The organism is Streptomyces sp. NBC_01508 (assembly GCF_045040315.1).
Classification (GTDB): Bacteria; Actinomycetota; Actinomycetes; order Streptomycetales; family Streptomycetaceae; genus Streptomyces.
This window is the reverse complement of record NZ_CP109419.1, coordinates 4121335-4232358: the sequence shown is the minus strand read 5'-3', so window position 1 is coordinate 4232358 and position 111024 is coordinate 4121335. Positions and strand designations below refer to the sequence as shown.

Annotated in this window: 115 protein-coding genes, 3 tRNA genes and 1 pseudogene (2 of these 119 cut by a window edge); 53 read left to right on the top strand and 66 right to left on the bottom strand. The window is 70.1% G+C overall.

Annotation, left to right across the window (positions count from 1 at the left end; all coding sequences use genetic code 11):
- The 4 genes from gyrB to OG700_RS19560 form a co-directional block, all read left to right on the top strand.
- Nucleotides 1-1740, top strand: the 3' portion of a protein-coding gene (gene gyrB, locus OG700_RS19575; RefSeq protein WP_405615315.1) for a DNA topoisomerase (ATP-hydrolyzing) subunit B. It extends 339 nt beyond the left edge of the window; 1740 of the gene's 2079 nt are visible here — the last part of the coding sequence; its start codon lies off the left edge, out of view; it ends in the stop codon at nt 1738-1740.
- Nucleotides 1741-1795: 55 nt separating this feature from the next.
- Entirely contained in the window at nt 1796-4423 is a 2628-nt protein-coding gene (gene gyrA / locus OG700_RS19570) for a DNA gyrase subunit A (protein WP_405615312.1), read from the top strand.
- An 88-nt stretch (nt 4424-4511) separates the two neighbouring features.
- A complete protein-coding gene (locus OG700_RS19565) occupies nt 4512-5186 on the top strand; it encodes a DUF3566 domain-containing protein (protein ID WP_405615310.1) in 675 nt (224 codons plus the stop codon).
- Nucleotides 5187-5291: 105 nt separating this feature from the next.
- Nucleotides 5292-5365, top strand: a tRNA-Ile gene (locus OG700_RS19560).
- Nucleotides 5366-5423: 58 nt separating this feature from the next.
- Here the strand turns inward: OG700_RS19560 and OG700_RS19555 are convergent.
- The 15 genes from OG700_RS19555 to OG700_RS19485 all read right to left on the bottom strand — a co-directional run bounded on the left by OG700_RS19555 (nt 5424) and on the right by OG700_RS19485 (nt 14052).
- On the bottom strand, nt 5424-6581 hold the full coding sequence (locus OG700_RS19555) for a tyrosine-type recombinase/integrase (protein ID WP_405615308.1): 1158 nt from the start codon (nt 6579-6581) through the stop codon (nt 5424-5426).
- The gene (locus OG700_RS19550; RefSeq protein WP_405615305.1) at nt 6581-6769 is read right to left on the bottom strand and encodes a helix-turn-helix domain-containing protein; all 189 of its coding nucleotides are present in this window, start codon (nt 6767-6769) and stop codon (nt 6581-6583) included. The genes OG700_RS19555 and OG700_RS19550 overlap by 1 nt, the downstream gene beginning before the upstream one ends.
- Entirely contained in the window at nt 6766-8160 is a 1395-nt protein-coding gene (gene repSA / locus OG700_RS19545; RefSeq protein WP_405615303.1) for a replication initiator protein RepSA, read from the bottom strand. Before repSA ends, OG700_RS19550 begins: the two co-directional genes overlap by 4 nt.
- A 4-nt stretch (nt 8161-8164) precedes the next feature.
- The gene (locus OG700_RS19540) at nt 8165-8350 is read right to left on the bottom strand and encodes a hypothetical protein (RefSeq protein WP_405615301.1); all 186 of its coding nucleotides are present in this window, start codon (nt 8348-8350) and stop codon (nt 8165-8167) included.
- Nucleotides 8351-8445: 95 nt separating this feature from the next.
- Nucleotides 8446-8682, bottom strand: coding sequence for a hypothetical protein (locus OG700_RS19535; protein WP_405615299.1), 237 nt, complete (start codon nt 8680-8682; stop codon nt 8446-8448).
- A 15-nt stretch (nt 8683-8697) separates the two neighbouring features.
- Complete coding sequence (locus OG700_RS19530; RefSeq protein WP_405615296.1) at nt 8698-9249, bottom strand: GGDEF domain-containing protein; 552 nt, start codon at nt 9247-9249, stop codon at nt 8698-8700.
- 5 nt (nt 9250-9254) lie between these two features.
- Nucleotides 9255-9551, bottom strand: a complete 297-nt coding sequence (locus OG700_RS19525) for a SpdD protein (RefSeq protein WP_405615294.1) — start codon at nt 9549-9551, stop codon at nt 9255-9257.
- 15 nt (nt 9552-9566) lie between these two features.
- On the bottom strand, nt 9567-9755 hold the full coding sequence (locus tag OG700_RS19520; RefSeq protein ID WP_405615292.1) for a mobile element transfer protein: 189 nt from the start codon (nt 9753-9755) through the stop codon (nt 9567-9569).
- Nucleotides 9756-9760: 5 nt separating this feature from the next.
- Nucleotides 9761-9940, bottom strand: coding sequence for a hypothetical protein (locus tag OG700_RS19515; protein WP_405615289.1), 180 nt, complete (start codon nt 9938-9940; stop codon nt 9761-9763).
- 19 nt (nt 9941-9959) lie between these two features.
- On the bottom strand, nt 9960-10619 hold the full coding sequence (locus OG700_RS19510) for a DUF2637 domain-containing protein (protein WP_405615287.1): 660 nt from the start codon (nt 10617-10619) through the stop codon (nt 9960-9962).
- Nucleotides 10620-10693: 74 nt separating this feature from the next.
- Entirely contained in the window at nt 10694-10876 is a 183-nt protein-coding gene (locus OG700_RS19505) for a hypothetical protein (RefSeq protein ID WP_405615285.1), read from the bottom strand.
- A gap of 84 nt (nt 10877-10960) precedes the next feature.
- The gene (locus OG700_RS19500; protein ID WP_405615283.1) at nt 10961-12319 is read right to left on the bottom strand and encodes an FtsK/SpoIIIE domain-containing protein; all 1359 of its coding nucleotides are present in this window, start codon (nt 12317-12319) and stop codon (nt 10961-10963) included.
- Nucleotides 12320-12321: 2 nt separating this feature from the next.
- Entirely contained in the window at nt 12322-12651 is a 330-nt protein-coding gene (locus OG700_RS19495) for a hypothetical protein (RefSeq protein WP_405615281.1), read from the bottom strand.
- A gap of 155 nt (nt 12652-12806) precedes the next feature.
- Complete coding sequence (locus OG700_RS19490) at nt 12807-13577, bottom strand: GntR family transcriptional regulator (RefSeq protein ID WP_405615279.1); 771 nt, start codon at nt 13575-13577, stop codon at nt 12807-12809.
- Nucleotides 13578-13632: 55 nt separating this feature from the next.
- Nucleotides 13633-14052 carry a TIGR03668 family PPOX class F420-dependent oxidoreductase gene (locus tag OG700_RS19485; protein ID WP_405615277.1) on the bottom strand — a complete coding sequence of 140 codons (420 nt, stop codon included), beginning with the start codon at nt 14050-14052 and terminating at the stop codon, nt 13633-13635.
- Between the two features lie 1285 nt (nt 14053-15337).
- Between OG700_RS19485 and OG700_RS19480 the strand changes: the two genes are divergently transcribed.
- Both OG700_RS19480 and OG700_RS19475 read left to right on the top strand, forming a co-directional pair.
- Nucleotides 15338-15472, top strand: coding sequence for a DLW-39 family protein (locus tag OG700_RS19480; RefSeq protein WP_003958712.1), 135 nt, complete (start codon nt 15338-15340; stop codon nt 15470-15472).
- 350 nt (nt 15473-15822) lie between these two features.
- Nucleotides 15823-17154 carry a hypothetical protein gene (locus tag OG700_RS19475; RefSeq protein WP_405615275.1) on the top strand — a complete coding sequence of 444 codons (1332 nt, stop codon included), beginning with the start codon at nt 15823-15825 and terminating at the stop codon, nt 17152-17154.
- 42 nt (nt 17155-17196) lie between these two features.
- Here the strand turns inward: OG700_RS19475 and OG700_RS19470 are convergent, their stop codons facing one another.
- Together OG700_RS19470 and OG700_RS19465 are read right to left on the bottom strand one after the other, a co-directional pair.
- Complete coding sequence (locus OG700_RS19470) at nt 17197-18723, bottom strand: serine/threonine-protein kinase (protein WP_405615273.1); 1527 nt, start codon at nt 18721-18723, stop codon at nt 17197-17199.
- Between the two features lie 91 nt (nt 18724-18814).
- Nucleotides 18815-19363, bottom strand: coding sequence for a helix-turn-helix domain-containing protein (locus tag OG700_RS19465; RefSeq protein ID WP_382562119.1), 549 nt, complete (start codon nt 19361-19363; stop codon nt 18815-18817).
- Between the two features lie 180 nt (nt 19364-19543).
- On the opposite strand from OG700_RS19465, the gene OG700_RS19460 reads away from it, so the two are divergent.
- A tRNA-Ala gene (locus OG700_RS19460) sits at nt 19544-19616 on the top strand.
- Nucleotides 19617-19692: 76 nt separating this feature from the next.
- Here the strand turns inward: OG700_RS19460 and OG700_RS19455 are convergent.
- On the bottom strand, nt 19693-20916 hold the full coding sequence (locus OG700_RS19455) for a tyrosine-type recombinase/integrase (RefSeq protein WP_405615271.1): 1224 nt from the start codon (nt 20914-20916) through the stop codon (nt 19693-19695).
- Nucleotides 20909-21523, bottom strand: a complete 615-nt coding sequence (locus OG700_RS19450; protein ID WP_405615269.1) for a helix-turn-helix domain-containing protein — start codon at nt 21521-21523, stop codon at nt 20909-20911. The genes OG700_RS19455 and OG700_RS19450 overlap by 8 nt, the downstream gene beginning before the upstream one ends.
- 55 nt (nt 21524-21578) lie before the next feature.
- On the opposite strand from OG700_RS19450, the gene OG700_RS19445 reads away from it, so the two are divergent.
- The 6 genes from OG700_RS19445 (at nt 21579) to OG700_RS19420 (ending at nt 26077) form a co-directional block, all read left to right on the top strand.
- A complete protein-coding gene (locus OG700_RS19445; RefSeq protein WP_405615267.1) occupies nt 21579-21782 on the top strand; it encodes a helix-turn-helix domain-containing protein in 204 nt (67 codons plus the stop codon).
- An 80-nt stretch (nt 21783-21862) separates the two neighbouring features.
- Nucleotides 21863-22744 carry a bifunctional DNA primase/polymerase gene (locus OG700_RS19440; RefSeq protein ID WP_405621810.1) on the top strand — a complete coding sequence of 294 codons (882 nt, stop codon included), beginning with the start codon at nt 21863-21865 and terminating at the stop codon, nt 22742-22744.
- 134 nt (nt 22745-22878) lie between these two features.
- Nucleotides 22879-24573 (top strand): ATP-binding protein, encoded by a 1695-nt coding sequence (locus OG700_RS19435; protein ID WP_405615265.1) that lies wholly within the window; start codon nt 22879-22881, stop codon nt 24571-24573.
- A 21-nt stretch (nt 24574-24594) separates the two neighbouring features.
- On the top strand, nt 24595-25629 hold the full coding sequence (locus tag OG700_RS19430; RefSeq protein ID WP_405615263.1) for a hypothetical protein: 1035 nt from the start codon (nt 24595-24597) through the stop codon (nt 25627-25629).
- Nucleotides 25630-25632: 3 nt separating this feature from the next.
- Nucleotides 25633-25860 (top strand): hypothetical protein, encoded by a 228-nt coding sequence (locus OG700_RS19425; RefSeq protein ID WP_405615261.1) that lies wholly within the window; start codon nt 25633-25635, stop codon nt 25858-25860.
- Nucleotides 25861-25879: 19 nt separating this feature from the next.
- The gene (locus tag OG700_RS19420) at nt 25880-26077 is read left to right on the top strand and encodes a hypothetical protein (protein ID WP_405615259.1); all 198 of its coding nucleotides are present in this window, start codon (nt 25880-25882) and stop codon (nt 26075-26077) included.
- 343 nt (nt 26078-26420) lie between these two features.
- Here the strand turns inward: OG700_RS19420 and OG700_RS19415 are convergent, their stop codons facing one another.
- The 3 genes from OG700_RS19415 to OG700_RS19405 are packed head-to-tail and all read right to left on the bottom strand — an operon-like array spanning nt 26421 to nt 28060.
- The gene (locus OG700_RS19415; protein WP_405615257.1) at nt 26421-27275 is read right to left on the bottom strand and encodes a helix-turn-helix domain-containing protein; all 855 of its coding nucleotides are present in this window, start codon (nt 27273-27275) and stop codon (nt 26421-26423) included.
- Between the two features lie 28 nt (nt 27276-27303).
- On the bottom strand, nt 27304-27828 hold the full coding sequence (locus tag OG700_RS19410; RefSeq protein WP_405615255.1) for a DUF6879 family protein: 525 nt from the start codon (nt 27826-27828) through the stop codon (nt 27304-27306).
- Nucleotides 27803-28060 carry a hypothetical protein gene (locus tag OG700_RS19405; protein ID WP_388325373.1) on the bottom strand — a complete coding sequence of 86 codons (258 nt, stop codon included), beginning with the start codon at nt 28058-28060 and terminating at the stop codon, nt 27803-27805. Before OG700_RS19405 ends, OG700_RS19410 begins: the two co-directional genes overlap by 26 nt.
- Before the next feature lie 165 nt (nt 28061-28225).
- Here OG700_RS19405 and OG700_RS19400 point away from each other — a divergent pair, with 165 nt between their 5' ends.
- The 4 genes from OG700_RS19400 (at nt 28226) to OG700_RS19385 (ending at nt 29347) form a co-directional block, all read left to right on the top strand.
- A complete protein-coding gene (locus OG700_RS19400; RefSeq protein ID WP_405615252.1) occupies nt 28226-28444 on the top strand; it encodes a hypothetical protein in 219 nt (72 codons plus the stop codon).
- A complete protein-coding gene (locus OG700_RS19395) occupies nt 28441-28656 on the top strand; it encodes a hypothetical protein (protein ID WP_405615250.1) in 216 nt (71 codons plus the stop codon). Before OG700_RS19400 ends, OG700_RS19395 begins: the two co-directional genes overlap by 4 nt.
- Complete coding sequence (locus tag OG700_RS19390) at nt 28653-28829, top strand: hypothetical protein (protein WP_388325364.1); 177 nt, start codon at nt 28653-28655, stop codon at nt 28827-28829. The genes OG700_RS19395 and OG700_RS19390 overlap by 4 nt, the downstream gene beginning before the upstream one ends.
- A 317-nt stretch (nt 28830-29146) precedes the next feature.
- Complete coding sequence (locus tag OG700_RS19385) at nt 29147-29347, top strand: hypothetical protein (protein ID WP_405615248.1); 201 nt, start codon at nt 29147-29149, stop codon at nt 29345-29347.
- Between the two features lie 164 nt (nt 29348-29511).
- Here OG700_RS19385 and OG700_RS19380 read toward each other — a convergent pair whose 3' ends face one another.
- Genes OG700_RS19380 through OG700_RS19355 form a run of 6 tightly spaced genes read right to left on the bottom strand, consistent with a single transcriptional unit; the run spans nt 29512 to nt 32089 of the window.
- Nucleotides 29512-29847: a hypothetical protein gene (locus tag OG700_RS19380; RefSeq protein ID WP_405615246.1), complete on the bottom strand. Its 336-nt coding sequence runs from the start codon at nt 29845-29847 to the stop codon at nt 29512-29514.
- Nucleotides 29847-30353, bottom strand: a complete 507-nt coding sequence (locus OG700_RS19375) for a hypothetical protein (protein ID WP_405615243.1) — start codon at nt 30351-30353, stop codon at nt 29847-29849. The genes OG700_RS19380 and OG700_RS19375 overlap by 1 nt, the downstream gene beginning before the upstream one ends.
- An 11-nt stretch (nt 30354-30364) precedes the next feature.
- Complete coding sequence (locus OG700_RS19370; protein ID WP_405615241.1) at nt 30365-30508, bottom strand: hypothetical protein; 144 nt, start codon at nt 30506-30508, stop codon at nt 30365-30367.
- Entirely contained in the window at nt 30508-31401 is an 894-nt protein-coding gene (locus OG700_RS19365; protein WP_405615239.1) for a DUF2637 domain-containing protein, read from the bottom strand. Before OG700_RS19365 ends, OG700_RS19370 begins: the two co-directional genes overlap by 1 nt.
- The gene (locus OG700_RS19360) at nt 31398-31724 is read right to left on the bottom strand and encodes a hypothetical protein (protein ID WP_405615237.1); all 327 of its coding nucleotides are present in this window, start codon (nt 31722-31724) and stop codon (nt 31398-31400) included. Before OG700_RS19360 ends, OG700_RS19365 begins: the two co-directional genes overlap by 4 nt.
- A complete protein-coding gene (locus tag OG700_RS19355) occupies nt 31721-32089 on the bottom strand; it encodes a DUF6907 domain-containing protein (RefSeq protein WP_405615235.1) in 369 nt (122 codons plus the stop codon). Before OG700_RS19355 ends, OG700_RS19360 begins: the two co-directional genes overlap by 4 nt.
- Before the next feature lie 318 nt (nt 32090-32407).
- Between OG700_RS19355 and OG700_RS19350 the strand changes: the two genes are divergently transcribed.
- Both OG700_RS19350 and OG700_RS19345 read left to right on the top strand, forming a co-directional pair.
- Nucleotides 32408-32881, top strand: coding sequence for a GNAT family N-acetyltransferase (locus OG700_RS19350; protein WP_405607443.1), 474 nt, complete (start codon nt 32408-32410; stop codon nt 32879-32881).
- A 54-nt stretch (nt 32882-32935) separates the two neighbouring features.
- A complete protein-coding gene (locus OG700_RS19345; protein WP_405607440.1) occupies nt 32936-33850 on the top strand; it encodes an IS982 family transposase in 915 nt (304 codons plus the stop codon).
- A gap of 617 nt (nt 33851-34467) precedes the next feature.
- On the opposite strand, the gene OG700_RS19340 is transcribed toward OG700_RS19345, so the two are convergent.
- From OG700_RS19340 to OG700_RS19315, 6 genes are all read right to left on the bottom strand, one after another.
- Nucleotides 34468-35331: an ATP-binding cassette domain-containing protein gene (locus tag OG700_RS19340; protein ID WP_405615233.1), complete on the bottom strand. Its 864-nt coding sequence runs from the start codon at nt 35329-35331 to the stop codon at nt 34468-34470.
- 131 nt (nt 35332-35462) lie between these two features.
- Nucleotides 35463-36737 (bottom strand): MFS transporter, encoded by a 1275-nt coding sequence (locus OG700_RS19335; RefSeq protein ID WP_405615231.1) that lies wholly within the window; start codon nt 36735-36737, stop codon nt 35463-35465.
- Between the two features lie 81 nt (nt 36738-36818).
- A complete protein-coding gene (locus tag OG700_RS19330) occupies nt 36819-37349 on the bottom strand; it encodes a carboxymuconolactone decarboxylase family protein (protein ID WP_405615229.1) in 531 nt (176 codons plus the stop codon).
- A 41-nt stretch (nt 37350-37390) separates the two neighbouring features.
- A complete protein-coding gene (locus tag OG700_RS19325) occupies nt 37391-38170 on the bottom strand; it encodes a hypothetical protein (protein WP_405615226.1) in 780 nt (259 codons plus the stop codon).
- Between the two features lie 160 nt (nt 38171-38330).
- Nucleotides 38331-39152 carry a hypothetical protein gene (locus OG700_RS19320; protein ID WP_405615224.1) on the bottom strand — a complete coding sequence of 274 codons (822 nt, stop codon included), beginning with the start codon at nt 39150-39152 and terminating at the stop codon, nt 38331-38333.
- Between the two features lie 83 nt (nt 39153-39235).
- Nucleotides 39236-39859 carry a TetR/AcrR family transcriptional regulator gene (locus OG700_RS19315; RefSeq protein WP_405615222.1) on the bottom strand — a complete coding sequence of 208 codons (624 nt, stop codon included), beginning with the start codon at nt 39857-39859 and terminating at the stop codon, nt 39236-39238.
- Nucleotides 39860-39960: 101 nt separating this feature from the next.
- Between OG700_RS19315 and OG700_RS19310 the strand changes: the two genes are divergently transcribed.
- Nucleotides 39961-40851 (top strand): NAD(P)-dependent oxidoreductase, encoded by an 891-nt coding sequence (locus OG700_RS19310; RefSeq protein WP_405615220.1) that lies wholly within the window; start codon nt 39961-39963, stop codon nt 40849-40851.
- Between the two features lie 165 nt (nt 40852-41016).
- The gene (locus OG700_RS19305; protein ID WP_405615218.1) at nt 41017-41403 is read left to right on the top strand and encodes a DUF6344 domain-containing protein; all 387 of its coding nucleotides are present in this window, start codon (nt 41017-41019) and stop codon (nt 41401-41403) included.
- Nucleotides 41404-41652: 249 nt separating this feature from the next.
- On the opposite strand, the gene OG700_RS19300 is transcribed toward OG700_RS19305, so the two are convergent.
- Nucleotides 41653-42336, bottom strand: a complete 684-nt coding sequence (locus OG700_RS19300; RefSeq protein ID WP_405615215.1) for a DUF5324 family protein — start codon at nt 42334-42336, stop codon at nt 41653-41655.
- Between the two features lie 435 nt (nt 42337-42771).
- Here OG700_RS19300 and OG700_RS19295 point away from each other — a divergent pair, with 435 nt between their 5' ends.
- Both OG700_RS19295 and OG700_RS19290 read left to right on the top strand, forming a co-directional pair.
- A complete protein-coding gene (locus tag OG700_RS19295; RefSeq protein WP_405615213.1) occupies nt 42772-43299 on the top strand; it encodes a peptidylprolyl isomerase in 528 nt (175 codons plus the stop codon).
- 128 nt (nt 43300-43427) lie between these two features.
- Entirely contained in the window at nt 43428-44321 is an 894-nt protein-coding gene (locus OG700_RS19290; protein WP_405615211.1) for a rhomboid family intramembrane serine protease, read from the top strand.
- Between the two features lie 286 nt (nt 44322-44607).
- Here the strand turns inward: OG700_RS19290 and crgA are convergent, their stop codons facing one another.
- The gene (crgA, locus tag OG700_RS19285) at nt 44608-44865 is read right to left on the bottom strand and encodes a cell division protein CrgA (protein ID WP_078076195.1); all 258 of its coding nucleotides are present in this window, start codon (nt 44863-44865) and stop codon (nt 44608-44610) included.
- Between the two features lie 142 nt (nt 44866-45007).
- Here crgA and OG700_RS19280 point away from each other — a divergent pair, with 142 nt between their 5' ends.
- The 5 genes from OG700_RS19280 to OG700_RS19260 all read left to right on the top strand — a co-directional run bounded on the left by OG700_RS19280 (nt 45008) and on the right by OG700_RS19260 (nt 49134).
- Nucleotides 45008-45775 (top strand): DUF881 domain-containing protein, encoded by a 768-nt coding sequence (locus tag OG700_RS19280; protein ID WP_405615208.1) that lies wholly within the window; start codon nt 45008-45010, stop codon nt 45773-45775.
- 168 nt (nt 45776-45943) lie between these two features.
- Entirely contained in the window at nt 45944-46117 is a 174-nt protein-coding gene (locus tag OG700_RS19275) for a hypothetical protein (protein WP_405615206.1), read from the top strand.
- Nucleotides 46114-46755, top strand: coding sequence for an aminodeoxychorismate/anthranilate synthase component II (locus OG700_RS19270; protein ID WP_405615203.1), 642 nt, complete (start codon nt 46114-46116; stop codon nt 46753-46755). The genes OG700_RS19275 and OG700_RS19270 overlap by 4 nt, the downstream gene beginning before the upstream one ends.
- A complete protein-coding gene (locus OG700_RS19265; protein ID WP_405615201.1) occupies nt 46752-48179 on the top strand; it encodes a class E sortase in 1428 nt (475 codons plus the stop codon). The genes OG700_RS19270 and OG700_RS19265 overlap by 4 nt, the downstream gene beginning before the upstream one ends.
- Before the next feature lie 244 nt (nt 48180-48423).
- On the top strand, nt 48424-49134 hold the full coding sequence (locus tag OG700_RS19260) for a class E sortase (RefSeq protein ID WP_405615199.1): 711 nt from the start codon (nt 48424-48426) through the stop codon (nt 49132-49134).
- 187 nt (nt 49135-49321) lie between these two features.
- Here the strand turns inward: OG700_RS19260 and pknB are convergent, their stop codons facing one another.
- From pknB to OG700_RS19230, 6 genes are all read right to left on the bottom strand, one after another.
- Nucleotides 49322-51331, bottom strand: a complete 2010-nt coding sequence (pknB, locus tag OG700_RS19255) for a Stk1 family PASTA domain-containing Ser/Thr kinase (RefSeq protein ID WP_405615196.1) — start codon at nt 51329-51331, stop codon at nt 49322-49324.
- A 364-nt stretch (nt 51332-51695) separates the two neighbouring features.
- Nucleotides 51696-53156: a peptidoglycan D,D-transpeptidase FtsI family protein gene (locus OG700_RS19250; RefSeq protein WP_405615194.1), complete on the bottom strand. Its 1461-nt coding sequence runs from the start codon at nt 53154-53156 to the stop codon at nt 51696-51698.
- A complete protein-coding gene (locus OG700_RS19245; protein ID WP_405615192.1) occupies nt 53153-54568 on the bottom strand; it encodes an FtsW/RodA/SpoVE family cell cycle protein in 1416 nt (471 codons plus the stop codon). Before OG700_RS19245 ends, OG700_RS19250 begins: the two co-directional genes overlap by 4 nt.
- Nucleotides 54569-54593: 25 nt before the next feature.
- Nucleotides 54594-56126: a Stp1/IreP family PP2C-type Ser/Thr phosphatase gene (locus OG700_RS19240; RefSeq protein ID WP_405615190.1), complete on the bottom strand. Its 1533-nt coding sequence runs from the start codon at nt 56124-56126 to the stop codon at nt 54594-54596.
- 141 nt (nt 56127-56267) lie between these two features.
- Nucleotides 56268-56783, bottom strand: a complete 516-nt coding sequence (locus tag OG700_RS19235) for an FHA domain-containing protein (RefSeq protein ID WP_405615188.1) — start codon at nt 56781-56783, stop codon at nt 56268-56270.
- Nucleotides 56784-56793: 10 nt separating this feature from the next.
- On the bottom strand, nt 56794-57669 hold the full coding sequence (locus OG700_RS19230) for an FhaA domain-containing protein (RefSeq protein WP_405615186.1): 876 nt from the start codon (nt 57667-57669) through the stop codon (nt 56794-56796).
- Between the two features lie 316 nt (nt 57670-57985).
- Here OG700_RS19230 and OG700_RS19225 point away from each other — a divergent pair.
- From OG700_RS19225 to OG700_RS19210, 4 genes are all read left to right on the top strand, one after another.
- A tRNA-Leu gene (locus OG700_RS19225) sits at nt 57986-58072 on the top strand.
- 373 nt (nt 58073-58445) lie between these two features.
- Nucleotides 58446-59909 (top strand): DUF2252 domain-containing protein, encoded by a 1464-nt coding sequence (locus tag OG700_RS19220; RefSeq protein WP_405615183.1) that lies wholly within the window; start codon nt 58446-58448, stop codon nt 59907-59909.
- A 102-nt stretch (nt 59910-60011) separates the two neighbouring features.
- A complete protein-coding gene (locus tag OG700_RS19215) occupies nt 60012-60953 on the top strand; it encodes a J domain-containing protein (RefSeq protein ID WP_405615181.1) in 942 nt (313 codons plus the stop codon).
- A gap of 73 nt (nt 60954-61026) precedes the next feature.
- Complete coding sequence (locus tag OG700_RS19210) at nt 61027-61371, top strand: rhodanese-like domain-containing protein (protein WP_405615179.1); 345 nt, start codon at nt 61027-61029, stop codon at nt 61369-61371.
- 80 nt (nt 61372-61451) lie between these two features.
- On the opposite strand, the gene OG700_RS19205 is transcribed toward OG700_RS19210, so the two are convergent.
- Genes OG700_RS19205 through paaA form a run of 5 tightly spaced genes read right to left on the bottom strand, consistent with a single transcriptional unit; the run spans nt 61452 to nt 65096 of the window.
- Complete coding sequence (locus tag OG700_RS19205) at nt 61452-62537, bottom strand: 2Fe-2S iron-sulfur cluster-binding protein (RefSeq protein ID WP_405615177.1); 1086 nt, start codon at nt 62535-62537, stop codon at nt 61452-61454.
- Nucleotides 62538-63044 (bottom strand): 1,2-phenylacetyl-CoA epoxidase subunit PaaD, encoded by a 507-nt coding sequence (paaD, locus tag OG700_RS19200; protein ID WP_405615175.1) that lies wholly within the window; start codon nt 63042-63044, stop codon nt 62538-62540.
- Nucleotides 63038-63802: a 1,2-phenylacetyl-CoA epoxidase subunit PaaC gene (gene paaC, locus OG700_RS19195; RefSeq protein WP_405615173.1), complete on the bottom strand. Its 765-nt coding sequence runs from the start codon at nt 63800-63802 to the stop codon at nt 63038-63040. Before paaC ends, paaD begins: the two co-directional genes overlap by 7 nt.
- On the bottom strand, nt 63799-64089 hold the full coding sequence (paaB, locus tag OG700_RS19190) for a 1,2-phenylacetyl-CoA epoxidase subunit PaaB (protein WP_405615171.1): 291 nt from the start codon (nt 64087-64089) through the stop codon (nt 63799-63801). Before paaB ends, paaC begins: the two co-directional genes overlap by 4 nt.
- A complete protein-coding gene (gene paaA / locus OG700_RS19185) occupies nt 64086-65096 on the bottom strand; it encodes a 1,2-phenylacetyl-CoA epoxidase subunit PaaA (RefSeq protein ID WP_405615169.1) in 1011 nt (336 codons plus the stop codon). Before paaA ends, paaB begins: the two co-directional genes overlap by 4 nt.
- A 114-nt stretch (nt 65097-65210) precedes the next feature.
- Between paaA and OG700_RS19180 the strand changes: the two genes are divergently transcribed.
- Genes OG700_RS19180 through OG700_RS19170 form a run of 3 tightly spaced genes read left to right on the top strand, consistent with a single transcriptional unit; the run spans nt 65211 to nt 68157 of the window.
- Entirely contained in the window at nt 65211-66047 is an 837-nt protein-coding gene (locus OG700_RS19180; protein WP_405615167.1) for a DUF5819 family protein, read from the top strand.
- Nucleotides 66044-67342 (top strand): HTTM domain-containing protein, encoded by a 1299-nt coding sequence (locus OG700_RS19175; RefSeq protein WP_405615165.1) that lies wholly within the window; start codon nt 66044-66046, stop codon nt 67340-67342. The genes OG700_RS19180 and OG700_RS19175 overlap by 4 nt, the downstream gene beginning before the upstream one ends.
- Nucleotides 67343-67380: 38 nt before the next feature.
- Nucleotides 67381-68157, top strand: coding sequence for a TrmH family RNA methyltransferase (locus OG700_RS19170; protein WP_405615163.1), 777 nt, complete (start codon nt 67381-67383; stop codon nt 68155-68157).
- A 55-nt stretch (nt 68158-68212) separates the two neighbouring features.
- On the opposite strand, the gene paaN is transcribed toward OG700_RS19170, so the two are convergent.
- Nucleotides 68213-69922: a phenylacetic acid degradation protein PaaN gene (gene paaN, locus OG700_RS19165; protein ID WP_405615161.1), complete on the bottom strand. Its 1710-nt coding sequence runs from the start codon at nt 69920-69922 to the stop codon at nt 68213-68215.
- Nucleotides 69923-70175: 253 nt separating this feature from the next.
- On the opposite strand from paaN, the gene OG700_RS19160 reads away from it, so the two are divergent.
- Both OG700_RS19160 and OG700_RS19155 read left to right on the top strand, forming a co-directional pair.
- Nucleotides 70176-71705 carry a 3-hydroxyacyl-CoA dehydrogenase gene (locus OG700_RS19160; protein WP_405615159.1) on the top strand — a complete coding sequence of 510 codons (1530 nt, stop codon included), beginning with the start codon at nt 70176-70178 and terminating at the stop codon, nt 71703-71705.
- Nucleotides 71702-72307 carry a TetR/AcrR family transcriptional regulator gene (locus OG700_RS19155; RefSeq protein ID WP_405615157.1) on the top strand — a complete coding sequence of 202 codons (606 nt, stop codon included), beginning with the start codon at nt 71702-71704 and terminating at the stop codon, nt 72305-72307. Before OG700_RS19160 ends, OG700_RS19155 begins: the two co-directional genes overlap by 4 nt.
- A gap of 39 nt (nt 72308-72346) precedes the next feature.
- On the opposite strand, the gene OG700_RS19150 is transcribed toward OG700_RS19155, so the two are convergent.
- Nucleotides 72347-72859: an Lrp/AsnC family transcriptional regulator gene (locus tag OG700_RS19150; protein WP_405615155.1), complete on the bottom strand. Its 513-nt coding sequence runs from the start codon at nt 72857-72859 to the stop codon at nt 72347-72349.
- Nucleotides 72860-73034: 175 nt separating this feature from the next.
- Here OG700_RS19150 and pdhA (OG700_RS19145) point away from each other — a divergent pair, with 175 nt between their 5' ends.
- The 7 genes from pdhA (OG700_RS19145) (at nt 73035) to OG700_RS19115 (ending at nt 81571) form a co-directional block, all read left to right on the top strand.
- Nucleotides 73035-74234 (top strand): pyruvate dehydrogenase (acetyl-transferring) E1 component subunit alpha, encoded by a 1200-nt coding sequence (gene pdhA / locus OG700_RS19145; RefSeq protein ID WP_405615153.1) that lies wholly within the window; start codon nt 73035-73037, stop codon nt 74232-74234.
- A complete protein-coding gene (locus OG700_RS19140; protein ID WP_405615151.1) occupies nt 74231-75262 on the top strand; it encodes an alpha-ketoacid dehydrogenase subunit beta in 1032 nt (343 codons plus the stop codon). Before pdhA (OG700_RS19145) ends, OG700_RS19140 begins: the two co-directional genes overlap by 4 nt.
- On the top strand, nt 75262-76626 hold the full coding sequence (locus OG700_RS19135; RefSeq protein ID WP_405615149.1) for a dihydrolipoamide acetyltransferase family protein: 1365 nt from the start codon (nt 75262-75264) through the stop codon (nt 76624-76626). Before OG700_RS19140 ends, OG700_RS19135 begins: the two co-directional genes overlap by 1 nt.
- Nucleotides 76627-76910: 284 nt before the next feature.
- Nucleotides 76911-77855, top strand: coding sequence for an NTP transferase domain-containing protein (locus OG700_RS19130; protein ID WP_405615147.1), 945 nt, complete (start codon nt 76911-76913; stop codon nt 77853-77855).
- Nucleotides 77852-79315, top strand: a complete 1464-nt coding sequence (locus OG700_RS19125; RefSeq protein WP_405615145.1) for a molybdopterin molybdotransferase MoeA — start codon at nt 77852-77854, stop codon at nt 79313-79315. Before OG700_RS19130 ends, OG700_RS19125 begins: the two co-directional genes overlap by 4 nt.
- On the top strand, nt 79312-80391 hold the full coding sequence (locus tag OG700_RS19120; RefSeq protein WP_405615143.1) for a potassium channel family protein: 1080 nt from the start codon (nt 79312-79314) through the stop codon (nt 80389-80391). Before OG700_RS19125 ends, OG700_RS19120 begins: the two co-directional genes overlap by 4 nt.
- Before the next feature lie 193 nt (nt 80392-80584).
- The gene (locus tag OG700_RS19115) at nt 80585-81571 is read left to right on the top strand and encodes an NAD(P)H-quinone oxidoreductase (RefSeq protein WP_405615141.1); all 987 of its coding nucleotides are present in this window, start codon (nt 80585-80587) and stop codon (nt 81569-81571) included.
- Nucleotides 81572-81718: 147 nt separating this feature from the next.
- On the opposite strand, the gene OG700_RS19110 is transcribed toward OG700_RS19115, so the two are convergent.
- From OG700_RS19110 to OG700_RS19075, 8 genes are all read right to left on the bottom strand, one after another.
- On the bottom strand, nt 81719-82273 hold the full coding sequence (locus OG700_RS19110) for a bacterial proteasome activator family protein (RefSeq protein WP_405615139.1): 555 nt from the start codon (nt 82271-82273) through the stop codon (nt 81719-81721).
- Between the two features lie 158 nt (nt 82274-82431).
- The gene (locus OG700_RS19105; RefSeq protein WP_405615137.1) at nt 82432-84405 is read right to left on the bottom strand and encodes a permease; all 1974 of its coding nucleotides are present in this window, start codon (nt 84403-84405) and stop codon (nt 82432-82434) included.
- Between the two features lie 194 nt (nt 84406-84599).
- Nucleotides 84600-85283, bottom strand: coding sequence for an ABC transporter ATP-binding protein (locus OG700_RS19100; protein ID WP_405615135.1), 684 nt, complete (start codon nt 85281-85283; stop codon nt 84600-84602).
- Between the two features lie 56 nt (nt 85284-85339).
- Nucleotides 85340-88330 carry an FtsX-like permease family protein gene (locus OG700_RS19095; RefSeq protein ID WP_405615133.1) on the bottom strand — a complete coding sequence of 997 codons (2991 nt, stop codon included), beginning with the start codon at nt 88328-88330 and terminating at the stop codon, nt 85340-85342.
- Nucleotides 88327-89067, bottom strand: coding sequence for an ABC transporter ATP-binding protein (locus OG700_RS19090; RefSeq protein WP_405615131.1), 741 nt, complete (start codon nt 89065-89067; stop codon nt 88327-88329). Before OG700_RS19090 ends, OG700_RS19095 begins: the two co-directional genes overlap by 4 nt.
- Nucleotides 89068-89135: 68 nt before the next feature.
- On the bottom strand, nt 89136-89801 hold the full coding sequence (locus OG700_RS19085) for a PadR family transcriptional regulator (RefSeq protein ID WP_405615129.1): 666 nt from the start codon (nt 89799-89801) through the stop codon (nt 89136-89138).
- Nucleotides 89802-89959: 158 nt separating this feature from the next.
- On the bottom strand, nt 89960-90577 hold the full coding sequence (locus OG700_RS19080; RefSeq protein ID WP_405615127.1) for a hypothetical protein: 618 nt from the start codon (nt 90575-90577) through the stop codon (nt 89960-89962).
- A gap of 218 nt (nt 90578-90795) precedes the next feature.
- Complete coding sequence (locus OG700_RS19075) at nt 90796-92421, bottom strand: protein kinase domain-containing protein (RefSeq protein ID WP_405615125.1); 1626 nt, start codon at nt 92419-92421, stop codon at nt 90796-90798.
- Nucleotides 92422-92846: 425 nt separating this feature from the next.
- On the opposite strand from OG700_RS19075, the gene OG700_RS19070 reads away from it, so the two are divergent.
- Nucleotides 92847-94403: a protein kinase domain-containing protein gene (locus OG700_RS19070; RefSeq protein WP_405615123.1), complete on the top strand. Its 1557-nt coding sequence runs from the start codon at nt 92847-92849 to the stop codon at nt 94401-94403.
- Between the two features lie 40 nt (nt 94404-94443).
- On the opposite strand, the gene OG700_RS19065 is transcribed toward OG700_RS19070, so the two are convergent.
- From OG700_RS19065 to OG700_RS19055, 3 genes are all read right to left on the bottom strand, one after another.
- Complete coding sequence (locus OG700_RS19065) at nt 94444-95520, bottom strand: phosphotransferase (RefSeq protein WP_405615121.1); 1077 nt, start codon at nt 95518-95520, stop codon at nt 94444-94446.
- Nucleotides 95521-95565: 45 nt separating this feature from the next.
- The gene (locus OG700_RS19060) at nt 95566-96114 is read right to left on the bottom strand and encodes a pyridoxamine 5'-phosphate oxidase family protein (RefSeq protein WP_405615119.1); all 549 of its coding nucleotides are present in this window, start codon (nt 96112-96114) and stop codon (nt 95566-95568) included.
- 120 nt (nt 96115-96234) lie between these two features.
- Entirely contained in the window at nt 96235-96894 is a 660-nt protein-coding gene (locus tag OG700_RS19055) for a response regulator (protein ID WP_405615117.1), read from the bottom strand.
- A gap of 325 nt (nt 96895-97219) precedes the next feature.
- Here OG700_RS19055 and pdhA (OG700_RS19050) point away from each other — a divergent pair, with 325 nt between their 5' ends.
- From pdhA (OG700_RS19050) to OG700_RS19040, 3 genes are read left to right on the top strand one after another with little or no spacing between them, the layout of a single operon-like run.
- Nucleotides 97220-98416 (top strand): pyruvate dehydrogenase (acetyl-transferring) E1 component subunit alpha, encoded by a 1197-nt coding sequence (pdhA, locus tag OG700_RS19050; RefSeq protein ID WP_405615115.1) that lies wholly within the window; start codon nt 97220-97222, stop codon nt 98414-98416.
- Between the two features lie 2 nt (nt 98417-98418).
- Entirely contained in the window at nt 98419-99399 is a 981-nt protein-coding gene (locus OG700_RS19045) for an alpha-ketoacid dehydrogenase subunit beta (protein WP_405615113.1), read from the top strand.
- A gap of 14 nt (nt 99400-99413) precedes the next feature.
- Nucleotides 99414-100853 carry a dihydrolipoamide acetyltransferase family protein gene (locus tag OG700_RS19040; protein WP_405615111.1) on the top strand — a complete coding sequence of 480 codons (1440 nt, stop codon included), beginning with the start codon at nt 99414-99416 and terminating at the stop codon, nt 100851-100853.
- Nucleotides 100854-100941: 88 nt separating this feature from the next.
- Here the strand turns inward: OG700_RS19040 and OG700_RS19035 are convergent, their stop codons facing one another.
- Both OG700_RS19035 and OG700_RS19030 read right to left on the bottom strand, forming a co-directional pair.
- The gene (locus OG700_RS19035) at nt 100942-101112 is read right to left on the bottom strand and encodes a hypothetical protein (RefSeq protein ID WP_405615109.1); all 171 of its coding nucleotides are present in this window, start codon (nt 101110-101112) and stop codon (nt 100942-100944) included.
- A 45-nt stretch (nt 101113-101157) separates the two neighbouring features.
- Nucleotides 101158-102132, bottom strand: a complete 975-nt coding sequence (locus OG700_RS19030; RefSeq protein ID WP_405615107.1) for an endonuclease/exonuclease/phosphatase family protein — start codon at nt 102130-102132, stop codon at nt 101158-101160.
- A gap of 167 nt (nt 102133-102299) precedes the next feature.
- Between OG700_RS19030 and OG700_RS19025 the strand changes: the two genes are divergently transcribed.
- The 3 genes from OG700_RS19025 (at nt 102300) to OG700_RS19015 (ending at nt 106636) form a co-directional block, all read left to right on the top strand.
- Nucleotides 102300-103760: a hypothetical protein gene (locus tag OG700_RS19025; protein ID WP_405615105.1), complete on the top strand. Its 1461-nt coding sequence runs from the start codon at nt 102300-102302 to the stop codon at nt 103758-103760.
- 182 nt (nt 103761-103942) lie between these two features.
- The gene (locus tag OG700_RS19020) at nt 103943-105094 is read left to right on the top strand and encodes a methyltransferase domain-containing protein (protein WP_405615102.1); all 1152 of its coding nucleotides are present in this window, start codon (nt 103943-103945) and stop codon (nt 105092-105094) included.
- Nucleotides 105095-105742: 648 nt separating this feature from the next.
- Nucleotides 105743-106636 (top strand): S1 family peptidase, encoded by an 894-nt coding sequence (locus OG700_RS19015; RefSeq protein ID WP_405615100.1) that lies wholly within the window; start codon nt 105743-105745, stop codon nt 106634-106636.
- Nucleotides 106637-106777: 141 nt separating this feature from the next.
- Here OG700_RS19015 and OG700_RS19010 read toward each other — a convergent pair whose 3' ends face one another.
- Nucleotides 106778-107140 carry an ATP-binding protein gene (locus OG700_RS19010; RefSeq protein WP_405615098.1) on the bottom strand — a complete coding sequence of 121 codons (363 nt, stop codon included), beginning with the start codon at nt 107138-107140 and terminating at the stop codon, nt 106778-106780.
- A 330-nt stretch (nt 107141-107470) separates the two neighbouring features.
- On the opposite strand from OG700_RS19010, the gene OG700_RS19005 reads away from it, so the two are divergent.
- Nucleotides 107471-108337 carry a helix-turn-helix domain-containing protein gene (locus OG700_RS19005; protein ID WP_405621808.1) on the top strand — a complete coding sequence of 289 codons (867 nt, stop codon included), beginning with the start codon at nt 107471-107473 and terminating at the stop codon, nt 108335-108337.
- 3 nt (nt 108338-108340) lie between these two features.
- Nucleotides 108341-108523 carry a DUF397 domain-containing protein gene (locus OG700_RS19000; RefSeq protein WP_405615096.1) on the top strand — a complete coding sequence of 61 codons (183 nt, stop codon included), beginning with the start codon at nt 108341-108343 and terminating at the stop codon, nt 108521-108523.
- Nucleotides 108524-108532: 9 nt separating this feature from the next.
- On the opposite strand, the gene OG700_RS18995 is transcribed toward OG700_RS19000, so the two are convergent.
- The 3 genes and pseudogenes from OG700_RS18995 to OG700_RS18985 form a co-directional block, all read right to left on the bottom strand.
- A complete protein-coding gene (locus OG700_RS18995; protein ID WP_405615094.1) occupies nt 108533-109348 on the bottom strand; it encodes an RNA methyltransferase in 816 nt (271 codons plus the stop codon).
- 40 nt (nt 109349-109388) lie between these two features.
- A pseudogene (locus OG700_RS18990) lies at nt 109389-110344 on the bottom strand (Bro-N domain-containing protein).
- Between the two features lie 235 nt (nt 110345-110579).
- Nucleotides 110580-111024: the 3' portion of a D-alanyl-D-alanine carboxypeptidase family protein gene (locus OG700_RS18985; protein WP_405615091.1), read on the bottom strand. The gene runs 500 nt beyond the window's last position; 445 of the gene's 945 nt are visible here — the last part of the coding sequence; its start codon lies off the right edge, out of view; the stop codon is at nt 110580-110582.

Genomic DNA, 111024 nt, shown 5'->3' with positions numbered 1-111024 from the left:
GAGGGCAAGCCGGCCGTCGAGGTCGTGCTGACGGTGCTGCACGCGGGCGGAAAGTTCGGCGGCGGCGGCTACTCCGTCTCCGGCGGTCTGCACGGTGTGGGTGTCTCCGTCGTGAACGCGCTGTCGACGAAGGTCGCCGTCGAGGTCAAGACCGACGGCTACCGCTGGACGCAGGACTACAAGCTCGGGGTGCCGACGGCGCCGCTGGCGCGGAACGAGGCGACGGACGACACGGGCACGACGGTCACCTTCTGGGCCGATCCCGATGTCTTCGAGACGACGGAGTACTCCTTCGAGACGCTGTCGCGGCGCTTCCAGGAGATGGCCTTCCTCAACAAGGGCCTGACGCTGAAGCTGACCGACGAGCGCGAGTCGGCGAAGGCCGTCGTCGGCGCCGATGTCGCGGGCGCCTCCTCGGCCGAGGCGGCCGGCGAGGAGCCGGTGCGCACGGTGACGTACTACTACGAAGGCGGCATCGTCGACTTCGTGAAGTACCTGAACTCCCGTAAGGGCGAGCTGATCCACCCCACGGTCATCGACATCGATGCCGAGGACAAGGAGCGGATGCTCTCGGTGGAGATCGCGATGCAGTGGAACTCGCAGTACAGCGAGGGGGTGTACTCCTTCGCGAACACGATCCACACGCATGAGGGCGGTACGCACGAGGAGGGCTTCCGCGCGGCGATGACCGGCCTGGTCAACCGCTACGCGCGGGAGAAGAAGTTCCTGCGCGAGAAGGACGACAACCTGGCGGGCGAGGACATCCGCGAGGGTCTGACGGCGATCATCTCGGTGAAGCTGGGCGAGCCGCAGTTCGAGGGCCAGACGAAGACCAAGCTCGGCAACACGGAGGCGAAGACCTTCGTACAGAAGATCGTGCACGAGCACCTGACCGACTGGTTCGACCGGCATCCCAATGAGGCGGCCGACATCATCCGTAAGTCGATCCAGGCCGCCACGGCCCGGGTCGCGGCCCGTAAGGCGCGGGATCTGACCCGCCGCAAGGGCCTGCTGGAGTCGGCGTCGCTGCCCGGCAAGCTGAGCGACTGCCAGTCGAACGACCCGTCCAAGTGCGAGATCTTCATCGTCGAGGGCGACTCGGCCGGCGGCAGCGCGAAGTCCGGTCGCAACCCGCAGTATCAGGCCATTCTGCCGATCCGCGGAAAGATCCTGAACGTCGAGAAGGCGCGGATCGACAAGATCCTCCAGAACACCGAGGTGCAGGCGCTGATCTCGGCGTTCGGCACCGGTGTGCACGAGGACTTCGACATCGAGAAGCTCCGCTATCACAAGATCATTCTGATGGCGGACGCCGACGTCGACGGCCAGCACATCAACACCCTGCTGCTGACGTTCCTCTTCCGTTTCATGCGCCCGCTGGTCGAGGCGGGCCACGTGTATCTGTCGCGTCCGCCGCTCTACAAGATCAAGTGGGGCCGGGACGACTTCGAGTACGCGTACTCGGACCGCGAGCGCGACGCCCTGGTCGAACTGGGCAAGCAGAACGGCAAGCGGATCAAGGAAGACTCGATCCAGCGCTTCAAGGGCCTCGGTGAGATGAACGCCGAGGAGCTGCGCATCACGACGATGGACGTCGACCACCGGGTGCTCGGTCAGGTCACGCTCGACGACGCGGCGCAGGCCGACGACCTGTTCTCGGTGCTGATGGGTGAGGACGTCGAGGCCCGGCGCTCGTTCATCCAGCGCAACGCCAAGGACGTCCGCTTCCTCGACATCTGAGTCGGTCTCCCGCTGACGACCGCTTCGTAAAGGCCGAAAGGACCACTGACCAGCAATGGCCGACGAGAACACTCCTGTGATGCCCGAAGAGGTGCCCGCCGTGGAAGGCGTGGGCATGCGTGTCGAGCCCGTGGGGCTTGAGACGGAGATGCAGCGCTCGTACCTCGACTACGCGATGTCCGTCATCGTGTCGCGTGCGCTGCCCGACGTACGGGACGGTCTGAAGCCCGTCCACCGCCGGGTGCTGTACGCGATGTACGACGGCGGGTACCGGCCCGAGAAGGGCTTCTACAAGTGCGCCCGCGTCGTCGGTGACGTCATGGGCACCTACCACCCGCACGGCGACTCCTCGATCTACGACGCGCTGGTGCGCCTCGCGCAGCCGTGGTCGATGCGGATGCCGCTGGTGGACTCCAACGGCAACTTCGGTTCACCCGGCAACGACCCGGCCGCCGCCATGCGGTACACCGAGTGCAAGCTGATGCCGCTGTCGATGGAGATGCTGAGGGACATCGACGAGGAGACCGTCGACTTCACGGACAACTACGACGGCCGCAATCAGGAGCCGACGGTCCTGCCGGCGCGCTTCCCGAACCTGCTGATCAACGGATCGGCCGGCATCGCCGTCGGTATGGCCACCAACATCCCGCCGCACAACCTGCGGGAGGTCGCGGCGGGCGCGCAGTGGGCGCTGGAGCACCCGGACGCCTCGCACGAGGAGCTGCTGGACGCGCTGATCGAGCGCATCAAGGGTCCGGACTTCCCGTCCGGCGCGCTGGTCGTGGGCCGCCGGGGCATCGAGGAGGCGTACCGCACGGGCCGTGGCTCGATCACGATGCGCGCGGTCGTCGCGGTCGAGGAGATCCAGAACCGGCAGTGCCTGGTCGTCACGGAGCTGCCGTACCAGACCAACCCCGACAATCTCGCGCAGAAGATCGCCGACCTGGTGAAGGACGGCAGGGTCGGCGGCATCGCCGACGTCCGTGACGAGACGTCCTCGCGTACGGGGCAGCGTCTGGTGGTCGTGCTCAAGCGCGACGCGGTCGCCAAGGTCGTCCTGAACAACCTGTACAAGCACACCGACCTTCAGACGAACTTCGGCGCGAACATGCTGGCGCTGGTGGACGGCGTGCCGCGCACGCTGTCGATCGACGCGTTCATCCGGCACTGGGTGACGCACCAGATCGAGGTCATCGTCCGGCGTACGCGGTTCCGGCTGCGCAAGGCCGAGGAGCGCGCGCACATCCTGCGTGGTCTGCTCAAGGCGCTGGACGCGATCGACGAGGTCATCGCGCTGATCCGGCGCAGCGACACCGTCGAGATCGCCCGCGGCGGCCTGATGACGCTGCTGTCGATCGACGAGATCCAGGCGAACGCGATCCTGGAGATGCAGCTGCGCCGGCTGGCGGCGCTGGAGCGGCAGAAGATCGTCGCCGAGCACGACGAGCTCCAGGCGAAGATCGACGAGTACAACGCGATCCTCGCCTCGCCCGAGCGGCAGCGGCAGATCGTCAGCGAGGAACTGGCGGTGATCGTCGACAAGTTCGGTGACGACCGGCGTTCCAAGCTGGTGCCGTTCGACGGTGACATGTCCATCGAGGACCTGATCGCCGAGGAGGACATCGTCGTCACCATCTCGCGTGGCGGCTATGTGAAGCGTACGAAGACCGACGACTACCGCTCGCAGAAGCGCGGCGGCAAGGGCGTGCGCGGCACGAAGCTCAAGTCGGACGACATCGTGGACCACTTCTTCGTGTCGACGACGCACCACTGGCTGCTGTTCTTCACGAACAAGGGCCGGGTGTACCGGGCGAAGGCGTACGAGCTGCCCGACGCCGGCCGGGACGCGCGTGGCCAGCACGTGGCCAACCTGCTGGCGTTCCAGCCGGACGAGAAGATCGCGCAGATCCTCGCCGTACGGGACTACGAGGCGGCGCCGTATCTGGTGCTGGCCACCAAGGCCGGTCTGGTGAAGAAGACGTCGCTGAAGGATTACGACTCGCCCCGTTCCGGTGGCGTGATCGCGATCAACCTCCGTGAGACGGACTCGGGCGCGGACGACGAGCTGATCGGTGCCGAACTGGTGTCGGCCGAGGACGATCTGCTGCTCATCAGTAGGAAGGCGCAGTCGATCCGGTTCACCGCGACGGACGACGCGCTGCGTCCGATGGGTCGTGCGACATCGGGTGTGAAGGGGATGAGTTTCCGCGAAGGGGACGAACTGCTGTCGATGAATGTCGTCAGGCCCGGTACGTTCGTGTTCACTGCTACGGACGGCGGTTACGCGAAGCGGACCAACGTCGACGAGTATCGCGTTCAAGGGCGTGGCGGCCTCGGTATCAAGGCCGCGAAGATCGTGGAGGACCGCGGGTCGCTGGTCGGTGCGCTGGTGGTGGAGGAGACGGACGAGATCCTCGCCATCACCCTGGGCGGCGGCGTGATTCGTACGCGAGTCAACGAAGTCAGGGAGACGGGCCGTGACACGATGGGTGTCCAACTGATCAACCTGGGCAAGCGCGATGCCGTCGTCGGTATCGCTCGTAACGCCGAGGCCGGTCGTGAGGCTGAAGAGGTCGAAGGAGTTGTCGGCGATGACGCCGGTGACGAAACGGCGACCGACGGAGCCGCGCCTGCCGAGGACGCTGAGGGCACCCAGCCCTCGGTAGCGGAGCACGAGGAGTAGAAGCGTGAGTGGAGCCACGGGCGCCGGATCGGCCGATTCCGGAGCGAGCGGTGCCCGTGGCCCTGCCACGGACTCCCAGGGGGTTACGGTGACCGGCACCCGGGGGCAGCAGCCCCCTTACGAGACGTACGGATCCGAGCAGCCGCAGCAGGCGGCGCAGCCGTACCACCCGCCGCAGGCGTATCCGACGCCGTCGGGCGGGGGGACACAGGGCGGACAGCAGCGGACGGGCGCACAGCCGCCGCAGACACCGCCGCCCGTCCAGGTTCAGGGCCAAGGACAGGGGCAGGGCGTGGGGCCGGGTCAGCCGGGACAGACACAGCAGGGCGTCGGCCGGCCGGCCACGACGGCGGGCGTACGCCTGCCGCGTACGGGGGCGCGTACGACACCGCGCACCCGCAAGGCGCGGCTGCGGGTGGCGAAGGCCGACCCGTGGTCGGTGATGAAGGTCAGCTTCCTGCTCTCCATCGCGCTCGGCGTGTGCACGGTCATCGCGGCGGCGGTGCTGTGGATGGTCATGGACGCGATGGGCGTCTTCTCGACCGTGGGCGGGACGATCAGCGAGGCGACGGGCTCGAACGAGAGCAACGGCTTCGACCTCCAGTCGTTCCTCTCGCTGCCGCGGGTGCTCATCTTCACATCGGTGATCGCCGTGATCGACGTGGTGCTGGCGACCGCTCTCGCGACGCTCGGATCCTTCATCTACAACCTGTCGGCGGGCTTCGTGGGCGGCGTCGAGTTGACGCTGGCCGAGGACGAGTAAGAGGCCTTTTCGCGGGGCTCCGCACGGGGTCGGCCGGGGAGGAGCGTGGCCCCGGTATCGATTTTGGGACTGGCCCTGGAGTGCGCTAATCTTCAGGGGCAGCGCGGGGCTATAGCTCAGTTGGTTAGAGCGCATCCCTGATAAGGATGAGGCCACAGGTTCAAATCCTGTTAGCCCCACAAGCGCAAAGGCCACCAAGTCACGTGACTCGGTGGCCTTTGACATCTACAACTGACATCAGCCAATCAATGGATCTTCCAGCAGATCCGCAAGCAGGTCCACGGCTTCACGTTCGCTGTCGCCGACGACGTGCGTGTACACGTCCATGGTCATGCTGATTTGACTGTGACGGAGGATCGCCTGCGCCACCTTGGGGTGGACCTTGAGGAAGGCGAGCAGGGTGCCGCAGGTGTGCCGAGCGAGCCGGACCGTGATCCGGCGAACACCGGCGCGCTTCACCAAGGCGTTGAAGGTACGGGAGAAGCCCACCGGGTCCGTCAGCCCGCCGCGCTCGGACGAGAAGATCACATCGTGATCGGGTTCCTGCGCCCAGGTGTCACCGATGATCTTTCGTTCCAGGTTTTGCAGTTGGCGTCGTTCTTCCAGGGCGCGGGCGCAGAACTCCGGCAGTGGCAGCACCGCGTGCGAGGAGTCCGTCTTGAGGTCCTTGAGGACCAAGCCCACGCCCTTCTTCCGCTGCACCTGCTTGGTCGGCGTGAACTGCCGGTTCTCGAAGTCGATGTCTTGCCAGCGCAGCCCGAGCAACTCGCTCCGGCGGAGGCCGAGGACGAGCACCAGGACGCAGGCCGCGTAGAAGCGGTGGGCGCGGGCGGTACGGAGGAAGGTGACCGCTTCACGGGCATTCCACGCCTTGCCCTTGTCCTTGCTCACCGTGGGCATGTCGACCAGGAGCGCTACGTTGCGAGTCAGCAGCTCCTCACGGATGGCGCGGTTGAGCGCGTTCCGGAGCGTGCGCAGCACCTCGAAGCGGACGGAGGCCGTGACCATTTCCCGCTTGAGCGTGGCCATGAAGGAGCGGACCTGAGCCGGTGTCAGCCGCAGCATGGACTTCTTCCCCAGGTGGGGCGCGAGGTACAGGCGGACCTTCGACTCGTACTTGGAGTAGGTGTTCTCTTCCCGGTTCGGCTTGACGATGTGCTTGAGCCAGTAGTCCAGCCATTCCCCGACCGTCCACGTTCGTGAGGGGACAGGGATGCCCTCCCGCTCCTGACTCTGGAGCTTGCCAAGCTTCTCGTTGGCCTCATCCCAGGTGGCGCCGTACACGTACTTCCGGACGCGGTTGCCGTCTGTGTCGGTGACGTAGGCGGCCCCCTGGTAGCGGCCATCGGTGCGCTTGGTGATCGTTCCCCCGCCGTTGGGGCGTCGCTTTGCCATCAGGCAGCCTCCCCGAGCTGGCCCAGGACGAAGGCGCGCACGGCGTCAGCGGGGATACGACGGCAGCCGTCGACCTTGATCGAGGCCAACCGGCGCGTACGGATCAGGTCGTAGACCTTGGTCCGTCCGACCTTCAGCCGCGTCATGACGTCCGGCACGGTCAGCAGTTCAACAGTGGTGGCGCTCATGCGATCGCCCCTTCCAGGTCTTCCAGGTCGGCGCGTGCTTCGCGGGCGGTGTCGCGGCTTTGTTGGATGTCGCGGTGGATGTTGGCGGCGAGCCAGGATTCGCCGGGGGTGTGGCCGTGTCCGGCGTAGGCCCAGTGCGCGAGGGTGAGGGTGGTCGCTTCGGGGTGGTCGTTGGGGTCGGGAAGGCCGAGGGAGGCACGTTGCTGGTGGGCGCGGTAGTCGGCGCGGACCTGTCGCAGGGCGCCCAGCGTGGTGGAGTAGCGGCGGGATTTGGTGGAGAAGTGGCCCCGGAAGCCGAGCATGTGAGCCCAGGCGAGGAGGCGGCGGTCGGGGTAGTGGGGGTTGAGGTCGAAGCACGCTTCGATCAGGCGCCGGGTGTGGTCGGGGATGTCGAGGAGGATCAGGGCTTCGCGGTTGCCGACGCGGCGGTCGACGGTGCCGGTGGTCTCGGCGGCCTTGGTGGCGTACTTGGCGACGTAGGAGGCCACGGCTTGCTCTGTGAGGTCTTCGCCGTTGCCGAAGGCGCCGATGGGCTGGACGTCGAGCTGGGTGCCCCAGCGCAGGACACGGGCGGGCTGGTCCCCGGCGGCGGGAAGCGTGATCTCAGCACGGGCAGCCACGGCACGCAGTGCGTCGGTGAGGAGGTCGAGGGTGGCCCAGGACGGGGGCGGTGAGTCAGGTCCGGTGGGGCCGTCGAGGCGGATGACGGCGTGGAAGTGGATGGCGCCGCGTTTCTGGTACTCGGCGACCTTGCCGTAGGAGACGCGGAGCTGTTCCTTGAGTTCGCGCTGAGTTATGCCGGCACGGGCAGCCAGCTCACGCGGGAGGTAGATGGTGACGTAGCGCCACAGGTCCCCGGCGTGGTTGTTCCACAGGACCGCACCGGCGTAGTCGTAGGTCACCGGGTCGAGCGCGGCGCCCAACTCGTCTGCTTCGTCGGGGTGTTGGGTGCCGCAGCGGCAGGGGCGGTTGCCGGGGCGGTTGTGGACCGGGCCGAAGGACGGGGCGGTGAGGGTGGCGAACACGCGGGGGTGGTCGCGCACAGTGTGCGGGGTGCCTTTGGTGGGGTCGCCGGTGAGTCCGGCGCGGATGAGGTGGTAGGTGTCTCCGGCGTAGGTCCAGGCGCAGGAGGGGCAGCGTGAGGCGCGGCGGTTGCCGCAGGCGATGCGGAGGGTTCCGCCGGGCTCGTTGTCGGTCGAGTAGTGGTGCAGAAGGGTGCCGGTCGTGCGGTCGGTGGTCTTGGTAGCGCCGGTGAGGCGGATCGGGTCGGAGCATCCTCCGGTACGGCGGATCTGCTCTTGCCAGCGATCGAAACCGGGAGCCCCGGCCACCCGCAGCAGATCGCCGAGGGTGACCGGGTCCAGGCCCGCCGCAGTGGCGGTGGTGTTCATGCGCTCACTTCCCCGCGCGGGCGAGGGCGGCGGGGGCGAGGATGCGGTGGCCGGTGCCGTGGCAGGGGCGGCAGGTGGCGGTGAGGGTCTGGCGCTGGCCGTCGTCCGTGCGCTGGCCGGTGGTGATGGCGACAGCCGCGAAGCCGTCGCAGTTGGGGCAGATGGGCCGGGGGCGGGTGTGCTGGGGCATGATGGTGTTTCCCTTTCGGGTCTGCGTGATCTGGAAGGTGGGAAAGGCGCCCGGAGCGGCGGAGACTTGGTGGTTGAGGCCGCTCCGGGGGCCGGTCAGCGTCGGCGGTTGCGACGCTCGGGCTTGATCGGCGGCATCGCGTCGTAAGCGCCCTGCCCGTGTTGGAACGAGGCAGCGTCGCTGTCGCTGCGGGCGGCGTCGGCGTACTCACGGCCGATACGGCGCATGGTCTTGCGGTCACCGTGCCTGCGGGCGATGGCGAACTCCCTGCCGAGTTCGGCCATGGCCGGGCTCTCGGGTTGTGTGCTCTTGGTGCGGCTGAACAGACCCATGGTCAGGACTCCTTGTCAGTGGTGAGTGTTGTTGCGTCGGCCGTGGCCTTTGGCCGCGTACATGGCGGCGTCGGCGGCGGTCAGCGCGTCGGTGAGCGAGGGCTCGGGCAGGTCGGTCAGGTGGCAGAAACCGGCTGATGCGGCGATGGGCAGGAGGCTCCCGCCGTGCAGGACCGGGCGGTGGAGCGCGGAGACCAGCGCGGCAGGCCCCAGGGTCTTGGCTGGGTCGGTGACGATGACGGCGAACTCATCACCGCCGAGGCGGGCGGCGATACCGTGCCGACCGGCCCACATCGCCAGGCGTGAGGCCGTCGAGGCGATCACCGCGTCTCCGGCGGCGTGGCCGTGGGTGTCGTTGACCGCTTTGAAGTCGTCCAGGTCGACCAGCACCACGAGCGCGTTCGGGGACCGCTGGATGATGCGTTCGGCTCGTGCGGTCCATCCGGCGCGGGTGTGCAGGCCGGTCAGCGGGTCGCGGCGCGCGCTCGACAGACGTCGGGCCAGGAGGCCGCTGTGGACGGCCCAGCCGACAGCGGGCAGCGCGGCGGCGAAGGTGGGCAGGTCCATGGCATTCACCGGCCCGTACCGGACTGGTTGAGCAGGGAGCGCAGGACCACGGCGCAGATGGCGACGGATGCGCCGGTGATGGCGACGGCGAGGAGCAGGGAGACCAGGACGGCGCCGATGACCAGCACCACTGTGGTACCACCGACAGCGATCGTGATGACGGCGGCGGGGGTGAGCTGGACCGTGGGCCGGGACGAGGCGACCGGCACCGGCGCCGGGGCGTGGACAGCGGGCGGGTGGATGGCGTCGGGGGTGCGGATCACCGGGGCGGTGTCGGGGGGCGGGTACTTCGGGGTGAACACGGGAACGGTCTCCTCTCAGGCGGTGCAGCGGTGGGTACGGGCGGCGAGTTCGGCGGCGGGCCGGTCGGTGTAGTCGGCGGAGAAGCCGCAGCCGGGGGCGGTGCAGGCGGCGGCGTGCTTGTCGCGGCCCCGTGCGTCGTTGTGGGTGCCGACCTGGACGGGGCCGATCCGGATCACGTCGCGGAAGCGCTTCGGGCGGGCCATGGCACTCAGCCGTTCCGGCCGGTGAAGTCGTCAGCGTGGTCGGTAAGCCACTGCTGGATCTCCGAGTGCTCGTCGTCGGTGGCCCGGTTGATCGCAGCTTCGGCGGTGGCCACCGCATCGACCAATCGGTTGCTGCGGGTCAGTTCGGCGGACCGCTTCAAAGCGGACTCGATGGACGGACGCATAGCGGAATCTCCTTGGCTGTCAGGCGAGTTGGGCGGTGATCGCGTTGGCGAGCGGTGCGGGGACGCCGAGGCGGGCGCGCAGGGTGTCGGCGTCGATACGGGTACCGGTCGTGGCGTGGTGGTTGTCGGCGAGCTTCCGGGCGTGATCCAGCAGCGCCGGGGGAACCGCCACAGCAGGAGCCGGAGCAGGAAGGGGGGCGGGTTCGGCCGCAGGGGCGGGCGGAAGTTCCGGGACCGGGTCGGGCTCCGGATCGGGAAGCGCTACCGGGGCCGGGGCGGGGTCAGGGTTGGGCTGGAAATCGGCCGGCACGGCGGGCGGGGCCGGTGCATGGGCCAGGAGTGTGCCGCCAAGGAACGCGAGGGCGGGCCATCCGGCGACGGTGATACGCAGCCAGTCAGGCACGTCGCTCATGTCGAGGAGTCCGGCGGTCGCGACGTTGGCCCCAAGCGAGGCGGTCAGTGCGATGACGAACCAGACCCAGGCGGCGCGGTTGTCGGCGGTGGTGCGCATACGGCGCCAGGCGGCGACGAGCAGCAGATCCACGCTCACCGGATACGCCCACGCCTTCCAGCCGTCCTGCCCGGCAGCGGCAGCCAGGTCGTGAAGGTGCGCGAAGGACAGGGCACCGGCGATCACGGCCTGAATCAGGACGGCGTCGAGACGAAGGGTGCGGAACATGGGGGTCATCTCCTTTCGAGGAGTGGTGGCCGGGGCCGGGCGCAGTGTTGGCCGCCCGGCATCCCGGAGTGCGGTCAGGTGGCTTCGCCGGTGCCGAAGCAGGTCAGGCAGATGCCGTCCTGCTGGCCGACCGTGCGGCGCTTGCGGCCGACGCGGACCGTGACCGCGACCTGTCCCGATCCCTGGCAGGGCTCACACGGCGGCGGCGTGGCCGGGGCGGTCTTCTTCGCCGTACCGGTGGTGGTCTTCCGGGCCATGACGGGGCTTCCTTCCGGATTCAGGCATGGGCGGGGTAGGGACCTGGCGCGAGGAGGTCACGCCAACCGGGAGAGCAGGGGGTTCTAGTCGGTCAGGGGGACCGGGGCCGGGCGGACCGCCGGTGCAGAATCGGCCGGCATGGGCTCCGGGCGGACCATGGGGCGGAACCGGGCCAGGGCCGCGATGTGCGGGGTGAGGTGGGCGTACTCCCGGCAGATGGCGACCGCAGCGCCGGGGGTCAGCTCGGGGGTGCGGATGCGGGACCAGCCGCCGGAGGAGTCACCGGCCACGGCAACGCCGGGGCGGTCCGGCGGGATCGTGGTGACGGAGGAGACCGCTTCGGGGGCGATGTCTCCCAGGCCCATTTCCGCTGTCTGCTTGTCGTTGACGCGGTGGACCACGCGGCCGGTGAGCTGGGCACGGAGCGAGGTGGCGCCCTTGCCGAGGTCCGAGCCGAAGCGCTGCCCGCAGATCTCCAGGTAGATACCGACCGCGCGGGCCATCTGCGCGAGACGGATCAACGAGGTGACCGTACGGTCCCGGCGTTCTTCCTCCTTCTTCGCCGACGCCATGAACAGCTCCGCCACCTCGTCCACCAGGACCACCAGCGGAACCGGCCGCACCTTCTCCGGCAGCTCCCACACATCGGAGACCTGATGATCGGCCAGGAGCGTGAAGCGGTCTTCCATCTCGCCGACCAGGACACCGAGCAGTTCGGATGCCTCGTTGGGGGTGGTGGCCAGCGCGGACAGCCGGGAGGCGAACCGGCCCTGTTCCACGCCGCGTTTGCAGTCGATGCCGATCAGCCCGACCGGGAGCCCGGCAAGGCCCGCGATGAGGTTGCGCTGATACATCGACTTACCCGACTGGTTCGAGCCCAGCGTCAGGCCATGCGGGACCTTGCGGTAATTCCGGACGAACGCCGTCCCGTCATCGCGCATCGCCACTGGCACCACCAGCGAACCCGAGGAGCCACGGTGTGAATGGCGAGGCATCCGCACCCGGTTCAGCACGTCGTAACCCGTCATCCGCAGTTCAACGAAGCCGGGCTTGGTCTCCACCACGTTGACCGAGTGGACACCCCACGCGTGCCGCAACCGCTCAGAGGCGGCGGCCACGTCGGCGGGCTCCAGACCGGCCGGAAGCCGAAGTGTCACCCGCAGACCGGTCGACGTGCCCCGAACCCGGCGGATCTTCGGAGCAACCGGCACAACCTCACGCCGGGCGACGTTGCGCACCAGGAACGCCCGCAGCGCGGAAGGCCGGACCGTGAGGCCGCACACGTCCATCGTGGCCCGGTAGGTGAAGGTGAACCGGCACCAGGTGACCGGCATCCCCACCAGCGACCAGTACACACGGGGAGCACGGGCCTTCGCGTAGCCGAGACCACCCACACCCGCCAGCGGTGCCGCTATCTCCAGCACCGTCGAAACGTCCGACATGATCAGGCCCCCGCCGTGATCGCCACTGCACGGAAGCTGATCCCGTGCCGTGCCTGCCCGTTGAAGGTGTTCTCCCAGTCACGCGCCTTGAGCCCGATCACCGACACCGGCGTACCCGGATTCAGGCTCTCCGGGACCCCCGTCTGAGGCACCGTCACCTGATACAGGTTCCCCTCCCCCTCGTCCGAGATCAGCAGACCCACCGTGACCAGCGGCGCACCAGTCTCACGGTCCACCGCAACCTCACCGGTCTGCTTGCTCACCAACTTCGGAACCGGCGCCGTCGCCACGAACACCACAGCAGTCGAGACATCGATCTTGAAGGACGGCATGTGCATCTCCCTTGCAGGGCGTGAGAGTTGTGGACTCCCTCGCTGCGTCAGCTTGTATATCCAAGCCGTTCCATCAAGGTAAGCGCGTCAACTTGGATATGCAAGTGGATGCTCAAAAAAGAGGACCCGAAGGCCCTCTCATTTCTGACGGTCAGTCAGGGAACGTCGATCACATATCGGAAGCCGTGCCTGTCGCACGGGATACGGGAGTCGAGCACTTCCACGACTCGACCGACAGTGACGTGCGCAGCCCTGAAAACCCGAGCCAAGGGGACGCCGGGCGGGATCTTCAACGCTTCGGTCTCCGCCGGGGTGGGCATGCGGATGTCCAGCTCTTCCACGAACCGGGTGATCCGTTGCTTCACAGGTCCGTCAGGATCTTCGATCAATCGACTCACGCCACCACGGATCCGGCGAGGGTCCTCCAGTGCCGTCCCGCTGAACAGCTCGGCGGGGTAGTAGCCATCGACCAACTGCATCGGTTCGTCGTTCACGAAGAAGGCCCGGCGGCGAACGATCACCGCAGTGTCCGCAGCGACCTCAAGTCGCGAAGCGATTTCGGCCGGCGCCGGGACGGTCTCCACCGAGAGGATGCGCTGCTCAGGTCGTAGACCTTGGGCAACCGCTTCCGCGTTGAAGTTGCTCACTCCGGTTTTCCTGCGCTCCCGGAAGTTGGCTCCGGTCGTCAACATCTGGACGTTCGGCCGTGGCCTTACGAAGACACCCTTGCCCTGTTCGCTGACGAGCAGGCCATCTGCCTTGAGAAGCGCGAGCGCCTTGCGCACCGTCACACGGGTAGTGCCGTACTGATCTTTGAGTTCGTTCTCCGACCGCAGCTTTTCACCGGGCGGCAGTTCGCCGGACAGGATCGAAGCCCGCAGGTCATCAGCGATCTTCCGATACAGCGGAAGACTCGGGATCGACATTCAGGTCACCTCAGCTTGGCTATGCAAGCAAGGTTACGCGGTCCCACTGTCAGCGTCACTCCGAGAAGGCCCAACCGCTCCAGCGATCCACACGGATGATCACCACCGGGCCGACCGGAGGGTTGTCCGCGTACTGCTCGTACTTGCGTTCCAGCAGCTCAAGGCCCTCAAGGCGCTCGTCTCCGTCTTCTTGAATCTCGGCGTTGCCATCGGCACGGGTCCACCAGAGCCGGGTCCAGTCGGAGTCAAAGTGATCGACCAGGAGTGCGACCTTCGGATTCTCACGGATGTTCCGCAGCCGCCGCAGGTTCCACGTGCTCTTCGGCTTGTAGTCGATCGCGAAGAAGATTCGATCATCGCTGAGCGCGAACGTTACGGGCACGACGTGGGGGGCTCCATCGGCGTCCGCCGTTGCGAGCCGCGCGACAAGTGCGACCGCGAAGCGGCTGCGGGCCTCGGTGGAGTCGAGCTTCATGAGAGCAACGTACCCATGCCGACGTGGACCATGGGGCAGGGCGCTGTTACAGGTTTCTCTACCTCATCAAGCCCCACCCTGCGGGTGGGGAGGGGGAGGGGACGCTCCGGGAGCTCCCGCGCGGGTGGGCCGTTGATTCAGGACCATCGGAGCCCGGCGCGCTGCGGACGGTCAACACGGACCCCCGTGGATCGTGAGGGCGAATCGGCCGGCGGGCACCCGAGCACCACCGTGGGGAAGGTCGACGGGGAAGCCGCAGGCGCCTTCGGCCTCCAGGGTCTGCTGGTGGTTCGGGGGCTCTTGCCCTGTCGGGCATCCGGCACGCAGGCCACGTCTTCTCGCAGAAGCCGCCGCTACGGAAAACACCCAGTCGGCCCGTCTCCGGGCCGCTTGGGGCTCGGGGCTGGGCGCCGCTCCTGCCTTCGGCCCGCTCCGCCCGCCCCGGCCCCGCGCCGCGATGCGACACGAGGTATCCCGCTTCACGCTTCGCCTGTAAACCGCCGCACCGGACTCCGAGAACGGAAACCCCACCACCACACAACCCGTGCGCCTGCACACCCAGGCCCACCGAACCACCCCAGGACAGCAGGAACACACGGCCAGGCGCACACAGCCCAGGGGACAGGACCTCTCCCGGCGAGAACCCGAAGACGGCAAGGAAGGTGATGGGGAGAGAGGGAAGGAGAGTAGGGGCGGGGGTCCAAGCGGGGCGCGGGGCTGGGGCGGTCGGCTCCACGGCTTTAGGCAGCCACCATGGGGCGAGCCTCTAAGATCATGGCCCCAGATCGGGCTATTGCGGGCAGGTCCAGGGACTGCCCGATTCGCGGCCAGCGTAAGGGGCCATAATCTCTCGCCCCATGGCAGCTCCCGCCCAAAGCCGCTCCACCAACCGCGATGGCAGCTAGTAGGCTGACTCTGGCTTGTCAAGACCGCCCTACGCTCCTGACATCAGCACCTGACACCAACAAGGGCGAACGGCGGCGGTCAGGGCCGAACCCCAGCGGACAGTCAGGCGAAGCACGCGGCGAGTTGGCCGAGGTGATCGGCTCCCCATGATTGACCTGATAAGGATGAGGCCACAGGTTCAAATCCTGTTAGCCCCACAAGCGCCGATCCGCCCGGACAGAGACTCTTCTGTCCGGGCGGATCGCTTTCTGCTGTGCGGGTGTTGACTGGTCGTGGCGGCCCTTGAGTTGGGGCGCACGTAGGTCACCGATCGATATCGGTCGGTGTGTATAGTCGGGCGCCAGAAGGCCCCCAAGACAAGGAAAGACGAGGTCGCGCGGTGAAGAAGCTTCTCCTGGTCGCACTGGCCGCCATCGGCGGGCTCCTCGTGTACCGCCAGATCCAGGCGGATCGCGCCGAGCAGGATCTGTGGACGGAGGCGACCGACTCCGTGCCCGCAGGTTCGGGTGTGTGAGACCCAGTAGTCGGTACGCGAAGCCCTGGTCGCCGTGGCGACCGGGGCTTCGTGCTGTGGTGAAGTTCGGCGGTGGGGTTTCGCGGTGGGACTCGTAGTGGGACTCGTGGTGCGTTTCGCGGTGGGTTGCGTGGCAGTCCCGCGGTGAGTTCGCCTGAGCGAACGATTTGGTTGCTTTTGTGAAATTCCGGGTCTGGTGGGGGCGCGGGGGGCGTACGGATCGGCTGCCCGCGCAGACAGGGGCCGGACCGGCGGGGCAGGATGGACCGGCACCGTGGACGCCCGCTGTGGCGGCGGGTGCGGGGTGTTGGTGGTGGGCGGCGGAGCCGCCGGACGACAAGGGGACGCTCGTGAAGAGGCGGCGCAGCAGGGGCCGGGCCGCGCTGGTCGCGGCGGCGGCGATGTGCGCGGTGGTGGCGCAGCCGGGGCAGTCGGGCGGGCCGGGGCTGCCGGGACTGAGCGGTACGGCTCGGGCGGCCGAGGGGCCGACTCCGTACGCCTTCGACCCGGACGCCGAGAGCATCGAGGGCGGGACGGGTCCCAGCGACGCGTGGCAGCTGGCAGCGGGTGACACGTACGGCGACGCGATCGAGCCGGGCAAGAGGCTCTTCTACCGGCTGGACCTGGACGGTGCGGAGAGCGCGTACATGTCGGTGACCGCCGTGCCCGAGCTGGGGTCGCGGGTGACGTACGGCGACAGCGTCACGGTCACGATGCAGGACGACGACGGCAGGAGCTGTGACTCGCAACAGGTGCGGGTCCTGCCGACAAGTGACTATCCCCAGCCGCTGACCGCGTACGCGTCCCGGACTGTCGACGGCGAGAAGTCCGGGTCCTGCCAAGAGGCCGGTACGTACTACGTGATTGTGGAGCGGGAGTCCAAGGCCACGTCCACACAGGCCGCGTGGGACCTGGAACTGCGGTATCTGTCCGAGCCCGAGCTCACCACCGCCGGTCCCACCGAGGCGCCGGAGGACGACTGGCCGACCGACTTCCCCGAGCCGCCGTCCGGCGCTCCGAAGGCGCGGGCGGGGGGCGCCGGTTTCACCGGCGCCACGGCGCTGGGCACGGGTGGGTGGACGGCGGAGATCGAGCCCGGTGAGTCGCTCTACTACCGCGTGCCCGTCGACTGGGGGCAGCAGTTGTTCACCAGCGCGGAGTTGGGCGGTTCGGAGCGGCCCGGCATCGTCAGCGGGGCGATGTCCCTCGCCGTGTACAACCCGGCGAGAGGGCTCGTCGACGGCATCGAATCGATGTCGTACAACGGCGGGCCGAAGTCGGTGTCGGCGGATCCGGCGCCACCCGTGAACTACGCGAACCGCTTCAGTTCCGCCGCCCATCAGAAGGCGATGCGCTTCGCGGGCTGGTATTACGTGCGGGTGAGCCTCAACCCGGAAGTGGGCGAGAAGTTCGGGCCGAAGCCGTACGACCTGACGGTGCGGGTGAACGTCGAGGGCACGGCGGAGGACGGGCCGGGGTACGCCGGACCGCCCGGCGAGTTCAGTGTGTCCGCCGGGGATCTGGAGCACACGGACAGCGACGAGGACGAGGGACCCAGCAGTGCTTTGATCCGCGACAGGATGAAGCTGGTCGCGGCGGGCGGGATCGGGACGGGAACGGTGCTGGTGCTGGGGCTCGGGGGCTGGATGCTGCTCGCGCGGCGGCGGGAGGCGGTGCGGTAGAGGGCCGCCGGGCCGCCGGCCCGTCGGCTCAGTGGTGGGTCGTCAGGTCAGCGAGAGGGCGTAGAACCCCACGGCGAAACAGGCGAGTGCGAGCAGCAGAACCGGGATCGTCACCTTGAGTGGCGGTCCCGGTCGCGGTCCCGGTCGCTTGTGCGGGGTGGGGGCGGGGGCGGGGGCCGGGGCGGCTGGAGCCGGTGGGTACTGGGTGGGAACCCCGGGCCGCTGAGCGGTGTATCTACGAGTGTGCGGCAGGTCGTGCGGCACTTCGGCGGTGGGCGCCTGCGACGGATCGGGCGCGGCAGGGGGAGGGGACGGGAGCGGATGCGTGGGCGCGGAGTAGGAAGCGGCGGGCGGGGAGGGTTGCAACGGGTGCGGCCCGGAAGGGGGTTGGCGGGGCTGATGTGGCTGGGGGCGCTGTTGCGGTGGCTGTTGTTGGTCGGGGTAGGGCGGTGGGGGGAGATGGAAGCTGCCGGTCTCCGACATGGAGGTCTGCGGGGCGGGTTGTGGCTGCGCGGGGGGCGGGCTTGGCGTTCCGGGGGCGCTCGGGGTGTTCCGGGGCGGCTGTCCACCGGTCACGCCGCCGGTCAGCCCACCCGCCGGCCCGCCTGTCACTCCCCCGGTGACTCCACCCGTGTGCGGGTCTCCGTAAAGGGGCGGTTGGGGGGCGTGCCGGTTCGGGTCCGGGGCCGTGACGGGCCCTTCGGGACCGAACGGGGGAGGCAGCGGCCCAAGTTGGTCGAAGACCTCGACGGGCTCGTCGTCCTCCGCCTGCTCGGGCAGCATCTCGGCGGCCGCCGTGAGCGCCTTGCGCGCCCCCGTCGCCGTACGGAATCGGGCGTCCGGGTCCGGCTGGAGCAGCCCGGCGAGCACCTGCCACAGAGGCTCGGGAATCCCCTGCGGCGCTCCCGGGGTGCCGTGGGCGGTGAAATAGTCCACCAGGGCCTTGGAGTCGGGCTTCTGGCCCTCCAGCAGATAGAGCGCGACCAGGCCGACGGCGAAGAGGTCAGCGGGGAAGTCCGGCTCCGCGCCCGCCAACTGCTCCGGCGCGAAATAACCGGGCGTGCCCACCACGTAGTTGGTCTCTGTCAGGCGCGGCTCGCCCTTGCGCATGGAGATACCGAAGTCGGACAGCTTCAGATGCGGCCGGCCGGTGCCGGTGGCGTCCAGCAGTATGTTGGCGGGTTTGATGTCGCGGTGGACGACTCCCTCCGCGTGCACGGCCGCGAGACCGGAGAGGAGCTGGTCGAGCAGGGTACAGACGAAGCGTGGCGGCAGCGGCCCGTAATCGCCGATCACATGCGCCAGTGATCCGCCGCTCACCAGGTCCATGGTGAACAGGACCTTGTCGTCGTCGGCGGCCCAGCTGGCCGGTGCGAGTACGTGCGGGTGATCGATCCGCACACCCTGCTCGCGTACGAAACGCAGCAGGGTGTGTGCGTCGCTCTGCTGGAGGACTTTGGCCGCCACGTACCGCCGGCGCCGGTGGTCCCAGGCGCGCCAGACGGCGCCCACACCACCGCGTCCGATCGGGTCTACCAGCTCGTACCGACCAGCGAAGACCTCACCCATTGCGCCGCGCTCGCTCCCAGTCGTCCTGTCCGGTGGACCGTCGCCCCCTCGGCCGCGGTCTCAGTCGTGCCCTGCCGTGCCCCGCTCCGGTCTAGTTCTGGTGCGCCTCGTAGTGCGCGACCGCCTCGGCGGTGCGCCCGGCTCCGTACACCCGGAGGAACTCTGCCAGTTCGGGGTGGCTCGGTGCGAGGGAGTCCGCCGCGTCGATGATGTCACCGGCGGCGGCGACCGACCGCAGCAATGACTGGATCTCGCGGACGACCCGCCGCACGGTCGGCGCGCCCGTGCTGTTCGTCGTCTGGCTGGTGCCGGTGAGGACGGAGCCGCCCTGCGACTTCTTGACCTCTTCCATCCGGGCGGTGGCCTCGGCGGCGCTGACGCTGCCGTCGGCGACCTGCCCCGCCAGATCCTGGAGCGCCTGAACGCGCTGGACCACGGCGGGATTTCCGATCTTGGCGCGCTGGCCGCTCATCAACTGCGAGAGCATCGGGGCCGACAGGCCGAGCACCGCGGCGAGCCTGGCCTGATTCAGCCCCAGGTCGTCGATCAGCCGCCGGAAGAGTGCTCCCAGCGGCTCTCCGTACCAGCTGCGCTGGAGTTCTCTGGCTCTTGCTGTCGATTCCTGCTGTGCGGCGTCCATTCGCGTCTCCCCATCGCTTCCCCAGGCGGCAGCTTCGCTGCTGCGAACCTCTGGGGCATCCTACGGAGCGGGGTCGCGCACCGGGAGTCCCAATCCTTTTGCGAGATCACGGGGGACACCCGGTACTCTGGTCCCCGGCGGTCGTCACGGCGTCCTGCGGCGCCGTCGTACATCCCTTCCGGGGCCTTAGCTCAGTTGGTAGAGCGCTGTCTTTGCATGGCAGATGTCAGGGGTTCGACTCCCCTAGGCTCCACTCCAGGTCACAGGCCGTTTTCGGGTCCCTCCGACAGGAGGGGCACGAGACCGCAGTACGGATTCAGTACACATCGTTAGTGATCTCCCTTACTCACCCGGTACGCATCCACTGCGTTGGCGACTTTCTGTAGGGCCGCCCGGCGGTCCCGCTCACGGTCCAGACGGTCCGCAACCTCGTCCAGCCGATCCGGGAACAGGTGCCCGTAGGTGTCCAGCGTCATGGCCGCCGACTTGTGCCCGAGCATGAGCTGTACGACCTTGACGTCCGCACCGCTCGCGATGCTCAGCGAGGCCGCCGTGTGCCGCAGCTTGTGCGGCGTGATGCCGAGACCAGCGAGGCCGGCCACCTTCACCGCAGGGTCGAACACGCGGGGACGGAAGTTGTCCCCGTACAGCGGTCCCCCGCCCGGCGCGGTGAACAGCAGCTCGCCCGGCGCCCGGTCCTTCACCAGCGGCCCCAGCTCGGCGGCCAGCGACCGCAGGACCGGCACCTTGCGCCGCTCGTGCGTCTTCGGCATGCCGAGGATGAGCCCGTGTTCGCGCGTCTTCTTGTACGCCTGCCGCACGGCCAGACGCCGAGCGCCGATGTCGAGCGCGCCCACGGTCACGGCGGACACCTCGCCCCACCGCAGGCCCGTGTAGGCAAGCAGGAGCAGCAGGAGCCGGTACTCGCCCGCCGCGTTCGCGATCCGGTCGACCTGGGCGTGAGTCAGGTAGACGTGATCCTGCGGGACCACGCGGGGAAGGGGCACGCCTGCCGCAGGGTTGACGGCAATCCGCTTCGCTCGCACGGCGTGCCCGAGGATCAACGACAGCACGTTGTGGATCTTCTGGATTCTGCCCGGCCCCACCTTCCGGCAGCCGTGCGAGCCGGCAGCGAGATGCCCGATCCACTCGGCGACGTCTTCCCACTCGATACGCCGGACCTGGTAGTCACCCCACCGCGGCTCGATGTGCACCCGCCAGGCGTCGACGTAGGTCTCCCTGGTGGTGTGCTCCAACTTGCCGAGAGTGCCCTTCCACTTTTCGGCGACCTCCCGAAGTGTCGCCTTGCCGGCCGCTGCGTCTCGGTACGAGCCGTCGCGCATCTTGCCCTCGACCTCGTGTACGTGATTCTCGGCTTCGGGGAGCTTCGCGAACGTCGCCGACTTGCCCTTGCCGTCCGGCCCATACCAGCGCACCCGCCACCGGCCGGGCGCCTGCCGCTTGCTGCCCGCTCTCTTCGCGGCCTTCCACCGCTCGACCGCGGCCCGGTATTCGGCGTGCTTGGCGCGGTCCTCGATCCAGACTCTAGCCACTGGATGACCGCCGTTTCCCAGGATGCTTCTCGATGAGTTCCTGACCCTCGTCGTCTTGCATCTCCACCAGCCAGTGCGGAAGCCCGAAAATGCGGTACTGGGAGATGGCGGCGTAGAGCGCCTTACCGGCCGCTGCGGTGCCGCGCTCAGGCGGCAACTCAACGGGTCCGACACCTGTCCCCCACTGCCATGCCCTGTGAGCGGTGACGGCAGCGGTCCCAGTCACCTGCACCGTGTCCTGAGCTTCGGTGTCCACAGGCAGCAACAACGCGAGCGGACCGACGCCGAACGCGGTCGCCAGCGCCATCAAGTCGTCCGCGTCTACGCGGCGAACTGCTCTCTCGTCCTGGTGGGCACCGTTCTCGATCTTGTTGAGAGCATCGGCGCTCAACGGCCGCCCACGCTCCCTGAGTTCTGCTGATAGCGCCCTCAGCGTGAGCCCACGAGCCTCACGGAGTCGCTTCACATTGGCGGCAACTGTCCGCCCGGTCGGCCCCAATTCAATGCGTCCTGTCGTCATGATCCGGACGTTATCAGTCGAGATTTTCTCGACAGAATCACGGATCTTGCGGACCGGGATCTTCCCGGCTACGCTCCACATCATCACGGACTATCCCGCGATGATGCAAGTACTCATCGAGGAAATCTCGACAGGAGTTCTGATGAGCGCAGACAAGCTCACCCCGGCTCAGGCCGGAAGAGAGATGGGCGTGAGCCCTCAGACACTGGCCAACTGGCGGTGGCAGGGCATTGGCCCGGAGTACATCAAGCTCACTCCGGGCAGGGGCGGCCGGATCCGATACACCCGGCGCGCTGTCGATGAGTGGCTGCGGGAGCGCACCAGCACGACCGGCGCCGCCGCGTGACGTACGACAAGGCAAACGCCCCCGGCCTGCGGGAACAGGCTGCGGGGGCGAGTGACTACCTGGTGGGCGAGTCACGGGACATCGTGCCACACGGCGAACGGTGGCGGAACGGCCTCCGAGACGCGACCGAGGCGGTCCGCCGGGGCATGCACGTCTTCCCCATCGGCCGTACCAAGATGCCGGCCATTCGCTCGCCGCACCGCGACGAGCCGCGCGGTACGCCGAAGTGCCGTGGGGAGTGCGGGCGGCCAGGGCACGGCGTGCACGACGCCACCGACGACCGGCGGCGCCTGGCCGAGCTGTTCGCCGCAGCCCCGCACGCGACCGGATACGGCATCGCCTGCGGGCGTGGGGAGACTCCCCTACTCGGGGTTGACCTTGACCGGAAGAACGGCGTCGACGGCGTCGCGTCTCTGCGGGCACTGGGCGACGAGAACGGATTCACCGTGCCCGAGACCGTCGTCATCGCCACGCCGTCCGGCGGGCTGCACCTGTGGCTCACGGGACCGGCCGCGGCCGTCGTGCAGAACAGCGCGGGCAAGCTCGGGCCCGGCATCGACGTGCGCGGGTACGGCGGATACCTCGTCGGCCCCGGCTCGTGGACGCCGACCGGTGTCTACCAGGTAGCTGCCATGCACCCGGTAGCCGAAGCCCCGCAGGCGCTGATCGATCTCATGATCCCTAAGCCCACACCCGTACAAGCACGCAGACCCGTACAGATGCCGATCCGGCGCCGTTCCGCCGTGCTCACGGGCCTGATCCGGCACATCCTCAACGCTCCCGAAGGCCAGTTGAACAACCGTCTCTACTGGGCCGCCTGCCGCGCGTTCGAGACCGGCGTCGACCCCGTCGCCGTCACGAACGCACTCGTTGACGCCGCTGTCACCGCCGGACACCCGGAAGGTGCGGCAGCGCGCACGGTGGCGAGCGCCCGACATGCACCCGCAAGGAACCGCCGATGAGCAACCGCGACGACGAGATCAGCAAGAAGGCCAAAGAGATCTTGGAGGCGAACGGGATCCGGGACGACGGCAAACGGGGTCCCTCGCAGGCGTCGCAGCTCGTCGCGCTCGCCCGCGAACGGTACGAGCTGTTCATGTCCGAGGACGGGCGGCCGTACGGCGTCAAGATCGACGGGGCGAACATCGCGCTCCCGCTCCGAGGGCGCGCCGGCCTACGCTCGCAGCTCGCCCGGATCTACACCGACGACAACGACGGCTCTGTCCCCTCGCAATCGGCCCTTGCCGACGCGATGACCGTGCTCGAAGGCGTCGCGGCGTCCGCCGAACCGCGCATCCCGCACGTGCGGGTTGCTCGCGACGGGGACTCGATCGTCGTTGATCTCGCGACTGCCGACGGTCGGTGTGTCGTCATCAGCCCGGACGGATGGCAGCGCGTCGCCCGCTCGCCGGTCCTCTTTCGCCGGTCGGGCGCCATGAAGCCCCTGCCCGAGCCGCTCGCGGACGGCGACGGACTGCCCAAGCTGCGTGACCTCCTGAACACCAGCGATGAAGGATTCCGGCTGCTCGTCGGATGGCTGGTGGCGACGTTCATTCCCGACCTGCCGCACCCGATCCTCACCTTCCGCGGCGAGCAGGGCACGGGGAAATCCAAGGGGGCCGCGATGGTGATCGGCATCATCGACCCGTCGGGGGCGCCGAAGCGCACGGCGCCGCGCGACATCAAGTCGTGGGCGACGCAGGCGTTCAACTCGTGGGCACTGTGCCTCGACAACGTGTCGATCATCGCCGATTGGCTGTCGGATGCACTGTGCCGGGCAGTGACCGGGGACGGGATTGTCGACCGCGCTCTCTACACCGACGACGACGTCGTCGTCCTGGAGTTCCGGCGCGTCCTGGCCATGACGACGATCGACGCCGGCGCCCTCGCGGGAGACCTCGCCGAACGCCTGCTCACGATCGAGCTGAACCTCATCCCGGACCACAAGCGGCGCGAGGAAGCGGAGTTGGACGCGGTCTATGCCGATGCCCACGCCTCGATCCTGGCTTCCCTGTTCGAACTGCTCGCGCAGGTTCTCAAGGTCCTGCCCGACGTCCGGCTGACCGAGCGCCCGCGCATGGCCGACTTTGCCCGCGTCCTGGCCGCGGTCGACCAGGTGCAGGGATGGAACACCCTGGAGTCGTACAAGAGCAGCGCGCGTGACGCGGTCGCTGATGTCCTCGATGGCGAGCCGTTCGCGCAAGCGGTCGTCGCTCTGGTCGACTCGGCCGGGCCCGGAGGCGTGACCCTGACCGCACAGGAACTTCTCGACGCGGTGCACGCCCCCGACCGCCTGCCGAAGAAGTGGCCGAAGGACTCCACCCGCGCGGCCGGGCAGTTGAAGCGCCTCGCACCCGCTCTGCGCACGGTCGGGGTGGACGTCGATGACTCCCAGCGGCAGCCGAAGGGCAACCGCTCGCGCCTCTACCAACTCACCTCATCAGAGAGCAGGCGCAAGACAGCACCCGCAGCGCCCACAGCACCCGCAACGGGGGTTGACCAGCAACAACGCGCGGGTGCTACGAGCAACGGCAGCACCCGCAACGGCGGAACCAGCACCCGCAACGGCCACATCGCGGGCGCTGCGGGCGCTACTGCGGGCGCTGCCGGTCGCGCAGCACCCGCAGTAGACATCCTTCCTGACCTGCCCGAATACGACGCTGCGGGCGCTTCGGGCGCTGCGGGTGCTGATTCGCACCCTCTCACTACTCACGCTACGTCCCTCTGCGACGTCTGCGGATACCCCATGGCTCTCATCGAGCCCGGACAGACCACTCACCCGAGCTGCTGAACGGCAACGAAAGGCACCGACATGAAGACCATCGCCGCACTCGATGCGGTACTCGACTCCATCCCCGAGTTCCGGGCACTGGAGGCAGCCGAGACCGCCCTACAGAAGCACGTGGCCATGCTCCGCGCCCCCGGCGGCCGGGCACCCGTCGACCTGGCGGGCGAAGCGGTCGCCGCGCTCATCGCGGGCAAGCCCATCCCCGAGGACCTCGGCCGGCGGGCGTGGGAAGAGAAGCAGCGGATCGAGTTCACGCGCGCCGAACTTGAGATCGTCGTGGGTCTGGACAACCGGCTGCGCGGTTTGAAGGAGGGAGCCCTCCGCAAGGGTGCCAACGGCGCCTTCCCCGTCCTGCGGACCGTGCTGGACGACCTCGTCACCGAGGCCCGCCCCATGGCGTCGCTGCTGCGCGGTATCCACGATGCTCAGGCAGCCATCGACGCCGGACCGGACACCGTCAAGGCGTGGTCCGGCTTCAACGACATGGCCAGCCGCTATCGCGAGTTGCGTTCCGCTCAGTACGTGCTCACCCGCGCTTCGGCCGGCGACACGATCGATATCGGCGTCGGCGTCGCGGGCGGCGGAGTCTCGCTCAGCGGCGTTTTCCCCGTGTGGTCGGAGATCGCCAACGTCACCGAGCTGTGGCCCGAATACACACCCAAGCGGGGGGACGACAAGACGTCCGTCCCCCCGTGGCCAACCGACGCACCCGGCAAGCCGTTCCAGATCAAGCACGACCGAGCGTGGTTCTTGTGGCTGCTCACCGCCCCCGGCGTGCGGCTGTGGCTGCCGACCGCCGAAGAACTCGCTGCGGGCGTCCGGGAACAGCGGAACGAAGCCGCGCAACGCGACGGCGAGGCGATGACGTCGAAGAACCAGCAGAGCGCCCGCGCCGCGGCGGCCGGCGAGATCCCCCAACCGCGCCGACGCGAGCCGCGACGCGAGCGGCCCGACCGGATCGTCTCCGACGACGGAGACGTACGAGAGCCCGGAGCGGCTACCGCGCGGGTCAACGCACTCGCTGACATCGGAGCCACCCAAGACGGAGAGGACTACTAGGACATGGACCAGAAGCGACGAGAGCCGGGGCTCGCGGCGGGCCGCCGACTGCACGGCGAACTGTTCGGTGCACCCGCCAACGAGCAGAAGCCGCCCGGCGACTCCTACGCCGACCTCGAAGACACCCCGCTGAACCGCGGCAAGCTCCTGCACCGCGCCCTCGAAGGCGACGGCCAGGCCCGCGACTTGCTCGCCAAGTGGCAGAAGACCGACCCGCCGCACGCGGCGTAACCACGAAGGGAAACAGCACATGCAATCCGCACAGCAGATCATCAGTAAGGCCCTGAGCAGTGCAGACGGAGAGACCGTATCGGTCCACCTGAGCAGCGGGCAGACCATCGAGGGGACCCTGGCCGCCGACAGCGACGGTACGGCGACCGTCACCGAGACCGGCGGAACCGTCTGGACCGTACCGGCCGCCTACGTGACCGCCGTCGGCGTCGCCTGACCGACCAACCCCACACAGCGCCCCGCCTGCCACCCCGGCCGGCGGGGCGCTGCGCTGTCCCAACGGCGTACGCTTCCAATCGCTTGACCAGCGGAAACGCGAACCGGCGACACGCCGAAGTGACCGGCGCCCGCCTGCCGTATCGGGGGATCGAATCACCCCGGAGTACCGGTGAACGAGCCACAGAACAGGCGCCACGGGCCGCCAAGAGGGCGCGAGCCCGGATTCCCCAGACCCGTACACAACCCGAGCCGCAGCACCTCCCGAGCGATCCGGGGGGTGGGGGGAGGGAGTCACCCCCCACCCCAGGGGGTGCCGCAACGGGGGCACGCTCTGGCCCTTGTCAGGCGAGGGCGTCGATCGCCTTCACGATCAACGCTCGCGCTTCCGCCCCGTAGACCGCCATACCGCGCAGCTCCTCGAAGGCCCGCAAGTAGAGGGCGATCTCGCCGGGCGCGGTGATGTTCACCTCGGCCGACAGCAGCTCGACCGACACGAGTTCGTCGTCGTATACGTGGAAGGTCTCTTGTGGCCACATGCCGCGCTCGGGCGTCGCGGCTGGGATGATGCCGAGCGACACGGCCGGGAGTGCGCCGGCCATCAGGAGGTGGCCGAGCTGCGCGGCCATCGCGTCGGCGTTGCCGAGTTGGTAGTAGAGGGCTGCCTCCTCGATGAGGATGACGAACCGGCGCCCTGGCTCGTGGATGATGCGGGACCGGTCGACGCGGGCGTGCCCGGCTTCCGGGCCGTCGTTGATGGGGATCTGCCGGAAGTCGGCGATGGTGCTCAAGAGGGCCGATGCGTACCCCTCGGTCTGGAGAAGTCCCGGCACCATCGTGGTCGAGTACACGCGGAACAGGCTGGTTCGTCGGAACAGGCTGACGGCGCTCTCTTGGAGCTGCCGCATCCCGCTTCGGATCTGCTCCCGCCACTCGCGGTACATAGCCTCAGCGTTGAGCGACTGCGCGATCAGGTCGCCCGCCTGGTCGGCGTTCCCGCAGGCATCGCACCAGCGATGTATGTCGCCAGCGGACGGAGCCGTGCGGGCGTTCTCGATCCGGCTGGTCTTGGCGTGGTGCCAGCCGCACCGACGGGCCAGCTCTTGCACGGTGAGCCCCGCGGTCTTCCGCATGTCTCGGAGCCGTCGGGCAACGGCTTCGCGTGCGGCTTGGGCGGACGAAGACGGGGATTCGGGCATGTATGGGCTGGCCTGTCGGTGCGTGCTGCTACTGGATTTTGTACTGGTCGTGCGGCGTTGCACGATCCCAGACGGCGTCGAAGGATGACGCGCAGAGCTTGGCGGCGGCCGGGTCGTCGGTGATCTCCTCGCCGGTCCATTCGCCGTTGCCGTTGAAGTGGTTCCAGTGAACCCACTTCTCGTCGAAGAGCCAGAAGTCATTGCCGGGCAGGGCCAGATCGGAGGCTTTCCGGCGCGGCAGCCACCGGACGAGTTCGCCCGCGGCCACGTTCGTGAAGGTGCCTGAGTGCTCGTACCGGATGTACTCGCTGACCGGCTCGGAGACAATGCGGGCCCGCTTGATGGTGACGCCGCGGCTGACAGTTTCGGTGATCAGGTCGAGCCATGGACGCCACCAGGACTCGCGGTCATCCAGGTTGAGTCGGTGGCCGGCGCGCCAGTCGGCGAAGGGGCCGGTTTCATAGTCGACGTCGTACGCGTCGCGCATCTCCAGGTGGACCGCGGACCGCTGGCAGGTGGCGATCAGTTCATCGAACGTCGGCTTCGAGGGCATCGCACGCCTCCCTGATCATCTGCACCATGCGGGCGGGGATACGTACGACAGCCTCGGTGTCAGGGATGCCGACGGCGTGGCCGGGTACTTCGGTGGCGGCGCACTGGGCTTCGAGTTCGGCATCCGGCTTCCACCCTTGGAAGACCAGTTCGCGTTTCTCGGGGTCGACCCAGATGGTCGGCGACTGCTTGTCTCCGGTGTTCGGGTCGATGCCGATGAACAGTAGCGGCATGGCGGATCTCTCCCTTGGTCGTGTGCAGATGTGTGCACAACGGTCGACCATGCGAGTAGACCGGTCAAGGGCGCCTGCGCGGCTGTTCACCTGGCGGGAAATGACGGGTGCACAGATCTGCACATTGCTGGCGGTGGTGCACAGTGCGCTCGTACGTTGCTCCGCATGGCTACCTCGACCAGCACGTCCGCCGCTGCTGAGCCTGCCCCCGAGCTGCCCGCACCGGAGTCCCTGACCGAGGGGCAGTTACGCGGCGCGGACTGCGTGCGCTGCGAGACGCGCCTCAACAACGCCACCGCGGTTGATTTCGGCCCGCGCGAGGTCGACGCGCACGGGATCGTCGTCAACTGGTTCCCGCGGGCATGCACGGGGTGCGCGTCGTGACGCGGGTCGAGTGGCAGTGGCGCGAGCGCGGGAGCGGCGGCGCCCCGTACCGCCAGCGCGTCACTGTCTCCGCCGAGCCGTCCCCGGATCCGGGGCTCATGGCCGTGATCGAGCACGACCGGACGTGCCTGGTGTGCGCCTCCCGTACGGACGGCTCGTACTGCCAGAAGGCTGCCGAGCTGATCCGTGAAGCACGGGAGGCCCGGCGATGACGATGCTGGCCCCTGGCAGCACGACGATCGGTCTCACGCCGCTGTGCTGGACCCTGAAACCGAAGACCGCGATCCGGTGCGTGCGGATCGGGCCCGACCATGACGGCGACCACGAAAACGAGTACGTCGCCGGCGGCGTCACGTGGCCGCGCCGCGCGGACGACAAGCGGTGACCGATTCGGCAGCCGTGTACGAGCTGGGAGACTGCTTCCGCTGTGACCGAACAGGCTTGCAGGTCATCCGAATCGGAGAGATCAGCAGTCCCGATGCCGAGACCCCGTTGTTCGCGTGCCGGTCGTGCGTTGAGCGGCTGCTCGCCTTGCACCTGGGCGCCCATGAGAACCCCGTACGCCTGTACGTACGGCAGTGACACCCTTGCCCGTGGGCGCGGCGGAGTACCCACGGGCAAGGGGCTTCCCGCCCCGGCCGGCGCTTCCCCCGTCGTCGGCCGGGGTCTCCTTCTGTCTTGCCCGCCCGTCTGGAGAACCGAGTGCACCCGAACGACGACGGACGCCTACGCCTCACCGACGCGCAGAGCATTGCCGTGGAGTTCGCGCGTGAGGACCTGAACGCGGCGCGAGCTGCGAATCTGGCGGAGTTGTCCGACGCGTCGTTGATCTTGATGGTGGAACGTCTGCGCGGTCGGCTCGATGACATGCTGCGGCTGATCGAGGGGACGTTCGATCGGTGAAGCGGAGCGGCCCCCGAGACGTGATGTCTCGGGGGCCGCTGTGGTGTTCGACTGGTCGCGTGGGGCGGGTTACTCGTTGAAGTGGGTGATGGGGTACCAGCCGCCGCAGCTCGCACAGTAGTAGGTGGCGTGGTCAATCCACAGGATGGTCAACAGGCTGTGGATCACGGTTCGTTCACCTCGTCGCGGACTACGTGGATCGTGCACCGAACCCCGCTCGGGTCGTACTCCACTCTCGCGATGCGCTCGTTCCCACCTGCGGGAACGTTGTCAGCCCCTTCCGGGGGAAGCGGTGGGGGAGTGGCGGGCATATCGGACACCCGGCGTCGTATGGTCCGCCACAGGGCGACCGTGCCGACGAACCAGAGCCCGAGGACACCGGCCGCCGTGGAGGCCGCGAACACGCCCGCGACCGTCCCGGCGACGAGCACCAGGAGGACGCACCCGCCGGCCGCGCGGGACGGCTCGGGCTCGTCCTGGTCGCGCTTCTTGGCCACCATCAGAACGCCCCGTACACGCTGTCACCGAGCCAGTTCACGGCCTGAGCGAGGGGCACCGCGGCGAACCCTGCGACGCCGGACGACGTGCCGAGGCAGACGCCGCACCATGCCCCGCGCTTGATCTCCGACCCGCTGCTGAACTTCTTCGCGGCAGCGATGACCACCACGGTCAGGATCAGCATCATGGCGATGCCCGGCCCGGTCAGGGGTACGAAGGAGGGCGCGGCGGCCAGCTCCCCGACGTTCCCGCCGACGCCCCACACAAGGGCGACGTCCCCGAGCCAGTTGGAGAGGCCGAGCGCGGCGCTCGCGGCGGTGCCGACGATCCCGCCGACCCCGAGGGTGGTGAGGCAGCCGTAGCACCAGGACGCGACGAACGGGAGCAGGCGGGACGCGTGCTTGATCGGGTCCTTCATCAGGGACTTGCGGCCGGGCCACCACGTGACGAGCAGGTGCATCAGGATGCAGAGGCCGATGGTGACGCCGCCGTACGTTACGTAGTTCATGTGCTGTGTCCTCAGTGGAACAGGGCGGCGACGAACGCCGCGGCGGTGAGGATGAGGGCGACGGTCCCGGAGATGCGCGGGACGTCGGAGAGCGCCAGGGCGCAGAGACCGAGGAGCGCGAGCAGCGCGGAGGCCGCGAAGAACGCGGCGAACATCAGGCGCTTGCCAGTGCTTCGACCGCGGCCCGCTTCAGGCGTCGGCCGTAGGCATCGGACTTGCCGAGCCTGGTTCCGATGTCGGTTCCGGTGAGCGTCGGATCGGCGAGCAGCCAGTTCCGGACGGTGGCCACTTGACCGGCGAACGTCGTGTTGCCGGTGTCCTCCGACTCAAGATCGGAACCAGTGGGCGGAGCCGGTTCCGCTGTCGGTTCCGGCACTGGTTCCGCCCCGGTTCCGGCGACCGCGATCGCGTCGTAGGCGTGCTGGTCAAGACCGGTTCCGGCGGTTCCGCCCATCAGTTCCGCCACGGGCACGAACGCGCCGAGGACGGGCGACGGCGGGGGCGTGTCGACGGGCTCGGGCTCCCGTTCCAGGGTGATCGGTTCCGGCTGCGGTTCCGCTGGTTCCGGCGCCGCGTACATCGGTTCCGGCACGGGCCGGAAGACCGGATCTCCGTACCGCCCCGCGGGCTCTACGGCTGCCTCGGGGGCGACGGCCAAGCGCTCGTGCACCTGTCGCATGAGGGCGCCGAACGCGACCAGCGCGGCCGTGGGCGGGACGGCGGCCACGACGTACTCAAGAGCGGTCGCATCGGTGCCGACGCCGGCGACGTTGAGCGCGATCGAGCCGAGCGAGCCCGTCGCGGCAAGACCGATGGCCCACCAGTCGACGGACCCGCGCAGCGAGGCGCGGAGCATGAGGAGTTCGCCGATGATGACGAACAGGTCCACGGTCGCGGGCCAGGCCCACGCGCGGGCGCCGTCCAGGCCGTTGGCCGCGGCGACGGCGTGCAGGTGGTCGTACGACAGCCAGAACGCGACGGCGGTAAGCGCCACGGTCGCAACGGCCGCGCCGGCTGCGAGCCCCTGCCGGGCATCGGGCCCCTTCATCGGCCATCCCCGGCGGGCAGCGCGACAGCCTCGGACCACTTCATGCCTGCGGCGAGCCCGGCACGGGCCTGCTCGGAACTGACGTATCCGGCCGGGGGGCACTCGGCAAGCCGCTCACGCAGGTACTCGGTAGTCCACTCGATGCCGAGCGGGCAGCCGTCAAGCGCGCTGCGGAGCGCGATCACGGTGTGCATCACGCGGTCGGCGAGCACCTTCGCGTGCGCCTCGCTGCCGCCGATCGTCGCGGGGTGCGGGATGTCGAGCCCTTCGAGCACCGCGGCGAGGAAGTTCCGCGCCGCCGTCTGGTCGTTGAGACTGCTCATCGGGCACCGCCGGCGGCGAGCTGGGCGCGCATGGCGCGGAGCTGCGGGAGGAACGCCTCGACGTCCTCGATCAGAGCGTCGACGCCGTCGACGTCCAGCTCGACGCTGATCGAGTCGTCGCTGTAGACGGCGAGAACCGGGGTGCTGTCATCGAGCCGGAACAGGTACGCGGCGAGCGCGGCGCCCTGGTCGGCGAGCGAGATACGGGCGCGGCTGCCCTGGCACGTGTCGTGCCCGGCGTCGGTCTCGTCGCACCACGGGGGGCAAGCCAGCGTCGTGACCGCGTACGGCAGGCGACCGGTGTGGTCGGTCTCGATGCGCGGGATTATCGGGGTGTTGACGCGCGTCTCTACGATGTTGCTCACGGTGTGGACTCCTTGAGGCGAAGGGGTCCGGCCGTAGCCTCCGGGTGGTGCTGATACACCGCCCGGAGGCGCTCTCGTTCCAGTACGTATGCCGTACACATGAGAACCAGAGGGGGCGGGATAACGAGGGATAACGCGGGATGCGTTTTCGCTGGTCATCCGGCCTGTGACGACGTTTTCGCAGGTAGCCGAGCTATGCGTAACGCCTTTGCATGGCAGATGTCAGGGGTTCGACTCGCCTAGATGATCAATTCCAAGGGGTCGTTGGACGGTCGTAGGCAGTTTCGCTTCGTCGGATCGGTCTGCGAGAGTTTGGCCATGAGTGACGTTGTTATCCGTCGGGCCGAGTCCGATGACGCGACCGCGCTGGCAGCCATGCGCTGGCGGTTCAAGGTGGAGGACGGCGGAGATGAAGTCCCGCGGAACGAAGAGGAGTTCACCGCCGAGTGCGAGCAGTGGCTGCGTTCCCGGATGGTCGGGCCGTGGCGTGCCTGGGTTGCGGAAGTGGGCGGTCGGCCCTGTGGTCACGTGTTCGTGTGTCTTGTGGAGAAGGTCCCCAGTCCCTACCCGGGTTCCGACGCCCTGGGCTACGTGACGAACTTCTACGTCGCCCCTGAACAGCGCAATCGCGGTCTGGGCAAGGCCCTGCTCGACGAGGCCACCGGCTATGCGCGCGTTCGCGGCCTGGATACGTTGATCGTGTGGCCGTCTGAGCGCAGTGCGCCGCTGTACCGGCGCTGCGGATTCGACGGACCGGACGAGCTCCTCGAACAGCCTGTCGCGCCCAGCTGAGCGAAGTTCTCGCACTGCCTGCGCGGACGATGCGAGGGCGCCCAAGGTCAGTCTGTGACGAACGACCTGGACACCCTCGCGACCGCACTCTATGTGAAGACCGACGACCTGCTGAAGGACTCGCCGCAATTCGCCCCGCAGCGTCCGGCCGTGGGCATCGTGCCGCAGCTCAGCGACGCCGAGCTGGTAACGCTGGCGATGATGCAGGCGATGCTCGGTTTCACCTCCGAGGCCCGCTGGCTGCGCCACGCCGGCGCCCACCTGCGCCACCTCTTTCCGTACCTGCCCCAGCAGCCCGGCTACAACAAGCGGCTGCGCAAGGCCGCCGAACTGATCCGCCGGGTCACCCGGGCACTGGCCCGCGACACCACACTGTGGAGCGACGACGTGTGGGTGGCGGACTCCACGCCCGTCGAGTGCGGGCGCTCCCGAGAGACCGTCAAACGCTCCGACCTGGCCGGATGGGCCCAGTACGGCTACTGCGCCAGCCACTCGCGCTACTTCTGGGGACTGCGGCTGCATCTGGTCTGCACCCTTCACGGCCTGCCGATCGCGTTCGCACTCACCGGGGCCAAGGCAGACGAGCGCGAGACCCTGCTCGACCTGCTCGCCGTCGAACCCCGTCTCACCGCCGAACACCCGGGACAGACACTGATCGGAGACAAGAACTACTTCGGCCGAGAGTTCGAACAGCGGCTCGCCGACCTGGACATCCGCCTCCTGCGGCCGGCCCGCAAGGGCGAGCCACAGCGAGCCGGATCACAGCTGTTCAAGCCACTGCGCCAGGTCATCGAGTCGGTCAACGAGACCTTCAAGGGCCAGCTCGACCTCGAACGACACCGAGGCCGCACCCCCAATGGTGTGACCGTCCGAGTCCTGCAACGCATCCTCGCGCTCACCGCCGCGATCTGGCACAACGACCGCACCGGCCAGCCGACCATGCGCACGCTCACTGCCTACGACCACTAAGCCCCTTGGAATTGATCATCTAGGCTCCACATTTCAAAAGGGCCCTTGACCCGTGGAAACGCGAGTCAAGGGCCCTCTCCGTGTTTGTACGGTCAACACCGTGACTTGATCGGACGCTGCGACGCCGCGCCAAGGGCCTGGCTTCCTATGCCCTCATATTCACGGGCCCTGAAGGGGGCAAGTGCGACCCCGGCACGTTCCGGCGCTTGCGCTGGTTGCCCGCGATCGAGATGGCCGCAGCGAAGTACGGCCTGGTCAAGCGACCGCGCATCCACGACCTCCGCCACTGCCATGCGTCGTGGCTGATTGCCGCGAAGGTGCCCCTGCCTGCCGTCCAAGGACGCCTTGGCACGAGTCCATCACCACACCGTGGACCGGTACGGCCACCTCCTGGACGCCTTGGACGACGAGGTCATGCCGCCATCGAATGGGCCATGGATCCGACGGCCCCGCTGCCCGGCTTCCTGGGGCGCTTCGGCTTGGGATCTACGGCAGACGGCTTGCCGCTGTGCCCCGCCAGGTCCCCGGGCCGGCCCAGGAGACCTGGAAGGACACCGATGACACGCCAGGAGAAGATCGCCCGCCGTGGAGCCCTCCGTCCGGCCGTCGTCAAGCGGTCAGAGCGCCGGCGTGGTGATGCCGCTCCGGGTGTCGTGGACGGTGTCCGGGGTGACGGGACGGATCCGGCCGCGGTCGAGGACCATGATGCGGTCGGCGGCGGCAAGGCCCGCCTGCTCGTGGGTGACCAGCAGCGTGGTGCGGCCGCGGGTGGCGTCGAGGATGTCCGCGAGCACGGCGGCGGCGGTGTCCGGGTCGAGCCCCTCGGTCGGCTCGTCCAGGACGAGCACCGGAGGGTCGGCGAGCAGCGCGCGGGCCAGGAGCAGGCGTTGGCGCTGACCACCCGACATGGTCGCGCCGTCCCCGCCGAGCGGCGTGTCCCAGCGGTCGGGCAGCGACTCGATCCAGTCCAGGAGCCGGGCCCTGCGCGCCGCTTCACGCAGCTCGGCGTCGGTGGCGTCGGGGCGGGCAAGGAGCAGGTTGGCACGGATCGTGGTGTGGAAGACGTGTGCGTCCTGAGTCATGCCGGTGATCACACGGCGTACGTCGGCGCGCGGCGAACGCTCGGCGGTGGTGCCCGTGGGAGAGATACCACCAGGCGCCGGCGAGCGCCGTCGCGTACAGCGCGGCGATGACCGCCGAGGTCGCACGGTTCTCCATCGAGGCCCCGCGCCGAAGATCGTCAGCAGCAGCGCGAGGGAGCCCGCGGCGCCGACCGCCCGCAGCAGGACGGCACCCAGCCGCCGCGCCTCGGAGGCGACCTCGGGTGCCGAGCGCAGCGCGACGAAGGCCGCCCTGTGCGCCGCGAAGAGCAGTGCGGTGGTCACGCCGCAGGCCAGCACGAACGGCGAGAACACGTCGCCGAACCCGATGTGGAAGCTGCCGTCGGCCCGTCGGGGCACACCGTGCAGTAGCAGGCCCACGACGAGTCCCCAGCACACGGCGGCACCCAGAACGCTGTTCGGAGGGCATTCTCTGTGCCCATCGGCGGGCACCGGACTACAGCGTCCGACCTTCGGCGTGTGCCGGGTACGACGCGGAGCGCCGGAGCGCTTCACGCCGCCTTGGACATCGTGGACCTGTCGATCGGGGGTGCGGGCCGGTCGGACATCGCCGGTCCGGTCTCGGCCCGTCGTCCCTCGTGGCTCGGCCACAGGAGGAGGGCGCCGATGGTGCCCGCCCCGGCGAGGGCCGCGAGGACGGACCAGGCGGCAGTGAGGCCGGCGTTCGTGCCGAGCCATCCCGCGATGGGGTAGGTGACCAGCCAGGCCAGGTGCGACAGGGAGAACTGGGCCGCGAAGGCCTCGGGGATCGCGTTCGGTGCGACGGAGGCGCGCAGCACCTTTCCCGTGGGTGTGACGACGAGTGCCATGCCAATGCCGATCACGGTCCAGGTGATCGCCGTACCGGTCCAGGTGGTCAGGCCGGCCGCGGTGAGCGTCACCGCGGCGATCGTGCCGCCGACGAGGACTCCGGCGCCGGTCACCATGACGGTGCGGGCGGCGATCCGGTCGAGCAGGCGGGGCAGCGCGAGGGCGGCCAGGAGAGTGCCGCCGCCGGAGGCGGCGAGCATCCACGCGACGTCCGACTGCGAGCCGCCGAGGTCGGCACGGACGTGGTTGACGGTGTTGACGACGACGATCGATCCGGCCGCCGCGACCACGAGGTTGAGCGCCATGATGCCGCGCAGCCTCGGTGTCCTGAGGAATGTCCTGATCCCTGCCGCTGCCCTGTCCCATGCCGTGGTGCGGGTGTTGGGGCGGGCGTCGGGAATACGCGTCGACAGGACGAGGAGTGCGGAGAGGACGAACCCGGCGGAGGTGCCCAGGAACAGCCGGTTGAAGCTCATGAACGCGAGGGCGACCGCGGCCAGCACGGGGCTGAGCAGGCTCTCCATGGTGTAGGCGACCTGGGAGGCGGACAGGGCCCGCGTGTAGTCGGACTCTTCGGTGACGATGTCGGGAATGACGGCCTGGAACGTCGGGGTGAACGCCGCGGACGCGGCTTGCAGCAGGCCGATCAGGACGTAGACGTGCCAGACCTCGGTGACCAGCGGCAGCAGCAGGACCACCGCGGCGCGCACGACGTCGAGGAAGACCAGAAAGGCTCTTCTGGGGAGCCGGTCGACGTAGGCGGCGGCCAGCGGGGCTATGACCACGTACATGACCATCTTGATGGTCAGAGCGGTGCCGAGGACCAAGCCGGCGCGTGGGCCGGCCAGCTCGTAGGCGAACAGGCCGAGGGCCACGGTGGTCAGCCCGGTACCGAACAGGGCGATGACCTGGGCGCTGAACAGGCGGCGGTAGTCGCGGATGGCGAACAGGCTCATGGCGTGTTCCTTCCGAGTCCGTGCGGCGGGGCACGGCTCCGGGTCGGAGGCCGTGCCCCGCGAGCCGAGGCGGGGATGTTCCTACGCACCGGCGTCGCTCTCCGGTGTGAGGCCGGCGAGCAGATTGAAGGCGCCGGTGAGGATGTTGAGTGCGACCACACCGACGACGTCGGCTATCGCGCGATCGCTGTAGCCGTGGTCACGCAGTGCGATGACCTGCTCGTCGGTGATCGACGTCGGTTCGCGGTAGACCTGGAGGGCGAGGGTGATGATCGCCGCGATGGCGGGATCGGCCGAGGTGCCGGCGTGGGCCCGCTCGATCTCTTCCTCGTCCACTCCGATCGCGCGGGCGGCACCGACATGCGCGTCGAGACACAGTCCGCATCCCTGCTGGACCTGGATCGCGATCGAGATTCGTTCGCTGGTCCCACGGTGGAGCTTGGCTCGTCCCATGGCCCGGCTGAGCTGGAGGTAGCCGCCCAGAACGGCGGGCGAGTGCGCCATCGTCGAGACCATGTCGCCGAGCCGGCCATGGCGGGAGCCGAGGTCGGCGAGGAGGTCCCGCGAGGCGCCGACCGCCGTGTCGGGCGTGAGACGGGTCAGGCGGGGCATGACGGTCCTTTCGGCAGGGCGGCTGTACGGGGGGCACGCGGTCAGTGGTGTGCGGTGGTCGCGCCGGTCCGTACCGTGAACTCGGCCGTCCGGACGACGTCGTTGTGCTGGAAGTCCAGGTACAGGCGGTAGGTGCCGGCCGTGGGCGCGGTCGCCACGAAGGCGATCTCGGGCCCCGGCTCGGTGGTGCCGTCGCCGGGTTCGCCCTCCGGGTGGACGTGGAGGTAGCCGAGGTCGCCGACGCGCAGCGCCACCAGGTGTCCGTACGCGGCCAGGTAGGGCTGCAGATCGGTGACGGGGCGGCCGTTCCGGCTGACGGTGAGGGTCAGTTCGTTCGCCGTGCCGGGCAGGAGTTCGCCGTCGAGGCTGACGGTGTACTCGCCGGTCCGCGCGGTCCGGGTGGCCTCGGGAAGCGGCCGTGGGTCGTACGGCCCGGCGACCGCGGCGTCGACTCCCAGCGTCATGGCGCCGTCGTGGCCGGTCGGGTGGATGTCGGTGAAGAACCGCCAGTCGCCCGGCTCCAGGTCCAGTTCGACGCTCCAGGTGCCTTTCCCGTCCATGACCGGGTGCACGTGCTGGAACCCGGCCGTGTCTCTTCGGACGGCGATGAAGTGCAGTTTCTTCTCGTGCTCGGGCGTGAACTCGGTCACCGCCCGCCCGTCTGGGCCGATCACCCGGAAGCTGACCGGCTGTACTCCGCCGGTAAGGACCGTCGAGTCGAGTTCGAGGGTGTACCCGTTCTCGGAGACCGACAGACCGCCCGGCGTGGCTCCGCCGTGGCCGTCGTGGTTGGTCTGGTCGTGGCCGGAGTGATTCTTCATGTCGTCTCCCTCGGTGTGATGTGCCTTCTGGCGTGATCCGGTGTCGTGATATCGACCATAACAGATACCCCTAGGGGGTATCCAGTGGCGAGGGTGACGCGCTGGAGGAAAATCTCGCGACGGGCCTGCCGAGGCGGCCCACCACGGCGATCGGCCGGCTTCAGCCCGCGGGGATGCGTGACAGCGGCACCCAGTCCCGGGACTCCCGCCGGAGCAGGTCATCGCAGTGCGTGCGCAGGCGGCGGGGCCAGCGGTCCTGCCATGCCCGCCAGAGGAACACGTGCAGGACGACCAGGACGAGCGCGGTGAGGGAGGCGGTGCCGGCCGCGAGCGCGAGCAGCGCGACGGCCTTCTCGAATCCTGCGGGCCGCCCGGTGCCGGCGCCGCCGAAGGCGTTCGTCCCCAGGAGCAGGCAGGTGTTGAGCGTGATCCATCCCGTGGCGATCAGGGCCGCGGCCCACGGCGCGCGCTCGGCGCGGTTGTCGAGCCGTGTGCGGCGAAGGGGCAGCCGGTCCGAGAGCCGCTCCCGGTGGGCCGCGCAGGCCGTCTTGAAAGCGGGGTGATCGGCGAGCGCCTTCACCGTCACCGGGCGTCCGGCGGACCAGGAGTCGCGGGTGAACCGCCATGCCGCCAGGGTCAGCGGATGGTCCGGCGGCGCCGCGGTCCCCGGGTCCGTCGTGTCGGGCGGCGGTACGAGCCCGTCCCGCGCGTCGGCGTGCGCCAGTCCTGCCGCGGGCAGCGCGCGCAGGGCCAGTTCCGCCGCGACACGTTCCCGGAGCCAGGTCGATGTCCACGTCCGGCTGTATCCGCACCGGGTCAGCCATGCCGCGTGGTAGACGTCCAGTTCGCCCGAGGCGATCAGGCGCTCCGTCACTCGCAGGTCGGACCGGTGACCGCACAGGGCCAGGACGCCGATCCCCGCGTTCAGAAGCACCAGGAGCCCGCTCGTGCTCAGTACGAGCCACACCACGCCGTTGTTCATGGCGACAAGGATCGGATCAGGCCCGCGTCCTGACCAGAGGGCATGTGAGACCTGTGCCGTCGCACCAATGGCCTGACGTGTCCTCAGGAATCGGTCGTCGGCGTGTAGAGGTCGATGAGCTGGGCGAGGTGACGGCCGGCGGTCAGCAGCGGGCGCTCGCTGCGGGAGACCTGGGCGGCCAGTTCGGCGCCTTCCAGGGTGCTGATCACCGTATGGGCCAGGTCGTGGGCGTCGTCCCCGGCGATGCCGGCGCCGCGCAGGCGGGCGTACACCAGGTCGCGCCAGTTCGCGAACGCGGCGGCTGCGGCCTCCTGGATGTCGGGCGCGCGGCCCGCCGTACCCAGGGCCGTGGAGGTCACCGGGCAGCCCTCGATCCAGTCGGACTCGCGCAGCCCCTCCGCGAGGCGGTACGCACAGTCGATCACCGCCTGGGCCGGGTCGGCCGCGCGGTCGAGGGTGAGGCGCAGTTCGTCGGCGAACTCGCGGTCCCCGTGCTCGATCGCGGCGACGGCCAGCTGCTGCTTGCCGCCGGGAAAGAAGTGGTAGACGGACCCGAGTGTGGCTCCGGCCTCGGTGGAGATCTGTTTGATCCCCGTGCCGTCGTAGCCCTGGCGCTGCATCAGCAGCGAGGCCGCCCGCACGATCCTCTCGCGCGTGCCGACCGCGCGCTCCGTACCCGTGGTGGGGTCCTGCTCCGCCGTCTTCACAGCAGAAGCCTACTGGATAGAACGCTCGCTCTAGAGGCGTGCTACGTTCCTCTCTGGATAGAGCGTTCATTCTAGTGGGAGTGGAGTACGCGATGTACGCGATGAGTACGCAGACAGGTGCGCCCGCGGTGACGGTGATCGGCCTGGGACCCATGGGGCGGGCGATGGCGGGCGCGTACCTGGACAAGGGGTACGCGGTGACGCTGTGGAACCGCAGCGCGGGCAAGGCGGACGAGCTGGTGGCCAGGGGCGCGACCCTCGCCGCCTCTGTCGACGAGGCCCTTGCGGCGGGCGGGCCGGTGGTTCTCAGCCTGACCGACTACGACGCGATGTACGCGATCCTCGAACCGGCCGCGGCGAGCCTGCCGGGACGGGTGATCGTCAATCTGACCTCGGACACCCCGGAACGGGCGCGGGCGGCGGCTGACTGGTTCGCCGGCCACGGTGCCCGGCAGCTGACCGGCGGGGTGAACACACCGCCCTCCGGTATCGGCACGCCGGAGGTCTTCACCTTCTACAGCGGCCCCCGGGACCTGTTCGACGAGCTGGCGCCCACGCTGGAGGTGCTGACCGGTACGGACTACCGGGGTGCGGACCAGGGCCTGGCGGCGCTGTACTACCAGATCGGGATGGATCTCTTCTGGACGACGATGCTCGGCTGGGTGCACGCCCTCGCGGTCGCGGACGCCAACGGCATCTCAGCCGCGGAATTCCTGCCGTACGCGTCGCGGAGCACGGGCGGGATGTCGCAGTTCTTCGAGTTCTACACGCCCCGGATCGACGCGGGCGAGTTCCCCGGCGACGTGGACAGGCTCGCCATGGGGGCGGCCAGTATCGAGCACGTACTGCACACCACCGAGGAGGCCGGGGTCGATACCGCACTGCCGAAGGCGGCCCTGGAACTGTTCGGGCGAGGCATGGCGGGCGGTCACGCCGAGTCCAGCTTCACCAGCCTGTTCACGGTGATGAGGGGGAGCCGGCAGGCCGCTTGATCCGGCATGACAAACGATTAACGGTGCCCGTTGCGCCGTACGTGTGGTGTTCATCAGAAGAACTGCACAGTGGCGGCGTTGGTCCCTCGATTCCCAAGATGCGTACACATCATGAGGAAGGTATGTAGATCGCTCAACCCGAGCGCAACCTGAAAGCGAGGGGCCATGGCCGCCTTCAAGGTCAAGAATCTGTGGACCGTCTTCCTGACCGCGTTCTTCGCGGTGCTCACCACCCTGGGGCTGACCGCCCCCGCCGCGACCGCGGACGCCGCCGTACAGCAGCCCGCCGAGCAGCCCGCGAAGGGGCAGTCGCCGGTCGCCGCCGCGGAGCGGGGCGGAGGTGAGGCGGCACCCGCGGTGCAACGGGCACTGCCGGAGGGCGCGCGGCCGGCGGACACGTCCCGGCCGCCGACCATCGAGCAGCGTATCCGCGCCGAAGCTCACGGCTCGTCACCTTCGGTCCGGCGCCTGCCCGTCGACACCCGTACGGACGCCGACGTGGCGCGCGACAACGAGTCGGCCGCCGACGCCGCGCTCGCGGCGGCGGCGTGAGGAACCGGGATTCCCTGAGGGCTCCCGGCGCCCGCGTCACCGACGGCGCCCGCACCGCTCCCGGCGCCCGCGACACCGTTTCACCCGCACCGGTCTCACCCGCACCGGCCTTGACGAGCATCACCCGCTTCACCGGCACCACCCGTAGTCCCCGCCGTACCGCACCAGCGGGGCCGTCGCATCACCCGCGCCGGCCGCGACAGTCGTACGGCGACAGCATCACCGGTCGTACGGATCACCGGTCACCCGTCACGGGCGGTCGTCGCGATCCTTCGCCTCTGCTTCCTCGGCCTGCTTGGCCCGCACCTCCGGGTCGAGCGCACCCGGGCTGCCGTCGACGGACGACAGCGACGTGCTGTGCTCGGAGACCTCGGTAGGAGCGGGCGGTTCCACCAGCCAGTCGGGATTGGCCTGCTTGTCCCACCACTTCCACGCGGCGACAGCGCCACCGGTCAGTACACCGAGGACCACCAGGCCCTTGGCGAGCCGTCCGGCCCTGGCCCGTCGCTCATGTTTCCTCACAAGCTTCTGGACCTCCTTCACCGTGATCTGACCGCGCAGCGCGGCGAGGGCGGCAGCGGAACGAGCCGCTGCTTCCCCGGCGACCGGCTGTGCGACGGAGACCGCGTGCTCGACGCGCGGCACCGTGTAGTCGGCGGCCTGACGCGCGGCCTTACGCGTCCGGGCGGCGGCACGCTGTGCGGCCACGTCGACCTTTGGGGGTACACGCGGCGCCACATGGGCGCCGTACTGAATACGAGCCTGCTTCGCGGCCTTCGACACCTTCGGTGCGAGCCGGACGCGGGCCTCTTCGGCGTACAACGCGGCCTGTTCCTTGGCCGTGTCGGCGTAGGGTGCCACCGCTTCCGCGGCGTGCAGCACGCTCTCCCTCGCCGAATCGGTGGCGGCGCGCACGCTGTCCATGCGGGTCACAGGATCCTCCTCCTCGGTGGCGGTCAGGGGCTTGGGGGTTTCCCCCGTTTATTGGACAAAGATCCGCCTGTCCACCCAGATCGAAATCATGCCTGCCGCCCGCCGGACCGGCATGCGGTACGGGCATCCGGGTCAAGAAAGACGAAGAAAGACGACTGGGGCGATGCCTGGGCATTGCGGTCCAAGGGGGAGCCCGTCGACGACAATGCCACGCTTCGCCGCTCCGTGCCCCGGTAAGGCCACGACTGCCCCGCCGACGGCCGCTGATTCCCTGTCACTTCTCCCGCCACCTCTCCCGTCATCCGTCCCGTCGCCTTCCCCGTGATCTGTCCCGTCACCGGACGCGGCGAGCGCTTGAGGGGTACGGGGCGGGCGGTGCGCCCGGCGTCCGTGCGAGGATCGGCAGAGTCAGAGCAGACTCACGGAAGGCAGATCGTGGCCGAGCAGCTTTACGCCACCCTGAAGACCAACCACGGCGATATCGAGATCCGGCTCCTGCCGAACCACGCGCCGAAGACGGTCAAGAACTTTGTGGAGCTCGCCAAGGGCGAGCGTGAATGGACCAACCCGGCGACCGGCAAGAAGTCCAGCGACAAGCTGTACGACGGCACCGTCTTCCACCGGGTCATCAGCGGTTTCATGATCCAGGGCGGAGACCCGCTGGGCAACGGCACCGGTGGTCCGGGCTACGAGTTCGGGGACGAGTTCCACCCGGACCTCGCCTTCGACAAGCCGTACCTCCTGGCCATGGCGAACGCGGGACCGGGCACCAACGGTTCGCAGTTCTTCGTCACCCTGGCCCCCACCGCGTGGCTGACCCGCAAGCACACCATCTTCGGTGAGGTCACCGACGAGGCGAGCAAGAAGGTCGTGGACTCCATCGGATCCACCCAGACCAACCCGCGCACCGACCGCCCGGTGGAGGAAGTCAAGATCGAGTCGGTCGTCGTCGAGTCCCGCTGAGGCTGGCCCGACGTCTCGGATTCCCGTTCGGGGAACCATCCCGCCCTGCCCGTCCGTAGTGGTTACATACCGGACGGGGAGGGCGGTGCGCTGTGCGCCTCCCGCCGCAACGAGCACCGAGGGGACCGATGGACCAGCAGCCCGGGGGCCCGGACCGGCCCGCAGCCGACACGACACCCCACTGTTACCGGCACCCGGACCGTGAGACGGGCATCCGCTGCACCCGCTGCGAGCGCCCCATCTGCACGGACTGCATGATCAGCGCCTCCGTCGGCTTCCAGTGCCCGAACTGTGTGCGCGAGGGATCCGGTACGGGTATGTCCCCGACCGCCGCCCGGCCGCGCACGATCGCCGGCGGCACCATCGCCGCCGACCCCCGGCTGATCACGAAGATCCTGCTGGGGCTGAATCTCGCGGTCTTCGTCGGTGTCCTCGTCAGTGAACGGCGCGTCGTCGGCGAGCTGGATCTCATCGGGCACGCCTTCAACCCGGACCTCGGCGAGATCGTGGGCGTCGCCGACGGGCAGTGGTACCGCCTGTTCACGGCGATGTTCCTGCACCAGGCCGTGTGGCACATCGCGTTCAACATGCTGGGGCTGTGGTGGCTCGGCGGTCCGCTGGAGGCGGCGCTCGGACGGGTGCGCTTTCTCGCGCTGTATCTGCTGTCCGGGCTGGCGGGCAGCGCCCTGACCTATCTGATCGCCGCGCCGAACCAGCCGTCGCTCGGTGCCTCGGGCGCCATCTTCGGTCTCCTCGGCGCCACGGTCGTCCTGATGCGCCGGATGAACTACGACATGAGGCCGGTCTTCGCGCTGCTGGCGCTGAACCTGCTCTTCACGTTCACCTGGTCCGGGATCGCCTGGGAGGCGCATGTCGGCGGGCTGGTCGCCGGTACGGCGATCGCCGTGGGTCTCGTGCACGCGCCGCGCGAGCATCGGGCGCTGGTCCAGTGGGGCACCTGCGCGGTCGTGCTGCTGGCGACCGTCGCGACCGTCGTGGTCAGGTCCAGCCAGCTCGTCTGAGGTCCGAAAGGGGCCTTCGGGGACCCCTGAAGCACACAGTTGTCCACAGCGTGTGCCGGATCTTGTGCAATCTGTGGGGGAACATCAGTGCCCCTTGTCGCTGATCAGGGTTTTCCCAGCAGAGACAAGGGGCGAGACGCTTCATCACAACGGGCGAAGCGGGTGTTCCAGTCACACCGGCGTCAACCTGCCGTGGAGTTATCCACAGATCGTCAGACCTTTTCCCCCGGCTGTGGACAGCACTGTGGATAAGTCTCTGGGCAGAGCTTGACGCCGGCCGCCGCCGCTACTTCCACTGGGTGGAGACGCCGAAGCCCGCGGCGATGAAACCGAAGCCGACCACGATGTTCCAGTTGCCGAAGGCGTCGATCGGCAGTGAGCCCTCGGTCACGTAGAAGACGACGATCCAGGCCAGCCCGATGAGGAACAGGGCGAGCATGACCGGCGCCACCCAGCTCCGGTTGGACAGCTTTATCGTGGTCGACTGCTTCGCCGCGGGGGGCGGCGTGAAATCGGCCTTCTTGCGGATACGTGACTTCGGCACGAGGGACTCTCCTGTCGATGCGCTGCGTGACCGCGCAGGTAACTGAAACGGTGTGCCGGGGGTGAGGAGCAGGGGGAACGCCGGCTCCCCCGGGCGTCCGTTAGCGTAGTGCTTCCGCGGCGCCTAAGGAGATAAGGGTACGTTGAGCAATTCTGCCGACTCCCCCGAAGGGCAGGTCCGCCGATCGATCCGGCGGCCGGTCCGGCTGCTCACGGCCGGGGTCTTCGCCCTCGCCGGCCTCATCTTCGTCACCAGCTTCAACACGGCGAAGGGCACCAACCTCCGTACGGACGACTCCCTGCTCAAGCTCTCGGACCTGATCCAGGAGCGCAGCGACAGGAACGCCGCGCTGGAGGAGTCCACCGGCGCCGTACGGGAGAACGTCGACAGCCTCGCCACCCGCGACGCCGGCTCCACCGAGGCGCAGGACGCCAAGCTCCGCGCCCTGGAGAACGCGGCCGGCACCAAGAAGGTCTCGGGCCGGGCACTCACCGTCACCCTCGACGACGCCCCGCCGGACGCCACGGCCAATCCGGGCTACCCGGAGCCGCAGCCCAACGACCTGGTCATCCACCAGCAGGACCTCCAGGCCGTCGTCAACGCGCTCTGGCAGGGCGGCGCCCGCGGCATCCGCGTCATGGACCAGCGGCTGATCTCCACCAGCGCGGTGCGCTGCGTCGGCAACACCCTGATCCTCCAGGGCCGGGTCTACTCACCGCCGTACAAGATCACGGCCGTGGGGGACCAGGGCAAGCTCCAGAAGGCGCTCGCGGATTCGCCCGCGATCCAGAATTACCAGCTGTACGTCCAGGCGTACGGGCTCGGCTGGAAGGTCGACGAGCACGGCGGGACCACGCTCCCCGGCTACACGGGCACGGTGGATCTCCACCACGCGAAGCCGGTGGAGTAGCCCGCCGAGCGGTTCGGCGCCGCCGCCCTCCCAAGGAGGAGGGAGGGCAACGGCACACCTGACCCATGCGCCGCCCACGTGACCCTGTGGCCCCTTACTCTGGTTCGGTATCGCGTGCGCCGATACGGCGGCGTGGGTGCGAACCGGGTACGGAACGGAAGGGACAGCATGTACGGCTGGATCTGGCGGCATCTGCCGGGCAACGTGTGGGTGCGGGCGGTCTTCGCGCTCGTACTGGCACTGGCGGTCGTCTTCGTGCTGTTCCAGTACGTCTTCCCGTGGGCGGAGCCGATCCTCCCCTTCGGGGACGCGACGGTGACCGGCGCGGGAGGCACCCCATGAGCGGTGCCCGCGTCCTTGTCGTGGACAACTACGACAGCTTTGTCTTCAACATCGTCCAGTACCTGTACCAACTCGGCGCGGAGTGCGAAGTGCTGCGCAACGACGAGGTGTCGGCGGCGCACGCCCAGGACGGCTTCGACGGTGTGATGCTCTCCCCCGGCCCCGGCGCGCCCGAACAGGCCGGTGTCTGCGTCGACATGGTGCGGCACTGCGCCGCGACCGGCGTCCCCGTCTTCGGGGTGTGCCTCGGCATGCAGTCGATGGCGGTGGCGTACGGCGGCGTCGTGGGCCGCGCCCCCGAACTGCTGCACGGCAAGACCTCGCTGGTCACGCACGAGGGCAAGGGCGTGTTCGCCGGGCTGCCCTCGCCCTTCACCGCGACCCGCTACCACTCGCTCGCCGCGGAGCCCGCCGAACTGCCGGACGAGCTGGAGGTCACGGCGCGTACGGCCGACGGCATCATCATGGGCGTACGCCACCGTGAACTGCCCGTCGAGGGTGTGCAGTTCCACCCTGAGTCCGTCCTGACCGAACACGGGCATCTGATGCTGGCCAACTGGCTTGCGCAGTGCGGTGATCCGGGCGCCGTAGGCCGATCGGCGGGACTGGCGCCGGTGGTGGGCAAGGCGGTCGCGTGACCGCACTCCGCCCCGAGCACGACGCGGGACACGGCTCCTCGTACGAACAGCGGGAACCGTACGAGGAACCGGGCGCGTTCGAGGCGGCGGTGGACGGACTCGCGGATCCGTTGAACGACCCTCTTCCCGGGCAGGGCGCCCCGCCGCCGCCCGCCCCTCCCGTCCCTTCGCCCGCTCCGTCACCCGGCCCCTGGGCCGCGGGGGACGGGATATCGGGGCCGTCGCCGGCGGAGCGGGAGTGGTCGGGGTACGGGCCGTATCCGTACGCGGCGGAGGAACCCGCCGAGTACGGGCAGGACTGGGCGGCGCGGTCCGCCCCGGTGCCGGTGGCCCCGTACGTACCGGCGCCCGCGCCCGTGGCGGAGCCCGAGCCGATGCCCGCACCCGTACCGGCTCCCACGCCGCGACCCGATCCGCCGTACGCCCCCGTCGTCCGGGACGACGAGACCGTCGGGCTCCGTACGGAGGACACCCGCCGCGCCCCCGTGGGTGCCGGGAGCGCCGACGGCGCCGCGGAAGCCACGGCCCTGCTGCCCACCGTCCCCGAATCCGGCGCGGACCGGCCGGTGCGGCCGGAACCGCCGGAACCGCCCACCGGCGGTCGTGCCGAGCGCCGTAAGGCGGCCAAGGGCAGCCGTGGACGCGGTCGTAGGCGCCCGGAAGGCGCGGGGGGTCCCCCGGGTGCTCCGGAGGCCCCGGCGCCCGCCAGGCCGCTGTCCCGCGTCGAGGCGCGGCGTGCCGCCCGTGCGCTCAAAGACAGCCCGGGAGTGATCCTCAGCCGTGCGGTCGGTGAGATCTTCATCAGCCTCGGTGTGCTGATGCTGCTGTTCGTCACGTACCAGCTGTGGTGGACGAACATCCAGGCCGATCTCTACGCGGGCAAGGAGGCGGACAAGATCCAGGACAACTGGGCGAAGGGCCGTCAGCCCGGGGTCTTCGAGCCCGGTCAGGGGTTCGCGATCATGCACATTCCCAAGCTCGACGTGGTGGTTCCGATCGCCGAGGGCATCGACAAGGGGAAGGTCCTGGACCGCGGCATGGTCGGCCACTACGCGGAGGGCAGGCTCAAGACGGCGATGCCGTCCGACAAGCAGGGCAACTTCGCGGTCGCGGGACACCGCAACACCCACGGTGAACCGTTCCGGTACATCAACCGCCTGAAGCCGGGCGACGAGATCATCGTGGAGACGCAGGACTCCTACTTCACCTACGAGATGGCGAGCATCCTTCCGCAGACCTCACCGTCGAACGTGGGTGTGATCGGTCCCGTGCCGCCCGGCTCCGGATTCAAGGAGCCCGGGAGATACGTCACGTTGACGACCTGTACGCCGGAATTCACCAGTACGTATCGAATGATCGTGTGGGGCAAGATGGTTGAAGAACGGCCACGCGACAAGGGAAAACCCGACGCTCTCGTCGGCTGAACGAATCACGACGGAGACCAGGGACCAGGGGACGGGTGCTGTGGCAGCGGGAACAGAACACGGCGACGGGCATGCGAGCACACCCGAAGAAGCCGGAAAAAACGATACATCCGAGACAACTGGGGTGATCGAGACCGCGCCTGAGCCTTCGGAGCCCGCGCCTGAGCCCGAGCCCGCTCCGACGACGGAGGCGACCGCGACTCCGACCGCGACTCCGACCGCGACTCCGACCGCGACTCCGGCCGTGACACCGGCCGCGACTTCGGCCCCGGGCCGCCCGCGGCGCGGCCGTGTCGCCGTGGTCGTCAGCGTCTTCGGTGAACTGCTCATCACCGCGGGCCTGGTGCTCGGCCTCTTCGTCATCTATTCGTTGTGGTGGACGAATGTCCTGGCCGACCGCGAGGCGACGAAGCAGGGCAACGAGGTACGCGACGGGTGGGCCGACGGCCGGGGCGGCCCCGGCGCCCTCGACGTCAAGAACGGCATCGGCTTCCTGCACGTCCCCGCGATGAACAACGGCGAGATCCTGGTCAAGAAGGGCACGGACCCCAAGTCCCTCAACAACGGCGTCGCCGGCTACTACACCGACCCGGTCAAGTCGGCGCTGCCCGAGGACAAGAAGGGGAACTTCTCGCTCGCCGCGCACCGCGACGGGCACGGCGCGAAGTTCCACAACATCCACAAGCTCAAGACCGGTGACTCGATCGTCTTCGAGACGAAGGACACCTGGTACGTCTACAAGGTCTACAAGGACCTCCCGAAGACCTCGAAGTACAACGTGGACGTGCTCCAGCCGGTCCCCAAGGAGTCGGGGAAGAAGAAGGCCGGCCGCTATCTGACCCTCACGACGTGCACGCCCGTCTACACGTCCGACTACCGCTACATCGTGTGGGCCGAGCTGGAGCGCACGGAGAAGGTGGACGAGGACCGTACGAGGCCGCCGGAGCTGCGCTGAGCGGTCTCGTACGACTCCTCGTCCGACGTCCGACGTCTCGCGAGACGACCCGGAACACGACCCCGGAACACGACCCCGGAACACGACCCCGGAACACGACCCCGGAACACGACCCCGGAACACGGACAAGCCCCGGCATCCTCTTCAGGATGCCGGGGCTTGTCCATCTCCTCAGGAGGTGGACACCTCAGTCGTCGCCACCGAATCCGCCGGGACCGCCGATGAAGCCACCGTTGTCACCACCACCGTTGTCACCGCCGCCGCCCGCGGGAGCGACGAACAGCGTCACGGTGCTGCCCTTGTCGACCTCCTGGCCGGCCTGCGGATTGGTCCCGATCACCCGGGCGTTGGGGTCGTCCGGCGAGTTCGGCGCCAGTGCGACCGTCAGCCCCAGGCCCTCCAGCTGGGCCTTCGCCTCGGCGACCGTCTTGCCTCCGACGTCACCGGGGATCTGTACCTTCTCCGGCTGCGCCGGTCCCTTCGAGACCTGGAGCGTGACCTGACTGTTCTTGGGCGCCTTGGCGTTGCCCGTCGGGGTCTGGCCGACGACGGTGTTCGCCGGCTTCTCGGAGTCCACGTCGGTACGCGCGACCGTGAAGCCGAGCGTTTCGAGCTGGCTCTTCGCCTCCTCGAACGGCTTGTCCGTCACGGGCGGCACCGAGACCTGCGCCTGCTTGGCGACGGAGAGCGTGACCGTCGCGCCCTTCTCCGCCTCCGAGCCGCCGCTCGGATCCTGGTTGACGACCGTTCCTGGGGGCTGGTCGCTCTCGACCTGCTTGGTCTCGACCTTGAACTCCGCCTCCTGAAGGATCTTCGTGGCGTCCTCGACGTCCTTGTCGGCGACGTCGGGCACCTGGACCTTCGGCGCGCCCTCGGAGACGACGACCTGGATGGTGCCGCCCTCGTTCATCTTCCCGCCGAACGCGGGGTTCTGCGAGCAGATGGCGCCCTTGGGCTGGTCGCAGCGGTCCGTCCCGGACTGGGCGACCTCGACCGACGCGTTGCTCGCCAGCCCCTTCGCGCTCTCCATCGTCTCCCCCACGAGCTGGGGGACCTTGATCTGCTCGGAGCCGCCGTCGTCGCCGAAGACCGCCTTGCCGATCAGCACGGCGCCCGCGAGCACCAGGACGCCGGCCAGGATCAGCAGGATCGTCGAGGTGTTGGACTTCTTCTGCCGACGCCGGTCGGGACGGTCGTCGTAGTTGCCGTAGCCGCCGCCGTCGTCGGGGTTGACCGGCGGCATCATCGACGTCTGGCCGCCGGGGGCGGTGCGCAGCGCCGTGGTGGGCTGGTCGTCGGGGCCGCCGTAGCCGCCCGCGTAACCGACCGCGCCCATCGCCGCGGTGGCCGCGACGGGCTGGCCGTCGAGGCAGGCCTCGATGTCGGCGCGCATCTCGTCGGCGGACTGGTAGCGGTAGTCGGGGTCCTTGACGAGGGCCTTCAGCACGATCGCGTCCATCTCGGGCGTGATCTCGGGGTCGAAGTTGCTCGGTGCCTGCGGCTCCTCCCGCACGTGCTGGTACGCGACGGCGACCGGTGAGTCCCCGATGAAGGGCGGGCGCACGGTCAGCAGCTCGTAGAGCAGGCAGCCGGTCGAGTACAGGTCGGAGCGCGCGTCGACCTGTTCGCCCTTGGCCTGCTCGGGGGAGAGGTACTGCGCGGTGCCGATGACCGCGGAGGTCTGGGTCATCGTCATACCGGAGTCGCCCATCGCGCGGGCGATGCCGAAGTCCATGACCTTGACCTGGCCGGTGCGCGTCAGCATGACGTTGGCCGGTTTGATGTCGCGGTGGACGATCTGGGCGCGGTGCGAGTACTCCAGCGCCTGGAGGATGCCCACGGTCATCTCCAGCGTGCGCTCGGGCAGCAGTCTGCGCCCGGAGTGCAGCAGTTCACGCAGGGTGGACCCGTCGACGTACTCCATCACGATGTACGGGATGGACACCCCGTCGACGTAGTCCTCGCCCGTGTCGTAGACAGCGACGATCGCGGGGTGGTTGAGCGAGGCGGCCGACTGGGCCTCTCGGCGGAACCGGGCCTGGAAGGACGGATCGCGGGCGAGGTCGGCCCGCAGCGTCTTCACAGCGACGGTGCGACCGAGCCGGGTGTCGTGCGCGAGGTACACCTCGGCCATGCCACCACGGCCGAGCACCGAGCCCAGCTCGTACCGGCCGCCGAGGCGACGCGGCTCTTCCATACTGTTCCAGCCCTCTCCGTCTGTCCCGACCGCACCGGTGTGCGGTCCGGCGGTGTGCTGTTCGCGCATACGCTACCGGGCACGCCGCATCCGGTCCGACCGTCCCTGTTAGCTGATACAGGACTGGTACTTGAATGACCACATATCGGGCGTTATTGCTCGGGGTTCCGCTGGTGAGGCGGGTCACGGGTGGGGCATCGGTGGCTGAATTCAGCTTCTTCCGAAATTCTGCCGCTCTGTCGTACCGAGTTCGGTGTAGAGGGAATTTTTCCCCTGTTTATTGTTTTTCGATGGGTCGCAGCCCTGTCCGACAATGGCCCGGACAGCGTCGATAACTGTCCGGGCCGTCGCGGGAATTTCCTGACTACTTCTCGCTGTCGATCACGGCCTTCATGACGTCCTTGGCGATCGGGGCGGCGAGACCGCCGCCGGAGATGTCGTCGCGGGTGGCTTTGCTGTCCTCGACCACGACCGCGACGGCGACCGGGGAGCCGTTGTCGTCCTTGGCGTACGAGATGAACCAGGCGTACGGGTTCTTGCTGTTGTTCTCGCCGTGCTGCGCGGTGCCGGTCTTGCCGCCGACCTTGATGTCCGGGATCCGGGCGTTCGAGCCGGTGCCCTCGTCGACGACCGTCTCCATCATCTCCTGGAGCTTCTGCGCGTTCTCCTGGCTGAGGGGCTGGCCCATCTCCTCGGGCTCGGTCTTCTTGATCACGTCGAGGTTCGGGGCTTCGAGCTGGTCGATCATGTACGGCTTCATCAGCTTGCCGTCATTGGCGATGGCGGAGACGACCATGGCCATCTGGAGCGGGGTGGTACGGGTGTCGAACTGTCCGATGGAGGAGAGCGCGGTCTGCGAATCGTTCAATTCCTCGGGAAAGATCGAGGCGTTGGCGCGGACCGGAACGAACTGTTCCTCGTTGAAGCCGAATTTCTTCGCGGTCTCCAGCATCTTGTCCTTGCCGGTGTCATAACCGAGCTTGCCGAAGACGCTGTTGCAGGAGACCCGCAGGGCGTCCCTCATTGTCGCGTTCTTGCACGGGATGTTGCCGTCGTTCACCAGCGGGGTATTCGTGCCCGGCATGATCCACGGGAGCGGGGAGTCGGTCTTCGCGTCGACGTCGTCCACGACACCGTGCTCCAGCGCCGCCGCGGCCGTGACGACCTTGAAGGTGGAGCCGGGCGGATACGTCTCGCGCAGCGCGCGGTTCAGCATCGGCTTGTCGGCGTCCTTGTTGAGCGCGACCCACTTCTTCGAGTCGTTCTTGGTGTTGCCGGCGAAGCTGGAGGGGTCGTACGAGGGTGTGGAGGCCAGCGCGAGGATCTTGCCGGTGCCGGGCTCCAGGGCGACGACGGCGCCCTTCTTGTCGCCGAGACCCTTGAAGGCCGCCTTCTGGGCGTCGCCGCTGAGGGTCGTGACGACGTTCCCGCCCGTCCTCTTGTCGTCCGTGAACATCGCCATGGTGCGGTCGAAGAAGAGCTGGTCGTCGTTGCCGGTGAGGATGCCGTCCTCGATCTTCTCGATCTGGTTGGCGTCGAAGGCCTGCGAGGCGTATCCGGTGACCGGTGCCCACATGGGGCCGTCGAGGTAGGTCCGCTTGTACTTGAAGTCGGTGTCGTCGGTCTTGACCGAGCCGGTGATGGGCTTGCCGTCCACGACGATGTCGCCGCGTTCGCTCGCGTACCGCTCGATGTCCACGCGGCGGTTCTTCTCGTGGGTGTTGAGCGTGTCCGCCTCGACGTACTGGAGCCAGTTGGTGCGCACCAGCAGCGCGAGGACGAGCAGGCCGCAGAAGATCGCGATTCGGCGCAGGGGCTTGTTCACGGTCGGACCACCTGGGTCATCTCGGCGTCGGGTGACGGGGCGGGCGCCGGTGCGGGGCGGCGCGCGGTGTCGCTGATTCTGATGAGAATGCCGATCAGCGCCCAGTTGGCGATCACCGAGGAACCGCCCGCCGCGACGAACGGCATCGTCATACCGGTCAGCGGGATGAGGCCCATGACACCGCCGGCGACGACGAAGACCTGGATGGCGAAGGCGCCGGAGAGGCCGATCGCCAGGAGCTTGCCGAACGGGTCGCGGGCGGCGAGCGCCGTCCGCACGCCGCGCTCCACGATCAGGCCGTAGATCAGCAGGAAGGCCATCATGCCCGCCAGGCCGAACTCCTCGCCGACGGTGGACAGGATGAAGTCGGAGTTGGCCGCGAAGCCGATCAGGTCGGAGTTGCCCTGGCCGAGCCCGGTGCCGAGCGTGCCGCCGGCGCCGAAGGACATCAGCGCCTGGCCGATCTGGTCGCTCTGCTCCCAGGTCGACTGCGCGAAGGGGTTGAGCCAGAAGTCGACGCGCTGTTGGACGTGCGGCTCGAACGTGGCGACACCGACCGCGCCCGCGGCCGACATCACCAGGCCGAAGACGATCCAGCTGGTGCGCTCGGTGGCGACGTACAGCATGATCACGAAGAGGCCGAAGAAGAGCAGCGAGGTGCCGAGGTCGGTCTCGAAGACAAGGATCAGGATCGACATGATCCAGACCGCGACGATCGGGCCGAGGTCGCGACCGCGCGGCAGGTAGAGGCCCATCACACGGCGGCTGGCGAGCGCGAGGGCGTCGCGTTTCACCATCAGATAGCCAGAGAAGAAGATCGCGATGATGATTTTCGCGAACTCGCCCGGCTGGACGTTGAAGGGGCCGATGCTGATCCAGATCTTGGCGCCGTTCACCGCCGGGAAGAAGACCGGCAGGATCAGCAGGACCAGCGCCACCGCCATGGAGATGTACGTGTAGCGCTGGAGGATGCGGTGGTCCTTGAGCAGCAGCAGGACGGCGACGAAGAGCGCGATGCCGATCGCGGAGTACAGCAGCTGCTTGGGGGCGTCCGGTGAGAAGGCTCCGGCTCCCCACCGCGCCTCGGCGCGGGCGATCAGCCGGGGCGACTGGTCCAGCCTCCAGATGAGGACGAGACCGAGGCCGTTGAGCAGGGTGGCGAGCGGCAGCAGCAGCGGGTCGGCGTACGGGGCGAACTTGCGCACCACGAGATGGCCGACACCGGCCAGCAGGCCGATGCCCAGGCCGTACCCGATCATGCCGGTGGGCACCGTGCCCTCCATCGCCAGGCCGACGTTCAGATACGCGAAGACCGGGATGGCAACGGCGAAGGCGAGCATCGCGAGCTCGGTGTTGCGGCGGCTCGGCGCTTCGATCGCGCCGATGGTGGTCGTGTTGGTGACAACGCTCATGGTGGTGAAGGCCCCCTACGGCCGGCTACTGCTTACCGCAGTTCGAGGCCAGCTTCCGCTCCTCCTCCGAGAGGCTGGGGCCCGGAGTGGGAGTCGCCGTTTTCGGCGTTTCTGGCTTGGTGTTGGTGCTGTTGCCGGTCTGCGGCTTCGTCCCGGTCGTGCCGCCGGCCTCGCCCTCGCCGGCGATCGCGTCCGCCGCGCGCTCGGACTCACGGCGCTGTTCGTCCTTCTTGCAGGCGGCGGCCTGCTTGGAGAGCTTTTCGATCGTGGCGTGCGCGGATGGCTTGCTGCCCGGGGAAGTTGTGTCCTCGACCAGCTTGCGCTGGTACGGCGGCAGGTACTTGAGTTCGATCCTGGTGAAGTCCTCTTCGACCTTCGACAGCGAGACCCAGCCCAGATCCTGGCTGATGCCCCGGTAGAGCGCGACGTGCTCCTCGTTGGTCCCCACGTAGTACTGGGTCTGGGTCCAGCGGTAGCCGCCGTACAGCCCGCCGCCGACGACCGCCAGCGCGAGGACGACGTAGAGCGACCGCTTGAACCACTTGCGGCCGGCGGAGCGCGGCTTGGTGTAGTCGTTGTCGCTGTCGCTGTACGCCCCGAAGCCGGCGTCCGGCGGCATGCCGCCGTAACCGGCCCCGTCTCCGCTGCCCGGCGGGCCGAAACCCCCCGGAGGGGGCTGGTGCCGCTGCGGTACGGGACGGCCCAGGCCGGCGGCGCGGCCGGCGGGCGTCTGCATCGACGGGTCGCTCTCGGCGGCGTGCAACTGCTGGTTCTCGGCGACGGCGCCGACGACGACCGGGGTGTCGTTGAGCTGCCCGGCGAGGGTGTCGTTGGACTCGACGTCCAGGACGTCGGCGACGATGCAGGTGATGTTGTCGGGACCGCCGCCGCGCAGGGCGAGCTGGATGAGGTCCTGGATGGTCTCCTGCGGCCCCTGGTAGCTCGCCAGGGTCTCTTCCATGGTCTGGTGCGAGACGACGCCGGAGAGGCCGTCGGAACAGATCAAGTACCGGTCGCCCGCGCGGACTTCGCGGATCGAGAGATCGGGCTCGACATGGTCGCCGCTGCCCAGCGCGCGCATCAGCAGGGAGCGCTGCGGGTGGGTGGTGGCCTCTTCCTCGGTGATGCGCCCCTCGTCGACGAGGCGCTGCACCCAGGTGTGGTCCTGGGTGATCTGTGTGAGGACGCCGTCGCGCAGCAGGTAGGCGCGGGAGTCGCCGACGTGTACGAGGCCGAGGCGCTGGCCCGTCCACAGGAGGGCGGTGAGCGTCGTGCCCATGCCCTCCAGCTGGGGGTCCTCCTCGACCATCACGCGCAGCTGGTCGTTGGCGCGCTGGACCGCCGTGCCGAGCGAGGTGAGGATGTCCGATCCCGGCACGTCGTCGTCGAGCTGCACGAGCGTGGAGATCACCTCGGACGAGGCGACCTCACCGGCGGCCTGGCCGCCCATGCCGTCGGCGATGGCCAGGAGCCGCGGACCGGCGTAGCCGGAGTCCTCGTTCCCCTCCCGGATCATGCCTTTGTGCGACCCGGCGGCGAAGCGCAGAGAAAGACTCATGCGAGCCTCTCCTGTCGGTTCGCCGGCCGAGTGTGGCGCCAGCCGGTCTCGAGCCACACTGCCCACCCTCCGGTCGGGAGCCTGCCGTGGTCCCACATCGGGACCGCCGCGGCTCGCTCGCTCCGCTCGCTCATTGTCGTACTACTTCCGCAGCTCGATGACGGTCTTGCCGATGCGGATCGGCGCGCCCGGCGGAATCGGTGTCGGGGTGGTGAGCCGGGTCCGGTCGAGATACGTGCCGTTGGTGGACCCGAGATCCTCGACGATCCACTGGCCGTCACGGTCCGGATAGATCCTGGCATGCCTGCTGGACGCGTAGTCGTCGTCCAGCACGATCGTTGAGTCGTGCGCCCGGCCCAGGGTGATGGTCTGTCCCTGGAGGGCCACCGTGGTGCCGGTGAGGATCCCCTCCGAGACGACCAGCTTTGTGGGCGCCCCCCGGCGCTGGCGGCCCGCCTGCTGCCGTTGTGCGGGCGGCGCGGCGTTCTGTCGGGCGGCGCCCTGCGGCGGACGCGCGTCGGCGTTGCGGCGTGAACCGCGCTGCGTGACACGTGTGCCGAACAGATCGCTCCGAATGACCTGGACGGCCACAATCACGAACAGCCACAGAACGGCTAGGAAACCTAGCCGCATGACCGTCAGGGTCAGCTCTGACATTGCCCCCGCTTCACCCTTCGGCTTGCCGGTAAACGATGGTGGTCTGGCCCACGACGATCCGCGAGCCGTCGCGGAGCGTAGCGCGGGTGGTGTGCTGTCCGTCTACCACGATGCCGTTGGTGGACCCGAGATCCTGGATGGTCGAGGGCGTTCCGGTCCGAATCTCGCAGTGTCGTCGGGAGACGCCGGGATCGTCGATCCGCACGTCGGCGTCGGTGCTGCGGCCCAGCACCAGGGTGGGCCGCGAGATCTGGTGGCGGTTGCCGTTGATCTCGATCCAGCGGCGGACCTGGGCACCCGGCAGCGCGCCCGGGGGCGGTGTCGAGGGGGGTGGTGCGGCCGGTCCCGGTCGCCCGGCGCCCGGAGGGGGCCCGGCGGGCATGGGGGGCGGCGACGAGGGCGGGTAGCCGTAGCCACCGGTCGCCGCGGCCGGCGGGGCCGCGGGGGGCCTGCCGGGGGCGGCTCCCTGGCCGGAGGCGGGACCCGGGCCGTGCTCGGGACCCTGTGACGTACTCGACGCCAGGGTGCGGCTGCGCACCCGGTACAGACCGGTGTCGAGGTCGTCGGCCTTCTCCAGATGGACCTTGATCGGGCCCATGAAGGTGTAGCGCTGCTGCTTCGCGTAGTCGCGGACGAGTCCGGAGAGTTCGTCGCCGAGCTGGCCCGAGTACGGGCTGAGGCGCTCGAAGTCGGGCGCGCTCAACTCGACGATGAAGTCGTTGGGGACGACGGTCCGCTCGCGGTTCCAGATCGTTGCGTTGTTGTCGCACTCACGCTGAAGGGCGCCGGCGATCTCCACGGGCTGGACCTCGGACTTGAACACCTTCGCGAAGGTGCCGTTGACCAGACCTTCGAGTCGCTGCTCGAAGCGCTTCAGGACTCCCATGGGGCACCTCCTTCGTCGTTGCCGTCCTGGTACTGCTTACTGATCGTATCCACGCGTAGGGAAATCGGCTGGTTCCCCTTGTCTGCCCCGTTGATGAGTGTCACCTCTCACACGGATCGTAGAGGCGGCCTCAAGGACAGTGTCCCGCACGCGGGGTGCACTCCACAGGAGTGGGGGGAGGCCGCTCCAGGTTGCTTGTTCCCCGGCCGGGTTGCCGAGACAAACGGATGTGATTCCACCCTGTGCGGCGTGCTAATCTTTTCGATGTCGCCAGGCGATCACACCAGCAGGTGAGACACCGGACGGCACACCCAATGCGCGGGTGGCGGAATAGGCAGACGCGCTGGATTCAGGTTCCAGTGCCCGAAAGGGCGTGGGGGTTCAACTCCCCCCTCGCGCACCAGGAGATACCGACGATACGGGTCTCCGCCAGAGACGAAAGTCCTGGCGGGGGCCCGTTTCTCGTATGCCCGGATCCTGGGGCGCGATGCCGTGGCCCGTGGTGCGTGTCCGTGCGGCGTGGGGTCCGGTTTGTGGGGTGGCGGGTCTTGCGGTGACGCATGTCACCGGGCGGGTGGGGTGACGAACCGGCCCGCGGCCGAATCGCGTCCCGACCGCTCGGGGTGCGGGTCGGGCTGTCGGGCTTTCCGCGGTGGGGCTGTTGTGGCCGAGCCGGGCGGTCCGGAGGGTTATCCACAGGGGGAGGCGGCTGTCGGGGCGCGGCGGTACCGTCGTGGGCAGTTGATGTTGGGCGAGTGCGGGGGAGGCGGTGCGCCATGGGCGAGGTCGGTTCGGTGGTGACGGACGAGCGCATTCCGGCGGTGCCGGGCTTCGCGCGGCGTGCTGCGTCGGGCGGTGGGCAGGGGTCGCCGAAGGACGCGGGGAAGGCGTTGCGGGAGCGGGTTCCGAGGTCGTCGCACGATTCGCTGGTGCTCTCGGCCGCGAGGCCGGACGCGGTGCGGGCCGTCGAGGAGTCGAGCCGTGACCGGGTGCCGGAGCTGGCGCCGCTGCGGGTGGGCCGCATGGCCGCGACGCCCTTCGCGTTTCTGCGGGGCGCGGCCGGACTGATGGCGCACGACCTGGTGGGGACGCCGGTCACCGGCGCGGGCGCACAGATCTGCGGCGACGCGCACGCGGCGAACTTCGGGCTGTACGGGGACGCGCGAGGCCGCCTTGTCATCGATCTGAACGACTTCGACGAGACGGTGGTCGGCCCCTGGGAGTGGGACGTCAAGCGGCTCGCGACCTCGTTGGTGCTCGCCGCGCGTGAGGCAGGCGCCGACGAGGAGACGTGCCGCCGCGGCGCTCAGGACGCCGTGGGCGCGTACCGGCGCACGATGCGGCTGTTGTCGAAGCTGTCGGCCCTGGACGCGTGGAACGCGATCGCCGACGAGGAACTCGTCTCCCACACGGACGCGCGTGACCTGATGGGGACGCTGGAGGGGGTGTCGGAGAAGGCGCGCAAGAACACGAGCGCGCGGTTCGCCGCCAGGTCGACGGAGGTCGTGGACGGCGACGGGGGTGGCGACGGAAGCGGGGGCGCGGGTGCGGCGGCGCAGCGGCGCTTCGTCGACGCGCCGCCGGTGCTGCGGCGGGTGCCGGACGGGGAGGCCGCGGCGGTCGCGGCCTCGCTGGGTGAGTACCTGCGCACGCTGTCGGAGGACCGGCTGCCGCTGCTCGCGCGGTACGCGATCCACGACGTGGCGTTCCGCGTGGTCGGCACGGGCAGCGTCGGCACGCGGTCGTACGTGGTGCTGCTGCTGGACCACCGGGGCGAGCCGCTGGTGCTCCAGGTGAAGGAGGCGCGGGCGTCGGCGTTGCTGCCGTTCGTGGAGGCGGCGGGGTTCGAGGCGCCGGGTGTGGAGCACGAGGGGCGCCGGGTGGTGCTCGGGCAGAAGCGGATGCAGGTCGTCAGTGACAATCTGCTGGGCTGGACGACGGTGGCCGGCCGGCCGTATCAGGTACGGCAGTTCAGGAACCGCAAGGGCAGTGTCGATCCGGCCGCGCTCCCGGCGGACCAGATCGACGACTACGCGCGAATGACCGGCGCGCTGCTGGCCAGGGCGCACGCGCACAGTGTGGATCCGCGGCTCGTCGCCGGTTACTGCGGCAAGAGCGAGGAGCTGGACGAGGCGGTCGCGGACTTCGCCGTCGCGTACGCGGACCGGACCGAGGCGGATCACGCGGAGCTGGTGACGGCCGTCAAGAGCGGACGGATAGCCGCTGAGCTCGGGGTGTGAGGGCGGCGAGATCCGGGGCGGGGTGCGGGATCCGCGAGGCGTGTCGGGGCGTGGGACCAGGGATGTGAAGGAGGAGGCCGTGTTCGCCCGTACGCTGGACGGGTGACGCAGGACGCCCCCGGGGAGCCGACGATCCGTAACGACGACGAGCAGGACGTGCCAGACGTGCCGGATGCGACGACGGATGCCAAGGACGCGGACGCCACGAAGGGCGCCGGGGACGCGGCAGGCGCGGCGGACGGGGGCGGCGGCGCGGAGCCGGGGACCGAGCGGCCGGAGGCGCGGCTGGAGCGGGCCGTGCGCGCCGCCGAGCAGGCGCTGATCGAGTTCGAGATCGCGCTGGAGACGTTCCGGGTCGAGGTGGAGAACTTCTCGCGGCTGCACCACCAGCGGCTGGGCCCGATGTACGCGCGGCTGGACGAGCTGGACGCGATGATCGCCGAGGCCCGTGCCTCGCGGTCGGGCGATCCCGAGGATCTGCGCAAGGCGCGTGAGGCCCGGGCCATGGTGCAGCCGATGCCGGGGATCGAGGAACTGTTCCACGACTGGCTCGACTCCGACGGGCTGTCGGCGGAGGCCGCGGCGATGCTGACCGATCAGCCCGTGCAGCCGCCGAAGCGGGTGCGGCCGACCGACGAGGTGCGCAAGCTCTACCGCGATCTGGCCCGCAAGGCGCACCCGGATCTCGCGCAGGACGACACCGAGCGGGCCCGCCGTGACGAGTTCATCACCCGTGTGAACGCGGCCTACGGGCGTGGGGACGAGGCGCTGCTTCGGCAGCTTGCCGAGGAGTGGGCGGCGGGGCCCGCGCCGGAGGAGCCGCGCTTGAGCGAGAGCGAGGAGCTGTACGCCAGGCTGGAGTGGCTGGCCCAGCGCAAGGAGCTGCTGACGGTTCTGGCGAAGGATCTGGAGCAGAGCGCGATCGGCGCGATGCTTCAGATGGCGCCCGACGACCCCGACCGGCTGCTGGAGGAGATCGCCGAGCAGCTGCTCACCGAGGTTTCGGGACGCGAGTCCGAACTGGCCAGGTTGGTGCAGCGGTAGCGCGCCCCGTGCGCGAGGCTGTCACCTGTCGCACCATCCGCCCCACAGACACGTACGAGAGAAGGCACATCACATGAGTTTCGCCCAGCTGCCCGCGGTGGATGTCGCGGCGGTACCGTCCGACGGTCTGGTACTCGACGTCCGTGAGGACGACGAATGGGCGGCGGGCCATGTCGAGGGCGCGCTGCACATCCCGATGAGCGACTTCGTGGCGCGTTTCGGTGAGGTGACCGAGGCGGTGGCCGACGGGCGCAGGGCCTTCGTCATGTGCCGGGTCGGCGGCCGCTCCGCACAGGTCACTCAGTACCTGGTGCAGCAGGGGATCGACGCGGCGAACGTCGAGGGCGGGATGCAGGCGTGGGACGGCGCCGGGCGGCCGATGGTCACCGACAGCGGCAGCCAGGCGTTCGTCCTCTGACGAGCCGCCACCGGTAGACCCCCGGCGCTCGGCCCTCCGGTCCTTCCGGCCTTCCGCGGCACGGCTGGCCGGGGCCGGGGTCAGCGGTCGAAGTCCAACTCGACCTCGGCGGTGGCCGGATGGGACTGGCAGGCCAGGACATAGCCCGCTTCCGTCTCCTCCGGTTCCAGGGCGAAGTTGCGGTCCATCCGCACCTCGCCGGAGACGAGGAACGCCCGGCAGGTCCCGCAGACGCCGCCCTTGCACGCGTACGGCGCGTCCGCCCGGCTGCGCAGCACCGTCTCCAGCAGGGAGTCCCCGTCCCGGACGGGCCAGCTGCCGGACCGGCCGTCGAGCGTCGCGGTGAGGGTGCTTCCGGCGGGGGCACCCGAGGTGGCGGCGGTCATGGCGGGCGTCGCCGCGTTCGCCGCCGCGAGGGCCGCGTCCAGCGCGCCGTCGTCCACGTGGAAGATCTCCTGGTGGATCACCTGCCGCCGGACGCCGAGGCCGCGCAGCGCCCGCTCCGCGCCCTTGACCAGACCGAGCGGGCCGCACAGGAACCAGCCGTCGACACTGTCCACCGGGAGCAGCGCGGGCAGCAGCCCCGCCAGGCGCTCCTCGTCCAGCCGGCCCGAGGGGAGCCCGGCCTGCTGCTCCTCCCTGGACACCACCGTGACCAGCTGGAAGCGGTCCGGAAAGCGGTCCTTGAGGTCGGCGACCTCCTCCAGGAACATCGTCGAGGCCACCGTGCGGTCGCTGCGGATCAGACAGAACCGGGCATCCGGCTCCCGTGCGAGGAGTGTCGAGGCGATCGACAGCACCGGCGTGATGCCGCTGCCGCCGACGACGGCGGCGAAGTGCCCGGCGCGCGGCGCCAGCAGGAAGCGGCCGGTCGGCTCCATGACATCGACCGTGTCGCCCACGGCCAGTTCCTTCAGGGCGTACGTGGAGAACTCACCGCCCTCGACCAGCCGGATGCCCACCCGCAGCACGGGGCGCTCGCCGGCGGGCGCGCAGATCGAGTACGTACGGCGGATCTCCTCGCCGGCCACGACCCGGCGCAGCGCGATGTGCTGCCCCGGTGTGTGCCGGAACGTCTTGTCGAGCTCGGGCGGTACGGCGAAGGTGACGGTCACCGAGTCGTCCGTGAGCCGCTCGACCTCGCTGACGCGGAGCGGATGGAACATCTACAACTCCTTGAAGTGGTCGAACGGTTCGCGACAGGCCGAGCAGCGGCGCAGCGCCTTGCACGCGGTGGAGGAGAACCTGCTCAGCAGCTCGGTGTCCGTCGAGCCGCAGTGCGGGCAGCGGATGGCGAGGGTGAGCGGCACCGGTCCGTCCGTGCTGTGCGGGCGGGGCGGGGCGATGCCGAAGTCCGCGAGCTTGCGGCGCCCTTCGGCGCTGATGTCGTCCGTCGACCAGGCGGGGGAGAGCACCGTGGTGACGGAGACGTCCGGTATCCCGTGGTCGTGCAGGATCCGCTCGATGTCCGAGGACATCGCCTCGATCGCCGGGCAGCCGGTGTAGGTCGGGGTCAGCTCGACCTCGACCCGGCCGGGCCCGGAGACATGGACGGCGCGCAGCACGCCCAGCTCCTCCAGTGTCACCACCGGCAGTTCGGGGTCGGGCACCGAACCGGCGAGCGCGCGCAGTTCGCTCTCCAGCGCGGTCGGCGGGCCCGTGCCGGTCACCATGACGCCCCCGGGTGGCTGCGGTGCAGGTGCTGCATCTCGGCGAGCAGCCGGCCGAACGACTCGGTGTGCAGGCCCTGTCGGCCCGCACCCGCCGTCCATGCCCCGGCGCGCGGTCCGTCGGGCACGGTCAGCGTCGCGCGCTCCAGTACGGCGCTGATCGAGGAGAGCCAACTCTCCTCCAGCTCCTGCCTGTTGACGTCGTCCGGTCCGTCCGGTCCGTCCGGTCCGGAGCCGTCCCCGCCCACCGGCTCGAACATCTCGCCGGTGAACCGCCACAGCGCCGTACAGGCCCGCTGCATCCGCTCATGGCTCTCGGCGGTGCCGTCACCGAGCCGCACCGTCCACTGTTCGGCGTGGTCCTGGTGGTAGTCGACTTCCTTCACGGCCTTGGCGGCGAGCCCGGCGAAGGGGCCGGCCCCGCCCGCCAGCCGGCCGTACAGCAGCCGCTGGTAGGTGGAGAAGTAGAGCTGGCGCGCGATCGTGTGCGCGAAGTCGCCGTTCGGCTGCTCGACCAGCTGGAGATTGCGGAAGGCGCGCTCCTCGCGCAGATAGGCCAGCTCGTCCTCGTCCCCCACGAGGGAGTACAGGATCCGGGCCTGGCCCAGCAGGTCCAGCGCGATGTTGGCGAGGGCCACGTCCTCTTCGAGCTCGGGGGCGTGTCCCGCCCACTCCCCCAGCCGGTGCGACAGGATCAGCGCGTCGTCGGCGAGGGCGAGGGCCGCGGTGTCGGTCCCGGTCCTGGTCGGGGTGCCGGTCACAGGTGACGCACCCCCTCCGGGATCTCGTAGAACGTCGGGTGGCGGTAGGGCTTGTCGCCGGCCGGTTCGAAGAACGAGTCCTTCTCGTCCGGCGAGGAGGCGGTGACCGAGGTGGAGGGGACCACCCAGATCGACACGCCCTCGCTGCGGCGGGTGTAGAGATCGCGTGCGTTGCGCAGCGCCATCTCCGCGTCCGGGGCGTGCAGGCTTCCGGCGTGCGTGTGCGACAGTCCTCGGCGGGACCGCACGAACACCTCCCACAGAGGCCACTGGGTCGAGCCGCTCATGCCGTCGCCTCTTTCTCCACGTGCTTCCCTGGGACGTTCCCCGTGTGCTTCGCCGCGTACGCCGTCGCCGCCTCGCGCACCCAGGCGCCTTCCTCGTGCGCACGGCGCCGTTGGCCGATCCGCTCGTCGTTGCAGGGGCCGTTGCCCTTCAGGACCTCGCGGAACTCGGTCCAGTCGATCGCCCCGAAGTCGTGCTGTCCCCGCTCCTCGTTCCACTTCAGGTCCGGGTCGGGGAGCGTGAGGCCGAGCACCTCGGCCTGGGGGACGCAGATGTCCACGAACCGCTGCCGGAGTTCGTCGTTGGAGTGCCGCTTGATCTTCCAGATCATCGACTGCTCGGTGTGCCCCGATTCGGCGTCCGGCGGGCCGAACATCATCAGCGAGGGCCACCACCAGCGATTCACCGCGTCCTGCGCCATCTCGTGCTGCGCGGGGGTGCCGCGGCTGAGGGCGAGCAGGGATTCGTACCCCTGCCGCTGGTGGAAGGACTCCTCCTTGCAGATGCGGACCATCGCGCGGGCATACGGGCCGTACGAACAGCGGCAGAGCGGGACCTGGTTCGTGATCGCGGCGCCGTCCACCAGCCAGCCGATCGCGCCGACGTCCGCCCACGTCAGCGTCGGATAGTTGAAGATCGACGAATACCTCTGGCGGCCGGCGTGGAGCTTGTCGAGCAGCTCGTCACGGCTCGTGCCCAGGGTCTCCGCCGCGCTGTAGAGATACAGCCCGTGTCCCGCCTCGTCCTGCACCTTGGCCATCAGGATCGCCTTGCGCCGCAGCGAGGGCGCACGCGTGATCCAGTTGGCCTCCGGCTGCATGCCGATGATTTCCGAGTGCGCGTGCTGGGCCATCTGGCGGACGAGCGAGGCGCGGTAGGCCTCCGGCATCCAGTCGCGGGGCTCGATGCGCTCGTCGGCGGCCACGGCCGCGTCGAACGCCGCCTCGTACCCCTGTGCCGTCGTCTCCACCGTCGCCTCCACAGCCGTCCCCTCGGTCACTGCCGTCATCCGGGCCCCCTACCGACCGATCGTTCGGTTCATGGACTTCAATGGTCGGTCGGCGGCCCGTAGGGTGTCAACCCTGTGGATAACCGACTGTGGAAAGACGGGGATCGGGGCGGCATGGATTCGAACGACGCCAGGGGTGAGAACCCGGCACCACCACCGGGTCCACCCCGGGGGATAGCCGGGCTCTCCTTCCCGTACCAAGTGGTCGCCGCGCTCGCCCTCGCGGTCGTCGGACTGGTCGCCGTGGGTCATGTGGCCATGGTGTTCCTGCACGTCGCGCCGGACAACACGGTCTCCAAGGAGTACAGCGAGGAGGTGGGCGACTGGGTCTTTCCGGAGTTCGAGCAGAACTGGAAGCTGTTCGCGCCCAATCCCCTTCAGCAGAACATCGCCGTCGAGGTGCGCGCCGAGGTGGACCGGGCGGACGGATCGCGTGCCACGACCGGCTGGATCAATCTGACCGCCGAGGACGCCGCGGCGGTCCGCGGCAACCCCCTCCCCAGCCATGTGGACCAGAACGAGCTGCGCCGGGGCTGGGACTTCTACGTCGACTCCCACGACGAAAAGGCGCGCCCCAACGGCCTGCGCGGGCAGCTCTCCGAGAGCTACATACGCCGGATAGTGATGCTGCGCCTGGAGGCGCACGATCTGGGCGGTCCGGTCGAACGTATCCAGCTCAGGTCCGCCACCCGGGCCGTCGAGGCGCCCCCGTGGAGTGACGAGAAGATCAACACGAAGCCCGGTTACCGGGTCTTCCCCTGGTGGACCGTGACCTCCGAGGACCTGCCCGAAGGCGTACGGAACGAGGGCGTACGGAACGAGGGCGTACGGAACGACAGCGCACGGAGCGACAGCGCACGGAGCGACAGTGCGCCGAGCGGTGCCACGCAGGACAACGCCGCGCAGGACAACGCCGCGCAGGACAACGGCCTTACGGAGGACCGCGGATGAGCCGCCCCGTCCGCGAGCGGGCCGTCGTCCGCGAGGCCGCGCAAGCCCTCCAGCGCGTCACGTCCCAATCCTTCGGCCCCTACCAGAGCGCCGTCGTCCGCATCGGCTTCGCCGCCGCCTGGCTCCTCTTCCTGCTGCGTGAGCTGCCGAACCGCCGTGAGCTGTACGGCCCCGGCAGCCCGTGGAGCTGGGACATGGCCCAGCAACTGATCTCCGCCAACGGCGCGTTCACCACGCTGATGTGGTCCGAGAGCGGCGTCTGGTTCGAGGTCGTGTACGCCGCCGCCGTACTGTCCAGCGCCCTGCTGATGCTCGGCTGGCGCACCCGCACCATGTCCGTGCTCTTCATGGTGGGCGTGCTGTCCCTCCAGAACCGCAGCATCTTCATGGGCGACGGCGGCGACAACGTCATCCACCTGATGGCGATCTATCTGGTGCTCACCCGCTGCGGCCAGGTCTGGTCGCTGGACGCCCGCCGGGAGGCCCGCGCGGCGCGCGTCGTGGCGTCCGGCAAGGCCGCGCCCGTCGACCGGGCCGGGCCGCTGCTGTGGGTGGTGCTCGGCGTGGCCCTGCTGGGCACGCTGCTGGACAGGACCGGCGGCGAGTGGTGGGTGACGGCGCTGCTGTGGACGCTGTGGGTCTCGCAGGGGCTGTGGTGGGCGGTCAACCGCTACGCGCCGAGGAGCGAGGCGCGCACGCTGCTGGACGTCCTCGGCAACCTCACGCACAACGGCGCACTCGTCGTGATCATGGTCGAGGTCTGTCTGATCTACGCCACGGCCGGCTGGTACAAGATCCAGGGTTCGCGCTGGCAGGACGGCACCGCGCTGTACTACCCGCTGAATCTTGACTACTTCGCGCCCTGGCCCGGTCTCTCCGACATCCTGGCGTCCAGCGGCGTGATGGTGATGGTGCTGACGTACGGCACGGTCATGGTGCAGGTCGCCTTCCCGTTCACGCTCTTCAACCGGCGGGTCAAGAACGTCCTGCTGGTGGCCATGATGCTGGAGCACGCGGGTATCGCCCTGCTGCTCGGGCTGCCGTTCTTCTCGCTCGCCATGATCGCCGCCGATGCCGTCTTCCTGCCGACGGGCTTCCTCGTCCGTGTCGGCGACATGGCGACGAACGTGTGGCACCGGCTCGGCGAGCCGCCCCGCCGGCCGGCGCGCGGCGACACCGTGCCGGAGCAACGCCGGGGGGACGGCACCGGGCCCGCCCCGAACACCGACGACGTGCCGCCGACGCCGCCCCCGGCACCGCCCGGCACCGGCGCGGACCCCTCGCTCGTCCGGTGACGGCTCGCCCCGCCGGTCCGCCCGCCTACGCTGGGGCGATGAACGACGTCGATCCCGCGAGCGCCGTGCGGCTGTGGCACGAGAGTGCCCCCGGCGCCGTGGTGCTCGACGGCTTCCACGCGCTGAAGCACGCGCTGCGGTTCGGGGCGGACGTGCGGCTCGCCCTCACCAGCGACAAGGAGTCCGTGCTCGCTCTCGCGGCCGAACTCGCCGACGACCTGACCGGCACACTGCGGCGGTCCGTCGTCGAAGTGCCGGACAGTGCCCTGCGGCTGCTGGTGCCGAAGGTGCACCCGACGCGAGTGCTGGCCCTGGCGGTCAGGCGCGGGCGCCCGGACAACCTGGCCGAACTGGCGGCGGTGCCCAGGCGCTCGCCGGTCGTCGTGCTCGACAACCCGCGCAATCTCGGGAACGTCGGGGCCGTGGTGCGGCTCGCGGCCGGTTTCGGGGCGAGCGGGGTGGTGACGACCGGGGACCTCGACCCCTGGCATCCGAACGCCGTCCGCGCGGGCGCCGGGCTGCACTTCGCGACCGCCGTGGAGCGGCTGTCCCTCGACGCGTTCCCACCGGGCCCGCTGTACGCGCTGGACCCGGAGGGCGACGACATCCGGTCGATGGCCATCCCCGACGACGCGCTGCTCGCCTTCGGCTCCGAGCGGCACGGGCTGTCGGCCGAACTGCGCGAGCGGGCCGACACGTTGCTGGCGCTGCCGATGCGGCCCCAGGTCTCCAGCTACAACCTCGCCACCAGTGTGGGCATGGCCCTGTTCCACTGGGGCGGCCCGGACGAGGCGCCGTCCGGAGGACCGAACTGACCCGCGCCCGGCCGCCGTTGGACGGCCGGGCTCCGGTCGAGTGCGGCTCACGCTGTCACGCCTGGCGGCGGACCTCCACCGTACGGAAACGGTTGGCCACGAAGGCGGCGTCGCACAGCGCCGCGTTCGCCGCCGGGTTGCCGCCGGAGCCGTGGAAGTCGGAGAAGGCCGCCGTCTGGTTCACATAGACGCCGCCCGTCAGATTCAGCGACAGCTGGGCCAGCTCCTCCAGGCACACGTCCTCGACGGCGCGCTCCGTCCCCGCCGACGTCGTGTACGCGCCGACCGTCATCGCGCCCTTGTCGCGCACCGTGCGGCGCAGCAGCTCCAGCGCCTCCTTCGTCGAGTCCACGGCGACGGCGAACGAGACCGGGCCGAAGCACTCCGCGAGATACGGCGCCTCGGTGCCGTTCGCCCCCGCCGCCGGGTCCCACCGCTTGCGCGAGCCGTCGGACTTGACGATCGCCGGCGTACGGACCACCGCGTCCGGGAAGTCCGGGTTGGCGATCTCGCGCGAGGCGAGCGCCACGTCGCCCAGAGAGGCCGCGGCGTCCAGCCTCGCCTTCACGTCCGGATTGACCAGTGCGCCGAGCACGCCGTTGGCACGGGCGTCGTCGCCCAGCAGCCCGCTCACCGAGGCCGCCAGGTCGGCTACCACCTCGTCGTACGACTTCGGGCCCGCGTCCGTCGTGATGCCGTCGCGCGGGATGAGGAGATTCTGCGGGGTGGTGCACATCTGGCCGCTGTAGAGGGAGAGCGAGAAGGCCAGATTGGCGAGCATGCCCTGGTAGTCGTCCGTGGAGTCCACGAGGACCGTGTTGACGCCGGCCTTCTCCGTGTAGACCTGCGCCTGGCGGGCGTTGGTCTCCAGCCAGTCGCCGAAGGCGGTGGACCCGGTGTAGTCGATGATCCTGATCTCGGGCCGGACCGCCAGGGTCTTGGCGATGCCCTCGCCGGGCCGCTCGGCGGCCAGCGCGACCAGATTCGGGTCGAAGCCGGCCTCGGCGAGGACCTCGCGGGCCACTTTCACCGTGAGGGCGAGGGGCAGCACCGCGCGGGGGTGCGGTTTGACGAGGACCGGATTGCCGGTGGCCAGCGAGGCGAACAGGCCCGGATAGCCGTTCCACGTGGGGAAGGTGTTGGAGCCGATCAGCAGCGAGATTCCGCGCGGCGCGGCCGTGAAGGACTTCCGCAGCTCCAGGGGGTCGCGCTTGCCCTGGGGCTTGGACCAGTCGGCGTCGGCGGGGGTGCGGGTCTGCTCCCCGTACGCGTACGCCACCGCCTCCAGGCCGCGGTCCTGGGCGTGCGGGCCACCCGCCTGGAACGCCATCATGAATGCCTGCCCGCTGGTGTGCATCACGGCGTGGGCGAACTCGTGGGTGCGGGCGCTGATCCGGGCCAGGATCTCCAGGCTGACCAGGGCGCGCGTCTCGGGTCCCGCCGCGCGCCAGGCGCCCATGCCCGCGCGCATGGCGGGCAGCAGGACGTCCACGTCGGCGTGCGGATACTCCACGCCCAGCTCCGGGCCGTACGGCGAGGTCTCGCCGCCCGTCCAGCCGTCGGTGCCGGGCTGGTCCAGATCGATACGGGTGCCGCGCAGGGCCTTGAACTCGGCCAGGCCGTCGGCCGGCGCGCTCTCGCCGTACGCCTTCGGGTGCTCGGGGTGCGGCGACCAGTAGGCGCGGTCGCGAATCGCTTCCAGGGCCCGGTCGAGCGTGGGCCGGTGTTTCTCGTTGAGCTGCTGGGGGCTGAGCTGGGCGGCCATGACGGACCAACTCCTCGTCGAGCTGGGCGGGACTGGGGACAGGGGATGCGAGTAGGACGGCGGGACACGGGCAACGGACAGAGTTAGAGTAACCGAACGATCGGTCGGGACAAGGGGCCTGTGGAAAACCCACACCCTCCCGCCGCCCGGACGGTCCCGTTCCGGTCAGGTTCCGGCGGATCGCCACCCGAGACCGGCCTCGTAACCGGAGGTCCCGTACCGCGGCGGAAGTCCATACAGGAGGATCGGGTTCATGACTGCAATCGAGCGCTCCCGCGTCGTCGCGGTGGTCGGCACCGGCACGATGGGACAGGGAATCGCCCAGGTGGCTCTCGTCGCCGGCCATCCCGTGCGCCTCTACGACGCACTGCCCGGCCGCGCCCAGCGGGCGGCGGAGGCCGTCGGAGCCCGGCTGGACCGCCTGACGGAGAAGGGCCGGCTGGACGCGGCGGCCCGCGACAGCGCCAAGGCCCGGCTGTTTCCCGCCGCGGAGCCGGCCGAACTCGCCGACGCCGCGCTCGTCGTGGAAGCCGTCCTGGAACAACTGACCGTCAAACAGGAGCTGTTCGCGGCGCTGGAGGACATCGTCGCCGACGACTGCCTGCTCGCCACCAACACCTCCTCCCTCTCCGTCACGGCCGTCGCAGGCGCCCTGCGCCACCCGGGCCGCCTCGTCGGCCTGCACTTCTTCAACCCCGCCCCGCTCCTGCCGCTGGTCGAGGTGGTCAGCGGCCACGCGACCGAGGAGTCGACGGCCACGCGTGCGTGGGCGACGGCGGCGGCGTGGGGCAAGACGCCGGTGCGCTGCGCCGACACCCCGGGCTTCATCGTGAACCGCGTCGCCCGCCCCTACTACGCCGAGGCGCTGCGCCTGTACGAGGAGCGGGCCGCCGACCCCGCGACCATCGACGCCGTCCTGCGCGAGTGCGGCGGCTTCCGGATGGGCCCCTTCGAGCTGACCGATCTCATCGGCCAGGACGTCAACGAGGCGGTTACCCGCTCCGTCTGGGAGTCCTTCTTCCAGGACGTGAGGTTCACGCCCTCGCTCGCCCAGCGGCGCCTCGTGGAGTCGGGCGGGCTCGGCCGAAAGTCGGGCCGGGGCTGGTTCTCGTACGAGGACGGCGCCCCCGCCCCCGTACCGCACACCGCGCCGCCCGCCGATCCGCCGTCGCACGTGGCCGTCCAGGGCGAGCTGTTCGCGGCGGCGGTGCTGCCCGAGCTGATCGAAGAGGCCGGGATCGAGGTCATACGTAAGGACGACGCCGTCGCCGGATTCCCCGGCCGGCTCGAACTGCCCTGTGGCACCCGGCTCGTGCTCACGGACGGGGCGCCGGCGGACGGCCCCGACCGGCGGCTGATCCACTTCGACCTCGCGCTCGACTACCGCGGCGCGACCCGGATAGCCCTGGCGCCCTCCGCCACGGTGGCCGAGGGCTCCCTCCGTACGGCTGTCGGCCTCTTCCAGGCGCTCGGCAAGCAGGTCAGTGTGATCGCCGACGTCCCCGGCATGATCGTGGGCCGCACGGTCGCCATGCTGGTCGACTTCGCGCTCGACGCGCGGGCGCGGGGCGTCGCGACGGCCGACGACATCGACACCGCGATGCGGCTCGGGGTGAACTACCCGCGCGGGCCGCTCGACTGGGGCGCGCGGTTGGGGGCCGCGCGGACGCTCCATCTGCTGGAGCGGCTGCACGAGGAGTATCCGTCCGGCCGGTACGCCGCCTCACAGGCGCTGCGCCGCCTCGCCGCCGCCGACGCCGCGTCGGAAGGGGCGCTCTCATGACCACGGCCAAGCGGGACACGTACACGCCGGAGACGCTGCTGACCGTCGCTGTCGGCGTCTTCAACGAACGCGGCTACGACGGCACCTCCATGGAGCATCTGTCGAAGGCCGCCGGTATCTCCAAGTCCTCGATCTACCACCATGTGGCGGGCAAGGAGGAGCTGCTGCGGCGCGCGGTCAGCCGCGCCATCGACGGCCTCTTCGGGATCCTCGACGAGCCGGGCGCCGGGTGCGGCAGGGCCGTCGAGCGGGTCGAGTACGTGACGCGCCGCACCGTCGAGGTCCTGATGGCGGAGCTGCCCTACGTGACGTTGCTGCTGCGGGTGCGCGGCAACACCACGACCGAGCGCTGGGCCATGGAGCGGCGGCGGGAGTTCGACCAGCGGGTGGCCGACCTGCTGAAGGCGGCGGCGGCCGACGGGGATCTGCGCGCGGACATGGACATCAGGCTGGCGACGCGGCTGCTGTTCGGCATGATCAACTCGCTGGTGGAGTGGTACCGGCCGCAGGCGGCCGGCGCGGCCGGCGGCTACGACAGCGACCAGGTGGCCGAGGCGGTCGTACGGATGGCCTTCGACGGGCTCCGTACGGAAGCCTCGTAGCGGTCGGGCCAGGGCGGGTCAGGGCGGGACCGGGGCGGGTCAGGGCGCGGGTGGAGCCGCCCCGTCGAGGTCGGTCTCCTCGAAGACCAGCAGGGTGCGGGTGGACAGCACCTCGGGGATCGACTGGAGCCGGGTGAGGACCAGCTCCCGCAGTGTCCGGTTGTCTGGCGCGTGGACGAGCAGCAGCACGTCGAAATCGCCGCTGACCAGGGCGATGTGGGTGGCTCCCGGCAACTCCTGGAGCTGTTCGCGCACGGTGCGCCACGAGTTCTGCACGATCTTGAGCGTGATGTACGCGGAGGCGCCCTGGCCTGCCCGTTCATGGTTGATCCTGGCGCCGAACCCCCGGATGACGCGGTCCTCGATGAGCCGGTTGATCCGGGCGTAGGCGTTGGCGCGCGAGACATGGACGCGCTCGGCCACGGACCGTATCGAGGCGCGGCCGTCCGCCTGGAGGATGCGCAGGATGTCGCGGTCGATCGCGTCGAGCGGCCGGGGCGGCGGCTCCTGCCCGGTCCGCTCCCTGTCCTCGGCCATTTGTTCAGCCGTCATGTCCCCCACCTCTCCGCTCTTGGACGCCTTGTGCCCATCCCAGGCTGTGCAGAACCGTTTGTCCACAGGCTGAAGGCGCCAGTAGCCAAAATGGCGCGGCAACCGAACAATCGGTAGGTGAGGCGCACCACACTCATGCGCCGCCCATGCCCGCTCCCATGAGGAGGTGCACGCGTTGAAGAAGAGCAGCACGACGGTCCAGGAGCCCCCGGGTGCCGTCGTCCACCGGTCCACCCCGCCCCCGGCGTGGCAGCCGCGCACGGACCCCGCCCCGTTGCTCCCCGACCGTGAGCCGTATCGCGTCCTGGGTACGGAAGCCGTGGCGGACGCCGACCCCGAGCTGCTGCTGCGGCTCTACGCGGAGCTGGTCCGCGGCCGTCGGTTCAACGCGCAGGCCACCGCCCTCACCAAGCAGGGCCGACTGGCCGTGTACCCGTCGAGCACCGGCCAGGAGGCCTGCGAGGTCGCCGCGGCCCTGGTGCTCCAGGAGCGGGACTGGCTCTTCCCCAGCTACCGCGACACCCTCGCCGTCGTGGCGCGCGGCCTGGACCCCGTCCAGGCCCTCACGCTGCTGCGTGGCGACTGGCACACCGGATACGACCCGCGCGAGCACCGCGTCGCCCCGCTCTCCACACCGCTGGCCACTCAGCTCCCGCACGCCGTCGGGCTGGCGCACGCCGCGCGCCTCAAGGGCGACGACGTGGTCGCGCTCGCCCTGGTGGGCGACGGCGGCACGAGCGAGGGCGACTTCCACGAGGCGCTGAACTTCGCCGCCGTATGGAAGGCCCCCGTGGTCTTCCTCGTGCAGAACAACGGCTTCGCCATCTCCGTCCCCCTCGCCAAGCAGACCGCCGCGCCCTCGCTGGCACACAAGGCCGTCGGCTACGGCATGCCGGGCAGGCTGGTCGACGGCAACGACGCGCCGGCCGTGCACACGGTGCTCGCCGAGGCCGTGCGGCGGGCCAGGAGCGGCGGCGGCCCGACGCTCGTCGAGGCCGTGACCTATCGCATCGAGGCTCATACGAACGCGGACGACGCGACGCGCTACCGCGGTGACGGCGAGGTCGAGGCGTGGCGCGCGCACGACCCGGTCCGGCTGCTGGAGCACGAGCTGACGGAGCGCGGGATGCTCGACGAGGACGGGATCAGAAAGGCCGCCGAAGACGCGGAGGCGATGGCCGCGCGGCTGCGCGAGGGCATGAACGCCGAGCCGGAGCTGGACCCCATGGACCTCTTCGCGCACGTCTACGCGGAGCAGACCTCGCAATTGCGCGAGCAGGCGGCCCAGTTGCGGGCCGAGCTGGACGCGTCGGCCGAGCCGGCCGACGACGCAGCCGGACAGGACGACGCACCGGGGCAGGGAGAGGCGCGATGACGACCGTTGCCTCCAGGGCCACGAAGACCGCCAGGGCGGCGAAGCCGGCCACCATGGCGCAGGCGCTGCGGTGCGCGATGCGCGACGCGATGGCCGAGGACCCGGCCGTGCACGTCCTCGGTGAGGATGTCGGCACGCTCGGCGGCGTCTTCCGGGTCACCGACGGACTCGCCGCCGAGTTCGGCGAGGACCGCTGCACGGACACGCCGCTGGCCGAGGCGGGCATCCTCGGGGCGGCCGTCGGCATGGCGATGTACGGGCTGCGGCCCGTCGTGGAGATGCAGTTCGACGCCTTCGCCTATCCGGCGTTCGAGCAACTGACCAGCCATGTCGCCAAGATGCGCAACCGCACGCGCGGCGCGCTGCCGCTGCCCATCACCATCCGGGTGCCGTATGGCGGCGGGATCGGCGGTGTCGAGCACCACAGCGACTCCTCGGAGGCGTACTACATGGCGACGCCGGGCCTCCATGTCGTCACCCCGGCGACGGTCGAGGACGCGTACGGGCTGCTGCGGGCCGCGATCGCCTCCGACGACCCGGTGGTCTTCCTGGAGCCCAAGCGGCTGTACTGGTCGAAGGCGCGGTGGTCGCCCGAGGCGCCTGCCACGGTGGAGCCGATCGGCCGGGCCGTCGTGCGGCGTACGGGACTGAGCGCCACGCTGGTCACGTACGGCCCCTCCCTCACCGTCTGTCTGGAGGCGGCGGAGGCGGCGCGGGCGGAAGGCTGGGACCTGGAAGTGGTGGACCTGCGTTCGCTGGTGCCCTTCGACGACGAGACGGTCGTCGCCTCCGTACGGCGCACGGGGCGCGCGGTGGTCGTCCACGAGTCCAACGGGTTCGGCGGGCCCGGCGGGGAGATCGCCGCCCGGATCGGCGAGCGCTGCTTCCACCATCTGGAGGCGCCGGTGCTGCGGGTCGCCGGATTCGACGTCCCGTATCCGCCGCCGATGCTGGAACAGCACCATCTGCCGGGTGTGGACCGGGTGCTGGACGCGGTCGCGCGGCTTCAGTGGGAGGCGGACAGCTGATGGCCCAGGTGCTCGAATTCAAGCTGCCGGATCTCGGTGAGGGGCTGACCGAGGCCGAGATCGTCCGCTGGCTGGTGGCGGTCGGCGACGTCGTGGCGATCGACCAGCCGGTCGTCGAGGTCGAGACGGCCAAGGCGATGGTGGAGGTGCCGTGCCCCTACGGGGGCGTGGTGACCGCGCGGTACGGCGAGGAGGGCACGGAGCTGCCGGTCGGCTCGCCGCTGCTGACGGTGGCGGTGGGAGCTTCGGAGCCGGCGCCGGTGTCGGTGTCGGCCGCCGCGGGTTCCGACGCGGCCTCGGGTGCCGGGGCCGGATCGGCCGAGACGTCGGGGAATGTACTGGTCGGGTACGGCACGGGCGCTCCGGCCGCCCGGCGGCGCCGGGTCCGCCCGGTTGCCCAGGCACCCGCGGCACCTGCCGTTCTGGTCGATCCCGTACCGGCATCGGTGCCCGAGCGGTCCGGACCCGTTCCGGTCATCTCGCCCCTGGTGCGGCGGCTGGCCCGGCAGAACGGGCTCGATCTGAGGGCGCTGGCGGGATCGGGCCGGGACGGGCTGATCCTGCGGTGCGACGTCGAGCTGGCCATCGAGCGCATCGGGCAGGCCGTACCGGCGCCGTCCACCACCGCCCCCGAGCGCACGCCCGCCCCCGCCTCAGCCCCCGCCCCCGCCGGGGTCAGCGAGCGGGTGCCGCTGCGCGGCGTACGGGGCGCGGTCGCCGACAAGCTCAGCCGCAGCCGGCGCGAGATCCCGGAGGCGACCTGCTGGGTCGACGCGGACGCGACGGAGCTGATGGCGGCCAGGACCGCCGCCAACGCGGCGGGCGGCCCGAAGATCTCCCTCATCGCCCTGCTGGCGCGGATCTGCACGGCCGCGCTCGCGCGGTTCCCGGAGCTCAACTCCACGGTGGACATGGAGGCCAGGGAGATCGTCCGGCTGCGCGACGTCCATCTCGGCTTCGCCGCCCAGACCGAGCGCGGGCTGGTCGTCCCGGTCGTACGGGACGCGCAGCACCGCTCGGCGGAGTCCCTGAGCACGGAGTTCGCGCGGCTGACGGAGGCGGGCCGGTCGGGGAAGCTGACCCCCGGCGACCTGACCGGTGGCACGTTCACGCTCAACAACTACGGCGTGTTCGGCGTCGACGGCTCCACGCCGATCATCAACCAGCCCGAGGCCGCGATGCTCGGCATCGGCCGCATCGTCGCCAAGCCGTGGGTGCACCGGGGCGAGCTGGCCGTACGCCAGGTCGTCCAGCTCTCCCTCACCTTCGACCACCGGGTGTGCGACGGCGGCACGGCGGGCGGCTTCCTGCGTTACGTGGCGGACTGTGTGGAACAACCGGCGGTGCTGCTGCGCACGTTGTAGACCGGGCGCCGGGGGACGTGTTCGTGATGTCGCGTCCGCGCACGGCTCCGCCCCACAGGCGGGTGATGCCACGTCGCCGTCGCCGGCACGGCACCGGCACGGCACGGCACCGGCCGGGTCGTGCCGGCAACGATCCGCGCCGTGCGATCGCACGCGTCGACGACGGCGCCCCGCGTCGGACACGGCCCAGCACCCCTCCGGCACCACGGCCGTGCAGCCCGCTCGTACATCACGGTCGTACATCGCATACGTTCGGACGGGCGATCGCGGACCATACTTCAGCCATGACCACGACCGCCCATGACGCCATCGTGCTCGCCGGAGGTGCCGCCAAGCGGCTCGGCGGGGTCGACAAGCCCGCCGTCAGCGTGGGGGGCCGGTCCCTGCTCGACCGGGTGCTCGGCGCGTGCGGCGGTGCCGCGCGCACCGTTGTCGTGGGCGGCCGGCGGCCCACGGCCAGGCCCGTGCGCTGGGCGCGCGAGGAGCCGCCCGGCGGCGGCCCGGTCGCCGCGCTCGACGCGGGGGTACGGCACGTCGAGGCGGACACGGTGCTCGTGCTGTCCGCGGATCTGCCGTTCCTGAAGCGGGAGACGACGGACCGGCTGCTGGACGCACTCGCGGCGGACGGCGGACGCGAAGGCGCGCTGCTCACCGACCCGGACGGCCGCGATCAGCCGCTGGTCGCGGCGTACCGTACCGAGCCGCTGCGCCGTGAGATCGCCCTCCTCGCCACCGAACACGGCAATCTCGTCGGGCTGCCGCTACGACTGCTGACGCATGAACTCGACCTCGCCCGGGTCGCCGCGGCTGCCGACCCGCTCGCATCCTTCGACTGCGACACCTGGGAAGACATCTCCGCGGCGCGGGCACGCATCAGGGAGCATGGGACCGTGCTGGACGAATGGATCACCGCAGTCAAGGACGAACTCGGCTACGAGCTGGACGTCGACATCACCGTCCTCCTCGATCTCGCCCGCGACGCCGCGCACGGTGTCGCCCGGCCCGCCGCGCCGCTGACGACCTTCCTGGTCGGGTACGCGGCGGGCCGTGCGGCGGCCGGTGGCGGGGGTCCCGAGGCGGTGGCCGAGGCGTCGCGCAAGGCCACGGCGCTCGCCCTGCGCTGGGCCGACGAGGCGGACGGGTCGAACGGGACGGGCGGGACGGGCGGGACGAACCCGAGCGGTACGGCCGGCGGCACCGATGGCACCGAGGGGGCCGACGCCGGATGACGGCTCAGGACCGCGAGGTCGACGGCGTCGAGGACGTCCTCGCGCTGTTCGCCAGACAGCCGGACGCGGGTCCCGGCGACGAGCCCGCCCCGGACCCCGACCACCACCGCACACCCCCGAAGCCCACCGCCGGTACGAGCAGGCACCGCGCCACGCCGTGGGCCGAGGCCCGCGCGATCGCCGCCCGCTCCGCCCGCTCGGCGTCCACGGCGCAAGCCACCTCCACCCCCGCCCCCACCCGGCGCGTCCCTCTCGAACAGGCCCTGGGACACGTCCTCGCCGAGCCCCTGGCCGCCCTCACCGACCTCCCGTCGTTCGACACCTCCGCCATGGACGGCTGGGCGGTGTCCGGGCCGGGCCCCTGGTCCGTACGGCCGGTGCGGCCCACCCCGAACACCCCGAACACCCCGAACACCCCGAACACCCCTGACACCGCGTCCAAGGCGTCCGCCCCCGGCATACTCGCCGGGCACGCCGCCACCACCCCGCTCCCCGACGGCGCGGCGGTACGGATCGCCACCGGCGCGCGCATCCCGCCCGACACCACCGCCGTGATCCGCAGCGAGCACGCCCGCACGGACACCACCGGCCACCTCCACGCCGAACGCGAGGTGGTCCAGGGCCAGGACATCCGTCCGCGCGGCCAGGAGTGCCGATCCGGCGACCAACTCCTGCCCGCCGGGGCCGTGGTGACCCCGGCGGTGCTCGGCCTGGCCGCCGCCGCCGGTTACGACGAACTGCTCACCGCCCGCCGCCCGACCGTCGACGTTCTCGTCCTCGGCGACGAACTGCTCGTGCGCGGCCTGCCCCACGACGGCCTCATCCGCGACGCGCTCGGCCCGATGATCGCGCCCTGGCTGCGCGCGCTCGGCGCCGAAGTCGCCGACACCCGCCGCGTCGCGGACGACGCGCACGCCCTGTTCCGGGCGATCACCGAGTCCGAGGCCGATCTGGTCCTCACCACGGGCGGTACGGCGGCCGGCCCCGTCGACCATGTCCACCCCGTGCTCGCCAGGGCGGGCGCCGAACTGCTCGTGGACGGGGTCGCCGTACGCCCCGGCCACCCCATGCTGCTGGCCAGGCTCGCCTCCGGCCGCCATCTGGTGGGCCTGCCGGGCAATCCGCTCGCCGCCGTCTCCGGGCTGCTGACGCTCGCCGAGCCGCTGCTGCGGGCACTCGGCGGGCGGGCGGTCCGGCCCGCGTACCACGCGCCGGTACGGGACGAGGTGCACGGCCATCCGTACGACACCCGGCTCGTGCCCTTCGCCCACCGCGCCGACCGGCTCGTACCCCTGCGCTACAACGGCCCCGCCATGCTGCGCGGGATCGCCGTCGCCGACGGGCTCGCGGTCGTGCCGCCCGGCGGCGCGCGCCCGGGGGACGAGCTGGAAGTCCTCGATCTGCCCTGGGCGGCCTGGGCCGACGCCACCACCTCCACCGATGACGGGTGTTTCACGTGAAACTTCCCGGTCACGACGCGATGGCGCGTCATGCCGATGAACACCTGGTCACCAGCCGGGTGAAGCTGCCGCGCCGGATCGTGGACCAGCCGCTGCGACAGGTGAGCAAGCGGCTGCTGATGGCGCTGGGGGTGCTGGCGACCACGGTCTTCATCGTCTGGATCGACCGCGCCGGCTACCACGACAACTCCGACAACTCGGTCGATTTGCTCGACTCCGTCTACTACGCCACCGTCACCCTCTCCACCACGGGTTACGGCGATATCGTCCCGTACAGCGACGGTGCCCGGCTCATCAACGTCGTGCTCGTCACGCCGCTGCGCGTGCTCTTTCTGATCATCCTGGTCGGCACCACTCTTGAGGTCCTCACGGAGCGCACCCGGGAGGAGTGGCGGCTGAACCGCTGGAGGTCCAACTTGCGTGACCACACCGTCATCGTCGGCTTCGGTACCAAGGGCCGGTCGGCGATGCAGACCCTCTGCGCCACCGGGCTCAAGAAGGACCAGATCGTCATCGTCGACCCGAGCGCGAAGGTGATCGAGGCGGCCAACGCGGACGGGTTCGTCGGCGTCATCGGCGACGCGACCCGCAGCGATGTGCTGCTGCGGGCCGAACTCCAGCGGGCCCGGCAGATCGTGATCGCCACCCAGCGCGACGACACGGCGGTGCTGGTCGCGCTGACCGCGCGTCAGCTCAACCGGGGGGCGAAGATCGTCGCCGCCGTGCGCGAGGAGGAGAACGCGCCGCTGCTGCGCCAGTCCGGCGCGGACGCCGTCATCACCAGCGCCAGCGCGGCCGGCCGGCTGCTCGGCCTCTCCGTGCTCAGCCCCGTCGCGGGCACGGTGATGGAGGACCTGATCCAGCAGGGCAGCGGTCTCGACCTGATCGAACGGCCGGTGATAAAGGCCGAGGTGGGGCGGAGCGTACGGGAGACGGACGACCTGGTGGTCAGCGTCCTGCGCGGGCACCGGCTGCTGGGGTACGACGACCCGGCGGCCAGCCCGCTCCAGCTCACCGACCGGCTGATCACGATCGTGCGGGCGGATCCCAAACCGGAGCACAGCAGGGCGGACTGACCCGGCCGCCGCGGCCCGCCGGGGAGCCCGGTCCCAGGGCCGGAACCGGTCGCGGTCCCAGTACCGATCCCGGTCGCGGTCGCGGTCGCGGTCGGTCGTGATTCCCGCGCCCGATTCCCGAGCCCGCGCCCGATTCCCGCGCCCCGTCCCGGGATCGGTACTGCGAACAGGCCCCGCGGGTAGCCTCCCGACCATGTATGCGATCACGATTCCGGAACCCGGTGGCCCCGAGGCGCTCGTCTGGGCCGAAGTGCCCGATCCCGTACCCGCCGAGGGCGAAGTCCTCGTCGACGTCGTGGCGAGCGCGGTCAACCGCGCCGATCTGCTGCAACGGCAGGGCTTCTACGATCCGCCGCCCGGCTCGTCCCCGTACCCCGGACTGGAGTGCGCGGGCCGCGTCGCCGCGCTCGGCCCCGGCACCGAGAACTCGGGCTGGTCGGTCGGCGACGAGGTGTGCGCGCTGCTCTCGGGCGGCGGTTACGCGGAGCGGGTCGCCGTTCCCGTGGGCCAGTTGCTCCCCGTACCCGACGGCATGGATCTCGCGACGGCCGCCGCGCTGCCCGAAGTGACCTGCACCGTCTGGTCGAACGTCTTCATGATCGCCCATCTGCGGCCCGGCGAGACGCTGTTGGCGCACGGCGGCGCGAGCGGTATCGGCACGATGGCGATCCAGCTCGCCAAGTCGGTCGGCGCACGGGTCGCCGTCACGGCGGGCGGACCCGAGAAGCTGGCGCGCTGCGCCGAGTTGGGCGCGGACATCCTGATCGACTACCGCGAGCAGGACTTCGTCGAGGAGTTGAGGAAGGCCACGGACGGGGCGGGCGCGGACGTCATCCTCGACATCGTCGGCGCGAAGTACCTCGACCGCAACGTGAAGGCCCTGGCCGTCAACGGGCGGCTCGCCGTGATCGGTCTCCAGGGCGGCGTGAAGGGGGAACTCAACCTGGCCGCCCTCCTGGGCAAGCGCGCGGCGGTCACGGCCACGTCGCTGCGGGGGCGTCCGCTCGGTGAGAAGGCGTCGATCGTCGCGGCCGTACGGGAGCACGTCTGGCCGCTGATCGGTGCCGGGCAGGTGCGGCCCGTGGTGGACCGTACGTTCCCGATGTCGGACGCGGCGCAGGCGCACGGCGCCCTGGAGGCGGGCGAGCACGTCGGCAAGATCCTGCTGCTGCGCCCGTAGCACTGCCCGTAACGCCACGCCCGTAACGCCACGCCCGTAACACCACGCCTGAAGCGCCACGCCCGTAACACCACGCCCGACCCCGCGACAGAGCGCCGGACGGACCGCATCCGCGGCCCGTCCGGCGCTCTGTTGAACCAACTCCGCTCAGAGGTACGGTCCCGAGCGGATCGCCCCGTGCCCGCCCGGGTCCTCCGCGTCCTCGCCCTCGTGGGACGCGCCGGGCGGCAGCGCCCGGCGCATCTGCTCCAACTGCGCCCGCGCCGCCATCTGCTGGGCGAACAGCGCCGTCTGGATCCCGTGGAAGAGGCCTTCCAGCCAGCCGACCAACTGGGCCTGCGCGATGCGCAGTTCGGCCTCCGAGGGGATGGCCTCGTCGGTGAAGGGGAGTGAGAGGCGCTCCAGTTCGTCGACGAGTTCGGGGGCGAGCCCGTCCTCAAGCTCCTTCACCGAACCGGCGTGGATCTCCTTGAGCCGTACCCGGCTCGCCTCGTCCAGAGGAGCCGCCCGCACTTCTTCGAGCAACTGCTTGATCATGCTGCCGATGCGCATGACCTTCGCCGGCTGTTCGACCATCTCCGTCACCGGGATCTCGCGCGGCTCGTCGTCCCCTTGTCCGCCGCCGAGCGCCATCCCGTCCTGTCCCACCACGAGGACATGGGGGTTGCTCTCCTGCGACCGTTCGTTCCTCGGCATTTCCATAATCCCATTGTCTCGCACCTGGGTGCCGACGCGCGGTGAGCCCCCGTAAGAGAGTGGTCCACTCCCCTACGGGGCTCACGCGCACCGTCGGACCGGCGCCCGCAGCCGAAGGCGTGCCTGGCGTTCATCGCCGAGGGCGACACCCGGGTGGTGCCCTTTCAATCGGCGGCGGGGCGCCACCGGTTGGCCTCCCGGGCTGCCGCTCGCGCGCCGAGGAACCCGACGGCCAGGGAAGCCGCGGCACACACTGTGATCCCGAATCCGAGAACCGCCCAGGACACCGAGCCTTCCTGTACGAGGAAGATGAAGAACACCGAATGCCACGCGGTCACGGCCCCGGTGACCACGGTGGAGATGAGCAACGGGACGGTCAGGTGCCAGGAGGTCACGGAGCGAAATACCCGGCGGTGGCCGGTCAGGACGGTGAGCGGGGCCAGCGCGTGGCGGACCCGGACGAACTCGGCCGCCGCACTCATCGAACCGGCCACGAGAATGAACAGGATGCCGGTGACGCCGAACAGCTGGATCCAGTTCGGCAGGTGAGAACGCGAGGACGCCAACGAGGTCCCGCCCAGGGCCTCGACCTGCAGCGAGGGATTGGGAAGTGTGAACGCGGCCTGCTTCACCGCGACGAGTTGCCCCGGTGTGGGGGTCACGACGACGAGGGACTGCGTGCCGTCCGGCTTCACGCTGATACGGGGGATCTCTGCGAATCGCAGGTCGCTGTACCAGCGACCCATCTCCTCCACCTCGGCCGACGGGGCTCTGTTCTTCGTCACTGCCTTGGTGTCTGCGTCACAGGTCACCCGCAGCCTGCGTAGATCGCGGCAGGATCCTCCGATGGTCGTCCAGGGGTCTGTGGACGCTCCCGGATCGTGAAAGGTCCGGTTCAGCAGAATCGAACCGGCCGGAAGCTCTGAGCGGAACCGGTCCGTTTCCGACGTGCTCATGCCGCCGACGGTCACCTCGATCACCGTATCTTCGATCCGCTGGTGCGTGGCGGTTGCCGCCTGTGAATACACTCCGAACCTGCTGGTCCACACCTGCATCTGCGCGACGATCCCGATCCCGATCACCATGGCCAGAGCGAGGCGCACGATCACGCCGGGATGCGCGTGCGTCCACCGTCCGCCGATCATGCGGCCCGCATGCCCCCTGCGCTTCCCGTCGGCGGCGAGCCAGGAGCCCAGGTGGCGGGTGAGGAGCGCGACGACCGAGGAGAGAAAGGCCCACATCACGACGGTCCCGAAGGTGAACACGACGAGCTTGGCCTCGCGGGGCGCGTACTGGCTCGTCAGGACCAGCGCGACGCCGACACCGCAGGCGACCAGGCGCCACGCGGGAACACGAGAGGTGAAAGAGGCGGGGCGGGTGGACGTGCCATCCCGGCCGATGCGGTGCGTACCCACCACGATGCCCAGCACGATCAACAGCGATGCGGCACCCGACGCCATGGCGGTCGGCCATGCCGCCCACACGTCACGGTGGTCGAGAAGGTAACCGGTGGGCGCAAGACGGATGTCCCACACGCAAGCCACGGCATACGGGACGAACGCGACGAGCGTCCCCAGGACTGCGGGAATCGCGGCTTCACCGATGTTGACAGCCATCCGATGCCGCCATGTACCCCCCAGGGCCTGCAGCAGGCCGCTGCGCCGGTCACGGGTGCGGGAGCCGACCCGGGCGGCGACCACAGCCAGGGCGAGGGCGGGCAGCCCGGTCAGTGCCCAGAGAGCGATGAGGGGGGAGGTCACAGCGGGCTGATCGACCATCTCTCCCGTCGCTCCGCCGCCGCTCCCGAAGGCGGAAACCCCCATCCACCTGGGATCGTCCTTCGGCGGATTGTCCGCCATCCGGACATACGCGATCCGCTCGGAGGGAGTGACCAGCCCATCGTTGGTGATGGTTCCGGCGAACCGCCCGTACCGGTTCAAGATGCCCTCGTCGCCCCCGGTCCTGACAAGCTCGGGAGAGAGCAGGACCTCGCCCGGATCCGGCCAGCGGGCCACACCGGCAGGAAGCGGAGCCCCGGGTGTGAGCGGGTGGATGAACACGACGGATACGGGCCTGGAACCGACAGAGTCGATCGCCTCCCGGTACAGCAGCTTGGCGTCCTTGCCGAAAGTGATCACCGGCCCTCTGCCGTCCGCTCTGGTCTCGCGGCCGTGATACGTCGCCACGGTGGCCGCGGTCGCCAAGGTGACGAAGGCGACCGCGGCTGCGGCGCAGAACAGGCCCCACCGGCGCAGACGGTCGCCGGGAGTGGCGCGGCCCGCCGCGAGACCGATCCTGAGCAACTTGCCCGCGGTTCGGACTCCTTCCCGCATCAGAGGGCTCCCGCTTCGGCCAGGATTCCGCCGAGCAGCTCGTGCCGGCGGTCGGCCCGAGCGGCCACCGTCAGGTCGTGCGTGACCAGGAGCAGTGCGCTGCCCCGCTCACGGGCGGTCGTGAACAGCAGCCGGGCGACTCCCTCCTTGGCGTCGGGGTCCAGGGATCCGGTGGGCTCATCGGCCAGGAGGACGTCCGGCTCGGTGATCAGAGCCCGTGCGACGGCTGTGCGCTGGCGTTCACCGCCGGAGAGCATGCCGGTCAGGGTGGAACCGGCGGGGACGCCGAGCTCGTCGAGTAGCTCCTTCGCGCGTCGGTAGGCGTCCTGATGGCGGCCTCCGTCGAGCAGGATCGGCAGGGCGACGTTCTCCACCGGACTGAGTTCGGGAAGGAGTTCGCCGAATTGGAACACCATGCCCAGGGTCTTCCGCCGCACCCGCGCGAGCTGCGTGGGCCTGAGCCCGGTGATCTCCCGGCCCCCGGCGGTGATGGTGCCCGCCTGCGGTTCTATCAGGCCGAGGACGCACATGAGCAGTGTCGATTTGCCGGACCCGCTGGGGCCGGTCACCGCGACCGACTCGCCGGGGGACACGGACAGCTCCACGTTGTCGAGGAGGGTCCGGCCCTTGATCCGATAGCGGAGGCCGCTCACGCGGAGCCCCGGCGAGTCAGTTCGGTTCACAGGATTTTTCCTTCGTCAGAGAACGGGGTTGCCTGGTCTACGCGGTCTCCCCGGTGTCAGATCGCCGCCCTGCGGGCCAGCGCGCCCCGCGAGCGGGTGACCAGCGCGGCCAGGACCGCCGCGCCGAGCGGGACCGCGATGAGCAGCAGGCCCAGCGTCGCCCACGGGACGACCACGGGCACGAACGGTGCCGCGGCCTGCATCCCGTTGCTCCAACCCTCGTCCAGGGCCTGCGCGTACATCTGGTCCTGCGAGCGGCGTTCGGTGAAGCGCAGCCCGATGGCGGGCAGGATCCCCGCCGCCGAGCCGAGCAGCACACCCATGGCGGCCACCACCCCACACTGGAAGCCGCTGAGGGCTTTGCGGACCCGGGGCGGCGCCCCGACGGCGGCGAGGGTCTTGAGGTCGGCCTCGGCGTCCGCCTGGGCGAGACCGGTGGCGATACCGGCCGCGCCGATCGTGATCAGCCCGGCGAAGACGGCGAGCGCCAGCATCGCGAGGCTGTTCTCGGGCGTGAAGCCCTTCTCGACGGTCAGCCAGATGTCGCCGCCCGTCTTGGCGAGCTCGCCGTCGAGCTTCTGCTGCTGCTTGTCGCTCGGCAGCTGCTCGGTCGAGTAGAAGGCGCCCAGCGGTACGGTCGTGAAGCCCGCCTTCTTCGCCAGGTCCGCGGGCACGAGCATCGTGACGCCGTACGCGTTCTGGCCGCCGGAGACCTGACGGGCGGGGAGCGACTTGACGGTGCCCGGCGGCTCCTTGCCCTCCATCATGGCCGTGTCCGCCGCCTCGATGTCGGCCGCGTCGATGACGCGGATGTCGATGGTGCCTTCCGCCCCGTCCTTCGGACCGCCCTCCTGCGAGCCCTCCTGCGAGCCGTTCTCCGAGCTGTTCTTCGAGGGGACCGTGCCGCCGCGCGCCCCGCCCTCCGCGTCGCCTGCGGGCTTCGCGTCGCCCGGGGGGTTCATCTGGGTGTTACGGAAGGAGACGGCCTGCCCGTTCGCCAGCGCCTTCTCCGCGGCCGGGTCCTTGATCTTCAGTACCTTCAGCAGCTTCGCGTCACCGATCAGGATGTCGCCGCCGGAGTTGCCGACACCGCCTCCCGGCTCGGTACAGCGCCAGTCCTTGGCGAGTTTGCGCCGCTCGGCCTTGGAGTACTTCTCGGTGGGGTCCTCGCCGGTGACGTCGTTCATCCACAGCGGGCACTCGTGCGCCTTGGGCACGACGATCTCGTACCGCCCGCAGTTGCCGCCGCCGTACGACGAGCAGCTCCTCTTGCCGACCACGACACGGTCCACGTCGGCCCGCACGTCCGTCGGCAGCAGTCGCTGCACGTTCTCGCGGATCGAGGGGACATCGGCGGGCGAATCCGGTGACAGGGCCGCGATCGCGCCGTGCGGCAGGGACGCCTCGTACTCCGCCTTGTCCTGGGCTTCCGAGCTGGCGGTGTACGTCGCCACGGCCACCGTGCCGGCGACCGCCGCCAGCACCGCCGCCACGGCCGGAGCCGTGCGGCCCCTGTTGCGTACGGCGTCGCGCAGCGCGAGCCGCGGCGACAGCGGCAGCCAGCGGCCGATCCGCCCGAAGAGACCCACCAGGGCGGGCGTCAGCGCCACCACGCCCAGTTCGGCGAGGGCGCTGCCGCCTCCGACGAGCGCGACCTGGTCGGACACCGTCGAGCCGTACAGCGCGATGCCCGCGCCGAGAGCGACGGCGGTCAGTCCCACGATCGGCAGCACCCTGCTGCTCTTGCGGATGCCGCGGCGGCCGGTGAGCGAGGCCACGACGGTCTGCCGGGACGCGGTGACGGCCGGGACGATCGCGGCCAGCAGGCCGGTGACGACCGCGATCAGCGCGATGCCGATCAGTTCGAGCGGTCGCAGGTCGAAGCCGCCGAAGCGTTTGCCCAGCCAGCCTTCGAGCACCGGCTGGAGCGCGAAGGTCAGGCCGATGCCCAGCGCCGTACCGACGACGGCGGCCACCGCGCCGATCACCAGGCCTCCGCTGAGGACGATGGCCCTGATGTGGTGCCGGTCGCCGCCGTTGGCGCCGACCAGGCCGAGCTGACGGCGGGAGCGGCGGGCGCCGACGGCGAACGCGGGGCCTGCCAGCAGGCAGATCTCCAGCATCGCGAGGCCGACGACGGTGCTGATGATGGCCAGTTCGGTGGTCCGGTTGGACCCGCCGGTGTCGAACTTGCCCTCCTGCTCGTAGTACGGCACGTCCGAGTCGGCCGGCGGGTTGAGCGTGACGGCGCGCGAGGCGACCGTGACGCCCTTCTTGTTGGTCTCCTTGACCATGTTCCACGTGAAACCGGCGTCACCGGACGTGGCGACCAGATACGTGGTCGACGACTGGGTTCCGGGCAGCTCCGCGGCGGCCAGCGCCTTGTCGAGCGGGGCCAGCAGGGCGCCGGGCAGCGCGTTGACCTGGGCCTCCCGCAGAGCGTCCGGCAGTTCGTACGCGCCGACGATCCGGTACGTGGCGTCCAGCCCGCGTGCGGTCAGCTCCGAGCCGACGCGCAGGCCGCTGCTCTCCAGGAAGGCGTTGGTCGCGGCGACCTCGTCGGACTTCTGCGGGAACCGGCCGCGGTCGAGGTGCATGATGCCCTCGGCCATCGGGTCCGCCGCCTTCAACTCCCGGATCTGGGTGTTCAGCAGGCCGTGGGTGCTCTTGAGCTTGGCCATGCCCTCCGAGTCGACGAGTGACTTCGTGTTCGGGGGGACGGCCGCCAGGACATCGGTCCTGCCCGAGGGCCACGGCTTCTCCTCGTAGTTCCCCACCGGAACGGTCATCTCGCCCTTGGGGTCCTGCAGGAGGGGGACACCGTCAAGAGACGGATCCCTGAGCCGGGCATCGGCGCTCCCGAGGTCGCGGTCCAACTGCTGGGCGGAGGACAACTCCGCGCTGCGCAGGGTCAGATCGGCGGCGCTCACACCGAGGATCGGCAGGGCGAGCATGGCGAGGACGAGGAAGCTGCGTCCCTTGAAGCGCCAGGCGTCACGGCGGGCTATGCGGATCGCGGCGCGCCACGAGTGGTACCAGCTCTTCACCGTTCGGCCGCCTGGCCCGAGAGGAGCGAGTCGGCCTCGCTGCGGATCGTCTGGTCGACGACGGCGCCGTCCCGCAGGAACACCACGCGGTCGGCCCAGGCCGCGAAGCGCGGCTCGTGCGTGACCAGGACGCCGGCCGCGCCCGCGTCGCAGCGGCTGCGCAGCAGGGCGAGTACGGACTCGCCGGTCTCGGAGTCGAGGGCGCCGGTGGGCTCGTCGGCGAGGACGAGGCGGCGGTCGCCGACGAGCGCGCGGGCGATGGCCACGCGCTGCTGCTGGCCGCCGGACATCTCGTCCGGGAAGCGGTCGGCGAGGTGGTCGAGTTCCATCTCGACCAGCGCGGCGAGGGCCTCGACGCGGGCCTTGCGCGCCGACGTGCCGTCGAGCTCGCGGGGGAGGGAGATGTTCTCGGCGGCGGTGAGGGCCGGGATGAGGTTGTAGTCCTGGAAGACGTAGCCGATGCTGCGGCGGCGCAGCGCGGCGATCTGCTTGCGGTTGGCGGTGGTGAGGTCGGTGTTCTCGACGATCACCTGGCCCGACGTGGGGGTGTCGAGGCCGCCGGCGATGGTGAGCAGCGTGGACTTGCCGGAGCCGGACGGACCCATGACGGCGACGAGTTCGCCGGGGAAGACGTCGAGGTTGATCCCGCGCAGGGCCTGGACCTCGGTGGCGCCACTGCCGTGGACGCGGGTCAGGTTCTTGAGTTGCAGTACGGGATGTGGTGAGTGGTCAGGCATGGGTGGTCCCCCCTGAGAGCGGATCTGGTGCGTAGGTCTGCGGTGGTGGCGGCACGGGTGTCGGGGTGTCAGCGGCGCCCGAAGAGGCCTCGGCCGGCCTGTGTGGCGGGCGCCGGCTTCTCCTGCGGCCGCGGTGCGACGTCTTCCCGTTCCTGTTCCTTCTGCTGCTGCTTCTTCTCCTGCTTCTCCTTCTGCGCGGCCATCAGCGAGAGCCGGACGAGCCTGGCCTCGCAGTGGTCGAGCCAGCGGGCCTCGGCCTCGGTCTGGAAGATGAGCTGATCGAGGACGAGCAGCCATGCCACGTCGTCACGGTTGTCCGTCGAGACCTCGGTGGCCTGGGCCTTGAGCCGGGTGTAGTCCTGCATCGCCTGCACGGTGTGGTGGCGCTGGGACTGGATCACCTGGCGGATGTCGATGCCGGGTGCGCCGACGGCCATCGCGAGCTTGATGGCCAGTTCGTCGCGCGGCGGACTGCGCCGGTCGACCGGTGACCGGAACCAGTTCCGCAGCTCTTCGCGGCCGGCGTCCGTGATCACGTAGAGCGCGTGGCCGGCTTCGTCCTCGCCGTGCTGGACGACCATGCCGTCGCGCTCCAGACGGTTGAGCGTCGTATAGACCTGACCGACGTTCAGCGGCCAGGTGGCTCCGGTGCGGGATTCGAACTCCGTACGGAGCTGGGAGCCGTAGCGCGGTCCCGGTTCGAGGAGGGCCAGCAGCCCGTGGCGGATCGACATACTCAGTATGTATACCGAGTATGGCCTCGACGGCAAGTGCCTTGAGGGGGACGTCACGCGTCCGTCGTAAGGAGGAGGTAAGGGAGTCGTGAGATGTACGGGAGTGGAGAAGGCGCAGCTCAGAGGGGGTGTGTGAGTGCGCGGGTGGGGCGTCGGAGTCAGCGCCGACGGAGCCGTAGACCCAGAAAACCGATGCCGAGCCCCATGAGTGCCAATCCGATGCCGAGGGTCAGCGCGGGGACTGCGCGGGCGACCGGTTCGGGGATCGCCTGGCTCGTCTGCTCCTGCGCGGTGGCGTTCGGAGGGGGCGTACGGAGCGGGAAGGGCGCGTTCTCCGAGCCTTCGAAGTCATCCGAAAGGACCTCTTCGTCGTCTCCGCCACTCGCGTCCCGGCGGTCCGGCTCCCGCTCGTGTTCCGGCTTCCGCTGCCCTTTCTTCTTGCCGCTCTCCGGCTCGGCGGAGAGCGGTGCGGAGCGGCTGGGCGACGGAGAAGCGGAACCTGACGACGGTCTTCCGCTCGCGCTCGGCGACGTCGGCGGACGCGTGGCTTCCCGGGACGGCTCGACGGCCCCCTGCGAGCCGTCCGGCGACGCCTCGGCACTCGCCGTCGTCCGCCCCGGCCGCGGCCGTCCCTGCCCGGCCTCGTTCCCCGCCAGCGACGAGGTCGCGCTCGGCGAACGCGACGGGCCGGCACGCGGGGGTTCGCGGTCCTCGGCGTACGCGAGGGGCGCGGCCATCAGGAGGGCGGCCACCGAGACCGCGATCGCGCGGGACACGCGGAGCACTCGGGGGCGCGCGTGGAGCCGTGACATCACCGACTCAGCGTCACATGTGGTGACAGAAGCGGCATCTCGGCGACAGTCGGCCGCCGCGCGAGCCGTACACTCCCGCGCCCTCGCCGATACGGCCCGCGGTCACGGCAGCCGTCAGACCGGCAGCCGTCAGGCCGACTGCTGTCGGACCAGCAGCTGTCGGACCGGCAGCCGTCAGGCCGTTACTCCGGGTTGCCCGTGGAGATCTTCAGCTCGAACTCCTGGTCCCCGGGCAGCACCGCCTGCCCCTGGCTCGGGAACTGGTCGACCACGATGTCCTGCGCTTGCGTGGGGTCGTTGACCTCGGTCACCTTCCACGTCCACTTCGCGGACCGCAGGCACTCCTTCACGGAGAGGATGTCCTTGTAGCGCAGGTCGGGTGCCTGGACCTTGGTCGGGTCGACCCCGTCCTCGGACGCGTCCGAACACTGGTCCTTCTCGATGGTCCGGTTGCGCTCCGGCGGCCGGTGGCCGGGGACGGCCGAGCCGCTGGGCTTGGCGTCCGGGTCCTTGTCGCCGTCGTCGCCCTGCGTGAGCGCGAAGAGCAGTCCGCCGATCGCCGCGACCGCGACGACGATCGACCCGATGACGACCGGCAGGTTCCGCCTGCCGCCACCGCCACCGCCGCCCTGGCCCCCGTGCGGCCCCATCGCAGGCTGCTGCTGCGGCGACATCGTGTACGAGGATGCCGGGGTCTGGTAGCCCTGGTTGTGCTGCGGCGGGTAGCCGTACGTCGGAGGCGGTGTCCGCATCGGTGCCGGGTTCTGCATGGCGGGGGTCGGCGGGCCGTACACCCCCGGCTGGTACGGCGTCTGCACGCCGCCGTGCGGGGCCGGCATCCCCTGGTCCACCGGCGGGAAGACCGCCGACCCGACGCCCGCGCCGCTCGTGGACGGGGCGCCCTGCACGATCACCGGGGCGCCGCCCTGGTCCTGCGGGAGCACCCGCGCGCACTCGTCGCGCATCGCGGCGGCGCTCGGGAACCGCTCGTTCGGGTTCTTCTTCAGCGCCCGCGCGACCAGCGCGTCCATCGCGGGAGTGATCGAGCGGTTGATGGAGGAGGGGGCGACCGGCTCCTCCTGCACGTGCGCGTACGCGATCGCGAGCGGCGAGTCCGCCTCGAAGGGCAGCCGGCCCGTCAGCAGTTGGAAGAGCATGATGCCGACCGAGTACAGGTCGGAGCGGGCGTCGACGCCGCGCCCCAGCGCCTGCTCGGGGGAGAGGTACTGCGGTGTGCCGACGACCATGCCGGTCTGTGTCATCGACGTGACGCCCGACTGCATGGCCCGCGCGATGCCGAAGTCCATCACCTTGACGACGCCGCGCTTGGTCATCATCACGTTGCCGGGCTTGATGTCGCGGTGGACCAGGCCCATCTCGTGGCTGGTCTCCAGCGCGGCGAGCACGTCCGCCGTCACCTTCAGCGCGCGGTCGGCCGGCATCGCGCCGTACTGCTGGATGTCCGACTGGAGCGCGGAGCCGAGCGGCTGCCCCTCCACGTACTCCATGACGATGTACGGCATGAGCGAGCCGTCCAGTTCGTCCTCACCGGTGTCGAAGACCGAGACGATGTTCGTGTGCGACAGCTTCGCGACGGCCTGCGCCTCGCGCCGGAAGCGCTCGCGGAAGGACTGCTCACGGCCGAGCTCGGTGTGCAGCGTCTTGATGGCGACCTGTCGGTCGAGCGCCGCGTCGTACGCGAGGTAGACGGACGCCATGCCGCCTTCGCCGAGAAGGTCGCGAAGCTGGTACCGGCCGCCCGCGACCGAACCGCCCGCGTAGCGGCCCTGTGCGCCGTCGTGGCTCATGACTGTGCTTCCCCCTCGGCGCGGCGACGCGGTGATTCAGTGCTTCGCGCTGATCCGTACTCACCGGACACTCACCGGACACTCAGCGGATCCCTTGACCCGTGATCTTGTGATCCCGTATTTACGGGCCAAGTCTGCCGCAGGCCAGTGACACGTCAAGCCAGGTGCCCGTTCCGTGACCCTACGCACAACAAGAGTCTCGGAAGCGTTACAGGAAAAGCATGGAATTTGCGTGCGCGCAGCCGTACCGGGTTTGATGGCCCGTCCATCTCCAATTGGTGTGTCACACGAAGCCTGTAGCGTGACCGGCACAGCACCATCGCGGGATTCACCCCGACTCCCGCACCCATTCCCGCATCCATCCCAGGCACCACCGCGACCCCGCGCACGCGGGCGGCACGCGACAGAAACGACGGCGAGGACTGATGGCACCCGAACCCGAAGCAGGCGGCGGAGTGCCTGATGCCGCTGACTCATGGGGCGTCGGCGGGCTGGTCGGAGACGGCCGCTACCGGATGACGTACCGCCTCGGCCGGGGCGGTATGGCGGAGGTGTACGCGGCGGAGGACGTCCGGCTCGGCCGCACCGTGGCCGTCAAGCTGCTGCGGTCCGACCTCGCCGAGGACCCGGTCTCCAAGGCCCGCTTCACCCGCGAGGCCCAGTCGGTGGCGGGGCTGAACCACCACGCCGTGGTGGCGGTGTACGACTCCGGTGAGGATGTCGTGGGCGGCCAGACCGTTCCGTACATCGTGATGGAACTGGTCGAGGGCCGCACGATCCGCGATCTGCTGCTCAACGCCGAGGCGCCGCCCCCGGAGCAGGCGTTGATCATCGTCTCCGGTGTGCTCGAAGCGCTCGCCTACTCCCACCAGCACGGCATCGTGCACCGCGACATCAAGCCCGCGAACGTGATCATCACGGACAGCGGCGCGGTCAAGGTGATGGACTTCGGCATCGCCCGCGCCCTGCACGGCGCGCAGTCGACGATGACCCAGACCGGCATGGTCATGGGCACGCCGCAGTACCTCTCCCCCGAGCAGGCGCTCGGCAAGGCCGTCGACCACCGTTCCGACCTGTACGCGACGGGCTGTCTGCTCTACGAACTGCTGTCGCTGCGACCGCCGTTCACCGGCGAGACCCCGCTCTCCGTCGTGTACCAGCACGTGCAGGACATCCCCGTCCCGCCGTCCGAGGTCTCGGACGTGGTGCCGCCGGAGCTGGACGGTCTGGTGATGCGCTCGCTCGCGAAGGACCCGGACGACCGGTTCCAGAGCGCCGAGGAGATGCGCGGCCTCGTCCAGTACGGCATGCAGATGCTCCAGCAGCAGGGCAGCCACACCGGCACCTGGAACACCGGCCCCGTGGACACGCACGAGGGCGGCAGCACCCCGGCGATGGGCGTCGCCGCGACGTCCGCGCTCGGCCATCCGCCGCACGGCGACACCGCGCAGCGCCCGCTGCTGCCGCCGCAGAACCCGAACGACGGCGGTTACGACGGCGGCCACCACGGCAACGGGGGCGGTGGCCGCGGCAAGATGTGGCTCTTCGCCCTGCTCGCGGTGGTCGCGATCCTGGCGGGCGCGGCGTACGCGGTGAACATGGCCGGCAAGGCCGACGGCAACAAGCAGGACGAGAAGACCACGCAGAGCCCGAGCACGGAGCCGAGCGAGAAGCCGTCGAAGACGGACGAGGAGACCACGCCCTCCGAGGACGACGACGACTCGACGGGCGGCGGCCACCAGCAGCCGGACTACCCGACACAGGACACCCCGACGGGCGAGCCGACGGAGTCCGACAAGCCGACGGACCCGCCGACGTCCACCGATCCGGGCGACGACCAGGGAACGACGGACGGCGGAAGCGGCGACCCGTCGACGGACCCGCCGCCGGACCCGCCGGACCCGACGGGTGAGACCCCGCCGCCGGACCCGGGCACGGTCGGCGAGGTCACCGACGGCGCCACGGGCGGGACCACCTCGTAGCCGGACCGGGCCGGATCCGCTTGCGGGCCGGCCCTCCGCTTCACCCCGTGAAGGCCTCGCACACCTCCTCGTACCTCCGCGTCCACCAGACCGCCAGGGCCGACACCGCAGGGAACTGCGGGTCGGCCCTTCGGTCGTCCAGCTGGTAGCGCCAGCGCAGTATCCAGAAGTCGTTGAGCCGCTCCCACCACACCCGGTGCACGGCGGCGGCCAGTTCGGCGGTGTCCGCCCCGGCCGTCAGCCGGTAGGCCCGCGCGTACGCCCGCACCTTCACCAGGTCCAGCTCCCCCGACGGCCGTACGAAGAAGATCGCCGCCGCCCGGACCGCCTCCTCGGCGCGCGGCTGGACGGCCAGCCGGTCCCAGTCGACGATCGCGACGGGGTCGGTGCCCCGGTAGAGCAGGTTCAGCGGGTGGAAGTCGCCGTGCACCCACCCGGTGGCCGTCTCGGCGCCCGGCGGCGGCCGGTGGTGTGCGTGGCGTTCCAGCAGCGCCCGGCGTTCCAGCAGCCGGTGTTCGGCGAGCGAGTCGAAGCCGTCGCGCGGGGTGCGCCCGCGGGCGAGCGCCAGCAGTTCGTCGATGAGCGCGAAGGTGTGGGCGGGAGTGGCGCTGTCGTACGCGCTGTCGCACGGCCCGGCGTGGGTGCTGCCGCACGCGAGGCGGTCGGGGGCCGCCGGCCCCATGGCCTGTTCCAGGCTGGTGTGTACGGTGCCGAGGAGCGACCCGAGCCGCCGCGAGGCGCCGGGTGTCAGCTGGGCGCCGGTGCGGTGCCGGCCGTCGACCCACGGGTGCAGGGCGTAGCAGTGGCCGCCGACGACGGCGACGGTGCCGCCCTCGGTGTCCCGGACGGCCGGGACGACGGGCACGCCCAGGGTCTGGAGGCGCCGGACGGCGCGGTGCTGGCGGGCGATGGACTCGCGGTCGCCGTCGAGGTGGTGCTTGAGGAAGTAGGAGCCGTGGGTGGTGGTGAGCCGGTAGCCGCGGTTCAGCAGGCCCTGGGCGAGGGGCTGGCAGGCCAGGGGTTCGCCGCCGTACTCGTAGCGGCGGAGCAGGTCACCGAGGGGCAGGCAGCCGAAGGGCAGGCCGACCACGGGTGGAGCGGTCGCGACATAGGGCATCGTCGCAGTCGTTGCAGATGAGCGCGGCACCTGTCAAATGATAGATCACGCAGCGTGGCGATCGTGTCGCCGTCCGCTCCCGCTCGCACCGGCGCTTGCGGTCCCGCTCCCGGCCCTGCTCGCGCAGCCGCTCCCGCTCCCGGTCCCGCCTTCGGCCCCGTTCGTACCGCCGCTTCCGGTCCCGCTCGGCTCGGCCGCGTATTCGAGGACGTGCACGGTCACGAACTGCGGCGTCAGGCGCAGATAGACCGGGTCGAACGGCTCGCCGTCCACCTGACGCGGTCCCGGACCGAACAACTCCAGCTGGTCCCGCGTCGGCCGGACCATGTTCGCGGTGCCGGTGAACTGGACCGACCAGAGATCGGGTTCGCCGGAGTGGAAGTTGTCGGCGCCGTACGCGACGACGCTGCCGCTGCATGCCCGGTGGTAGCCCATCCCGCGGTGCATCCGCAGCACGACGCGGTCCGCCGCGACGATGTGCCGGGCCGGGGCCACGAAGGGCATCGCCCGCATGCTCGTCGCCACCCGTCCGTACTGGACCCGGTTGAGCAGCTCGATGGCGCGCAGTTCGTCGGTCGGATCATCGGTGGACATGCCATCCACTCTCTGTCACCGATCGTCCACAGAACAGGGCAGCCCGCCCCCGATCAGCGGGACCTTGGTCCTTATCCGGCCTTTAGGAAACCCGGCCGGGGTCAGGGCCTTCGCCAGGTTTCAGCGCTGCTCGGCCTGGATTCTCGCCACGTACGCGGCGGCCTGCGACCGGCGCTCCATGCCCAGTTTGGACAGCAGGCTGGAGACGTAATTCTTGATCGTCTTCTCGGCGAGATGCAGCCGCTCGCCGATCGCGCGGTTGGTCATGCCCTCGCCGATGAGGTCCAGGATCTTGCGTTCCTGGTCGGTGAGGTTCGCGAGCCGGTCGTCGCCCTTGGGGGCGTTGCCCTCGCGCAGCCGCTGGAGCACCCGCGCCGTCGCGACCGGGTCCAGCAGGGACCGGCCGGCGGCCACGTCCCGTACGGCGGTGAGCAGTTCGTCGCCGCGGATCGCCTTGAGTACGTAACCCGAGGCGCCGGCCATGATCGCGTCGAACAGCGCCTCGTCGTCGGAGAACGAGGTGAGTATCAGACACTTGATGCTCTCGTCCCGGGAGCGGATCTCGCGGCAGACCTCCACGCCGCTGCCGTCCGGCAGCCGTACGTCCAGCACGGCGACGTCGGGCCGGGTCGCCGGGATCCTGGTCAGCGCGTCGGCGGCGGTACCGGCCTCGCCCACCACCTCGATGTCGTCCTCGACGGCCAGCAGTTCGTGGACGCCCCGCCGGACGACCTCGTGGTCATCCAGCAGGAATACGGTGATTTTTCCCTTTTCAGGCACGAGATCAGTCAAACACACTTCCCCCTATCCCCGTCGTGGGCCGCCGGGATAACGTGCCGTTGTTCCGGCGGCCTGCAAGGCTGTGACCAGTGGTTGTCCCCGACTTTTGCGATTTACTTGGAAATCCAAGCAAAATTGCAGGTCAATAGGGGTTTCGCAGGAATGCGACCCACTGGGTAACGTGCCTGTGACAGGGCGCTCGCCGGGGCACCTGTCACGCCTGTCCCGGCCGGGCCGCACCCACCCCGTGCACGCGTCCGGAAGCAGGCGAGCCGCACTGGTTCCCGGCGGATCCCGGGGACCGGACCGACGGAGGAGCACGCACGTGACCGTGGAGAGCACTGCCGCCGCGCGAAAGCCGCGACGTAGCAGCGGCACCAAGCGCGCCGGCGCCAAGACGGCGCCGCAGCCGAAGGCGTCCGAGCCCCAGCTCGTACAGCTGCTGACGCCCGAGGGCGAACGCGTCAAGAACGACGAGTACGACGGCTACGTAGCCGACATCACCCCCGAATCCCTGCGCGGGCTCTACCGCGACATGGTCCTCACGCGCCGCTTCGACGCCGAGGCCACGTCCCTCCAGCGCCAGGGCGAGCTGGGCCTGTGGGCCTCGCTGCTCGGCCAGGAGGCCGCCCAGATCGGCTCGGGGCGCGCGCTGCGCGACGACGACTACGTCTTCCCGACCTACCGGGAGCACGGCGTCGCCTGGTGCCGGGGCGTCGACCCGACGAACCTGCTCGGGATGTTCCGCGGTGTGAACCACGGCGGCTGGGACCCGAAGACCAACAACTTCCACCTCTACACGATCGTCATCGGCTCGCAGACGCTGCACGCCGCCGGCTACGCGATGGGCGTGACCAAGGACGGCGCGGACTCGGCCGTCATCGCCTACTTCGGCGACGGCGCCTCCAGTCAGGGCGATGTCGCCGAGGCGTTCACCTTCTCGGCCGTCTACAACGCGCCGGTGGTGTTCTTCTGCCAGAACAACCAGTGGGCCATCTCGGAGCCGACCGAGAAGCAGATGCGCGTGCCGCTCTACCAGCGCGCGCAGGGCTTCGGCTTCCCCGGCGTCCGGGTCGACGGCAACGACGTACTGGCCTGTCTGGCCGTGACGCGCGCCGCGCTGGAGCGCGCCCGCACCGGCCAGGGCCCCATGCTCGTCGAGGCGTTCACCTACCGCATGGGCGCGCACACCACGTCCGACGACCCGACGAAGTACCGGGCGGACGAGGAGCGCGCGGCGTGGGAGGCGAAGGACCCGATCCTGCGGCTGCGCGCGTATCTGGAGCGGGAGTCGGCCGCCGACGAGGCGTTCTTCGCGGCTCTGGAGGAGGAGAGCGAGGCGCTCGGCAGGCGGGTGCGTGAGGCGGTGCGGTCGATGCCCGACCCGGACAGCCTGGCGATCTTCGAGCATGTCTACGCGGACGGGCACGCGCTCGTGGACGAGGAGCGGGCGCAGTTCGCCGCGTACCAGGCGTCGTTCGCCGACTCCTCTTCCGTTTCGGCAGCCGAGGAGGGCAAGTAGCCATGGCCGTACAGAAACTCCCCCTCGCGAAGGCGATCAACGAATCGCTGCGCGTCGCCCTCGACACCGACCCCAAGGTCCTGATCATGGGCGAGGACGTCGGCAAGCTCGGCGGCGTCTTCCGGGTCACCGACGGTCTCCAGAAGGACTTCGGCGAGGACCGGGTCATCGACACCCCGCTCGCCGAGTCGGGCATCGTCGGTACGGCGATCGGCCTCGCGCTGCGCGGCTACCGGCCGGTCGTGGAGATCCAGTTCGACGGCTTCGTCTTCCCCGCGTACGACCAGATCGTCACGCAGCTCGCGAAGATGCACGCCCGCGCGCTCGGCAAGATCAAGATGCCGGTCGTGATCCGCATTCCGTACGGCGGTGGCATCGGCGCCGTCGAGCACCACTCGGAGTCGCCGGAGGCGCTGTTCGCGCATGTGGCGGGGTTGAAGATCGTCTCGCCGTCGACGTCCGCGGACGCCTACTGGATGATGCAGCAGGCCATCCAGAGCGACGACCCGGTCATCTTCTTCGAGCCCAAGCGGCGCTACTGGGACAAGAGCGAGGTCGACACCGAGGCCATCCCGGGCCCGCTGCACAAGGCCCGGGTCAGCCGCACCGGCACGGACCTGACGCTCGCGGCGTACGGCCCGATGGTCAAGGTCTGCCTGGAGGCGGCGGCCGCGGCGGCCGAGGAGGGCAAGTCGGTGGAGGTGCTCGATCTCCGCTCGATGTCCCCGATCGACTTCGACACGATCCAGGCGTCGGTGGAGAAGACGCGCAGGCTGGTCGTGGTCCACGAGGCGCCGGTGTTCTACGGCTCCGGCGCGGAGATCGCCGCCCGGATCACGGAGCGCTCCTTCTACCACCTGGAGGCTCCGGTGCTGCGGGTCGGCGGATTCCACGCCCCGTATCCGCCCGCGCGCCTGGAGGAGGAGTACCTTCCGGGTCTGGACCGGGTACTCGACGCCGTCGACCGCTCGCTCGCGTACTGAGGAGTGCCGTGACCATGACTGCTGACACTTCTGCCCGCTATCGAGAGTTCAAGATGCCCGACGTGGGCGAAGGGCTCACCGAGGCAGAGATCCTGAAGTGGTACGTACAGCCGGGCGACACCGTCGTCGACGGCCAGGTGGTGTGCGAGGTCGAGACGGCGAAGGCGGCCGTCGAACTGCCCATCCCCTACGACGGGGTGGTGCACGCGCTGCGCTTCGGCGAGGGCACGACCGTGGATGTCGGGGCGTCGATCATCACGGTGGACGTGGCGCCGGGGTCCGGGTCTCCGGCGCCCGCCGCCGCCGAGCCGGTCGCCGAGCCTGTTGCCCAGCAGGTCGCGCCCGAGGCCGAGGCCGCCGAGCCGAAGGGGCGCCAGCCGGTGCTCGTGGGCTACGGCGTCTCGGAGGCGTCCACGAAGCGGCGTCCGCGCAGGGGGGCGGCCGTCCCCGAGCAGGGAGCCGCGGCTGCCGCGATCCAGGCGGAGATGAACGGTGTGGCTTCCGCGCCCCCCGCCGGGACGCCGCCCGCCGGGACGCTGTCCGCCGGGACGCTGTCGCGCCCGCTGGCGAAGCCGCCGGTACGCAAGCTCGCCAAGGATCTGGGCGTCGACCTGGCGACGATCACGCCCACGGGCCCGGACGGGATCATCACCCGCGAGGACGTGCACGCGGCGACGGCACCGGCGACGGCTCCGGCGGTGGCCGAGGCGCCGATCTCAGCGGTCGCGGCCCCGACCGTGACCGCTCCCGCCGGCCGGGAGACCCGTATCCCCGTGAAGGGCGTACGGAAGGCGACGGCGGCGGCGATGGTGGGCAGCGCGTTCACCGCGCCGCACGTCACGGAGTTCGTGACGGTCGACGTCACACGCACGATGAAGCTGGTCGACGAGCTGAAGTCCGACAAGGACATGGCGGGTGTACGGGTCAACCCCCTGCTGCTCATCGCGAAGGCGCTGCTGGTGGCCATCAAGCGCAACCCCGAGGTCAACGCCACATGGGACGAGGCCGCCCAGGAGATCGTGCTCAAGCACTACGTCAACCTCGGCATCGCGGCGGCGACGCCGCGCGGTCTGCTCGTCCCGAACATCAAGGACGCGCACGACCAGACACTGCCCCAACTCGCGCAGTCCCTGGGCGAGTTGGTGGCCACGGCCCGTGAGGGAAAGACGACCCCGGCGGCCATGCGGGGCGGCACGGTGACCATCACGAACGTCGGCGTCTTCGGCGTCGACACGGGCACACCGATCCTCAACCCGGGCGAGTCCGCGATCCTGGCGGTCGGTGCGATCAAGCTCCAGCCGTGGGTCCACAAGGGCAAGGTGAAGCCCCGCCAGGTCACGACGCTGGCGCTGTCGTTCGACCACCGGCTGGTGGACGGCGCGCTGGGCTCCATGGTGCTGGCGGATGTCGCGGCGGTGCTGGAGCAGCCGAAGCGGCTGATCACCTGGGCCTGACCCCGGACGCGTGCGCAGATGAAGGGTCGCAACTCCCCCGTGGGTTGCGACCCTTCTCCCGTACCGCCAGGTGACTACGAGACGGCGGCTACCAGGTCGGACCGGAGTGCGGCTGCTCGGCGTCCCTGCGGGCCTGCTCCTCGGCGGCCCGCGCCTGACGGTCGGCCTCCTGCTGCGCCATCCACTCCTGGTACTGGCGATCGCGCTCCTGCTGCTCCCGGAAGGCGATCTCGGTGCGTTCGTCGTCGCTGAACGACATGTCTTCCTCCTTGGTTGGAAACCGAGTCGTGCTGGTGGCGGATGGTCAGAGGGTCACTTCGGCCCACAGCGGCACATGGTCGGAGTGGTTCGCCGAGGTGGCGTCGGCCCACCGGACGTGGACCCGCGGGGAGACGAACAGGTAGTCGATCTTCCCGGTGCCGTGGGTGCCTTCACCCAGGCGGCAGGGCGTCCAGTAGATGTTCGCGACGGGGGTGATCTTGTTGCCGCAGATGCTGTCGGCCTCCTTCAGCTCGCCCCGGGCCCCGAACCCGTAGCCGGAGTCGTAGAACTGGTCGGCCGCGGCGGACAGCGGATCGTCGTTCAGGTCGCCGCCGACGAGCTTTGTGTGTCCCGCGTACTCCACGGCGAGGATCCGGCGCGCCTCCGCCGCCTCCGCGATGCGCAACTGGCGGTCGTCGTGCGTCAGATGGACCGAGCAGGCGACGAGATTGCGCGCGGGGGCGGTGACGCAGAGCATTTCCCGCTGCTCCTTGTGGTCCTTGCGGGCCGGGTCCACGGCGGCGTTCTTCGTCAACTCGTGGGCCCGGTAGGTGTTCGGGTCGAAGCCGATGTCCTTGCGCATGATCAGCCCGTTGCCGAAGCCGAACGAATTCGGGTGGTAGCACTCGGCGTTCGGCCCGCCGGCGCGCTGGAGGACGGGGTTCAGCAGGACGTCGTACTGCTGCTCCCTGAGCTTGTTCCACAGGGCCAAGGTCCAGTCGCCGCAGCCTTCCTGGATGGCGACGACGGCGGGCATACGGTCGCGCACACTGCGCGCCAGGGCCTCCGGCGCCTCGTCGCCCTTGGTGCCGTGTTCGGCGTTGCCGCCCGCCATGTTGAAGGTACCGATCTGGTACTGGGCGGGGGCGGGGGCGGATGCCGCGGGTGCCGTGGGTGCCGCGGGTGCCGCGGGTGCCGCGGGTGCCGCGGGGCTGGAGTTGGGGCTGTCGGCGGCGGCCGACGTCGTGACGAGGGCGGTGGCGAGCAGGGCGATCGCCCCGGCGAGCGCGAGCCTCATCGGACTCCTCTCCTCTTGGGAAGCGGGCGGTGGAGACCCGCGATTCCCAGGGTGACGCGAGGGGTGATTGTCCGGGTGATTCGGCCGGAAAACACACGGGAAGTCCGGACAACGCGTTGTCCGCGGACAATTGAACTGCTGGGATTCCCTGGGGCGAGGGGGCCGCGATGACAAACGACATGACGGGCCGTGCGGGCCGGGCAGGCCGGGCCGGCAGACGGCAAGGCGCGCCGAGGGGCCGTACGGACGAGGCGAACGCGCTGGCTTCGTTCGTGCTGGAGGTGACGGCCGGGGCGACGGTGCGGGAACTGGCGGAGCGGTATCACGTCGGCAAGACGATGTGGGGGGAGTACCGCTCGGGCCAGAAGCTCATACCGCTGGACCTGTTGGAGCGGTTGGTGGCTGACCGCACGCCGGACGAGGCGGACCGCCGCCTCCGTACGGAGGCGGCGCGGCGGCTGCACGCGGCGGCGGTGGGGGCGGTGGAGGCGGTGGGGGCGGTTGCGGTGTCTGTCGGGCCGGTGCCGCCCGACGAGGCCATGGTGACGGCTCCGATTCCGGTCCCGGTCCCGGTCCCTGTCCCGGTCCCTGTCCCTGTCGCCGTGCCCGTACCCGCACCGGGCCGACGCCGCCCCCGGCTCGCGGTGGCCGTGACCGCCGCGGCGGCGACCGTGGTCGTCGCCCTTCTGGTGCTGATCGCGCTGCTCCCCTCCGGGGGAAGGGGCATTACGGCCGGCGCCCGGCCCCCGTCGGGCGGCAGTCCCCCGGCGGCCGGGCCGTCGGCCGGTTCGACCCCCGTACGGGCCGCGCCGCTGAGCGGCACCGGCGTCTTCGCGATCGGTCCCGGCGGCGACGGCGTCTTCCGGTGGGACGGCCCGGACGCCGCCGACTGGACCCGGATCGGCGACACCGCGAAGCGCCTGTGGGCGGGCCCGGCGGGCCTGTTCGCGACCGGCGTGCGCGGCGACGGCCTCTTCGCGTACGGCGGCCGGCCCGGCCGCTGGCACCGCGTCGGTGCGCAGGGCAGCGACGTCGCGATCAGCGGCACGCGCCTCTACCGCCTGGCGGCGGACCGCGGCGCCGTCCACGTCTGGGACGGCCGGGGCACCTCGTGGACCTGGGTGGGCGGCCCCGCGCGGCGGCTGTACGGCGGCGGCCCCGGCGTGTTCGCGACGAACCCGAAGGACGGCCGGATCTTCAAGTACCGTGGCCGGCCCGGTGAATGGGACTTCGTGGGCACGGCGGGCGCCGACTTCGCACTCACGGACCGGCATCTGTACGGCCTCACACCCGACCGCGCGATGGTGACCCGCTGGCTGGCCCCCGAGGCCAACGACACCGAACCGGGGTGGACCCGCGTGGCGGGCCCGGCCACCGCCCTGTTCGCGGGCGCCGCCGGCCTCTTCTCCACCGACCCCGAGGGCACCCGCCTTCGCCACTACGCGAAGAACGCCTGGCACGACATCGGCCCGGCGGGGGCGGAGACGTGGGTGGCGGGCCGGGAGGTGTACGTCCTGGCAGACGACCGCGCCTCGGTGCGGTGTTGGGACTCCACCACCGGCACCTGGACCCGTGTCGGCGGACCGGCGCGGTCGCTGACGGTCGCGGTGCCGGGCGGTCGTCCGTGAACAGTGGTCAGTGAAGTGGTCCATGAGCAGCTGTCCGTGAGCGGGCGGGCGTTGGCGCGCCGCAGTGCGCCCCGCTCGTGCCGGGTGCTTCCGCGCGCCCCTGTGGTCACGGAGTGAAGCGGGTATATCTGCTGTGGTGACCGAAAGCGGTCGGTCGGTGACGGAGGGGAGGCGCCGAGGAAGTGAGCGACGGCTACGAGAGGTTGCTGGCCGGCCTGACCGGGTCCGGCGCGCTGGCGGAAGGGTGGCGGGGCGCGTTCGCACGCGCCCCGCGCCCGGAGTTCGTACCGGAGGCCGTATGGGCACCGGACGACGGATCCCCCACCGGCCACCGGCGGGTCACCCGCGCCGTCGAGCCCGACACGTGGTGGGCACTGGTCGACGCCGACGAGGCGGTCGTCACGCAACTGGACGACGGCGCCCTCGACGGCCCCGGTGTCCCCACCTCGTCCGCCTCCAAGCCCTCGCTGGTCGCGTCGATGCTGCGGCATCTCGATGTCACGGACGGGGCCCACGTGCTCGACGTCGGTACGGGCACGGGGTGGACAAGTGCCCTGCTGGCAGCCCGGCTCGGCCGGGAGGCCGTCACGACGGTGGAGGTCGACCCCGGCATCTCCGCGCAGGCCGCGCACCGCCTGCGGGCCGTCGGCCTGCTGCCCGCCCGGGTGGCGGTCGGCGACGGCCTCGCGGGCCGGCCGGCGAACGCGCCGTACGACCACATCCACTCGACGGCGGCGGTGCGCCGCGTCTCCCGCGCCTGGATCACCCAGACCCGCCCCGGCGGCACGATCGTGACCCCGTGGGGCACCCCGTACGCCAACGCCGGCCTGCTCCGCCTGGTGACCGGCGAGCCCGGCGGCCCGTCGCACGGCCGCTTCGTGGACAGGGTCAACTTCATGTGGATGCGCGCCCAACGCCCACACGCCGTCACCCTCCCACCCACGGAACCCGACCGGCTGGGTCCGTCCGCGATCGACCCGGACCTGGCGCTGACGAACGTGGATGTGGCGTTCGCGATCGGCCTCCGCGTCCCGGACGCGCGCTGCGTCCACACGCGGGACCGGATCGACCTCTCGGACGGCAACGGCTCGTGGGCGTCGGTGCGTTTCGAGTCCTGGGACGCCCCGGACGCGGTACGCCAGTGGGGCACCCGCCGCCTCTGGGACGAGATCACCGCGGCCCGATCGTGGTGGGAGGACCGGCGCCGCCCCGAACTGACCCGCTTCGGCCTGACGGTGACGGCGCAAGGGCGCCAGGAGGCGTGGCTGGACGCCCCGGGGAACCTGGTCGGTCCGGCGCGGGAGGCGACGGTGTCCAGGGGGTCCTGGATGTGAGCGTTCGTTTCAGGGCCTCCCTGCGGCGCACCTCCGCAGCACACCCCTGCGGCCGTCCGCAAGAGCGCGCCTCCGGGCGCATCCGCGCCTCGGAACGACGACTCCTTGCGGCGGAGGCAAAGATTCGGCCATCGGGAATCCATGGGCACTTCGCTCCAAGGTCGCGCATACACCTCAACCACGGAAGCCGTACCACCTGACGCAGGCACCCCATCAGGCGCACTGCCCATCAGCCGAATCAGATGACCGACCGGGCGACGAACGGTGTGTGTTCGTGATGTGACCCGTGGCAACCATCGGTAAAGAGACCGCATAGAGGCGTGAACTCGCCTCCCGTAAGGGATGTTTACGGCACGGAACCCCCAAGTCCGGCAGCCCGTTCGTGCTTTGCAGCAAAGCTTGGTGCGCCCCTCGGAGCGCGGGCGCGCGCCCCGGCTCGGGGCCGGGAGCGGCACATTCGCCCCCGGGGGTGATTCCGGGCCCGGGGTCCGGAAGTCGGCCTTGCGTCAGAAGCCGTAGCCGTCAACGATTCGATCCGCGCAGCTTGACAGGTCCACGCCCGGTGATCACGGGTCGGGGACCTGCGCGCAGCAACTGCCCCATCCCACCCAACGGGCTGTTCATCCCCCATATCTGCGGAGGATTTTCGTGACCTTCAAGCGCCTCTCACCCCTCAACGGCGTCTCCAGACGCGCTCGTGTCCTCGCCGTGTCGACCGGCCTCGTGGCAGCCGCCGCGCTCGCCGTGCCGTCCGCCGTGGCCGCCCCGGCCCCCGAGGCCAAGGTGACGGCGGCTCAGCTCGCCGACGCCAGCTCCGCCGTGCTCGACGCGGACGTGGCCGGCACCGCCTGGTACACCGACAAGGCCACCGGCAAGATCGTCGTGACCGCCGACAGCACGGTCTCGAAGGCCGAACTGGCCGAGGTCAAGTCCGCGCTCTCGGACTCCGAGGCCGGCCTGACGATCAAGCGCACCCCCGGCAAGTTCAGCCCGCTGATCGCCGGCGGCGAGGCCATCACCACGAGCGGCAGCCGCTGTTCGCTCGGCTTCAACGTGTCGGTCCGCGGCGTGGCCCACGCGCTGACCGCCGGTCACTGCACCAACATCGGCAGCAGCTGGTCCATCGGCACACGCACCGGTACCAGCTTCCCGACCAACGACTACGGCATCATCCGCCACTCCAACCCGTCGGCGGCCGACGGCCGGGTCTACCTGTACAACGGCACCTACCAGGACATCACGTCGGCGGCCAACGCGTCTGTCGGCCAGTCCGTGCAGCGCAGCGGCAGCACCACAGGGCTGCGCGGCGGTAGGGTCACCGGTCTCAACGCCACGGTCAACTACGGCGCCAGCGGCATCGTGTACGGCATGATCCAGACCAACGTCTGCGCCGAGCCCGGCGACAGCGGCGGCTCGCTGTTCTCCGGCAGTACCGCGCTGGGCCTCACCTCCGGTGGCAGCGGCAACTGCTCCTCCGGCGGCACCACGTTCTACCAGCCCGTCACCGAGGCCCTGAGCGTCTACGGCGCCACGGTCCTCTAGGGACTCATCCCACCGGCACCTCGGGACGACGGCCTGACGAGCCCCCGGGGATTCCCGGAGCCCCATGAAGTGACGCACCACCGGCGGACCGCGTCCAGCGCGCGGTCCGCCGTCGCGGCGTCCGGGGCGTCCGGCGCGGGTTCAGACGACACGCGCCGGGCGTGGCCCGAGGCGGCACTCCGCCCAGACCGTCTTCCCGACGGTGCGCGGCTCGACGCCCCACCGGTCGGCCAGCTCCGCGACGATGAGCAGCCCCCGGCCGAAGCACTCGTCGTCCTCGGGGAGTCGGAGGCGGGGCAGCCGTTCCCCGCGGGGGTCGCTGACCTCGATCCGGAGGGTGGCGGAGGTGAGTTGGAGCCGTACGCGGAAGAGCCGGTCGCGCAGACAGCCGTGCAGCAGGGCGTTGGTGGCCAGCTCGCTGACCAACAGCCCGGCACTGCCCGCGAGTCCGGGCCACCCCCACTCCCCAACGAGCCGCCCGGCCCGCCGCCGCGCGAGCCGCACGCTCCCGGCGGTGGGGGTGTAGTCGAGCCGGTCCTCTCGGAGGACGGGGTCGGGGCCGGGTTCAGGGTCGGGGTGGGTTGTTGTGGAGCGTGGGGTGCGTTCATAGGGGGCGTCCCTGGGGGGTGTGGGGGGCGGTGGCGATACCGGCTGCCGTTTGGCGCGGGGCAGGGCGGTGCACTTCCGCCGGGTGGCTCCGCTGTGCGAGCGGTTACGCACTGACGGTAGCGACGTCGCGCCCAATCGGGCAAGCGGTCACGGAGACATTTATCTCCGAGTTTGCTTGTTCGGGCTGTCGGCGGGCGGCAGACTGGCGCCGTGGCAGCAGAACAGATGAACCGAGGCAGTCGCGTATCCACAGTCCTGGGACGGAAGTTGGGCGGTGAGTTGTTGCAACTGCGCGATGCGGCCGGCCTGACGCAGTCACAGGCCGCACAGGCGCTCACTGCGACCGCCGCCAAGGTGGCCAAGATGGAACGGGGCTGGGTGCCTTTCCGGGACCCGGACATCCGTGCCTTGTGTGACCTGTACGGCATTGATGACCCGAAGGTGCTCGATCGCCTGCTCAACCTGGCGAAGGCCGATCGCGAGCGTCGCAAGGCCAAGGGCTGGTGGAACCAGTATCCCGAGCTGCGCGCGCTTGTGGAGTACGTGGCCCTGGAGGACATCGCGACCGGTATCCGCAGTTGGCAAGGGTCGTTTGTTCCTGGACTCCTGCAAACTCCCGACTACGCGAGGTCGTTGGCGGTCGGCAACGCCGACTGGGAGGATCCCGACGAGATCGAGCGGTTCGTCGAAGCGAAGATGGCACGTCAGGCCAGGCTGTCCGACGCCACCCCGTTGCGGCTGTGGGCGGTCGTCGGAGAGGGCGCCCTGCGACAACTCGTCGGCGGGCGAACCGTGATGCGCGCCCAGCTCGCCCGACTGATCGAGGCGGCAGCGCTCCCGAACGTCAAGGTTCAGGTTGTTCCCTTCACCGCGGGCTCGCACCCGGGAATGACGAGCGCGTTCAGCATCGTTTCGTTCGAGGAGCACGGCGCGATGGACGTGGTTTACATGGACACCACGTCGTCTACGCTGTGGCTGGAGAGTGAGAGTGACGCCGCGCGTCACAACATCACCTTCGACCGGATCGTCCGGAACGGACGCGCTCCGCAGGACTCCGTCGCTCTGATCGAAGGCATCCGCAGGGAGCTGTAGACCGTGCCGTACTACGAGTTCGTCAAGTCCAGCTACAGCAGCGGCAATGGCGAGTGCGTCGAGGTCGCCCGCAACGTCCCCGGCACCGTCGCCGTGCGGGACTCCAAGCAGCCCGGCGGACCCGTCCTGCGGGTCACCCCCGGTGCGTGGGGCGCGCTGACCGCGTACGTGCGGCGGTCGGCGTAACCCGAAGGCTCAGGCCCGGCGCTGGCGGGCCGCCTCGTACAGGACCACCGTCGCCGCGTTCGACGCGTTCAGGGAGCTGGCCGAGCCCGACATCGGGATGCTCACCATGTGGTCGCACAACTCCCGCCAGCCCGCGCTGAGTCCGGACGTCTCGTTGCCGATCAGCAGCAACACCGGCTGGGTGAGGTCGAATTCATCGACATCCGCCTCGCCGTGCTCGTCCGTGCCGACGACCGCGACGGGTCGTCCCCCCGCGCGTTCCTTCGCCAGCCACTCCGCGACCTCGTGGTGCGACGGGCTGCGGACGACCGGGAGCGCGAACAGGGAGCCGGTGGTGGCGCGTACGGCCTTCGGGTCGTAGACGTCCGCCGCGTGACCCGTGACGATCAGCCCGTCCGCGCCGAAGGCGTCCGCCGAGCGGACGATGCTGCCGATGTTGCCCGGCTGGGTGGGGCGGTCGAACAGCACGCCCAGGAAGGTGTCGTGGACGCGGATCCGGCTCAGGTCGTCCGGTCGCATCTCGATCACGGCCAGGACTTCGGGCGGGCCGTCCGTGCGCTCGCCCAGCTCGGCGAGGAGTTCGGGGGCCATCGCGACACGGTCCGTACGGATGTCGCGCAGCAACTCCTCGGCCCACCGCGAGAGCGGGCGGCTCGCGTCGTACAGCAGGGCGCGTACGGTCCACCCGTGCTCGACGGCCATCGTGATGGGCCGCACGCCCTGGACCAGGAACTCGTTCTGGCGCTTGCGCTTGTTGCGGTTGGCGAGCAGTGCGTGCCACTGCTGGAAGCGGGCATTGCGGGTCGTGATCCGCTGACCGGCCACCCGTCCTCCTCGTCGCGCTGTGATCCCTGACCGGGGAAGGCTACAACGGCGGGCGGGCGGGGCTCAGACCGTAGACGGGGACACCGTCCACCGTGCTGCCCCACGCGTGGATACAGGCGTGCCTGCGCATGAACCGAAGGCACTCGTTGACGCGGTGCTCGCTCAGGCCGGTGCGGTGGCGATGGACTCCAGGGACTGGCGCAGTTCGCCTTCGGCGGCCAGGGCCGGCGCGATGGTGACGGCGACGGCCCAGACGTCCTCGGTCACCGACATCCGGGACTTCCAGTCGGCGAGCACGCTGTCGGCGGTGGTACGCGGGGGCGGCGCGGCCGGGCGGTCGGCGACCAGGGTGTCGAGCCGGTCGGCGATCCGTTCCATGGCACGGGCGGTGGCCTGATGGTCGATGACCATTTCGCGCCGGGTTTCGAGCGTTTCGAGCGTTTCACGCTGTACGGCTGCGAATTGCTCGTCCAGCCGTATGTTCCGCTCCTCCAGCCGCACGATCGCGTCGGCGACCTGCTCGGGCATGGCGTACGCGACGGGGGCGGCGGTCGCGGCGGTGGCTACCGGCCGCACCTCGGCGCGGGGGAGGGTGTAGGTGCCGGTGCTCTGGATTGTCACGATCACCTCTGAGACCCACTGTTTGAAGGGCAGACATGAGGGTTTCGTGCAGCCGATGACGAGAAGGATCAGGCCGTGGCGGTCGACTAGTTGCAAGTCTCGACGCCACTGTCTACCTGCGGGAACGCTGAGACTATAACGTCCAGTTACGGTCTCAAGAATGTCTCGATGGGCCTCCGGGACATGGTCTTTCAGAGTTTTCCGCGGGTTCGTGTAGCCCAGCTTGCCGAGCACGTCCACCGCCGGGAACCAGTGACTCCCGTCCGGCATCGTCAGCCGCCGGATCCGGGCGCCGGTCGCCCCGTAGACGAAGTCCCCGATGTCGATCGCCTCATGCTGCGCAGCCGCGTCCGACGGCTGGATGTGTTTGTTCATGCGAACCACCTCCATGGGAGGGAACGTAATAGCGAACAAACCTCAAACATGATGAAAGAGTCAGGAATTCACCGTGGAGGGTGAGGAGGGAGCGTTTCTGCACCGCCACCGCCACCGCCACCGCCACCGCCACCACCGCCGCCGCCGCCAGCCGGCACCCGCACCGCCACCGGCAACGACGAAGGCGCGGCCACCGCATGGTGGCCGCGCCCCTTTACCGCATCCCGCAGGGGGGTCAGTCGCGCTGCGCGCCCGCCGGGAGCTGGCGGAGCTCCATCGTCTTCGCCGTCGACGCGCCCGAGTAGTGGTCGAGCAGCTTCGCCGCGTCGTTGTAGCGGTCCTTGCCGTTCAGGATGACGCCGATGTGCGTCTTGCCGTTACGGGTGGCGGCGAAGATCAGGCAGGGGCCGGCGGCCGTGCCCGTGCCGGTCTTGATGCCGAACGCGCCCGGGTACGAGCCGAGCAGCTTGTTCGTGTTGTACCAGGTGTAGGTGCGGGTACCGCCCGAGCTGGTCGTCGCCGTCGCCTTGTAGCTCGTGGCCTTGACGACCGTACGCAGAGTGGCGTTGTTCATCGCGTAGTCGGCGATCGTCGCCAGATCACGCGGCGTCGTGTAGTTGTTGCCGGCCGCCGAGATGCCGTCGAACGAGTCGAATTTGGTGTTCTTCAGGCCCAGGTCC

What these genes read in the sequence shown, in the direction of transcription:
- gyrA (WP_405615312.1), top strand. Translation starts at nt 1,796, where the DNA reads ATGGCCGACGAGAACACTCCTGTGATGCCCGAAGAGGTGCCCGCCGTG.
- OG700_RS19555 (WP_405615308.1), bottom strand. Translation starts at nt 6,581, where the DNA reads ATGGCAAAGCGACGCCCCAACGGCGGGGGAACGATCACCAAGCGCACC.
- OG700_RS19550 (WP_405615305.1), bottom strand. Translation starts at nt 6,769, where the DNA reads ATGAGCGCCACCACTGTTGAACTGCTGACCGTGCCGGACGTCATGACG.
- repSA (WP_405615303.1), bottom strand. Translation starts at nt 8,160, where the DNA reads ATGAACACCACCGCCACTGCGGCGGGCCTGGACCCGGTCACCCTCGGC.
- OG700_RS19540 (WP_405615301.1), bottom strand. Translation starts at nt 8,350, where the DNA reads ATGCCCCAGCACACCCGCCCCCGGCCCATCTGCCCCAACTGCGACGGC.
- OG700_RS19535 (WP_405615299.1), bottom strand. Translation starts at nt 8,682, where the DNA reads ATGGGTCTGTTCAGCCGCACCAAGAGCACACAACCCGAGAGCCCGGCC.
- OG700_RS19530 (WP_405615296.1), bottom strand. Translation starts at nt 9,249, where the DNA reads ATGGACCTGCCCACCTTCGCCGCCGCGCTGCCCGCTGTCGGCTGGGCC.
- OG700_RS19520 (WP_405615292.1), bottom strand. Translation starts at nt 9,755, where the DNA reads ATGGCCCGCCCGAAGCGCTTCCGCGACGTGATCCGGATCGGCCCCGTC.
- OG700_RS19515 (WP_405615289.1), bottom strand. Translation starts at nt 9,940, where the DNA reads ATGCGTCCGTCCATCGAGTCCGCTTTGAAGCGGTCCGCCGAACTGACC.
- OG700_RS19510 (WP_405615287.1), bottom strand. Translation starts at nt 10,619, where the DNA reads ATGTTCCGCACCCTTCGTCTCGACGCCGTCCTGATTCAGGCCGTGATC.
- OG700_RS19505 (WP_405615285.1), bottom strand. Translation starts at nt 10,876, where the DNA reads ATGGCCCGGAAGACCACCACCGGTACGGCGAAGAAGACCGCCCCGGCC.
- OG700_RS19500 (WP_405615283.1), bottom strand. Translation starts at nt 12,319, where the DNA reads ATGTCGGACGTTTCGACGGTGCTGGAGATAGCGGCACCGCTGGCGGGT.
- OG700_RS19495 (WP_405615281.1), bottom strand. Translation starts at nt 12,651, where the DNA reads ATGCCGTCCTTCAAGATCGATGTCTCGACTGCTGTGGTGTTCGTGGCG.
- OG700_RS19490 (WP_405615279.1), bottom strand. Translation starts at nt 13,577, where the DNA reads ATGTCGATCCCGAGTCTTCCGCTGTATCGGAAGATCGCTGATGACCTG.
- OG700_RS19485 (WP_405615277.1), bottom strand. Translation starts at nt 14,052, where the DNA reads ATGAAGCTCGACTCCACCGAGGCCCGCAGCCGCTTCGCGGTCGCACTT.
- OG700_RS19470 (WP_405615273.1), bottom strand. Translation starts at nt 18,723, where the DNA reads ATGGGTGAGGTCTTCGCTGGTCGGTACGAGCTGGTAGACCCGATCGGA.
- OG700_RS19465 (WP_382562119.1), bottom strand. Translation starts at nt 19,363, where the DNA reads ATGGACGCCGCACAGCAGGAATCGACAGCAAGAGCCAGAGAACTCCAG.
- OG700_RS19445 (WP_405615267.1), top strand. Translation starts at nt 21,579, where the DNA reads ATGAGCGCAGACAAGCTCACCCCGGCTCAGGCCGGAAGAGAGATGGGC.
- OG700_RS19435 (WP_405615265.1), top strand. Translation starts at nt 22,879, where the DNA reads ATGTCCGAGGACGGGCGGCCGTACGGCGTCAAGATCGACGGGGCGAAC.
- OG700_RS19430 (WP_405615263.1), top strand. Translation starts at nt 24,595, where the DNA reads ATGAAGACCATCGCCGCACTCGATGCGGTACTCGACTCCATCCCCGAG.
- OG700_RS19425 (WP_405615261.1), top strand. Translation starts at nt 25,633, where the DNA reads ATGGACCAGAAGCGACGAGAGCCGGGGCTCGCGGCGGGCCGCCGACTG.
- OG700_RS19420 (WP_405615259.1), top strand. Translation starts at nt 25,880, where the DNA reads ATGCAATCCGCACAGCAGATCATCAGTAAGGCCCTGAGCAGTGCAGAC.
- OG700_RS19415 (WP_405615257.1), bottom strand. Translation starts at nt 27,275, where the DNA reads ATGCCCGAATCCCCGTCTTCGTCCGCCCAAGCCGCACGCGAAGCCGTT.
- OG700_RS19410 (WP_405615255.1), bottom strand. Translation starts at nt 27,828, where the DNA reads ATGCCCTCGAAGCCGACGTTCGATGAACTGATCGCCACCTGCCAGCGG.
- OG700_RS19405 (WP_388325373.1), bottom strand. Translation starts at nt 28,060, where the DNA reads ATGCCGCTACTGTTCATCGGCATCGACCCGAACACCGGAGACAAGCAG.
- OG700_RS19400 (WP_405615252.1), top strand. Translation starts at nt 28,226, where the DNA reads ATGGCTACCTCGACCAGCACGTCCGCCGCTGCTGAGCCTGCCCCCGAG.
- OG700_RS19390 (WP_388325364.1), top strand. Translation starts at nt 28,653, where the DNA reads ATGACGATGCTGGCCCCTGGCAGCACGACGATCGGTCTCACGCCGCTG.
- OG700_RS19380 (WP_405615246.1), bottom strand. Translation starts at nt 29,847, where the DNA reads ATGGTGGCCAAGAAGCGCGACCAGGACGAGCCCGAGCCGTCCCGCGCG.
- OG700_RS19375 (WP_405615243.1), bottom strand. Translation starts at nt 30,353, where the DNA reads ATGAACTACGTAACGTACGGCGGCGTCACCATCGGCCTCTGCATCCTG.
- OG700_RS19370 (WP_405615241.1), bottom strand. Translation starts at nt 30,508, where the DNA reads ATGTTCGCCGCGTTCTTCGCGGCCTCCGCGCTGCTCGCGCTCCTCGGT.
- OG700_RS19365 (WP_405615239.1), bottom strand. Translation starts at nt 31,401, where the DNA reads ATGAAGGGGCCCGATGCCCGGCAGGGGCTCGCAGCCGGCGCGGCCGTT.
- OG700_RS19360 (WP_405615237.1), bottom strand. Translation starts at nt 31,724, where the DNA reads ATGAGCAGTCTCAACGACCAGACGGCGGCGCGGAACTTCCTCGCCGCG.
- OG700_RS19350 (WP_405607443.1), top strand. Translation starts at nt 32,408, where the DNA reads ATGAGTGACGTTGTTATCCGTCGGGCCGAGTCCGATGACGCGACCGCG.
- OG700_RS19335 (WP_405615231.1), bottom strand. Translation starts at nt 36,737, where the DNA reads ATGAGCCTGTTCGCCATCCGCGACTACCGCCGCCTGTTCAGCGCCCAG.
- OG700_RS19330 (WP_405615229.1), bottom strand. Translation starts at nt 37,349, where the DNA reads ATGCCCCGCCTGACCCGTCTCACGCCCGACACGGCGGTCGGCGCCTCG.
- OG700_RS19325 (WP_405615226.1), bottom strand. Translation starts at nt 38,170, where the DNA reads ATGAAGAATCACTCCGGCCACGACCAGACCAACCACGACGGCCACGGC.
- OG700_RS19320 (WP_405615224.1), bottom strand. Translation starts at nt 39,152, where the DNA reads ATGAACAACGGCGTGGTGTGGCTCGTACTGAGCACGAGCGGGCTCCTG.
- OG700_RS19310 (WP_405615220.1), top strand. Translation starts at nt 39,961, where the DNA reads ATGAGTACGCAGACAGGTGCGCCCGCGGTGACGGTGATCGGCCTGGGA.
- OG700_RS19305 (WP_405615218.1), top strand. Translation starts at nt 41,017, where the DNA reads ATGGCCGCCTTCAAGGTCAAGAATCTGTGGACCGTCTTCCTGACCGCG.
- OG700_RS19290 (WP_405615211.1), top strand. Translation starts at nt 43,428, where the DNA reads ATGGACCAGCAGCCCGGGGGCCCGGACCGGCCCGCAGCCGACACGACA.
- OG700_RS19275 (WP_405615206.1), top strand. Translation starts at nt 45,944, where the DNA reads ATGTACGGCTGGATCTGGCGGCATCTGCCGGGCAACGTGTGGGTGCGG.
- OG700_RS19270 (WP_405615203.1), top strand. Translation starts at nt 46,114, where the DNA reads ATGAGCGGTGCCCGCGTCCTTGTCGTGGACAACTACGACAGCTTTGTC.
- pknB (WP_405615196.1), bottom strand. Translation starts at nt 51,331, where the DNA reads ATGGAAGAGCCGCGTCGCCTCGGCGGCCGGTACGAGCTGGGCTCGGTG.
- OG700_RS19245 (WP_405615192.1), bottom strand. Translation starts at nt 54,568, where the DNA reads ATGAGCGTTGTCACCAACACGACCACCATCGGCGCGATCGAAGCGCCG.
- OG700_RS19240 (WP_405615190.1), bottom strand. Translation starts at nt 56,126, where the DNA reads ATGAGTCTTTCTCTGCGCTTCGCCGCCGGGTCGCACAAAGGCATGATC.
- OG700_RS19235 (WP_405615188.1), bottom strand. Translation starts at nt 56,783, where the DNA reads ATGTCAGAGCTGACCCTGACGGTCATGCGGCTAGGTTTCCTAGCCGTT.
- OG700_RS19230 (WP_405615186.1), bottom strand. Translation starts at nt 57,669, where the DNA reads ATGGGAGTCCTGAAGCGCTTCGAGCAGCGACTCGAAGGTCTGGTCAAC.
- OG700_RS19220 (WP_405615183.1), top strand. Translation starts at nt 58,446, where the DNA reads ATGGGCGAGGTCGGTTCGGTGGTGACGGACGAGCGCATTCCGGCGGTG.
- OG700_RS19210 (WP_405615179.1), top strand. Translation starts at nt 61,027, where the DNA reads ATGAGTTTCGCCCAGCTGCCCGCGGTGGATGTCGCGGCGGTACCGTCC.
- OG700_RS19205 (WP_405615177.1), bottom strand. Translation starts at nt 62,537, where the DNA reads ATGTTCCATCCGCTCCGCGTCAGCGAGGTCGAGCGGCTCACGGACGAC.
- paaD (WP_405615175.1), bottom strand. Translation starts at nt 63,044, where the DNA reads ATGGTGACCGGCACGGGCCCGCCGACCGCGCTGGAGAGCGAACTGCGC.
- paaB (WP_405615171.1), bottom strand. Translation starts at nt 64,089, where the DNA reads ATGAGCGGCTCGACCCAGTGGCCTCTGTGGGAGGTGTTCGTGCGGTCC.
- paaA (WP_405615169.1), bottom strand. Translation starts at nt 65,096, where the DNA reads ATGACGGCAGTGACCGAGGGGACGGCTGTGGAGGCGACGGTGGAGACG.
- OG700_RS19180 (WP_405615167.1), top strand. Translation starts at nt 65,211, where the DNA reads ATGGATTCGAACGACGCCAGGGGTGAGAACCCGGCACCACCACCGGGT.
- OG700_RS19175 (WP_405615165.1), top strand. Translation starts at nt 66,044, where the DNA reads ATGAGCCGCCCCGTCCGCGAGCGGGCCGTCGTCCGCGAGGCCGCGCAA.
- OG700_RS19170 (WP_405615163.1), top strand. Translation starts at nt 67,381, where the DNA reads ATGAACGACGTCGATCCCGCGAGCGCCGTGCGGCTGTGGCACGAGAGT.
- paaN (WP_405615161.1), bottom strand. Translation starts at nt 69,922, where the DNA reads ATGGCCGCCCAGCTCAGCCCCCAGCAGCTCAACGAGAAACACCGGCCC.
- OG700_RS19160 (WP_405615159.1), top strand. Translation starts at nt 70,176, where the DNA reads ATGACTGCAATCGAGCGCTCCCGCGTCGTCGCGGTGGTCGGCACCGGC.
- OG700_RS19155 (WP_405615157.1), top strand. Translation starts at nt 71,702, where the DNA reads ATGACCACGGCCAAGCGGGACACGTACACGCCGGAGACGCTGCTGACC.
- OG700_RS19150 (WP_405615155.1), bottom strand. Translation starts at nt 72,859, where the DNA reads ATGACGGCTGAACAAATGGCCGAGGACAGGGAGCGGACCGGGCAGGAG.
- OG700_RS19140 (WP_405615151.1), top strand. Translation starts at nt 74,231, where the DNA reads ATGACGACCGTTGCCTCCAGGGCCACGAAGACCGCCAGGGCGGCGAAG.
- OG700_RS19135 (WP_405615149.1), top strand. Translation starts at nt 75,262, where the DNA reads ATGGCCCAGGTGCTCGAATTCAAGCTGCCGGATCTCGGTGAGGGGCTG.
- OG700_RS19130 (WP_405615147.1), top strand. Translation starts at nt 76,911, where the DNA reads ATGACCACGACCGCCCATGACGCCATCGTGCTCGCCGGAGGTGCCGCC.
- OG700_RS19125 (WP_405615145.1), top strand. Translation starts at nt 77,852, where the DNA reads ATGACGGCTCAGGACCGCGAGGTCGACGGCGTCGAGGACGTCCTCGCG.
- OG700_RS19115 (WP_405615141.1), top strand. Translation starts at nt 80,585, where the DNA reads ATGTATGCGATCACGATTCCGGAACCCGGTGGCCCCGAGGCGCTCGTC.
- OG700_RS19110 (WP_405615139.1), bottom strand. Translation starts at nt 82,273, where the DNA reads ATGGAAATGCCGAGGAACGAACGGTCGCAGGAGAGCAACCCCCATGTC.
- OG700_RS19090 (WP_405615131.1), bottom strand. Translation starts at nt 89,067, where the DNA reads ATGCCTGACCACTCACCACATCCCGTACTGCAACTCAAGAACCTGACC.
- OG700_RS19085 (WP_405615129.1), bottom strand. Translation starts at nt 89,801, where the DNA reads ATGTCGATCCGCCACGGGCTGCTGGCCCTCCTCGAACCGGGACCGCGC.
- OG700_RS19075 (WP_405615125.1), bottom strand. Translation starts at nt 92,421, where the DNA reads ATGAGCCACGACGGCGCACAGGGCCGCTACGCGGGCGGTTCGGTCGCG.
- OG700_RS19070 (WP_405615123.1), top strand. Translation starts at nt 92,847, where the DNA reads ATGGCACCCGAACCCGAAGCAGGCGGCGGAGTGCCTGATGCCGCTGAC.
- OG700_RS19065 (WP_405615121.1), bottom strand. Translation starts at nt 95,520, where the DNA reads ATGCCCTATGTCGCGACCGCTCCACCCGTGGTCGGCCTGCCCTTCGGC.
- OG700_RS19060 (WP_405615119.1), bottom strand. Translation starts at nt 96,114, where the DNA reads ATGTCCACCGATGATCCGACCGACGAACTGCGCGCCATCGAGCTGCTC.
- OG700_RS19045 (WP_405615113.1), top strand. Translation starts at nt 98,419, where the DNA reads ATGGCCGTACAGAAACTCCCCCTCGCGAAGGCGATCAACGAATCGCTG.
- OG700_RS19040 (WP_405615111.1), top strand. Translation starts at nt 99,414, where the DNA reads ATGACTGCTGACACTTCTGCCCGCTATCGAGAGTTCAAGATGCCCGAC.
- OG700_RS19035 (WP_405615109.1), bottom strand. Translation starts at nt 101,112, where the DNA reads ATGTCGTTCAGCGACGACGAACGCACCGAGATCGCCTTCCGGGAGCAG.
- OG700_RS19030 (WP_405615107.1), bottom strand. Translation starts at nt 102,132, where the DNA reads ATGAGGCTCGCGCTCGCCGGGGCGATCGCCCTGCTCGCCACCGCCCTC.
- OG700_RS19025 (WP_405615105.1), top strand. Translation starts at nt 102,300, where the DNA reads ATGACAAACGACATGACGGGCCGTGCGGGCCGGGCAGGCCGGGCCGGC.
- OG700_RS19005 (WP_405621808.1), top strand. Translation starts at nt 107,471, where the DNA reads ATGAACCGAGGCAGTCGCGTATCCACAGTCCTGGGACGGAAGTTGGGC.